This window comes from Mesorhizobium sp. M0037, from assembly GCF_040323635.1.
Taxonomy (GTDB): domain Bacteria; phylum Pseudomonadota; class Alphaproteobacteria; order Rhizobiales; family Rhizobiaceae; genus Mesorhizobium.
This window is the reverse complement of record NZ_JAMYVB010000003.1, coordinates 1-112927: the sequence shown is the minus strand read 5'-3', so window position 1 is coordinate 112927 and position 112927 is coordinate 1. Positions and strand designations below refer to the sequence as shown.

Genomic DNA, 112927 nt, shown 5'->3' with positions numbered 1-112927 from the left:
TCATGCCGGCCAGTCGGCCACTCCGCTTCATATTGCTTGGCGCCGTTGCCCTGCTGATAGTGGGGACGGCGGCAAACGAGAGCGTCGACGAGCAGACGACCTCATCGATCCCGATGCCTGACATGCAAGACAGAGCGCAGACCGATGCGCCCTCCGCCAGTATCGTCGTGCTGAAAAGCGGTCTCGACGCATTGGCCACCGGCGATATCGCCGCGGCACGAGCGGTGCGCGAAACATTGCCGGCCAATTCGCTGGACCGTCATATCCTGGCCTGGGCGATCGCGCTCTATGGCGGCGACCGTGTGCCGAGCAGCGAGATTGCCGATACCGCAAAGATGCTGCCGAACTGGCCGGGCACCATGGCCTTGCGCAAGAACAGCGAGCGCGCGCTCTACCGCGAAAACCCCTCGCCGCAGACCGTGGTGAAAGCCTTTGACGGCAGCCAGCCGCTGACCTTTCAAGGCGTGGTCATCCTTGCCCGTTCTTATGTAGCTCTTGGCAACACCAAGGCTGCGCTTTCCGTGCTGTCGCCATTCTGGCGCACCGAGAAGCTGGAAGCCAGGGACGAGGCGGCCGTCAGCAAGGAGTTTGGCGCCATCATTCCGGCTGCCGACCATCGTTTCCGCATGGAACGGATGTTTTATGCCGACCGGGAGAATTCGGCACTGCGGGTCGCAGCCCTTGCCGGCGCGCAACCGCTGGCCGATGCCTGGGCCGCCGCCTCGCGTGGCGACAAGAACGCGGCCAAGCTGTTGAACGCGGTGCCTGCCGCGCAGCAATCGGCCGGCTATTTCTTCGCGCAAGCCGAATATCTGCGCAAGCAGCGGAAGTTTGCGGACGCCGCCGCGGTGATGATGAAAGCGCCAACGAACCGCGACGCGCTGGTCGATCCCGATGCCTGGTGGGTCGAGCGCCGCGTGCTGTCGCGCGCACTGGTCGACCAGGGCGACTGGAAGACCGCCTACAAGATCGTTGCCGCGCATGCCGCCGAAAGCCTCGCCAGCGCCGCCGAGGCCGAATTCCACGCCGGCTGGTATGCGCTGCGCGGCCTCAACGATCCTGCGACGGCCTCGACCCATTTTGCCCGCATCGCCGATCTCGCGCAGGGACCGATGTCGCTGTCACGCGCCTATTACTGGCTTGGCCGCGCGGCGGAAGTCGGCGGTCCCGGCAATGCGAAGGATTATTTCACCAAGGCGGCAGCCTATGGCACCACTTTCTACGGGCAGTTGGCGGCGGAACGGGTTGGCTTGCGCACGCTGAACATCGCCTATCCCGAGCCAAGCACTGCCGACCGCCAAAGCTTTGACGGCCGCGAAGCGGTCAGCGCCATCAAGCGGCTGCAGGAGGCGGGCTACGACCGCTATGCCGAGACGCTCTACCGCGATCTCGCCGGGCAGTTGACCAGTCCCGGCGAGCTGGCGCTGCTTGCGGTGCTGGCGGAAAAGCAGGGCAATCATTTCATGGCGCTGAAGATCGGCAAGATCGCCGGCGCGCGCGGCATCGACGTCGGCGCGCTGTCGCATCCGCTGGGCGTCATTCCCGACACCGCCGACATTTCCGGCTCCGGCAAGGCGCTGGCCTATGCGATCGCTCGCCAGGAAAGCGAATTCAATGTCGGCGCCGTCTCCAGCGCCGGCGCGCGCGGCCTGCTGCAGCTGATGCCGGGCACCGCCAAGCAATTGGCGAAGAAGGCAGGACTGAGCTTTTCCCAGGATCGGCTGACCAGCGATGCCGGCTACAATGCGACGTTGGGGGCTGCCTTCCTCGGCGAGCAGCTCGACCGCTTCGGCGGCTCCTATGTGCTGACCTTCGCCGGCTACAATGCCGGCCCCAACCGCGCCAGCCAATGGGTAGCCAAGTACGGCGACCCGCGCGGCAAGGGCATCGACGCCGTCGTCGACTGGATCGAGCGGATTCCCTACACCGAAACAAGAAGTTACGTGCAGCGCGTGATGGAGAATTACGAGGTCTACAAGATGCGTATTTCGGGGAAGTACGACATCGTTGGGGATTTGGTGAACGGGCGGGGTTGAGGCGGCAGAGCTGTCGCCATGGGCAGACGTTGGCGATCCTTCGCGCCCCCCTCTGGCCTGCCGGCCATCTCCCCCACGAGTGGGGAGATCAGCTGTCATTGCCGATTTCGCCAATCTCCAACGTCGAAGGAAGGGCGTAGCGCCTGAACCGCCAATCTCCCCCCTCGTGGGGGAGATGTCCGGCAGGACAGAGGGGGCGCTGTCCCTCCGACATTTCCAAGAGTGTCAGCTTGCCGACAACCCTCGATTTGACCGCTCCCACCCTCGCCTGTAGCAGACGGAGACAATCCGGCCAGGGAGTCCTTTCAATATGTCGAGCACCGACGGCTTTTCCGATTTCTTCTACACAGCGCCGGACGGCCTCAGACTTCACGCTCGCATCTACGGTGAGACAAACTCGGGAAACTGGCCGGTGGTCTGCCTGCCCGGCCTGACCCGCAACGCGCGCGACTTTCATGAGTTGGCGCTTTATCTGTCGCAGCGGGCCGACAATCCGCGCAAGGTCATCGCCTTCGACTACCGTGGCCGCGGCCAGTCCGCTTACGACCCTGATATCGGCCACTACACTATCGGCATCGAGGCCGGCGATGTCCTCGACGGGCTGGCTGCCCTGGACGTCGAGGAAGCGGCCTTTATCGGCACATCGCGTGGCGGACTGATCATCCACGTGCTCGGCGCGCTGCGGCCAGCCATACTGAAAGCCATAGTGCTGAACGACATCGGACCCGTGATCGAGGCCGCGGGGCTGGCCCATATCCAAACCTATCTCGACCCGGCACCGAAACCGAAGAGCCGCCATGAGGCGATCGATGCGCAACGCGTCGCGCACGGCGCGGATTTTCCCGCTCTGACCGCGGCGGATTGGGAGCGGATGGTGTCGGCCCTCTACCGCGAGACGGACGAAGGCCTCCTGTTGCCGGATTTCGACCCCCAACTGGTCGAGACGGTGGCGGGCCTCGACCTCAGCAAGCCGTTGCCGGATCTGTGGCCGCAGTTCGAGGCGCTGGCGGCGATACCTTTGCTTGCCATTCGCGGCGCCAACTCGAAACTCCTGTCGGCCGACACACTCGACGAGATGCAAAAGCGTCATTCCGGCATGGAAGCGATCACCGTCGAGGGCCAGGGCCATGCGCCCTTCCTGGAGACAGGCAATCTGCCGGGCGCCATCGCGGCTTTCCTGGATGAAGCGGAATGTTTGGATCGGATAAGTAAACCCCAAGATCAAATCTGATCCTGGGGTTGTCGTGGCAGTATATGAAAGCCTTTGGTAACTATTTGGCTTTCGAGCTTTTCCGGGGCGCCTTGGGTGCCTTCGCCGCTGCCGCTTTGCTTTTTTGAGCAGGCGCTGGCACTGAGGCCGTGGTCAGCGGCGATGCGAAGGCCGAGCTTTTTCCGTCGCCGGACAGCCCTTCGCCGCGGGGCGTTTCCAGCACGACGACGCAGCCGTCGAGATCGTTGGTGGCCAGATGCGCATAGCGCATGGTCATCGAAAGCGTCTGGTGGCCAAGCCACATCTGTACGCGCCGGATGTCGATGCCGCCCTGGACAAGACGCGAGGCACAGGTGTGACGCAAGATGTGCGGAACCACCTGGTCGTCGGCGCCGAGACCGACTTCGGCCTTGGCATCGTTCCAGATGGCGCGAAACTGTGCCTGGCTGAGTTTGGTGAACGGACCCTTGGGCCGGCGGCCCTCTGACGGGGGCAGTTTGATGACCTCCTTGACCCGCTCGGTCATCGGGATGGTGCGGCTGCGGCCGGATTTGGTGATCCAGAACGAGACGCGATGTTCCTGGATGTCGTTCCAGATCAGTCCGAGCGCTTCGCCAAGGCGGCAACCGCTGTCGACGAGAAAGACCGAGAGACGGTAGGCATCCTCGCTGCGGGTCCTGATGGCGGCGAACAGCCTTGCTTCTTCGTCCCTTTCGAGGAAACGAATCCGTCCCGCCCGCTCCTTCTGGCGGCGGAACTCGGGCAGGCTGTGGATATCCCCCATCTTGTAAGCCTTGCGCAGCAGTTTGCTGAGGGCAGCCATCTTTCGATTGATGGTTGCGTTGCTGTTGCCGCGCTGGCGCAAGGTGCCGATAAGATTGTCCAGGGTGCTCTGGTCAAAGGCGCTGAACCGTTCTCCGAGGAGAATCTCGTCTATTTCGCCGATGAAGGAGCTGACATTGTATTTATGCCGCCCATCATCCCAGAGTATGTCTCGGTATGCTGAAAAAAGCTCTCCGACCCGGTGCGACTTTACTTCTCTGATCTTGTTGTAGCTGTATTTTATCTTCGCATTTTGAGAAGAGAACATTGAGAAATGTTCGGAGGGGTCACCCTCTTGTATCGCGTCGATGGTCATAAATTGCCACACCCCCGAGTGGATAGAGTCAGACCTACCCGCTTGGAAGCGTCCTTTCAAGAGATTTAATCACGCAGTTGTGAATTCATCCGCCCATCAGCGGATCCCACGAACTCACCCTACGGACTGTTCAGCTGCCGATTCCCCCTGTTCCTTCTGCTTGCCTTGTTCCAGTCACGAAACAAAAACAGCCCGGGCGTAGATGCGCCCGGGCTGAATTTCACCTGTATAAACCCAGCCCTTAGAACGAGCGCTGGAAGCGGAGCATGCCGCCGATGGCGTCGTCATCGCGGGCATCGGTCCAATCGGAGTCGCCAACGTTGATGTAGTCGACTTCGGCCGTGACCGTGAAGCCGGGAACGACGTCGTAGGCGATGTTCGCCGCGGCGCCGAAGTTCTTGTCTTCGTCATACGAAAGCTGGACGTTGAACGAGGTCTTCTCGTTGATGGTGTAGGTGCCACCACCCCAGACTGCCCAGTTGCCGCCCCACTGCTTGTAGAAGCCGCGGCCGCCGGCCGGGATTGCCCAGGTCGGATCCGACAGGTTGTCGTCGGTGCCATAGCCGCCAATGATGAACAGCGACAGGTTCTGCATCGGGGTGACGTCCAAACGCACCTTGCCGGCGACTTCTTCGTAGTTGCTGTCGTAAGCAATCACGCCGGTGATGGCGCCCCAGCCCTGTGTGTACTTCAGACCGCCGACGACATGCGGAACATAGCTGTCGATGGTGCCGACGACGCCAGAGCCTTCTTCGAGCGAGAGGACGGCGGAGAAGCCGTTGCCCGCATCGAAGTAGTACTGGATGACGTTGGTGTCGAAGCCGCCGTAGGGGACCAGCGTATCCTGGATGACGTTGCCGGCATAGCCGATGAACGTATTGAAGGCCGATTCGTCTTTACCGACGCGCAGGCCACCGAGCTGGATCCAGGCGAAGTTCAGCGAAACGCTCTTCATGCCGGCCGGATTGCTATCGAAAGCGGTTTCATCGACGAGGGGGGTGTTCGGATCATCAGCGATGTTGGTGGCGTACCGATTGTTGTTGCCGAAGTTGAAGCGGGTCTCGGTGTAGGTCTTCAAGGTTCCGAGTTCGGTTTCCTGGCCGGTCCAGGTCTTGAAGGTGGCGCGGGCATTCTTGTACCAGGTGTCCTGCGCGTCACCATCTTCGTGGTCGAGCGACTCCGCACCCGTGAATGCGCCGACGTCGCCGGCGCCGATATCGTAGCGGACATAGCCGCCGATGCGCAGGCAGGTTTCGGTGCCGGGAATGTAGAAGTAGCCCGAGCCGTAAACGTCGCAAATCTTGACGTATTCAGCCGGTTCCGGCTCGGCGACGACGACGGCGTCGGCGGCGCGCGCACCGGAAACTGCGATCAGGGCCGCAGCGGAGCCGAGGAGAAGGCTCTTAATGTTCATTTTCTGACCTCCAGTCAAAAGTTAAAAAACGGGTCTGGGTATTCTTTGCTGAAGGACAGCGTTCCCTGCCCCATCCCCACTACCGAAAAAGATGCGCACCGCGCCGCTCCTTCGAAATCGACATTACCCATGAGGCGGCGGCGTTCAACCACGATCGTACCGGCGAAAGGGCTATGCGGGCGCTATCCCCATGCGTTGTTGCACAAATGACACGATTTGGCCTCAGTCAGAAAGCTCTCATTAACTATCGAAGGGCCCGCAAGGCTTATCCAGCGCCGCGCAATGCGGCCGAATCCGGCGATGGCCGGCCAGAATTGCGGCCATGTCGCCGACTCGCCAGCCAGGGAACTGCCGTAGAATCGCCGCATGCAAAAGGCGCCGCTGCGGCCGAATGCGGATTTTTCAACGATTATCGCGCCGGCTTGTTGATTGTGCCGGCGCTTTTCTCTATCCAGCGGCGCAACGGAGAGGTGGCCGAGTGGTCGAAGGCGCTCCCCTGCTAAGGGAGTAGAGGTCAAAAGCTTCTCGTGGGTTCGAATCCCATCCTCTCCGCCATCCTGCTTCGCTCTTCGAGCTTCGCAGGACAAGCCCAACCCTCAGCGCGAAGCAGGATGGCGGAGAGGATGCCCTCCGAAGCCTTGGCGTAGAAGGGCCGGACCGTGTGGTGTGCTACGTGCCGCACAGCGTACGCCCAGACAATCCCTTGCAAAATTCGATTGGCAGTCCTGCTTCGCTCTTCGAGCTTCGCAGGACAAGCCCACCTCAGCGCGAAGCAGGATGGCGGAGAGGATGCCCTCCGACGCCCGGCAAGGGAGAGCAGCTCATGTGGTATGTGTATCTTCTGGGGAGTGCGGCTGCCGAACGCGAACGCTATATCGGCATAACGACGGACCTGAAACGACGGCTTGTCGAGCACAATGCGGGGAAATCCAGCCATACATCCAAGTTTCTGCCGTGGCGGATCGTCACCTATATGGCCTTTTCGAACCAGGGCAAGGCAGCTTCATTCGAGCGCTATCTCAAATCCGGTTCAGGGCATGCTTCCGCAAACAAGCGCCTGTGGTGATGGCCGCATCACCCGCAGCAAAGTTCCATTTTTCAATAGACCTCAACAATAACAACTGATTACAGCGAAAACGCCTGTCGCCGGCTTCACTGTCTTGTTCGATTCTGACTGGAGGTCAGAAAATGAACATTAAGAGCCTTCTCCTCGGCTCCGCTGCGGCCCTGATCGCAGTTTCCGGTGCGCGCGCCGCCGACGCCGTCGTCGTCGCCGAGCCGGAACCGGCTGAATACGTCAAGATTTGCGACGTCTACGGCGCCGGCTACTTCTACATTCCCGGCACCGAAACCTGCCTGCGCATCGGCGGCTATGTCCGTTACGACATCGGTGCCGGCGACGTGGGTTCGTTCGATGGTGCGAGGTCCTTCGACCATAAGGATGGCGACGAGCAGGATACCTTCTACAAGAACGCCCGTTTCACGCTGAAGACCTGGACCGGCCAGGAAACCGAACTCGGCACCTTGAAGACCTACACCGAGACCCGCTTCAACTTCGGCAACCGCAACGGCTACCCCTCGGCAGACGATCCGACGACCGAAGCAGACGAGTTCAACTCCAACCCTGCCGGCAACAAGAACGTTTCGCTGAACTTCGCCTGGATCCAGCTCGGTGGCCTGCGCGTCGGTAAGGACGAATCGGCCTTCGACACGTTCATCGGCTACGCCGGCAACGTCCTCCAGGATACGCTCGTTCCCTACGGCGATTTCGATACCAACGTCGTCCAGTACTACTTCGATGCGGGCAACGGCTTCTCGGCCGTGGTCTCTCTCGAAGAAGGCTCCGGAACCGTTGGCACCATCGACAGCTACGTTCCGCATGTCGTCGGCGGCGTGAAGTACACGCAGGGCTGGGGCGCCATCACCGGCGTCGTCGCTTATGACAGCAACTACGAAGAAGTCGCCGGCAAAGTTCGTTTGGATATCACCCCGATGCAGAACCTGTCGCTCTTCATCATGGGCGGCTACGGCACCGACGACAATTTGACGGACTCGAGCTATGCGATCGACGCCGGCGGCCGCGGCTTCTACAAGCAGTGGGGCGGCAACTGGGCTTTCTGGGGTGGTGGCACCTACACCATCAACGAGAAGACCTCGTTCAATGCCCAGGTCTCGTATGACGAATGGAAGAATCTCGGTGTTGCCGCCAACATCGCCTACGACGTTGTTCCCGGCTTCACGGTCACGGCCGAAGTCGACTACCTCAATGCAGGCAAGTTCGACGACGCCAATTTCTCCAACTTCACCAACGCCGACAAGAAGAGCAGCATCGGCGGTCTCCTCCGCTTCCAGCGCTCGTTCTAAGACGCTCAGCCTGGCTGAAAAGCAAACCCGGCGGGCAACCGCCGGGTTTTCTTTTTGAAGCGCCCGTCGCCATTGGCTGCAGTGCTGGCCTTCAAAAGGGTTGCCGCCTACCGGCGGTCAGGTCGTAGAGCGTGGCCACCCGCGCCGATTTCATCACGGGCGTGATGGCCACTATTTCCAGCCGCGCCAGAACTTGCGCCGTCCTATTGGGCACGCTAGCAAGAAGGCCCATCTTCTCGTGAGCCTTTGCCATGCGCCAGCGCCCTGCCCTCACGCCGCTTGTCGGCGCGCTTCCCTCCACGGTGCCGTTTGTCGGACCGGAAGCGCAGGAGCGCGAGCGCGGACGTGCTTTTCGCGCCCGCATCGGCGCCAATGAAAGCAGCTTCGGGCCTTCGCCGCGCGTTATCGCCCGTATGGAGCGCGTCGCGCGTGACCAGTGGATGTATTGCGATCCCGACAATTACGATCTGAAGCAGGCTGCGGCCCGCCATCTCGGCGTCGGCGCCGAAAACGTCATGGTCGGCGAAGGCATAGACGGGCTGCTCAGCCTGGTGGCGCGCATGTATGTCGCGCCCGGCGACGCAGTGGTCACCTCGCTCGGCGCCTATCCGACCTTCAACTTCCACATTGCCGGCGTCGGCGGCCGGCTGGTCACGGTGCCTTACGAGAACGACAAGGAAAGCCTGGACGGCCTGCTCAAGGCAGTCATCAAGGAGAAGGCGCCGCTGGTCTATCTCTCCAATCCGGACAATCCGATGGGCAGCTGGTGGGAAGCAGGAGATATCACCCGCTTCGTCGAAGCGTTGCCGGAAACCACCATGCTGGTGCTCGACGAGGCCTATGGCGAATTGGGGCCGGCCTCGGCGCTGCCGCCGATCGATGTCGCGCGATCCAATGTCATCCGCATGCGCACCTTCTCCAAGGCATACGGGCTGGCCGGCATACGCTGCGGCTATGCGGTGGCGGAAGCCGAGGTGATCCGTGACTTCGAGAAGATCCGCAACCATTACGGCGTCAGCCGCATGGCGCAGATCGCCGGCGTCGAGGCGCTGGCCGACCAGGACTGGCTGCACACCGTGGTGGCGCGAGTCGCTGCCGGCCGCACACGTATAGCCGGGATTGCGGAGACGAACGGGCTGAAGCCGCTGCCATCGGCGACCAATTTCGTCACCATCGACTGCGGCCAGGACGGCGCCTTCGCGCTGAAAGTGCTGCAAAACCTTTTGTCGCGCGACGTTTTCATCCGCAAGCCGATGGCGCCAAGGCTCGAACGTTGCATCCGGGTCAGCGTCGGCCTCGATCATGAACTCGACATCTTTGCCGAGGAACTGCCCGGCGCACTCGCCGCGGCGCGGGGAAACTAGCGCCGCCGATTGCCATCGCAACAGAGCCTGCCGAGGCCGCCAAGGCCAAAACAGAATCAGCCGCGACCCCGACTCCGTCGATCCAGCAGCAATCCGAAGTCAAGCCTGTTGCTTTCGTCCGATTCCGCGCCAGTTTCTGTGCATGGGAGGCAACGATGGATGACCGGCAAAGGGCAGTGCAGGCGCGTGTGCATGGCAAGGTGCAAGGCGTCGGCTACCGGATGTGGGCGCGAGGCGAAGCGACAGGGCTTGGCCTCGTAGGTTGGGTACGCAATGAACGAGACGGCACCGTGACGGCCTGGATTGCCGGTGCCGATGCTGCGGTTTCCACAATGATCGAACAGCTCCGGCAAGGGCCAAGGGGAGCTTCGGTTTCGAAGGTCGAGACCGAGGAATTCGAACTCCTCGACGCGCCCATCGACTTTCGGATCATCGTCTAGACGGAACCACTTTGTTGCCGCTTGAATTAATTGAACGTTCGTTTTATTACTGGGGATCGGGAGACGTTCATGGCACGCACAACGGGATCCGACGGCGAAAAAACTGAAGCGGCCGTCCGGGAGGCTGCGGTCAGCCTGATCGCCCGCTTCGGCTACGAGGCAATGTCGATGCGGCAGCTTGCCGCCGAGGTCGGCGTCCAGGCCGCCGCGCTCTACCGCTATTTTCCGACCAAGGAAGACCTGCTGTTCACGCTGATGCGCGAACATATGGAAGGGCTGATCGAAGCGTGGGACGCCGCACGCCCCGACGCTGCCGATCCGGCAACGCGGCTTGCCGCCTATGTCGAAAACCACATCGCTTTCCACATCGAGCGCCGCCACTCCACCCATGTCTCGAACATGGAATTGCGCAGCCTGTCGCATGACCGGCTGACGCAGATACTGCGCATGCGCACCGCCTATGAGAAGGAGTTGCGCGCCATCCTGCGCGACGGCGCGGAGGCCGGCGCCTTCAGTGTCGATGACACCGGGCTCACTGCCATGGCCCTGATCCAGATGATGACCGGCGTCATCGTCTGGTTCCGGCCGGGCGAGCGGCTGTCGATGGCTGAAGTCACGGCGACATATCTTTCAATGACAATGCGCCTGGTTGGCGCGAAGATCGAAATCGGGGAGGAACGGCATGTACACGAACACACTCAGCTTCGGGCATGACGAGGACATCGAGGCGCTGCGCGATCTGGTGCGCCGCTTTGCCCAGGAGAAAATAGCGCCGATCGCTGCCGAGATCGACCGCAGCAATCAATTCCCCACGCATCTGTGGAAAGAGCTCGGCGCGCTCGGCCTTCTCGGCATCACCGCCGATCCCGATTTCGGCGGCAGCGGCATGGGCTATCTTGCCCACGTCATTGCGGTGGAAGAGATTTCGCGCGCCTCGGCCTCGGTTGGTCTCTCCTACGGCGCCCATTCGAACCTCTGCGTCAACCAGATCAACCGCTGGGCGACGCCGGCGCAGAAGGAGAAATTCCTGCCGGCATTGTGCTCGGGCGAAAGGGCAGGTGCGCTGGCCATGTCGGAATCGGGCGCCGGCTCCGACGTCGTCTCGCTCAAACTGCGCGCCGAAAAGCGCAACGACCGCTATGTGCTCAACGGCTCGAAAATGTGGATCACCAACGGCCCCGACGCCGAAACGCTGGTGGTCTACGCCAAGACCGATCCGGAGCGGAAATCGCACGGCATCACCGCCTTCATCGTCGAAAAGACGATGGCCGGCTTCTCGGCATCGCCAAAGCTCGACAAGCTCGGCATGCGCGGCTCCAACACCGGCGAACTGGTGTTCGACAATGTCGAGGTGCCCTATGACAATGTGCTGCATGAGGAGGGCCGCGGCGTCGAGGTCCTGATGTCGGGCCTCGACTACGAGCGCACCGTGCTCGCCGGCGGACCGCTCGGGCTCATGGCGGCCTGTCTCGACGTGGCGATCCCCTATGTGCATGAGCGCAAGCAGTTCGGCCAGCCGATCGGCGAGTTCCAGCTCGTGCAGGGCAAACTTGCCGACATGTATTCGACGATGAACGCCGCGCGCGCTTACGTTTATGCTGTCGCGGCTGCCTGCGATCGCGGCCAGACGACACGCAAGGATGCCGCTGGCTGCGTGCTGTTTGCCGCCGAAAAAGCGACGCTGATGGCGCTCGACGCCATCCAGCTGCTTGGCGGCAACGGCTATACCAACGAGTATCCGACCGGCCGGCTGTTGCGCGACGCCAAGCTCTACGAGATCGGCGCGGGGACCAGCGAAATCCGCCGCTGGCTGATCGGGCGCGAGATCATGGCGGAAGGGGTGTGAGCGATTTCAATGCCTGGTTTGCCAAAATACCTTGGAGTATTAGCACGGACTATCGTCGCATTGATCCCATTGTCGGGATTTGCGAATGCCGCCTCTTCAGATATGCCGCAATTTCGAGACGTTGCAGCACTGCGGGTTGAAGTCATTTCCCGCCTGAAGGCTGACAGCCGAGTCAAGCAAGCAATTCCCAACTCCGCCGATCCGGCGCGTCTTGACGTAACCAGGGTCGGTTCTACCGGCAAGGATATTCATCTTCAGGTGGACGTTACGAACCTGCTAGGCCGCATTCGCGACCTGCCGGCGGGAGAGGCGGAAACCGAAATCGAACGTTTTCTAACCACGCTCGTGCTCAACGATAGCGAAAGCGGCTTCCAGGCCGATCTACTGATTGCCAACATTCGACCGCGCGAACATCTCGACGCTTTCAAAGGCGATGGCACAGAGCCCGACAAAGGACCGGCGTTTGAAACCTTGGCGGGTGACGTCGTGATCCTTTACCAGATCGACAATGAGGACTCGCTCGCCAGCGTCCGGCTTGACGATGTTGGGGACCGCTCACTCGCACAGCTTCGCCAGCTTGCTCTGGAAAACATCAACAAGCAGATTACGAAGGTCAAGCAGGAGCGTATCCTCGACGGGATATCGATCTTCACCGTCGAAGGGGATGAGGCCATCTCACCCGCTCTCCTCCTGACCGAAAAATTCTGGGCCACGCTTGGACCGCAATTCCCCAACGGCGTTTTCATAGCCATTCCAAAACGCGATGCCATCGTCGTTGTAGACAAGCGGCTTCCCAATGCGGTTCAGTTTGCTCGCTCATTTATCGACAAGGTTTTCAAGACCGAACCTGATCTTCTCTCCGAGTACATTTTCGAGCGCCGTGACGGCAAGCTGCAAGTCGTGGCAGAGCAATAGGAACCGATGTGGCCGTACTCCAAACCCAGATCTCGCCCTCCTCCGAAACCTACCTCGCCAATGCCGAGCGCATGCGGGCGCTGGTTGCCGACATTGCTGACAAGGCGGCAAGCGTCGAGCGCGGTGGCTCGGAGGAGGCGCGCGAGCGTCATGTTTCGCGCGGCAAGCTGTTGCCGCGCGAGCGGCTGGCGCAGTTGCTCGACACCGGCTCGCCTTTCCTCGAGATCGGCCAGTTCGCGGCATGGTCCATGTATGGCGAGGAGATTTCCTCGGCCGGCCTCATCGCCGGCGTCGGCCGTGTCGAAGGCACCGAGGTGATGGTCGTGGTCAACGACGCCACGGTGAAGGGCGGCACCTATTACCCGCTCACCGTGAAGAAACATTTGCGGGCGCAGGAGATCGCGCTGCAAAACAATCTGCCTTGCGTCTATCTGGTCGACAGCGGCGGCGCCAACCTGCCTAATCAGGACGAGGTGTTTCCCGATCGCGAGCATTTCGGCCGCATCTTCTACAACCAGGCCAACATGTCGGCGGCCGGCATTCCGCAGATCGCCTGCGTCATGGGCTCATGTACTGCGGGCGGCGCCTATGTGCCGGCAATGTCGGACGAGACGATCATGGTGCGCAACCAGGCGACCATTTTTCTCGGCGGCCCGCCTCTGGTGAAGGCGGCTACGGGCGAGGATGTCAGCGCCGAGGAGCTTGGCGGCGCCGACGTGCACACCAGGCTGTCCGGTGTCGCCGACCACTATGCGCTGGACGACGAACATGCCCTGGCCATCTGCCGGCGCATCGTCAAAAATCTCAACCGGCGCAAGACTGTAAGCCTGACCTTACAGAAACCCATGCCGCCGCTTCATGACGCGCAGGAACTCTACGGCATCGTGCCGACGGATCTGCGCCAGCCCTATGATGTGCGCGAGGTGATCGCGCGCGTCGTCGACGGCTCCGAGTTCGACGAGTTCAAGCAGAATTACGGCACCACGCTGGTCACCGGCTTTGCCCATCTTCAGGGCATGCCGGTCGGCATCATCGCCAACAATGGCGTGCTGTTTTCCGAAAGTGCTGTGAAGGGCGCGCATTTCATCGAACTGTGCTGCCAGCGCAAGATCCCGCTGATCTTCCTGCAGAACATCACCGGCTTCATGGTCGGGCGAAAATACGAGGCCGGCGGCATCGCCAAGGACGGCGCCAAGCTGGTGATGGCGGTCGCCACCGCCAAGGTGCCGAAGGTGACGATGATCATCGGCGGGTCGTTCGGCGCCGGCAATTACGGCATGTGCGGCCGCGCCTACTCGCCGCGCTTCCTGTGGATGTGGCCGAACGCGCGCATTTCGGTGATGGGCGGCGAACAGGCGGCGACCGTGCTGGCGGTGGTCAAGCGCGAGGGCATCGAGCGCAAGGGCGGTGAGTGGAGCGCGGACGAGGAAGCGAAATTCAAGAAGCCGATCCTGATGAAATACGAGCATGAGGGCCACCCGCTCTACTCCTCGGCGCGGCTGTGGGACGACGGCATCATCGATCCGGCGAAAACGCGCGAAGTGCTCGCGCTCAGCCTTTCGGCCGCGCTCAACGCCGACATCGAAGAAACGAAGTTCGGCGTGTTCAGGATGTAGGATGAGCAAGTTCGGCGAACGGATACATGGCCACACCGGCGACATCACCAGGCTTGCGGTCGATGCCATCGTCAACGCCGCCAATTCCTCGCTGCTGGGCGGCGGCGGCGTCGACGGCGCCATTCACCGCGCCGCCGGCCCGGAGCTCGAATTCGAATGCCGGATGCTGAACGGCTGCAAGTCGGCGAGGCAAAGCTTACCAAGGGCTATCACCTGCCGGCACCTTACATCATCCACACGGTCGGACCTGTGTGGCAAGGCGGCGGCAAAGGCGAAGCCGGACTGGTCGTATCCTGCTATATCAGGTCACTCCAAATCGCCGCCGCCAGGGATTGCCGGACCGTGGCATTTCCGGCGATCTCCACCGGCATCTACCGTTATCCGAAAAATGAGGCGACGCAGATTGCCGTTGGCATCGCAGGTACCTTCGTCGGACAGAACTCAACGCCCGAAACAGTTATTTTCTGCTGCTTCGACGAGCCAACAGCTCAACTATACCGACAAGCCGTTGCTGCCATTGAAGGATGCTAGTCTGCATGGATAAGATGGTTTATCCACCTACGCAAAAGAAATTTTCGGTGAGCAGGCTGGCGGCACTGGAGAATAGACGCTATTGTTCATCCCGCATTGGGCAACGGGGATGGGGTAAAGATGAGGCCGAAATATTCGGGAAAAACGACTGCGTCGGTACTTGCAGTCTTGCTTATATTTGCGGTACCCGGCGTTGGCGCCGCGGCATCGCTGGCGGGAAGCAAAGGCGACATCCATTTCTATCCGTATTTGCCGAAAAGCCCGAAAGACCAGTGCACCATGGCTTACAACGCCTATGTGGCCGCCGGCGGCCATTCGGCCTATGCGACCACGCCCTATGCCCGGATCCGTTCGTTGTACATCATCTGCGGCTCGGGCTTGAATGCACCGTCACAGAAGGCTGCCGAAGAACGGGCGATGAAATCCTGCGAGTCCGCCCGCAGCCATTACAAGGTCATTACAGGTGCGGGCTGCGAAGTTGCGGCATCGAAGTAGGCCGACAAGCATCGGCTTGGGCATTTTTCAAATGGGCGGCGCAAGATGAAATCGACACGCATCAAACGAATTACTGTATCGATGCTTGCCGGCCTGCTCGTATTTACGGCACCCGGTATCGGGGCGGCTGGATCGCTGGCGGGCAGCAAGGGAGACACCCGGTTCTGGCCTCCGTTGTCACTGAATCCAAAGGAGCCCTGCACGAAGTCGTACAACGCCTATGTCGCGGCGAGTGGCCACTCGGCCTACGCGACCACATTCTACTCGCGCGTCGACGATCTTTACATCATCTGCGGTGCGCGGCTGAACGCGCCATCTCAGAAGGCCGCGGAAGAGTTGGCGTTGCGAAGCTGTCAGGTTGGCCTGAAAAAGTGGAAGGTTCAGACCGCGAGCGGCGGCTGCAAAATCGCGGCTTCGAAATAGGCTCATTCCTGCCAGACCGGCGCTGCCCGAGACAAACCCGGGAGGCTCCATGTTCGCCAAGATCCTGATCGCCAATCGCGGCGAGATCGCCTGCCGGGTGATACGCACGGCCAAGAAGATGGGGGTGCGCACCGTTGCCGTCTATTCCGACGCGGACGCCAAGGCTCTGCATGTCAAAATGGCCGACGAGGCGGTGCATATCGGCGCTTCGCCCGTCGGTGAAAGCTATCTGCGCGGCGACAGGATTGTTGCGGCGGCGCTGGCGACGGGCGCGCAAGCAATTCACCCCGGCTATGGCTTCCTCTCGGAAAACCCCGATTTCGTCGACCAGGTGGTGGCGGCAGGGCTCACCTTCATCGGCCCGTCGGCCGCCTCGATCCGCGCCATGGGGCTGAAGGATGCGGCCAAGCGGCTGATGGAAAAGGCCGGCGTGCCGGTGGTGCCGGGCTATCATGGCGAGGCGCAGGAGATCGTGCTGCTGGCGTCCAAGGCGCGTGAGATCGGCTATCCCGTTCTGATCAAGGCGCGCGCCGGCGGTGGCGGCAAGGGCATGCGCCGGGTCGAACATCCCGACGATTTCTCCGAGGCGCTGTCGGGCGCACGGCGCGAGGCCAAGGCCGCGTTCGGCGACGACCGCGTGCTGGTCGAAAAATATGTCGACAAGCCGCGCCACATCGAGGTCCAGGTATTCGGCGACAAATTTGGCAATGCCGTGCATCTCTACGAGCGCGACTGCTCGGCGCAGCGCCGCCACCAGAAGGTGATCGAGGAAGCGCCGGCGCCCGGCATGACGCCGGCGCTGCGCGAGGCGATGACGGAAGCGGCGGTCAAGGCCGCCAAGGCGATCAGCTATTCCGGCGCCGGCACCATCGAATTCATCGTCGATGCCTCGCAGGGGCTGAAGGCCGACCGCTTCTGGTTCATGGAAATGAACACCCGCCTGCAGGTCGAGCATCCCGTCACCGAAACGGTCACCGGCACCGACCTCGTCGAGTGGCAGTTGCGGGTAGCCGCCGGCGAAAAGCTGCCGAAGACGCAGAGCGAAATCACGCTTTCCGGCCACGCCTTCGAGGCGCGCATCTATGCCGAGGACGCGGCGAAAGGGTTTCTGCCGGCGACCGGCACGCTGCATCACCTGGCGTTTCCCGACAACGCGCCCGAAGGCGCCAGCATGCGCATCGAGACCGGCGTGCGGGCCGGCGATGCGATCTCGCCCTTCTACGATCCGATGATCGCCAAGCTGGTCGTCCACGCCAAGGACAGGCAGGCGGCACTCGATGCGCTCGGCACTGCGTTGTCGCAGACCGAGATTGCCGGCTCGACCGTCAACACCGCCTTTCTCGCGGCACTTGCCGCGAACACCGATTTTTCGGCCGGCGACGTCGATACCGGCCTGATCGGCAGGCATCAGGAAGCGCTGACCGCGGTCGCCCCGCCGCGCAGCGAGATCGTTGCCGCGGCGGCCCTTGCCGCGGCGGGCGCCGGTGCCTTGCCGCCGTCGAACGATCCGTGGTCGTCGCTTGCCGGCTATGCGCATTTCCATAGCATTGCGCGCCGCACGCGCCTGCGCCATGGCGAGGACGATATACTGGCGCGTGTTTCAGTGCGGCCGGACGGGCGCTTCGAGGTGGCGCTGGACGCGCCCTATGACAGCGTCAATTCGCATGATCTTCGCGCCGCCCCTCGCCTTGCCCGCTGGCCAGGCCACGTCACCGTGTTCGAAGGCGCGGTCGGCTACAGTTTCCTCGTCCCGGATCCGCTGGCGCGCACCGACGAGGCGGCCGCCGCTTCCGGCAGCCTGCGCGCGCCGATGCCAGGCGTGGTCAAGCTGGTGCGCGCGGCAAAGGGCGAAAGGGTGATCAAGGGCCAGCCGCTGTTGATCCTGGAAGCGATGAAGATGGAGCACACGATCGCAGCCAGCCATGACGGCGTGATCGCGGAAATCGCCACCGAGGGCGAGCAGGTCACCGACGGAACGGTGCTGGTGCGCTTCGTTGAAGAGGCTTCATAGCCGGCTGGAGGCTTGAATGAAAAATGGCCGGGACAAGCCCGGCCATTGCCATGAGTACGCGGCCGCTTACTGCGCGATCGGCGCGTATTTGCCGTCGTGCCACTGGTTGATGTCGTAGCTGGCGTTCTTCAGATCGCCCTTCTCGTCGAAGGTCACGTCGCCGACCACGGTGCTGAACGGCGTGCCGTTCTTCAGCGCTTCGGCTACCTTGACCGGATCGTCCGTTCCGGCGCGCTTGACGCCCTCTGCAAACGCCTGAACGACGGCGTAGGAGAACAGCGTAAAGCCTTCCGGCACGAAGCCGCCCGCCTTGATCTTGGCGATGGCCTCCTTGGCTTCCGGCTTGGCCTGCGGGTCCGACGGGAAGACGAACAGGGTGCCTTCACCGGCGGGGCCGGCGACCTGCCAGAATTCTGGCGAGGCGATCGAATCCGGCATGATCAGCTGGAACTTGACGCTCTGCTCGGCCGACTGACGCAGGATAAGCCCGGCTTCCGGGTGATAGCCGCCGAAATAGACAACGTCGGCCTTGAGGTCCTTCAGCTTGGTGACGAGAGCCGAATAATCCTTCTCGCCGGCATTGATGCCTTCATAGTCGATCTCCTTGAGGCCACCGGCATTCATCGTCGCCTTCACGGCATCGGCAACGCCCTGACCGTAGGCGCTCTTGTCATGCAGGATAACGACATTCTTGCCGGCATATTTCTTGGCGATCCACGGGCCGATGAAGGCGCCCTGCGCATCGTCACGCGTATAGAGACGCATGATCGTCGGCCAGCCGGCCTTGGCGGCGGCATCGGTCAGCTCGGGATTTGAAGAGGCCGGGCTCATCATCAGCGCGCCGGCCTCGGCGTAGACGGCGGAAGCCGGGATGCTCGAACCTGAACAGGCATGGCCGTCAATAAACTTGACGCTGTTGGCAACGATCCGGTTGGCCACCGAAACCGCCTGCTTGGGATCGCACTGGTCGTCCTCGATGTCGAGCTTGATCATCGAGCCGTTGACACCGCCGGCGGCGTTGATCGCGTCGGCGGCTGCCGTTGCGCCCTGCTTGAACTGGTCGCCGATCGTGGCGAGCTGTCCGGTCATCGGGCCGACCACCGAAATGGTGATGTCATCGGCAAAGGCAACCTGCGCGCTCATCGTCAGGCCAAATACGGCCGCGCTCAAAATACCCATTTTTTTCATGGTGATAGAACTCCTCCCACACTCGCGCAGCCGCTCTGGCCGCGCTTCTTTCCGAAGGCGGGACAATTTCATCCTTCATTGGGCCTGTCTAGGCGCATCGGCGCCGCTCGATTGGGCCTCATCAACGCAAAAAGCCACGCCAGCCTGTTCCGGCCGGTCGTGGCTTTTTGCTCGTAGCAGTCCCCATGCGCCCCCGCGCCACGAAAACCTGCCCGCCGTCCCCATTGTGCACGACTGGACCGTGCCGGCCTGCCGCGTTCTTGTTCTTTCATGGTCGGCCGTCTTGTCGCGGCCTTGTCGTTTCACCGGTTCCGACCGTCTTTGCGGTCTTGATCCCGGGGCTTCCCTGTTTTCGATAATGTGCCTGCGATAATCTGCTCGCGATCTCAGTGCATCGTCATCCATTCGCGGGCTTCGCGCAGCGCCTTGGCGATCTCGACCTTGGACATTGCGGCCGACAGTTCCGAGCGCAGTTCCGCGGCGCGGACCGAGCCCTTGATGGCGGCGATGTTGAACCATTTGTGGGCGGCAACGACATCGGTCTCGCAATCGCGGCCGGTCGCATACATCATGCCCAGTTCGAAAAGAATGTCGGCCTGGGCAGTTGCCCCCATGGCGCCGAAGCCGGCTTCAAGCATTTCAAAACGTGCCATTTTAGTCCCCTGTCTGGCTCCCGAGAGCGGGCCTTTTCTGTCCCCCGGTGTCCCCTGGGGAGCCGCTCTTTCGATGCTTCCGAGAATGAGGCCGAGCCTTGAATCCGTCGTTAAATGGCGTGCTTAATTTGGAGAAAACAAAGCTAAAACAAGAGGTAAACGCGGAAATTCGTTAAGGATACAAAGTCAGCAATCCCGCCGTTTCGCACCGGATTTGATGAAAATTTGCAAGGCGCCGATCAACACTCTGCTAACCACGCAAACCAAAGCCAACGCCTCGATCGTTTCATTTCCACAGGCTGCACTCTCCCGACCCCGCATGAAATTTGCGAAACCTTCCGTCACGGCACCCGCTTTTGTTTTGCCGGGAGCTGGATTAGCTTACGTTTGCGTAAGGGGCAGAGAGGCGGCTGCACCACCTAAAACCAGGGAGGACAGATATGTTTCGCAAAGTGAGCTTGGCCCTGGCGGCCACCGTGATGATGGCTGGTGCGGCCTGGGCCGATCCGATCGAAGGCAATTGGAAGACACAAGCCGGCGACACAGCAGTTATCGGCGGCAGCGGTTCATTCTCCATCACCCTGAAGACCGGCAAATATGCCGGGAAGACCATCGGTTCGCTCAAGGCGGCCGGGGCCAACAAATATGCCGGCAACATCACCGATCCGGCAAGCGACAAGACCTATTCGGGCAAGGCAACACTGTCGGGCACCTCGCTCAAGATGAGCGGCTGCGTGCTCGGCGGGCTGATCTGCAAGAGCCAGACCTGGCACAAGCTCTGATCTTGCTGCTTTGAGTTGACCAACGGGGCCTTCACAGGCCCCGTTTTCTTTTGCAGGACGGTCCGCGCCATAGCGACGACCGTTTGCGGCGGCGCAAACCCGAACCGACGCTCTCTCTAAGACCTCGTCAATCACTTTGAACCGCAGATGAACGTCGGCATCAGCGCCGGTTCAGTCGCATCAGGGCATTTTGATGGCGTGTTCAAGGAGACACTACGCAAATGCTCGCTCGCCGCTTCACCATCGTCTGCCTGTTGATGAGCCTGTTCGGGATGCTCTTCGCCATCCTCGTGGCCGAAGCCGGCCGCCCGGCCCGTTCCTGGGATGCAGCCAGTTCCTGCCAATTCGATTGCATGAACCATTTTCGCCCCTGAGACGACAAAGACATAGATCCAAACAGAAAAGCAAAAGCCATGAACCGCATCGCCATCAACGCCCTCCAGACCCTTCGGCTCCTGCCGCGGGCGGCGCTCGTCCTGGTCGTGCTGTCGGCGCCGGTCCTGGTCATGCCGATGATGCGGGCCAATGCCGACACGACGATCGACGCGCCGGCGACGAAGAAGCATGGCGTCGGCTTTGTCTTGCTGGTCAGTCTGCAGCGCGGGTAAGGTGTGCCGGTATTAAGGTGATGCCGGCCTGCAAGTGGCGGCCTTTGGTGCTCACATACTTCGAGTACGCTCCGCTCCGGTTCTCGAAGCCAACCAGTTTGGTCGCTTCGCGCCCGTCTTCGACTCCGGCTCAGCCTTACCTGAATCTCAGCACACCTTGGGCGTGGACGAATAAATCGACCACTTGGCGGCCATCCTCCCCTCCCAAGTGCGGCCTCAAGTCTCTATATTGAGCCATGGAAAAGCGAATCTACCCACAAGCTATCGAATCGGTCGTCATGCCGGAGCCTTTCGGCAAGCAGAGCTTCGACGACGCCAAAAAGGCCGTGGCCGCCTTGCAGGTGCTCTACGACCGCAACACCAAGTTTCTGCGCGACTCCTTTGCCACGCTTGCCGCCGGCGGCGACGAAAGCAAGCGCTACCGCGCCTTCTACCCGGAGATCGGCGTCACCACCAATTCGTTCACCCAGATCGACTCGCGCCAGGCCTACGGCCACATGCCGACCCCCGGGCATTTCTCGACCACCATCACCCAGCCGGTGCTGTTCGAACGCTATCTCGTAGAGCAGCTTCGCCTGATCATGCGCAATCACGGCGTGCCGGTAACGGTTTCGGAATCGACCACGCCGATCCCGCTGCATTTCGCGTTCCTTGAAGGAACCCATGTCGATGGCGCCGCCGCCGACCGCATCAAACGGCCGATCCGCGACCTGTTCGACGTGCCGGATCTTGACGGCACCGACGACCAGATCGCCAACGGCACCTTCGAGGTCGCGTTCGGCGAACCAAGGCCGCTGGCGCCGTTCACGGCGCAGCGCATCGACTATTCGCTGCACCGCATGACGCACTACACGGCGACCAGCCCGCAGCATTTCCAGAACTTCGTGCTGTTCACCAACTACCAGTTCTACATCGACGAGTTCGTCGCCCGCGCGCGGGCCCAGATGGCTGAAGGCGGCCACGGCTATACCGAATTCGTCGAACCGGGCAATGTCATCACCAAGGCAGGGCAAAACGCGCCCAGCGAAGGCGTGGCGGCGCCGCGCCTGCCTCAGATGCCAGCCTATCATCTGAAGAAGCCGAACCATGGCGGCATCACCATGGTCAACATCGGCGTCGGCCCGTCCAACGCCAAGACGATCACCGACCATGTCGCGGTGCTGCGGCCACATGCATGGCTGATGCTCGGCCATTGCGCCGGACTGCGCAACACTCAGGCGCTGGGCGACTATGTGCTGGCGCATGCCTATGTCCGGGAAGACCATGTGCTGGACGATGACCTGCCGGTGTGGGTGCCGATACCGCCGCTGGCCGAGATCCAGGTGGCGCTGCAGGAGGCGGTCGCCGAAGTCACCGGACTTTCCGGCTACGATCTCAAGCGCATCATGCGCACCGGCACCGTCGCCACCATCGACAACCGCAACTGGGAACTGCGCGACCAGCGCGGACCGGTGCAGCGGCTGTCGCAGTCGCGCGCCATCGCGCTCGATATGGAATCGGCCACGATCGCCGCCAATGGCTTCCGCTTCCGCGTGCCCTACGGCACACTGCTTTGCGTCTCCGACAAGCCGCTGCATGGCGAGTTGAAGCTGCCCGGCATGGCGACCGAATTCTACAAGCGGCAAGTGGCGCAGCATCTGACCATCGGCATCAAGGCGATGGAGAAGCTGGCGGAAATGCCGATGGAACGGTTGCATTCGCGCAAGCTGAGAAGCTTTTCGGAGACGGCCTTTCAGTAGACCGGCTTGCCGTAAATGTTTGCCGCGAGGCGTTTCGTCATCTTGATTGGGCCGCATTTCAGCCGATAAAGGCCTGATACCTCGGCAATGTATTACCCGGTCTAGGGCAAAACCCGGTCTGATGGCACGCGTGCGAAAGATGATGGCTTCAATGGCGTTCCTGGCAATGCTCGGCCTCTCGGCCGCGCTTGTAGCCGGGTTCTTTGGCGCACTGCATCCGGCCTTCGATTCCTTTGCCCATTTCCGCATCCATTTTGCCGTGCTGATGGGGCTGATTGCGCTGCCGCTGCTCGCCACCTCGTTTCGCCTGCAGGCGGGCGTGGGCCTGCTGCTGGCCGTGGCCGCCTTCGCCAGCACGTTGAGCACCTTGCCGCGCCTGTGGCCGGTGCAGGCCGCCAATGACGCCGCGCCCGGCAACGAACCGGTCTACCGGCTGCTGCAGATGAACCTGCGTTTCAACAATCCGACACCCAAGAAGGTTCTTTCGCTGATCGCCAGGACCAACCCAGACGTGATCACGCTCGACGAAGTATCGGCCATGTGGGCGACCGAACTCGGCTATATCCAGAACGCCTATCCCTATCGCATCCTGTGCGCCCATCCCCACGGCGTGTGGGGCGTGGCGCTTTTGTCCCGGCGACCTTTTGCGGCCGGCACCGAGCCGCATTGCGAACCGCGCGGCGCGATGGCGGCCGCCACCGTCGATTTCGGCGGCACTCCGGTCGATGTCGCGGCGATCCATTTGAGCTGGCCGTGGCCGAAGGAACAATACTGGCAGATCGGCGAGTTGACCGAGACGCTCACCTCGCTCGGCGAGACGGCGATCATGGCCGGCGACTGCAACGCCGTGCCGTGGAGCGCCGCGGTACGGCGCGTTGCCTCGCTCGGCGGACTGACCGTGATGCCGTCGGCCGGACCGACCTGGATCCACCGGACCCTGCCCGATTTCCTGCGGCGCTATGCGGGCCTGCCGATCGACCAGGTGTTTTCGAAGGGCGGGGTGACCATCCTGTCGTCGACGCAGATGGAAGAGACCGGCTCCGACCATCTGCCGGTGATGGTGGAATTTTCATTGATGCGCGACGAGACCAAGCCGGTCGACGAGGATTCTACCGCGACTGTGTCGCTGATCCAGCCCAGCATGGGCGGCTAGATCGTACGCCACGGGGCTTACGGTTTCACAAGCCTACCAAGGCCTCGATGATGCGCTCGACATGGCCGCCTTCACTGTGCTCGCGCGCGTCGAACGCGGTCTGTTTTGCCTCATAGAGCTTGGAAGTGGCTTGCAAGCGCCGCGTGGCTTCGACGCGCGTTTTGTTGCATTGCGGATCGTTGGCAAATTTCAGGCCGCGAACCGACCGCTCGGCAGCCTGCATCATCTGCCCGGCGATACGGCCATGGGTTCCTTCATGAGCGAGAACGCCTGTGAAAAACCGGTTCCAGCGTTTGCGCAGCGCCGGCGTGACGGCCGAGGCGACGCGCGGGTAGGTGTAGGCGATGTTGAGCGTTCCATTGGCCTGGCGCAGGCGGCAGACGCCGTTGACCTGACCCACGTCCAGGCTCCAGTCGGCGGTGTAGCTTGTCTGCGCGATGGCGTGGGTCATGAAACCGTGCTTGGGGCCCCTGCGGTTCATGGCGATAACCAGACCGGCACCTGTCGTGCCGGTGATGTCATAGGTTCGCGTCTTGACGACGGTTTTCACCCCCGCCGACGCCGTCCCGACGACGCCGCAGGCCGCGCTTATGACGGCGACGCAAAACAAGACCAACACGCGCATGCCATTTTCCCCATGGACGCGGCAATGAGACCACAAGCAGACGACGGTTTCAACAATCTTTGGCGCCGAGCGCCTTACATGCCTTGGTAAACCCGGCCATCGCCGCCATTTTTGCTGGTTGAGACGGCCCCGGTCGGTGAGGCTCACATGCCCTGATAGACCGGGCCTTCGCCGCCTTGTGGCGGCACCCAGTTGATGTTCTGGTTGGGATCCTTGATGTCGCAGGTCTTGCAGTGCACGCAGTTCTGCGCGTTGATGACGAAGCGCACATCTTTGGCAGACGGATCGGCGGCGGCGTTGCCGTCCTTGTCGACCCATTCGTAAACACCGGCCGGGCAATAGCGGGTCGAAGGCCCGGCAAAGACATCATGCTCGGAACGCTTCTGCAACTCCATGTCGCCGACGATGAGATGCACCGGCTCGTTTTCGTCGTGATTGGTGTTGGACAGGAACACCGAGGACAGGCGGTCGAAGGTCAGCACGCCGTCCGCTTTGGGATAGGCGATCTTCTTGTGCTTGGCCGCGGGCTCAAGCGCGGCATAATCGGCCTTGCCATGTTTCAGCGTGCCGAAGGGCGAGAAGCCGAACAGCGTGTTCAGCCACATGTCGAGACCGCCGAGGCCGACGCCGATAATGGTGCCGAAGCGCGACCAGAGCGGCTTGACGTTGCGGACCTTCTTCAAATCCTTGCCGATATCGGTCGCGCGCCAGGCGTCCTCATAAGACGACAGCTCGTCATTGGCACGGCCGGCGCCGATCGCTTGCGCGACATGTTCGGCTGCCAGCATGCCGGACAGCACCGCATTGTGCGAACCCTTGATGCGCGGCACGTTGACGAAGCCCGCCGCACACCCCATCAGCACGCCGCCGGGGAAGGAGAGTTTCGGCACCGACTGCCAGCCGCCTTCGGTAATGGCGCGCGCGCCATAGCCGATGCGCTTGGCGCCCTCGAAGGTGTGCGATATCGCCGGATGCGTCTTGAACCGTTGGAATTCCTCGAAGGGCGACAGCCAGGGGTTCTTGTAGTTGAGATGCAGGACGAAGCCGACCGCGACCTGGTTATCCTCGAGGTGGTAGAGGAAGGAGCCGCCGCCTGTCTTCAGGTCGAGCGGCCAGCCGAAGGAGTGCTGCACCAGGCCCGGCCGGTGGTTCTCGGGCTTGACCTGCCACAGCTCCTTGAGGCCGATGCCGTATTTGCCGGGCTCACGCCCGTCGGACAGTTTGTATTTTGCGATCAGCTGCTTGGACAGCGAACCGCGCGCGCCCTCGCCGATCAGCACGTATTTGCCCATCAGCGCCATGCCCGGCGCAAAGCCCGGGCCATGTGTGCCGTCTTTTTCGACGCCCATGTCGCCGGTGACGACGCCCGTGACGGCGCCGGCATCGTTGTAGACGAGGCTGACGGCAGCAAAGCCCGGATAGATTTCGACGCCTAGCGCTTCAGCCTTGGTTGCCAGCCAGCGGCAGACATTGCCGAGCGAGACGATGTAGTTGCCGTGATTGTTCATCAGCGGCGGCATCAGGATATTGGGCAGACGGAACGAGCCGGCGGGGCCGAGCACCAGGAAATCGTCGGCCGTAACCGGCGTCTTGAAGGGGTGGCCATCTTCCTCGCGCCAGCCCGGCAACAGGCGGTCGATGCCTATGGGATCGACGACGGCGCCTGACAGAATGTGGGCACCAACCTCGCCGCCCTTTTCCAACACCACGACGGAAAGCTCGGGATTGACCTGCTTGAGACGGATCGCTGCGGCAAGGCCCGCCGGGCCGGCCCCGACGATGACCACGTCGAATTCCATGCTCTCGCGTTCGATCTCGCTCATCAACCCCTCCGCTCTGGCCAACCGTTTCCGGCATTTTGCTGGCTCCTGCGCTGCATAGCGCATCAATCCGCGACAGGAAACCGGCGCTGACGTGACAATGCCGATTTCGACAAAAAGTCGCGGATGACAACTCTGCCGCAAGCGTTTTGCGCGCGGCCGCGCTCAGCGTCCCATATTTTAATTGTTCGACGGCTCTCTTATCGGCCATACTTATTTCCATGCGCACGCCGTCCGGCTATTCATTGACGCGCTTCCCCCTTCCGCCCGGCCGGACCTGCCGAGCGATCCTTCTCGCCCTTTCAATGCTTACGCCGGTTCGCGCTCAGGCCGAGCCGGTGAAGGTGTGGGCGACCGGCGCCTATTCCTTTTCCGACGAGCTTGGCGGTTTCCACATCACCGGCGCCTCGGGCACCGGCACCAAGGAAGATCCGTTGGTCATCTCCGAGGAGCTGAATTCGTCGACGCCGGTGACGCTCACCATCCGCACCACCAAACCGATCCAGCCGTTCAGCACCAACGGCGAATTCGCCAACGGCATCCTGTACATGCGTATCGAGGTGCTCAACAACAGCGGCCAGGCCTGGGTCGAATTCCAGTTCGAGCTGCAGGAGATACTCAACCAGCCGAGCGTGTTCGGCGACGGCCTGTCCTTCGACCAGCGCAACAAGACGCCCGACAACATCCTGTCGAGCGCGTACGCCGATTTCGACCGCGATTTCGAACCCTATGACCGGCTCTTGTTCAAGAGTGGACAGATCGACCCGCTGAAGAGGGGACGCTTCGAGTTTCTGATCACCGACTACACGCCGCGCTGGACGTTCTATCTGGTGCAGGATCCGCGGATACCGACGGGGTAAGCGGCAGACGCCGTGAAAATCGCCACGAAATGCCCTTCGTGATTGGCGAAAGCCGACGAGCGCGTAATCTCCCTCCTTGAGGGGGAGATTACTAACCGCCCAACCTTGCAAATCGTCTCTCGGCGGACGAATGTGCCCGGTATGACTGCCGCCTCCCCCAACAACCGATCCGACCTGGCCGAGTTGCTCGCCTTCTACGCCTCTGCCGGTGTCGACGAAGCGTTGGAGGACGCGCCGGTGAACCGGTTTGCCGGGGCAGCACCGAAGCGCCCCGAGCGCACAACGGCGCCTGCCGCGCCGCCTCGCGAAAACAAGTTCCCGGAACAAGCCGCCGCCAGCCCCGGGCTGGACGCAAGCCGGGTGCCGGACGCGCCGGCGCGTTCCGTTCCGGCCATGGCGACGGTGCCCGACGAGGCACAGGCGGCCCTGGCCCGGCAAATGGCGGCAAGTGCCTCGACGCTCGACGAACTGCGCCAGCACATGGCGTCGTTCGATGGCTGCAACCTCAAATTCACCGCCAAGAACCTGGTCTTTGCCGACGGCAATCCGGAAGGTTCGGTGATGTTGGTCGGCGAGGCGCCCGGCCGCGACGAGGATATTGAGGGCCTGCCCTTCGTCGGCCGCTCGGGCCGGCTGCTCGACCGCATGCTGGCGGCGATCGGGCTTGACCGGACTTCGGTCTATATCGCCAACGTCATTCCCTGGCGGCCGCCCGGCAACCGCACGCCGACGCCGCACGAGACCGAAATCTGCCGTCCCTTCATCGAGCGGCAGATAGAGCTGGTCAAGCCGAAGGTGCTGGTCAATCTCGGCGGCCCTTCGGCCAAAACCCTGCTCAACACTACCGAGGGCATCCTGCGCCTGCGCGGCAATTGGCAGGTGCACACGACGGTGTCGGGCACTGCCATTCCGGCCATGCCGACGTTGCACCCGGCCTATCTCTTGCGGACGCCGGCGCACAAGAAACTGGCGTGGCGGGATTTTCTCGAGGTGAAAGCGAAGTTGCGAGAGGTGGGCTAGCTAGCTGATCTCCCCCTTGAGGGCCCTTGGAGGGGGAGATGTCGCGGAAGGCGACTGTGGGGTCGTTGCGCGTGGAGCGCCAACTTCCATTTCCGTAAGAAGGTCGCATCCCGTCGAACCCCTTCTGGCCTGCCGGCCATCTCCCCCTCAAAGGGGGAGAAGATTTCGCCTCGGCCTCCGCTATAACCTCCGACGTAATTGAAATCCCTCTCCCGCCGCCTTAATCCTGCCCGATGACAACAGCCCAAACCTCCGCCGGCAGCCTGATCCGCGAATGGCGCACGCGCCGGCGCATGAGCCAGCTTGATCTCGCAATGGAGGCTGAGATTTCCCAGCGTCATCTCTCCTTCGTCGAAAGCGGCCGCGCCGCGCCATCGCGCGAGATGGTGCTGCATCTGGCCGAGCAGCTTGAGATTCCGCTGCGGCAGCGTAATCAGCTGTTGCTGGCTGCCGGCTTTGCCCCGAGCTTCAGCGAGCGGCCACTCACAGATACGACGCTGGCGCCGGCGCTTGCCGCGGTCGAGAGCGTGCTCAAAGGGCATGAGCCGTTCCCCGCCCTCGCCGTCGACCGGTACTGGAACCTGATTTCCGCCAATGCCGCCATCGGCCCGTTTCTGGCCGATGTTGCCGAGCCGTCGCTGCTCCAGCCGCCGGTCAATGTGCTGCGCCTCAGCCTGCACCCGAACGGCATCGCACCGCGCATCGTCAATCTCGCGGAATGGCGGGCGCATCTGCTGGAGCGGCTGAAACACCAGAACGATGCCGCCGGCGATCCCGTCCTGGTCGAGCTGGAGCGCGAATTGCGAACCTATCCGTCCGGGCTCAAGGGTGCGCGGCCGGTGCCGGTCGAGCCCAACGGCATCGTCCATCCGCTGCGGCTGGCGCATGGCGACCAGGTGCTGTCCTTCATCAGCACCATCACCGTCTTCGGCACGCCGCTTGACGTGACGCTGTCGGAACTGGCGATCGAGTCTTTCTTCCCGGCCGACGAGCAGACGCGAGCGGTGCTGGTGCGGCTGGCGAAGGAACGTGCGGAAGCTAACTGAGCCAACCCCGCGGACCTCCTCACCCCTGTGGTGGCGCTGCCTTGCGCGTTCGGGTGCGTTCCAGGCCGAGTTGGCGCTCGCGCCAGATGATGAACATGCCGGCGGCAACGACGATCACACCGCCGACGAGCGTGTTGATGGTGGCGATATCGCCAAAGGCGAAATAGCCGACGACCACGCCGAGGATCATCGAGGTGTATTCGAACGGCGCCACCACCGAAGCTTCGGCATGGCGGTACGCCGCCGTCATCAAAATCTGCGCCAGCCCGCCACAGAACCCCGCTGCGACCAGCAGACCGGCCTGCAGCGGCGTCAGCGCCTGCCAGCCGAAGGGCAGCGTAAGCAGCGCCATGACACTCGCCGTCGCCGAGAACCACAACACGATGGTCGCTGTTCGTTCAGTCTGGACAAGATTGCGCACGAGCAGGATGGCATTGGCGGAGATTGCTGCAGAAACAAGAGCAGCGATGACGCCCAGCACCTCCTGGTCGCCGAGCGCGACGCCCGACGTGAGCAGCGTCAGCTCCGGCCAGGAGATGATCAGCACGCCGACCAGACCGACCGCAACCGCGCTCCAGCGATAGACGCGAATGGCTTCGCCGAGGAATAGCGAGGAGAACACCACCACCAGCAAAGGCTGGGCATAGTTCAGCGTGATCGCCTCAGGCAGCGGCAGCCGGGTCAGCGCAAAGAAGCCGAGCCCCATGGCGCAAACGCCGACGACACCGCGCGCAATGTGGTTCAGCGGGCGTTTGGTGGCGAACGCCGTGCCCAGTTTTCTCGTGAAGGCCAGGAAGACGATGATCGGGAAGATGGCGAAGAAGGAGCGGAAGAAGACGATCTGGCCGGCCGGCAAAGTGCCGGCGGCCTTGATGCAGGTTTGCATGCCGACAAAGACCGCCACCGACATGACCTTGAGCATGATCCCGGTGAGAACATTAGAGCGCCGCGCGTCGTCTTCGACGCGCAAAGGACGCTCTGACACTTTGAATCTGCGCATCGTGCTTTCCAAAAATCGACATTGATTTTTGGGCCGATGCGCGCCGGGATGATCGGACAGTTTCCCGCCCGCTTCGTCTCCAGGCCCGGCTTTCACTGTTTTGTTGCTTCCCGGATCTCCGCTGAGATGCGCGTCGAACGACGCGGTACACAGGCGCCCATGCCGAACTTCGATGTGACGACGGTCATCAAGGCCTCACGATAATGGCGGAAGGGGAACGCCCCGAAATAGGCATTGGCGTAGTTTTGTCGAGTGACCGTTTCGTGTAAAGAGCGCGCAACTTTAGATTTAATGGGCCAGGACACGTCAGCGGCTCCGATAGCGACAGGGAAACCCAAGGGAATGCGAACCGATACCGGCCAGGTCTTCAAGCTCGAAGACTACCGCCCCAACGACTTTTCCATCCCGCAAACCGGCCTCACCTTCCGCCTTTCGCCAGACGCAACGCGTGTCACCGCAGTGCTGACGATCGAACGCCGCGATGGCGCCGCCGCCTCGACGTCGCTGGTGCTGGACGGCGACGGCCTGGTGCTCAAGCGCATTGCCATCGACGGTCGCGAGCTTGCCCCGGCCGAGTATCTCGCCACGCCGGACCAGCTGACCATTTTGAGGCCGCCGCCCCGTTTCCAGCTGCTGCTCGAGACCGAGATCGCGCCGGCCAGCAATGAGGCGCTGATGGGCCTCTACCGCTCCAGCAATGTCTATTGCACGCAATGCGAGGCCGAGGGCTTTCGCCGCATCACCTATTTCCTCGACCGCCCCGACATCCTGTCGGTCTATACCGTGCGTATCGAGGCGAGGCTGGACGAAGCGCCGCTGTTGCTTTCCAACGGCAATCCGGTCGAAAGCGGCGCGCTTGCCGACGGCTGGCACTTTGCAGTCTGGGACGACCCCTTCCCCAAGCCGTCCTATCTGTTTGCGCTCGTGGCCGGCAATCTCGGCAAGGTTGCGGAAAGTTTCGTCACAATGTCCGGGCGCGAGGTCGAACTCGGCATCTATGTCGAGCCAGGCAAGGAGGGGCTTGCCGGCTACGCCATGGACGCGCTGAAGCGCTCGATGCAATGGGACGAGCAGGCCTTCGGCCGCGAATACGACCTCGACGTCTTCAACATCGTCGCCGTTTCCGACTTCAACATGGGGGCCATGGAGAACAAGGGACTCAATATCTTCAACGACAAGTATGTGCTGGCCGACCGGGAAACCGCCACCGATGCCGATTTCGCCAATATCGAGGCGATCATCGCGCATGAGTATTTCCACAACTGGACCGGCAACAGGATCACCTGCCGCGACTGGTTCCAGCTCTGCCTTAAGGAAGGGCTGACGGTCTTTCGCGACCATGAATTCTCCGCCGACCAGCGCTCGCGCGCGGTCAAGCGCATCGCCGAAGTGCGCACGCTCAGGGCGCACCAGTTCCCCGAGGACCAGGGACCGCTGGCGCATCCGGTACGGCCGCGCCGCTACCGCGAGATCAACAATTTCTACACGGCGACGGTCTACGAAAAAGGCTCGGAAGTCGTGCGCATGATCCGCACGATTCTCGGGGCCGAGGCTTTCCGCGCCGGCATGGACCTCTATTTCGAGCGCCATGATGGCGAGGCCGCGACGATCGAGGACTTCCTGAAGGTGTTCGAGGACGCCTCCGGGCGCGACCTGTCTCAGTTCGCGCTCTGGTATCACCAGGCGGGCACCCCGAACCTGACCGTCAGTTCGACGCACAATCCGGCGACGCGCGAGTTTACCCTCGAGATCGAGCAGTCGGTGCCGCCGACACCGTCGGAGAGCCGCAAGCGCCTGATGCACATTCCGCTCGCCTTCGGCTTGGTCGGCGCCGGCGGCGAACCGGTCGCCTATGGCGCCGTCGAAGGCGCCACCGTCGAAGACGGTGTCATCCATATCCGCAAGCGCCGACATATGGTGCGCTTCTCAGGCGTCGCCGAGCGGCCGGCGGTGTCGCTCAATCGCGGCTTTTCGGCGCCGATCACACTTTCGGTCGAGCAGAAGGCCGACGACCAGTTCTTCCTCGCCGGCCATGACAGCGATGCCTTCGCGCGCTGGCAGGCGTTCAACACGCTGCTCACCGATGCGCTGATAGCGGCCTTCCGCCAGATCCTCGGCGGCGCGAAGCCGGCTTTCACCGCCAGGCTGACCGGACTTGCCGGCAAGATCGCCGGCGACGAGACCCTGGAACCTGCCTACCGGGCGCTGGCGCTGTCACTTCCGGGCGAGGCCGACATTGCCCGCGACATCGGCACGAACATCGATCCCGACGCCATCTTTGCCGCTCGCGAGGCGTTGGCGCTGGCAATCGCGCGCGCCAATCAGCAAACGTTCACCGACCTATACGGCCGCCTCGCCGGCGACGGGCCGTTCAGCCCCGACGCGGCAAGTGCGGGACGCCGCGCGCTGCGCAACATCCTGCTCGACTACCTCTCGCTGCTGCCGAAAGGTGCTGCGCTCGCCGCCCGGCATTTCGAAACCGCGACCAACATGACCGACCGCGCCGCAGCGCTGACCGTCCTTGCGCACCGCCATGACGGTTCGCCGGAGGCGATCAAGGCGCTGGCCGATTTCGAGGCGCGTTATGGCGCCGATCCGCTGGTCATGGACAAATGGTTCCAGATCCAGGCCAGCGTGCCGGGACGCCGGACAGTCGACACGGTACGCGAGCTGACTGGTCACGCAGCTTTCTCGATGGCCAATCCGAACCGGGTGCGCTCGCTGGTCGGCACATTCGCCAGCGCCAACCAGACCGGCTTCCACCGCGCCGATGGCGAAGGCTACCGGTTTTTTACCCAGACCGTACTCGAGGTTGAAAAACGCAATCCGCAAGTGGCGGCCAGGCTGGCGACAGCGCTGCGCTCGTGGCGCTCGCTGGAGCCGGGCAGGCAAGCCAAGGCCAGGGAAGCGCTGCTGGCCATCGCCGGTGCCGAGAACCTGTCGGCGGATTTGCGGGACATTGTGGAGCGAACGCTGGCCTGATCCCTCCCCCGAGGGGACGGTGGACAGCCGCCGAAGGCGGATGGACGGGTGGGGTCGTTGCGGCAGTGCGCGACCTCGACCAACTTCGACCGTGATTGAGAGAGTCGAGCGCTTCGCCGAGGACCCCACCCGGCCCTTCGGGCCACCCTCCCCTCAAGGGGAGGGATTTCAGCGTTATTTCAATCAATTTTTAATGTTTTTCGGCCGCGCCTCTGGACAAGGCGAATCACCTTTGATTCTTTACAGACGATTCGGATGTGCGGTGTTGCCGGATCGTCAAGCGTACGGAAATTCGGGGAGTGCCATTTATGGCCAAGGCGGACGCGTGGGGCGCGCCCGAAGGGACGGCTTTTGAGCGGCGCAAGGCGCGAGGCGACGGCCTCGCCGGCAATACGCGGCTCATCGCTGAACCAGCCTACCGGCGGCTCCTGGCTGCCGAACCCCTTCTGCGCCGTTCGATACCGGCTCTCATCATCATCTTCCTGATCGTCATCGCCGCACTGCGCGTGCTGTCGCTGATGAACGAGCGCGACGAGGCCGAGCGCGACGGCAAGGCGGTGCTAGGTCTCGCCGCCGGCCAGATGGCGAACGCAATCTCGGCCGACCCGACCGCGGCATCCAGCGGTGCAATTGATCTTCTGGAAAGCACGAGCCGCCAGGGCGCCATGGGCAGAAGCCATGTGCTTGTGATCACCGACAGCGCCTTCAAGATCATTGCCGTGTCGCCGCTGTCGACCGGCTGGCAAGGGCGATCGCTGGACAGCCTGGTGCTGGACGGCCAGCCGCTGTTCATGTTCGGCGACCGCGCCGGGGTCATGGATGTCAGCATCGGCGGCCAGGACTGGTACGCGGCGGTGAGCCTGACCCGGGACCGCAAGAACGCCGCCGCCGTGCTGGTGCCGCAGGAAGCGGTGTTCGACAACTGGCGCAAGACCGTCTCGCTCAACGTCACGCTGTTTGTGCTGACAGCCGGCGTGCTGATCATCATCCTCTACGCCTATTTCGGCCAGGCATCGCGCGCCCAGACAGCCGACCGCATCTATCTCGAAGCCCATCAGCGCATCGACATGGCGCTGGTTCGCGGTCGCTGCGGCCTGTGGGACTGGGACATGGTGCGCGGCAAGATGTACTGGTCGCGCTCGATGTACGACATGCTGGGCTACGAGCCCTGCAACTCGATGCTGTCGTTCGGCGAGGTCGACGACATCATCCACCCCGAGGACGGCGACCTGTTCGAGCTGGCCAACAAAATCGTCGAGCGCGAGATCGACCATATCGACCAGGTGTTCCGGATGCGTCACGCCGACGGCCAGTGGGTGTGGATGCGCGCCAGGGCCCAGGTGATCGACCCGGAAGCGCCTGAGATCCAGCTGATCGGCATTGCCGTCGACGTCACCGAGCAGCGGCATCTGGCGCTGCGCTCGGAGGCGGCCGACCTTCGCCTGCGGACCGCGATCGAAAACATCAACGAATCCTTCGTGCTGTGGGATGCCGCCCAGCGCCTGATCATGTGCAATTCCAAATACCAGAAGGACAACGGCCTGTCGGACCGCGACGTCATGCCGGGCGCTGCGCGCGCCGTGCTTGAAGAGCGCATGCTTGCCTTCGCCTCTGAACGGCGGCTGGCCAACACCAACGGGCCGCAAGGGGGCGCAACCTTCGAGCGGCAGCTCTCCGACGGCCGCTGGCTGCAGGTCAACGAACTGAGGACCCGGGACGGCGGCACGGTCTCCGTCGGCTCCGACATCACCCAGATCAAGCTGCACCAGGAAAAGCTGGTCGACAGCGAGCGCCGGCTGATGGCGACCATCCACGACCTCAGCCTCGCCCGCCGGGCCGAGGAAGAGCGCGCCAAGGAACTGGTCGAGCTCAACCGCGAATATATGAAGGAAACCGAGCGCGCCGAGGCCGCCAATCGGGCCAAATCCGAATTCCTAGCCAACATGTCGCACGAGCTGCGCACGCCGCTCAACGCCATCATCGGGTTCTCCGAACTGATGGAACAAGGCCTGTTCGGGCCGCTCGGTTCGCCGCGCTACGAGGAATATGCCAACGACATCAACGGCAGCGGCAAATATCTGCTCGGCGTCATCAACGACATACTCGATATGTCGAAGATCGAAGCCGGCCAATTCTCGGTGGACCGCGAGGAAATCGATCTCTGCCCGCTGATCCGCGAGACGGTGCGGGTGATCTCGCTGCAGGCGGCGGAGAAATCGATCACGGTCGAAACCCGCATCGCCGATACGATGACGCTGTTCGCCGACCGCCGGGCGATCAAGCAGATCGCCATCAATCTGCTGTCGAATGCGGTGAAGTTCACCGGCCAGGGCGGCCATATCTCGGTGCGCGCCCGCAACACGTCAGGCGCGCTGGTGCTGACCATCGAGGACAATGGCTGCGGCATTCCGAAGGAGGCACTGAGCAAGCTTGGCCGCCCCTTCGAACAGGTGCAGAACCAGTTTTCGAAGAACCACGCCGGTTCCGGCCTCGGCCTTGCCATCTCGCGCTCGCTGGCCGAGTTGCAAGGAGGAGCGCTGAAAATCCGCTCGACCGAAGGCGTCGGCACGATCGTGTCGGTGCGCATCCCGGTGAAGAAGGCGCAACCGGCGGTGAAGGCGGCGGCCTGACGGCCCGCCAATGCGAGCGGTGCTCTCCGCCGCGTTCAAGGACTGAGTAGCCGCGGTCATGTAAGGGCTCCGGCGGCTTTCGCCGCCGGAGACATATCGCCACTCACTCCATGCTGTCGTCGCCGCCGTCCCATTGGTGGTGGCGGCCCATGCGGCCGTTCTTCGGTAGTTCGTTGCGCTCGATCTTGCCGTCATTGTTGCGGTCGAGCATCGCGAACACCTTTTTCTCGCGCCCGGTGATGTCGTCCGTGGTCAGCGTGCCGTCGCCCTTGGTGTCGTAGCGGGCGACGATACGCTTTGCCATTTCCTCGAACCGCGCCTTTTCCAGCGCGTCGGCGAGCTGGGCAACGGTCAGCTTGCCGCCATTGTCGGCGACCAGCTTCTTCAGCCGCGCGTTCATGGCGTCGGAAAACTGGTCGAAGCTGATGGTGCCGTTGGAATCCTTCATCGCCTTGTCGAGGCGCATCATCGCGCCCTCGCGCATTCTGGCGCTGGCATTGTTCTCGGCATAGGCGGTGGTGCCAACGGCGCCGGCAAGCGCGACGAAGGCAAGGGCAAGTCCGGTTGTCTTTCTCATGGGTATTCTCCTGTTGCATCGTCACCCCCGATGCGATCCGAAACAGCCGCCAGCGCTTCACGCCCTCACAACCGTTTCGTACGAAGCAAAAGGTCGAAATCCTTTCTGGCCTTTCGCGACGTTTCCTTGAGATGTGCTTCCAGCACACCGAAATCCGGCAGGTCAGTCACCGCCAGAAGCAGATCCGACAATCCCGGCGGAACGTCATCGCGTTCGAATGCGCCGGTGAGGCAAAGCCGCGTCATCTGGGTTAGCGCCAGATAGAGTTGGTAGGCTTCGCAAAGCTGCTGCCTGACGTCAGCCACGGCGAAATCCGGCGACAGATGCGCCAGGATTTCGCCGGTCGCGGTCACCCTGCGGCCGGCGTCGACCTGGCCGGTGATGACGGCCACCTGCGCGATGAATTCGAGGTCGATGAGGCCGCCCGGGATCAGCTTGATGTCCCAGATGTCGCGCGGCGATTTTTCCTTCTCGATCAGCGCGCGCATCTCGGATGCCTCCGCCCTCACCTTGGCGGCGTCGCGCGGCAAGGCCAGAAGTGCCGCCACCTCGGCCTCGACCTCGGCGCAAAGGGCCGCGTCGCCGCCGATGGCGCGCCCCCGGGCCAGCGCCATGTGCTCCCAGGTCCAGGCCTCCTGGCGCTGGTATTTCTTGAAGGCGTCGATATGGGTCGCCACCGGCCCCTTGTTGCCGGATGGCCGCAAGCGCAGGTCGAGTTCGTAGAGAACGCCCTCGGCGGTCGGCGCCGAGACAGCCGCGATCAGCCGCTGCGTCATCCTGGTGTAGTAGTGCGACGGTGCGAGCGGCTTGTCGCCGTCGGACTCGTCGGCATCCGGGTCGTGATCGTAAAGCAGGATAAGGTCGACGTCCGAACCCGCCGTCAATTCGCGGCTGCCGAGCTTACCCATGCCGAGCAGCGAAACCGTGCCGCCGGCGATACCGCCGTGGCGCAGCGCGAATTCGGTGGTCACCGCCTGCAATGCGGCGTCGATGGTGAGGTCGGCGAGATCGGAAAAGGCGCGGCCGGCGCGCGCCGGGTCGATCGAGCCGGCGAGCAGCCTGACACCGATCAGGAATTTCTGCTCGGAGGCAAAGATGCGCAGCCGGTCAAGCACATCCTCGTAGGGCCTGTCGCCATCGATGAAAGCGGCCAACCGCGCTGAGAGATAGGCGCGGTTGGGCAGTTCGGTGAGCAGCGCCGGGTCGAGCAGACCGTCGAAGACATGCGGGCGCCTTGTGATGATTGCCGCCAGCCGAGGCGCGGCGCCCATGATCGTCGCCATAAGCTTCAGCAGAGCGGGATTCGACTGCAGCAGCGAAAACAGCTGGATGCCGGCGGGCAGGCCGGCGAGGAGTTCATCGAAGCGAACCAGCGCCTCGTCGGCCCGGCGCGTCTGGCCGAAGGCTTTGAGCAGCGCCGGCGTCAGTTCGGTCAGCCGCTCGCGCGCTTCCGCCGACTGGGTGGCGCGATAGCGGCCGAAATGCCAGCCCCGAATGACGCGGCAGATGTCGCTTGGCCGCTGGAAGCCAAGGCCATGCAAGGTCTGCAGCGTGTCGGGATCGTCGACATCGCCGGTGAAGACCAGATTGCCGACGCCGGCCGACAATTCAGGCGCAGTCTCGAACAGCGCGGCGTAATGGCGCTCGACCTCATGCAAAGCCGCGCGAAAGGTTTCGGCAAATCTGGCGGCATCGGCAAAGCCCAGCATATGGGCGATGCGTTCCAGCCCTTCATCATCGTCGGGCAGAATATGCGTCTGCTCGTCGGCGACCATCTGGATGGCGTGTTCCACGCCGCGCAGAAACCAATATTGCTGCGTGAGCGCGTCGCGTGCATCGGCGGTGATCCAGTTGCGCGCCGCCAGCGCACCCAGCATCGGCACCGTCTCGCGGCCGCGCAGCTCCGGAAAACGGCCGCCGGCGATCAGTTGCTGGGTCTGGACGAAGAACTCGATTTCGCGAATGCCGCCGCGGCCGAGCTTGACGTTGTGTCCTTTGACCGCGATCTCGCCATGACCCTTGTGGGCATGGATCTGGCGCTTGATCGAATGAACGTCGGCGATCGCCGCATAGTCCATGTATTTGCGCCAGACATAGGGCTGCAATTCCCGCAGGAACGCATCCCCGGCATCGAGATCGCCGGCCACGGGACGCGCCTTGATCATGGCGGCGCGCTCCCAGTTCTGGCCGCGCGCCTCATAGTAGCGAAGTGCTGCCTCGACCGGGATCGCCAGCGGCGTCGAGCCTGGATCGGGACGAAGCCTCAAATCGGTGCGGAAGACATAGCCGTGCCCGGTGCGGTCCTGCAGGATGCGGACCAGCCTGCGGGTCAGGCGCGCAAACAGCTCTGTGGCGTCGAGCGGATCGACGATTGCCGGCGCATCCGGATCGAAGAAGACGACGAGGTCGATGTCGGAGGAGAAATTCAGTTCATGCGCGCCAAGCTTGCCCATGCCGAGCACGATCCAGCCGGATTGCCGTGACGGATTTTCGGGATCGGGCAATTTGAGCTTGCCTTGGCTGTGCGCCTCGCGCAGCAGGAAGTCGACCGCCGCACAGGTGCAGGCATCGGCGAGATTGCTGAGGCGCCTTACCGTCAGCGCGGCATCGGCCTCGCCGGAGAGGTCTGCAAGTGCGATCAGAAAGTGAGCTTCACCCTTCCACTGCCTGAGTTCCATCATCAGGCTGGATTCGGAAACGGTCTCGGAAAAGGCGGCCTTGCCGATCGCTTCGGCGATGGTGAGCAGCCGAGCCTCGACACTGCCATCGAACAGCGCGTCGAGGATTTGCGGCCGGCGGCGCGCGACATCGCGGAGGAAAGGCGAGAGATCGAAGACGGCAGCGAGAAACTCCTGGGCCGCGCCCTTGCCCCCTAGGAATTTCGCCAGCCGCGGCAGGTTCTCGTCCTTGGCATCGCCAGCGATCTCCGACAGTTCACGCCGGGCGCGGGTCTCATCCAGCGGCGCGAGCTGCGCCGCCAGTTGCAGGCGCCATTCGGTCTCGATCCGTTTCGCAGCCATCCTCACCGCCATCAATGGTCCTCCCGCGCCGGGAAGCTCATGATAACGGACAATCCGGGATTGGCAGGCAGAAGTTCAAGCCGGCCATTGTGAAAAGTCATGATCGCCTTGGCGAGGCTGAGGCCAAGACCGGATCCCGGCTGCGAGCGGCTCTTTTCCAGCCGCACGAAGCGCTCGGTCGCCCTGGCGCGGTCGGCGTCATCAGGGATGCCATGGCCGTTGTCGGCAACAGAAAGGCGGATTTCGTGACCGACGCGCTGCAGGGCTACGCGCACAGCAGGCTTTTCCGTCGCATCGGTCGAGTATTTGATGGCGTTGTCGACGATGTTCGACAGCGCCTGGCCGATCAGCTCGCGGTTGCCATTGACGGAAAAATTCCCGTCCGCGGCAGTTTCGAGCACCACGCCAGCCTCCTCCGCCACCGGCTCATAAAGCTCGACAACGTCATGCACCGCGGCGGCGAGATCGACCTTGCTGGTGCTCTCCGAGGAATAGCCGGCCTCCAGCCTGGAGATCATCAGGATGGCGTTGAAGGTTTTTATCAGCTGGTCGGATTCGGCCATGGTGCCTTCCAGCGCCTGCCGGTAGTCGGTGGTCTTGTGCTTGCCCGAAAGTGTCGCCTCAGCGCGGTTGCGCAGTCTGGTCAGCGGCGTCTTCAAATCATGGGCGATGTTGTCGGAGACCTGCTTCAGCCCTTCGTTGAGCGTCGCTATCCTGGCCAGCATGGTGTTGAGGTTTTCCGACAGGCGGTCGAACTCATCGCCAGCGCCGGTCACCGGCAGCCGTCCCGTGAGATCGCCGCCCAAGATGCGGCGGCTTGCCTCCGAGACGCTGTCGATGCGCTTCAGCGCGGCGCGGCCGACAAGGAACCAGATCAGCAGCCCGCCCAGGCCCATCATGCCCAGCGCCAGCATCAGGGCGCGGCGGACGACGGCGCGGAAGCGCTCGGGCTCGCCGAGATCGCGGCCGACCAGCATGATCATCTGGTTGGGCAGCCGCAGCACCAGCGCGATGGCGTTGTGGCCCTTCTCGCCCTCGGACTGAATTTCGGTCTCGCCGGGCTGCGCGCCGTTCGGGTCAGAAGCCTGGTTGCGCTGCCGTTCGAGCTCACCTTCGCCGAAACGGCGATAGGAGAAGGGTTCGGTCGTCCAGCCATCGGTCTCGAGCACCCCCGGCGCCAGGCTCTGCACGTTTCCGGTGAGGATCTGGCCGTTGACGTCGGCAATGAGATAGAGGTTGGCGCCGGGCTGGCGCGAGCGCTGCTCGACGACGCGCACCAGCCGCGGCAGGCCGCCGCTCTGATAGGCACGGGCGAGGCCGAGCACCTCGTCATTGATGGTCTGCTGGGTCTGGCCGGTCAGCATGCGGGCCGACAACGACGTCATGTAGAAGACCAGCAACACGGCACATAGCGCGAAAAGCAGGAAATAAAGCGCTGAAAGCCGCGCCGCCGTCGTCCTCATGATGGCCGGCAGGGAAAGGGCCATCGAGTTCTAGCTCATGATGAGATTTGGCTGAAATCTCATCATGACCTACCCCTTTGTTGGAGCATGATCTTCTCCAAAAACCGGTACCTACTTTTTGGGATCATGCTCTAGCCGCTCTTCAGCATATAGCCGGCGCCGCGAACCGTATGCAGGATCGGCTTGTCGAAACCCTTCTCGATCTTGCCACGCAGGCGCGAGACGTGAACGTCGATGACGTTGGTCTGCGGATCGAAATGATAGTCCCAGACATTTTCGAGCAGCATGGTGCGCGTCACCACCTGGCCGGCATGGCGCATCAGATATTCGAGCAGGCGGAATTCGCGCGGCTGCAGCGTGATCTCGCGCGCCGCGCGCTTGACCGAATGGGACAGCCGGTCAAGCTCGAGATCGCCGACCCGGTAGACGGTTTCGGCCTCCCTGGCGCTGGCGCGGCGGTTCAGCACCTCGACGCGGGCGAGCAATTCGGAAAAGGCATAGGGCTTGGTCAGATAGTCGTCCCCGCCGGCGCGCAGACCGGTGACGCGGTCATCGACTTCGCCCAGCGCCGACAGGATCAGCACCGGCGTGGTGTTGCCGCGCGAGCGCAGGCCGGCAATGACGGAGAGCCCGTCGCGGCGTGGCATCATGCGATCGACGACCATCACGTCATAGTCGCCGGCATCGGCCAGCGCAAAGCCGGTTTCGCCGTCGCCGGCGACATGGGCGGTGTGCCCAGCCTCGGCAAAGGCCTTCTGCATATAGTCGGCCGCCTCGCGATCGTCTTCTATGACGAGAATCTTCATAGAGCCGTTATACGCGATTTCGCCGGAAGATTGAGGGGCCGCCATGAGCGCAAAAGCTTTCGTTCAAGCATGTCGTTTTGCCAAAACCGCAGTGCACTTTTGGGCGACATGCTTCGCTGTTAGAGCGGCAGCGGGCGATGGGGGCCCGCTGCCGCCGGGGGCAGAACACGATGACTGACTAACGCGATCGGCCCCTTGCTTCCCGTGCGGCGGCTCGGGGGTGTTGAAACCGCCGCACTGGAAACTGTGTGATGTCAGCCTTTGGCGACTGGCAGCGCGACGAAGCGGTTTGAATCGTCGCGGGTGATCTGCATCAGCACCGCCTTGCGGCCGGACTTGACCGCATCGGCCATCGCCTTGGCGACGTCGTCGGTGCCGTTCACCTCCGTCGAGTTGACCGAGGTGATGACATCGCCGGGCTGGATGCCGCGGTCGGCGGCATCGCTGTCGGGATCGACATCGGTCACCACCAGGCCCTTGCCGTTTTCCGACTTGGTGACGGTGAGGCCGAGATCGGCCAGCGCGGCGGGCTTTGCCGGTGCCGCGGGCTGCTGCGGGTCGGCCGAGGCCTGCTTGTCAGTGGATGGCAACGTGCCGAGATCGACCTTGATGGTCTGGCTCTTGCCGTCGCGCCACACCGTGACGTCGACCGACTTGCCGGGTGGGTAGGCGCCGATCAGACGAGCCAGTTCCTTCGGCGATGCGACGTCCTTGCCTTCGACCTGGGTGATCACGTCACCGGCGGTGATGCCGGCCTTCTTGCCGGGGCCACCGTCCTGGGCGCCCGAAACCAGAGCCCCGTTCTGCGACTTCAGGCCCAGCGATTCGGCGATGTCCGATGTAACCGGCTGGATTTCGACGCCGAGCCAGCCACGCTGCACCGAGCCGCTCTTCATCAGATCCTGCACCACCTGCTTGGCGGTCGAGGCCGGAATGTCGAAGGCGATGCCGACGCTTCCGCCCGACGGCGAGAAGATCGCGGTGTTGATGCCGACGACCTGGCCGTTGAGGTTGAAGGTCGGGCCGCCCGAATTGCCGCGGTTGACCGAAGCGTCTATCTGGATGAAGTCATCATAGGGACCGGCGCCGATATCACGGCCACGGGCCGAGACGATGCCGGCGGTGACGGTGCCGCCGAGGCCGAACGGATTGCCGACGGCCACCACCCAGTCGCCGACGCGAACCTTGGAATCGTCGGCGAAATCGACATAGGTGAACTTGCCGACGCCATCGACCTTGAGCACCGCCAGATCGGTGCGCGGATCGGTGCCGATCAGCTTGGCGTCAAGCTCCTTGCCGTCATTCATCACCACTGTGAAGGCGGAGCCTTCCTCGACGACATGGTTGTTGGTAACGAGATAGCCGTCATCGGAGATGAAGAAGCCAGAACCCTGCGCCACCGGACGCGGCTGGTCGTTGTTATGGTCGCGGTGGCTGAAGCGACGATTGCCGCCGTCATGGCCGTTCTGATCACCAAAGCCGCGGAATTGCTTGAAGAACTGGCGCAGCTGCGGATTGTCGGGCAGGTTGTTCATGCCGTCCGGATCGTCGGACTGGTCGGAGCCGTCATCGGCGGCAGGCTCGATCTTGGCCTTGACCTTGACGCTGACCACGGCCGGCGAAACGCGCTCGACGACATCGGCAAAGCCCGGCACCTGGGGCGCTTCGACCCGCACGGCGTCGGCCAGAACGGGAGCTGTACCAGTGGCAACGGCGCCGAAACCGATGCCGCCGGCAATGGCCAGCGAAGCGGCGGCGGCCAACAGGCGCTTGCGGGTGCGGGAATATGGGTTGGGGGCGATAGTCATGGGTCTCATATCCTCTTTTCACTGGATGCGGCTCAGGCAGAGCATCCTCGGACAAGAGAAATAGAGAGGCGCACATTACGGCGCCATTTCCGGTGCATGAAAGTTTTGTAATGTTGGGCGGTCGCACAAATCGCTTGGTTGCGCTCGCCTGCTGCCCTATGGTGTACACAACTCAGCACAAGGCTTTCACAATGACAGCAAGCACCACCATGACCATTCGAGTCTCGTCCGAGACCAAGCTGAAGCTGGAGCAGATCGCTACCGATACCAGGCGTAGTAAATCGTTCCTCGCCGCCGAGGCGGTCTCAGCCTATGTCGATCGCGAGCTGGATATCATCGAAGGCATAAAACGTGGCATGGCCGACGCAGAGGCTGGCCGTGTCGTGCCCCACGACGACGCCATGGCGGAGCTCGACGCGGTGATCGAAGCAGCGAAAGCCAGGCGCGCAGGCAAGGCGTGAAGCGGTTCGTCACCTGGTCGCGAGAAGCGCTGGACGATGTCACGCAGCAAGTTGCCTTTGTCGCTCAGGACAATCCTGCCGCCGCCCGACGCCTCGCGGACCGTATCCGTGAAATGGGCCGGGGCCTTGGTGATATGGCGACGGGCCGACCTGGCCGGGTAACAGGCACTTATGAGAAGCCCATCGGCCGCCTGCCCTACATCACTGCCTATGAATTGCGCCTGATCGCCGGCCGTCAGAGCATTGTTATCCTGCGCGCCATCCACACGTCGCGGGACTGGCCTTTGGAGGAATGGCCGAGCTAGTCGCTCAGCATCTTGTCCAGCGCCGCCTGTTCCTCGGCGCTCAGCGCCTTGGTTGCCAACGAGCGGCGGGAGCGTGTGGTCAGCACAATGAAAATGCCGCCGACTAGAAGCAGAAGCACCGGCGTGCCCCAAAGCAAGGCGTTGCGCGGGCTGAAGCGCGGCTTCAACAGCACGAACTCGCCGTAGCGCGACACGATATAGTCCATCACCTGCTGGTCGGTATCGCCGGCAACCAGGCGCTGGCGCACCAGGATGCGCAGGTCGCGGGCGAGGTCTGCATCGGATTCGTCGATGGACTGGTTCTGGCAGACCATGCAGCGCAGGCCTTCCGACAGTAGCCGCGCCCTCGCCTCGAGCGCCGGATCGGTGAGAACCTCGTCCGGTTTCACCGCTTGCGCCGCGCCGGCAAACAGCAGCGCCAGAAGCAGGGTGAGCGAGGCCAACGAGAACCTGGTGCTCACGGCGCGCCTGCCGACGGCATGGAGGCTGCCTGCTTGCGGCGGCGCGAGGGTGCGCCAACCCGCAGGCGACGGTCGAGCAGCGACATTGCGGCTCCCGCCATCATCACCAGAGCTCCGCCCCAGATCAGCGTCACCAGCGGCTTCCACCACAGGCGCACCACGACCGACCCATCGGTGCCCTCATCGCCCAGCGACAGATAGAGTTGGCTGAAGCCGATCGTCTCGATCCCAGATTCGGTCGTCGTCGTCTGCCGCACCGGAAAGAAGCGCTTGGCCGAGGTGATCTCGGCTGAAACGCCGCCACCGGCGCCGATCACGGAAAAGCGGCCGCGCTGCTCGCTGTAATTCGGACCCTGCGCCGGGAAGAGGCCGTCGAAACGCAGCGTGTGGCCGGAGAGTTCGACGCTCTCGCCGGCATGCATCGACAGTATCCTTTCGGTGCCGAAGCACAGCGTGCCGACAATGCCGAGCGTCGTCAGCCCGAGGCCGAGATGGGCAAGTGCAGTGCCGAACACCGAACGCGGCAGGCCGGCGAAACGGCGCAGCATGATGGCGGGCGACACATTGCCAAAGCCGGACTTGACGGCGAGGTCGGTGAGCGCGCCGCAGACCAGCCAGCAGGCGAGGCCGACACCAAGGGCGGCGAACACCGACGCGCCGTCGATGAACAGCCCCGTGACCAGCATCGCCAGGAGAGCGGCGCCGAAAGCCGCCATCAGGCGCTGAGCGACGGCATAGAGGTCGCCGCGCTTCCAGGCTAGCAGCGGCCCGAACGGAACCACGACCAGCAGCGGCACCATCAGCGGGCCGAATGTCAGGTTGAAGAAGGGGGCGCCGACCGAGATCTTGCCGGCCGAAAGCGCCTCGACCGCGAGCGGATAGAGCGTGCCGACCAGCACGGTGGCGGTGGCCGTGGTCAGGAACAGATTGTTGAGGACAAGCGCGCCTTCGCGCGAGATCGGGTGGAACAGGCCGCCGGCCGTCAGCCGCGAGGCGCGCAGCGCAAACAGGGCCAGCGAGCCGCCGATGAACAGCGTCAAAATGCACAGGATGAAGATGCCGCGGGTCGGATCGGTGGCGAAAGCATGCACCGAGGTCAGCACGCCGGAGCGCACCAGGAAGGTGCCGAGCAGCGACAGCGAGAAGGTGAGGATGGCAAGCAGCAGCGTCCAGATCTTGAGCGCCGAACGCTTCTCCATGACGATCGCCGAATGCAGAAGAGCCGTGCCGGCCAGCCACGGCATAAAGGAGGCGTTTTCGACCGGATCCCAGAACCAGAAGCCGCCCCAGCCGAGCTCGTAATAGGCCCAGTAGGAGCCCATCGCGATGCCGCCGGTGAGGAACATCCAGGCGACCAGCGTCCACGGCCGCACCCAGCGCGCCCAGGAGGCATCGATGCGGCCTTCGATGAGGGCGGCGACCGAGAAGGAAAAGCAGATAGAGAACCCGACATAGCCGAGATAGAGCAGCGGCGGATGGATGGCGAGGCCAAGATCCTGCAGGACCGGGTTGAGATCGCGGCCCTCGATCGGCGCCGGATTGAGCCGGGTGAACGGATTGGATGTCGCCAGGATGAACAGGAAGAAGGTGGCGCCGATAGCCCCCTGCACGGCCAGCACATTGGCGCGCAGCGTCGCCGGAAGGTTGGAGCCGAAGACAGCGACCAGCGCACCGAAGAAGGTCAGGATCAGCACCCAGAGCAGCATCGAGCCTTCGTGATTGCCCCAGGTTCCGGTGATCTTGTAGATCAGCGGCTGCAGCGAATGCGAGTTTTCCCACACGCTCGCCACCGAGAAATCGGAACTTGCATAGGCGCCGGCGAGTGCTGCGAACGATAGCGCCGTGAGCGCGAAGCCTGTGACCGTGACGGGACCGCCGACAGCCATCAGCCTCTGGTTGCCGGTACGGGCGCCGATCAGCGGCACCAGCGTCTGCACCAGCGACAGCACAAAGGCGAGGACGAGCGCGAAGTGTCCGGTCTCAACCATTACTGGCTCTTGCTCTCTTGCCACACGCCCTTGGCCTTCAGCCCGTCAGCGACTTCCTTGGGCATGTAGCGCTCGTCATGCTTGGCCAGCACGCTGTCGGCGACGAAAACGCCGTCGGCGCCAAAGCTGCCTTCGGTGATGACGCCCTGCTCCTCGCGGAACAGATCGGGCAGGATGCCGGTATAGCTGACCTTGACCGATTTGTGCGCGTCGGTGACCGAGAACGCAACCGTCGCGCCCTGCCCGCGCACGACTGTGCCCTTTTCGACGAGGCCGCCGAGCCTGATGCGCTGTCCCGGCTGCAAGCTGGCGGTGGTCAGATCGGCGGGCATATAGAAATAGGAGGCCTTCTGGCCCAACGCATAGAAGGTCAGCCCGGTGGCGGCGCCGAGGAAGGCAAGACCTCCGACAATCACCGACAATCGCTTCTGCTTGCGCGTCATGTCCTACTCCGTCGCCGTCAGGCCGAGCGAGGCGGCAAAGGCGGTGAATTTCTTCGCTTCCTCACTGTCGGCGCCAAACACGGCGATACCGCGATGCAGCGCGTCGCGCGCCTGGTCGGCCTTGCCCAGCACAACATAGGAACGAATGAGCCGCATCCATCCTTCCGTGTCGCGCGGTTTTTGCCGCAATTTTTCGTCGAGGCCGGCGACCATGGTTTCGATCATGGCCTGCCTGTCCTGCGGCGCCATCGACGAGGCGGCATCGACGGCTGCGGCGTCGGGGCCTTTGGCGGGCTCTCCTGACGCGACGCTGCGGTTGGCGACCTCGGCCAGTGCCTGTTGGACAGCTCCGCGCCATGGTGAATCCTGCGGCAGGGAATCGAGCATTTTCTGCCACGCCGCGGTTGCCTCGGGTATGCGGCCTTCCTGGGCCAGCGCCATCGCCAAATAGAACGAGGCTTTCGCGTTTGCCGGGTCGAGTTTTAGCGCCTGTTCGAAAGCGGATTGCGCATCGGCCGAAACGATGCCGCCGGCCGCATTGGCAATCGCTTCGCCGAGGCCGGCCTCGCGGGCGGCCGTGTCGCCATCGAGGCGGATGGCATTGCGATAGGCGGTCACGGCATCGGGAAAGCGCTGCAGGCGCAGATAGATCGGGGCGAGCACGTCCCAGCCGCGTCCATCGCCAGGGTTGGCGGCAAGATGGGCCTCGGCGCGCGCCACCAACTCGTCGACCGAACTATCGGCCGGATTCTTGGCCAGCCGTTCGGCGAGCGGCTGCGACGGCAGATCCGGCGAGCCGAGCTGGCTGTACAGGCCCCAGCTGAGCAGCGGGACCACCAGCACCGCTGATGTTGCCATCAACCTGGCCGCCCTCGACGGCTGCCGCGCGCCAGGTGCATCGGCTTGACCGACATTGGCTTGACCAACATCTCCCAGGCGAAGGATGCGGCGGGCGATCTCAGTGCGCGCCTCCTCGGCTTCGGCCGGCTGAATCAGGCCGCGCGCGGCGTCACGCTCAAGCTCGGCCAATTGGTCGCGATAGACTTCGAGATCATGGTCGCTGCTGGTCCGAGCGCCCTTGCCGCCGCTGGTCAGCGGCAGCAGCACCGCCAGGCTTGCGCCCAGCGTGAGGAGTGCGGCTATGACCCAGAACAGCATGGTTCTTCCAATAGAGCGAGAGCCCTGCTCTCACAACATGAGGGTGCTGCGACGCTTTGACGGGATTCCGGCCCCGGCCCAATGTTCAGGTCAGCGGCGTCCAGCTGCCGTCGGCGTTGCGGCATGCGGTGCCCCGCGCGGTCTGGCCGGCCGTGCCGGTAAACACCGTATGGGTGTACTGGCGGCAATCCTGCGAGCCGACGCGGTAGGGCTGGGCCGCGACGACTTCGCCGGAATGAGCCGAACTGTCGCTCTTCCACGTCACCTTCTGGCCGCTCGCCGTATATTCGAGCGCCTTGTATTCCGCCTCGAGCGCCTTGCGCTTCTCGGTGCTGTTCAGGCCGCTGCCGATCGATCCGCCGACGAGCCCGCCGGCCATGGCCGAGATGATCGTCGTCGCGACTTTGGCCCCTGAAGGAGGCGACGCGGGCGGGTTGGTGATGGAGATATCCGGGCCACTGCCCTTGCCCAGCGTTCCGCAGCCGGAAAGAGCGAGCAGTGCGGAAACGAGCGCAACGCGAATCTTCATGCCAACAACCGGTTTTCTTGAACGGGATGCGCTGGGGGCCGCGTCATCGGGGGCGTCAGGACGTCATACTATTGATATTTGTCGGAAATTTGGCCGTTCTTAACGGCTTTTGCGCAATCGAGGGGCCGCCATAACACAGGCATTCGGCCGTGTCGATTGGCCCTGGGCAGTATATCATTGCAAGCTCCGCAAGCGCACAACCGCCTTCAGCCCGCCCATCGCGGAGCGTTCCAGCGCCAGCGCCCCGCCATACTCGTTGACGAGGTCGGCAACGATGGCAAGTCCGAGCCCGGTTCCCGGCTTTGTCTCGTCGAGGCGCCGGCCGCGTTTCAAGACATCGCGGGCCTTGTCCTCGGGGATGCCGGGACCGTCATCCTCGATCGATAGCTCGAACAGGCCGGCTGCGGCCGGCGTGACGGATACGGCAACAGTGCTCTTCGCCCATTTCATCGCATTGTCGAGAAGGTTGCCGAGCAGTTCCTCCAAATCCTCGCGCTCGCCAGCAAAGACGATGTCGGCCGCCAGCAGCGTAAGCGACAGGCTGACATCAGGCTTGAGTTTTTGCAGCACGCGCACCATGCGCTGCACCAGCGGCGTCACCGGCGTGCGGTAGACGACGCTGTCGCGCTGCGCCGCGACCCGTGCCCGCTGCAGGTAGTGGTCGACCTGTTTCTGCATCGACGCCGCCTGGTCGGCGATGAGCTGGCCCTTGGCGCCGCCTAGAGCCCGGCCCTCATTGATCAGCACGGCGAGCGGCGTCTTCAGCGAATGGGCAAGGTTGCCGACCTGCGTACGCGAGCGCTCGACGATGCGCTTGTTGTTTTCGATCAGCGCATTGGTTTCGTTGGCGAGCGGCTCGATCTCGGCGGGAAACCGGCCATCGAGCCGCTGCGCCGTGCCTTCGCGCACCTGGGCAAGCGCGTTGCGAACCCGGCGCAAGGGCTGGAGGCCGAGCAGGATAGCGATCGCATTGATGGCGATCATGCCGACGCCGAACAGGCTGAGATAGGTCAACAGGCGGCCCTGGAAGGTGGCGATCTCGTGCTCGAGCTCGGTCTGGTTGCCCATCACGCGGAAGCGCGCGGCGCGGTTCTTGGCATCGAGGACGAATTCGCTTTCGAACACTTGCAGTTCCTCGTCACCGATGCCGTCGGTGGAATAGCTGCGCTGGAAACTGGAATTGAAAGGCACCTCGGCAACGGTCGGCGACGGGATCGTCGTGGTCATCGAGGACGAATGAAGGTTGCCGTGCACGCCTTCGGAAGCCGGCTCCACCGACCAGTACCAGCCCGAATTCGGCTCCGAGAAGCGCAGGTCGCCAAGGTCGGGAGCGCCGGTGAGCTGGCCGGTTTCGGAAACGCCGACGGAGCCGATCAAATTGAACAGATGCGCCGACAGCAGGCTGTCGAAGCCGCGCTCGCTGGCCTGGCGGTAGAGCGTGGTGATCAGAGTGAAGATGACGATCAGGGTGAGGATCGCCCAGATCGTGGAAAAGCCGATGACGCGGAAGGCCAGCGAGCGAGGCCAGAGCCGCGCCGAAAAAGGCTTCCTTGCTGGTATGGGGAGCGGTTCCGCCTTACGCCTCCGGCTCACGCATGCGATAGCCCATGCCGCGCACGGTTTCGATCATGTCGATGCCCATCTTCTTGCGCAGCCGGCCGACAAAGACCTCGATGGTGTTGGAATCGCGGTCGAAATCCTGGTCGTAGAGATGCTCGACCAGCTCGGTGCGCGACACCACCTCGCCCATATGGTGCATCAGATACGCCAGCAGGCGGAACTCATGCGAGGTCAGCTTCAGCGGCACGCCGTTGACATCGGCCTTGGAGGCCTTGGTGTCGAGGCGCAGCGGCCCGCAAGTGAGCTCGGACGAGGCATGGCCGGCGGCGCGGCGGATCAGCGCCCTCACCCTGGCCAGCACCTCCTCGATGTGGAACGGCTTGGTGACATAGTCGTCGGCGCCGGCATCGATGCCCGACACCTTGTCGCTCCAGCGGTCGCGCGCTGTCAGGATCAGCACCGGCATCTTGCGGCCGTTGCGGCGCCAGCGCTCGACGACGCTGATGCCGTCCATCTGCGGCAGGCCTATGTCGAGCACGACGGCATCGTAGGGCTCGGTGTCGCCGAGGAAATGCCCCTCCTCGCCGTCATAGGAGCGGTCGACCACATAGCCGGCATCGACCAGCGCGTCGGCCAGCTGCCGGTTGAGATCCTTGTCATCTTCGACGACGAGTACGCGCATGATCGGTCAGGCCTGTTGATGTGTCAGATATAGGCCGATTCCGGTGGTCTGGGAAACGAGCCCTGCAAGGGGGAAGATTGGATCAGTTCGCCGGGACGACGATCTCGGAGCGGCGCGGACGCTGGCCGTCCTTGCCCGGCACAAGCACGACGATGACGCAGACCTCCTGGCCGCCACGCGTCGTCTGCGAAGCCTTGGCCAGCGTGCCGCCATTCTGCTCGGCAACCTGCTGGCCGATCGCGTAGCAATCCGCCGCGGCTGCCGGCGTCGCTTGCGACGCCAACAGGCCGGCCGCTGTGAGCGCCAGTATCGCGGTTCTGACATGAGAGCGAAGCGTTTTCATGGTCGGCGTTGTAACGCAACTGTGCTGAACGTGAAATGAACGGTGAACGGGTGAAAATCCATCCCCGCAATACCCCCTGCGCGCGCAACGAATGAATGCGATCCTACCGCCCAGTCCCTCAGACCGGGCAATGGATTCATAACCGGAAAACCGGCTGCGCGGCTATGGTGTTTGCGCGCAGGTTCTCAATTCGCAGCCAGATTGGGAACAGGTCAAGGCGAGACCATTCTGAAGGGCCGCCCTAAATAGCGCGGGAAACGCCAAATCGTCGGAGTGCGCCATGACGGATAAAGACCTTGCCGACCTTTACCGGGGCTATATCGCTTGCCTGAATGCCCAGGACTGGGCGAAACTTGGAGACTTTGTCGGCGACGAGGTGCAGCACAATGGCGAAATGCTCGGCCTGTCGGGTTATCGCCGTATGCTCGAAGGCGATTTCGAGGCGATTCCCGACCTCCGCTTCAACATCGAACTGCTGGTCTGCCAGCCGCCGCGCGTGGCGGCGCGCCTGCATTTCGACTGTCATCCCAAGGGCGTGCTGTTCGGCCTGCCGGTGAACGGCAAGCGCGTGTCGTTCGCTGAGAATGTTTTCTACGAATTCGGAGAGGGTCGCATCCGCGAGGTGTGGTCAGTCATCGACAAGGCCGAGATCCAGGCGCAGATCTAGGTTGCTTCAATCACTTTGTTCGGTGAGAGCGCGTATCCGCAGCACCCCGTGGTAGAGCGCCAGGTCCTCGTCGTAGCGGGCCTCGGCGAACTCCAGCGACAGGCGGGTCTGGTCGCGCGAGCCGGTGGCGAAAGCGGCGCCGTCAAGGCGCGCCCGGATGCTGTCCATAATCAGACGCGTCTCGGCCTCGCCTTGCGCCTTCGACCAGACATGCAGCGTGATGAGCTGGTCGTCATCATTGTCGGCGCCGGTGTCCAGATCGAATGCGCTGGTCCTGCCATAGGTCACATAAGGGAAGGCGGCACTGTCGGCCGCCTGCTCGCGCAACCCGGCGCCGCCGAGCAGCGCCGTCAGCGAGGCATCGCTCTTCAATCTCATGAACAAGGCTTGCAGCAAATCGCCGGGCGCCGTCATCGTCGTCTCCGTTCGCCTGTCACGCTTTGAACAACCTCAGTTTCGCGCGCAACCTAACCGCGTTGCACGGATTTCGCCAGATGACGATCCGCCTGATGGAAGGCGGCGAATCGGGCGGCATGGCCCTTTCACGGACCGGGTTCTATTTGGCATGCGGGGAGTTTCAAGAAGGGTGTTATGAGGAGCCCTGTTTTCTCCGGCAATTCGAGGTCATTTCATGCGAACGCCACCGCTGCTGCCGGCTTTTGGAAAGCTCTGCGTCAAGCCCCCGGTCGCGATTGCGGCAGCACCCGCCCTGTCGAAGAGCACCGTGGCCCTGCGCATGCGCGAGATACTTTCAATGCATGGCGGCCTGGCCTTGAAGCTGTCGGTGGTGGCCTGGACAATCCTGATCCTGGCGGCGGCATTTTTCATGTCAAAGGCCTGATGCCGATATGACAAACCGCTACGCGTTGCGCATGGACGAGCCCGAGAGCTGGACTATCTTCGACATCTTCACCGGCCAGCCTGTCGAGCTTAAGCAACAGGTAATGGTGGCCATGAATTTGCGCGATGCGGAAGCGATGGCCGACCGCCTGAACAGCCGGGACGTCAAGCGGCGGGCAAAAGCCGACCGCAAGTCCTGACGCACGCTGATCTCAGCCGCTCTGATTGCAAGACGAACGCGCGCTAACCGAAATCCGCGGCTGTGAGCACATATATGCTCTTGCGGGTGCGGGCGTAGGCCTTGCTGGCAATGTCATGGATGGAGCTGGACGCGGTGTCGAAAGCCGCCAGATAGGTGGCTTCCGCGGTCGCCGTCCCTGATGGCGCCTTCGAGAGGGCATCGGCTGCGACAGAGAAGGAAATCTGGAACATGCCGTCGTGGCCGACAAAGCGGATGCGCTTGCCGGCCTCGTCATAGAAGCGACTTGGATTGGGGAATGTCAGGCTCATGACGTGCCCCCCTTCGGCGCGGCGGCGGCTTTCTTGACTGTCGCCCGCTTCTTCTTCGGTGTCGGGTTCAAGGCTTCCGCGACGCGGTCGGCCTCTTCCTTGGCCAGGCGCAATTCCCTGAGCCTTGCTGTCTTGATCTCCCTGGCCCTCGCTTCGGACATGTAGTCGGAGGTTGCCTTGTTGCGCTCGGCCGTCTTCTTCTGCTTGTCCATGAAGCGGGCTTCAGCTTTTTCCATGATGCTCTGATTGCCTTCGGCCATCGCCTAAATCTCCTTCGTGCCTGAAATTGTGAAATCGAACTTACGATATAAATAGTCACTTTTGCCTCGAAATTCAATTTTTTGAAATATCTAGGCGCCTCGCGACGTTTCGAACCCTGCAGACATCATAATACTTTTTAATATTTAATTTTGGCCACGAATAATTTTTGGCACTCCTATCTATCGAGTGCCAACACGCCTATAAGAACGGCGCGGTCGCCTATGCCGGCCCCAGAAAGAAGTTCTCATGAAGTTTCGGCCACTCCACGACCGCGTCGTCATCCGGCGCGCCGAAGGCGATGTCAAATCCAAGGGCGGCATCATCATTCCCGACAATGCCAAGGAAAAGCCGCAGGAAGGCGAAGTCATCGCCGTTGGGCCGGGCGCACGCGACGAAAACGGCGCGCTTGTTCCGCTCGACGTCAAGGCCGGCGACTTCATCCTGTTCGGCAAATGGTCGGGCACCGAGGTCAAGATCGACGGCGAGGACCTGCTGATCATGAAGGAAGCCGACATTATGGGCGTCATCGACAAGAGCGAGACGGCCGCTATCGGCAAGAGCGGGACGGTCGTCACCGAGAAGAGCGTCAAAGCCAAGAAGGCTGCCTGACCGGCCTGGCTTTGCCAGGCTCCGGCGAGCCGCTTGCTTCACCACACCAACGGGATTGAAAAAAATGTCTGCCAAGGAAATCAAATTCGCCACCGACGCGCGCGACCGCATGCTGCGCGGCGTCGAGATCCTCACCAATGCGGTGAAGGTCACGCTCGGCCCCAAGGGCCGCAACGTCATCATCGACAAGGCCTATGGCGCGCCGCGCATCACCAAGGACGGTGTGACGGTGGCCAAGGAAATCGAGCTTGCTGACAAGTTCGAGAACATGGGCGCGCAGATGGTGCGCGAAGTGGCTTCGAAGACCAACGACCTCGCCGGTGACGGCACCACCACCGCCACGGTGCTGGCCGCATCGATCCTGCGCGAAGGCGCCAAGCTGGTTGCCGCGGGCATGAACCCGATGGACCTCAAGCGTGGCATCGACCAGGCTGTCGCCGCCGTGGTCAAGGACATCAAGGCGAAGGCCAAGAAGGTCAAGTCGTCGGCCGAGATCGCGCAGGTCGGCACCATCGCCGCCAATGGCGATGCCAGCGTCGGCGCCATGATCGCCAAGGCGATGGACAAGGTCGGCAATGACGGCGTCATCACCGTCGAGGAGGCCAAGACCGCCGACACCGAACTCGACGTCGTCGAAGGCATGCAGTTCGACCGCGGCTATCTCTCACCCTATTTCGTCACCAATGCCGACAAGATGCGCGTCGAACTGGAAGAGCCTTACGTGCTCATCCACGAGAAGAAGCTCGGCAATCTGCAGGCGATGCTGCCGATCCTCGAAGCAGTGGTGCAGAGCGGCAGGCCGTTGCTGATCATCTCGGAAGACGTCGAAGGCGAAGCACTGGCGACGCTGGTCGTCAACAAGCTGCGCGGCGGCCTCAAGGTCGCGGCCGTCAAGGCGCCGGGCTTCGGCGATCGCCGCAAGGCGATGCTGGAAGACATCGCCGTGCTGACATCGGGCCAGATGATTTCCGAGGATCTCGGCATCAAGCTCGAAAACGTCACCATCGAGATGCTTGGCCGCGCCAAGCGCGTACTGATCGAGAAGGACACCACCACGATCATCGACGGCGCCGGCACCAAGGCGACCATCCAGGCGCGCATCGCGCAGATCAAGGGCCAGATCGAGGAGACCACGTCCGATTACGATAAGGAGAAGCTGCAGGAACGGCTGGCCAAGCTCGCCGGCGGCGTCGCCGTGATCCGCGTCGGCGGCGTCACCGAGTCTGAAGTGAAGGAAAAGAAGGACCGCATCGACGACGCGCTGAATGCGACGCGCGCGGCGGTGGAAGAAGGCATCGTGCCCGGCGGTGGCGTGGCGCTTCTACGCGCCAGATCGGCGCTGGCCGGGCTGACTGGCGCCAATGACGATGTGACGGCAGGCATTTCGATCGTGCTCAGGGCACTCGAAGCGCCGATCCGCCAGATCGCCGAGAATTCCGGTGTCGAAGGCTCGATCGTCGTCGGCAGGCTGTCCGACAGCAAGGACCACAATCAGGGCTTTGATGCCCAGAACGAGGTCTATGTCGACATGATCAAGGCGGGCATCGTCGATCCGGCGAAAGTGGTGCGCACCGCACTGCAGGATGCCGGCTCGATTGCAGCGCTTCTGATCACCGCCGAAGCGATGATCACCGACGTTCCGGCCAAGGATGCGGCGCCTGCGGGCGGCGGTGGCGGCATGGGCGGCTACTGACCATCGCCCGAAAATTGCCCGCCTGGGAATCTGGGCGGGCATAAATCAGAACAGGCTGCCGGGGACATTTCCCCGGCGAGCCAGGAATTTCCGTCAGTCAGTCAAGACCAGTCAGCAACGACAGGGAGATCGACAGATGATCACATTTGCCCCGAAGCCAAACGCTGTATCCGCGACCAAGCCGGCGGAGGAGAGCCGCTTCGATCGCATCCGCCGGATTGCCGCCGACAAGCACAGGCAGGCCGATGCCGGGCCGATTCGCCGCGAGCCGTCGAAGACCGGCGACAAGCGGCCGATGTGACGGCTGCCAACCTCACGACATCGGCAACGCTCCGCCCTCTTCGGTGCGGCGGGCAATGAACTCGTCGAGCACATCGGATGTGGCAACGGCCGACGCCGGCGGCTGGAAGTCGGCCAGCGTCCGCTTCCAGATGCCGGTGGCGCGCTCGGTGGCCGACTTCGAACCGGACTGCGTCCAGCTGCCGAAATTCGACCAGTCGGCGACCAGCGGCTCGTAGAAGGCGGTGCGGTAGCGCGTCATGGTGTGGCCGGCGGAGAAGAAATGCCCGCCCGGCTGGACTTCGGCGATCGCCTCGAAGCCGATCGAATCCTTGTCGCCGGGGGTCGTAGCACAGAGTTCGGCAACCGTCTGCAATGCCTCGATATCGGTGATCAGCTTCTCGTAGGAGACGCTGAGGCCACCCTCCAGCCAGCCCGCGGCATGGATGCAGACGGTGGCGCCGGCAAGCACCGAGCCCCACAGCGCGAACTGCGTCTCGTGCGCCGCCTGCACATCGGAAATGTTGGCCGCACTGCCGCCGCCGGACCGCCAAGGCAGGCCGGTGAAGCGCGCCAGCTGGCCGGCGCCCAGCGTCGCCTTGACGTGCTCGGGCGTGCCGAAGGCCGGTGCGCCGGACTTCATGTCGACATTGGAGGAGAAGGATCCGTAGACCACCGGTGCGCCCGGCCGCACCATCTGCGCCAGCGCGAGACCAGCCAGCGCCTCGGCATGCTGCAGCGTCAATGCGCCGGCGACGGTGATCGGCGCCATGGCGCCGGCCAGGCAGAAGGGCGTGATGACAGAGACCTGGCCGGCCCTGGCGAAGTCGATGATGCCTTGCGCCATCGGGATATCGAGCTGGCGCGGCGAATTGGTGTTGATCACGGTGTAGCAATGGACGCCGGCCAGGAACTCGTCCTGCGAGAGCCCGCGCGCCAGCCTGATCATCTCGAACCCATCCTCGACCTGCGGCGTGCCGCGGGCGAAGACGAAGGGGAACTTGTCCGACAGGGTCAGCTGCGCACGGTTGACGGCATAGTGGCGCAAATGGTTGTCGACATCCTGCGGCTCGATCCAGGGGCCGAGCATATGCAGCACGTCGAAATTCTGAACAAGCTTGGTCAGTTCTTCGAAAGCGGCGAGCGTGCCCGGACGCCGTCCGCGTTCGAGATCGGTGACGTTGGGCGCCCCGGCTCCGGCGAGGAACGTCATCGAGCCGAGTTCGAGCGTGAGGTCGCGGCTGCGATTGCCGGCCAGCGCCCGGATGGATTTTGGCGCCGAGGCCAGTGCGGCGGTGACGATATCGCGGCCGATGCGCACCATCTGGCTGTCCTCGTCGACCATCGCGCCGGAGCGGGCGAAGATGGTGCGCGCCTCCGGCAGCAGCACCTTGATGCCGAGCTCTTCCAGCACGCGCAACGCCGTGTCGTGGATGGCCGCGACCCGGTCGTCCGAAAACACCGGCTGCGGCAGGAACGGGTTCTTGAGCGAGCGATAGTTCGGGTGGCGGCTTGACCCGCTGCCGGCCTCACCGGTGTGCCCGCGCCGGCGCTCGCGCCTGGTCTCCCTTATAATGTCATCGACCATGGCCAAAACTCCTCATTGCCGCATCGCCTGCCCTCGGGGTCGTATGGCGAGGCCGGAATAATTCGCGCCGGCCGCTCGACGCCGACAATGTGCACCCAAAGCGCGGTCCCCTCCCCGGCGAATTCGTCGCCAAGCAACGTCAGCGCGACGCTTTTGCCTATTGTGTAGCCATAGCCGGCTGAGGCGACGAAGCCGACGCGCCGGCCCTTGTGCCAGACTGGCTCGAAGCCACTGGCGTCGGCATCGACGGCGTCGACCTCCAGCGTCACGATCCGGGCGGCGCTCAACAAACCGTGCGGTGTGGCCTGGCTGCCCTTGTGAGCCGGGCTGAAATGGAAGAATAGTCTTCGCCGGGTATGCCCGCCCTGAAATTGCCCGCTTGCGGTTCTCAGGTGGGTGGGGTGAGTTTCGGGAATGGCCAGTCCTTTAGAACGACGTCCAAGACGAAGAGGTCCGATCGCCGCCGCACTGCTGGCGGTGGACGCGTGGATCGATTCCTCGCTCTACGAAATCGGCTTCAAGGCCGGCCAGTTCTGGGAATCGGCGACCATTTTTTCGCGGCGCTTCCGAGTCACCGGCTGGCGACGCGGCATCATCGAGGTGCTGAGCGAAGGTTTTACGATGGGCGCCGGCGGCGTCGTCGTGCTGCTCGCACTCGCGATGCCGGCCTTCCAGATCACCACCGGCGACTGGCGCAGTCAGGGCGATTTCGCCGTCACCTTCCTCGACCGCTACGGCAACGAGATTGGCCAGCGCGGCATCATCCAGCGCGATTCCGTGCCTGTCGACGAGATGCCGGACCATGTCATCAAAGCAGTGCTGGCGACCGAGGACCGGCGCTTCTTCGAGCACTACGGCATCGACGTGCTCGGCCTGTCGCGCGCCATCTTCGAGAATGTGCGGGCCAATTCCGTCGTCCAGGGCGGCTCCAGCATCACCCAGCAGCTGGCCAAGAACCTGTTCCTGTCGAATGAGCGGACCTTCCAGCGCAAGATCAAGGAAGCCTTCCTGTCGCTGTGGCTGGAGGCCAATCTGTCGAAGAAGGAGATCCTGCAGCTTTATCTCGACCGCGCCTATATGGGCGGCGGCACGTTCGGCATCGAGGCGGCGGCGGATTTCTATTTCGGCAAGAGCGTCAAGGATCTGAACCTCGCCGAGGCGGCGATGCTGGCCGGCCTGTTCAAGGCGCCGACCAAATACGCCCCGCACATCAACCTGCCCGCCGCCCGTGCTCGCGCCAATGTGGTGCTGTCGAACCTCGTCGATTCCGGTTTCATGACCGAAGGCCAGGTGCTGCAGGCAAGGCTGCATCCAGCCGAGATCGTCGACCGCGGCGAGCAGAAGAGCCCGGATTATTACCTCGACTGGGCCTTCGATGAGGTCAAGAAAATCGCCAAGCCCGGCCAGCATTCGCTGGTCGCCCACACCACTTTCGACGCCAACATCCAGAAAGCGGCGGAGGAATCCGTCGAATTCCATCTCCGCCAGTTCGGCAAGGAATACAACGTCACCGAGGGCGCCGTTGTAGTGATCGAGACCAATGGCGCGGTACGCGCCATTGTCGGCGGCCGCGACTATGGCGCAAGCCAGTTCAACCGCGCCACCAAGGCGCTGCGCCAGACCGGCTCCTCGTTCAAACCTTACGTCTACGCCACCGCCATGGAGCACGGGTTCACCCCGGACTCCGTCGTCTCAGGCGGGCCGATCAGCTGGGGCGGCTGGTCACCGCACAACTACAATGGCGGCTCGGCCGGCAATGTGACGCTGATCACGGCGATCGCCAAATCGATCAACACCGTGCCGGTACGGCTGGCCAAGGACTATCTCGGCATCGGCCCGATCAAGGCGATGGCCGAATCATTCGGCGTGGAATCGCCGCTGGAGTCGCACAAGACCATGGTGCTCGGCACATCGGGCATGACGGTCATGGACCAGGCGACGGGCTACAGTGTGTTCGCGCAGAACGGCTTCGCCGGCTCGCGGCACGGCATCACGCAACTCGTCACCCGCACCGGCGACGTCGTCTACGACTTTGCCAAGGATGCGCCGGCGCCGCATCGGGTTTTGTCGGAACAGGCTTTGAAATACATGAACACCATGCTGGCTGCGGTGCCGGCGATCGGCACGGCGCGGCGCGCGCAGCTGCCCAACATCGTCGTCGCCGGCAAGACGGGGACGACGCAATCCTACCGCGACGCCTGGTTCGTCGGCTTCACCGGCAATTACACCGCTGCCGTCTGGCTCGGCAATGACGACTTCACCCCGACCCGCAACATGACCGGAGGCACGCTGCCGGCGATGGTGTGGCAGCGGCTGATGGTCTACGCGCACCAGAATATCGACCTGAAGCCGATCCCCGGCCTCGACAAGCCCTTCGTCGACGAAGAGATCGCGGCCAAAGCCGAGGAAGCGGAGAAGAAAAACGCCGATCAGGCAGCCGCCGATGCCGCGGCCGAGCGCCCGGCGGTGTTGTCCAGCCGCACGACACAGACGCTGCGCGAGATGACCAAGGTGTTCCAGGCCGCGCCCGTGCTCGGCTCGCCGCAGACACCGGAGACCCTGTCGGCGCTTTGATTCCACAGCGCTGCTTGCTCTGCGGCCTGCCCCGCTATATCCCCGAACGATAATTCACTCGTCCCGGTTCTTCATGCTCAAGACCGCCTTTTTCACGCTGCTTTCGCTTGCCATAGCCATCGGCCTCGGCGGCGGCAGCGTCTGGTATGCGCTGCAGGCGCAGAGCGGCGTCGGCGCGATCAGCATCGGCGAATGGACCGCCTTTCCCGAGATCGGCACGCAAGATGCCGACCCCTATTCGAAGGCGCGCGTGGCGCGCGAGGGCGTGCTGGCGCTCGGCAAGGCGGAAGGCTTGTCCTTCATCGCCGAACGCGATGCGGCCGGCGATGAGCTTCAGCGGCAATGCGACTACAGGATCGAAGGCAGTTTCCCGACCGCCCGGTTCTGGACGCTCTATGCCGCGGATCAATCGCTCGGCGTGGTCGACACCGGCAAGCCGAGGCTGGCGGCGCTGCAATCCTACCAGGTGCTGCGTCAGCCCGACAATTCGGTGATCATCGCCGTCGGCAACCGTCCGGCCCCCGGCAACTGGCTTCTGACCGAAGGTTTTGGCCGGATGTATTTCGTGCTCACCTTCTACGACACGCCGATTGCCTCAAGCACCGGCCTTTCCGACGTGTCGCTGCCCCGGATCGTCAAGGCTGGCTGCAATGCGTAGGTTGCTGCACGCCATCCTGCTCGGCCTGCTCGGCGCCGGCATCGTTCACATCGTGGTGCTTTTGCTGGTGCCGGAATTTACCGAGCGCGATGCCTGGTCACGGCTGGCGATGGCGTCCGACCTCTACAAGATGACCAGGCTGGATGCCGAGGCGGGCGGCGCGCCGGTGGTGAAGTCGGTGGATCCGCTGTTTTACGCCGCCGCCTGCCGCTTCGACCTTGCCGAAGGCGTGGTGCGGATCAAGGCGCCGGGCAGCGTGCCGTTCTGGTCGGTGTCGGTCTATGACCGCAACGGCCACAATTTCTATTCATTCAATGACCGCACGGCGACCGGCAGCAAGCTGGACACCGTGGTGCTGACGCCGGCACAGATGATCGACGTGCGCAGGGAGCTTCCCGAAGACCTGCAAGGGGCGATCTTCGTCGAGGCGCCGATCGAGGAAGGCATCTTCGTCATCCGCGCCTTCGTGCCTGACGACAGCTGGAAGCCGGTTGTGTCGCAGTTCCTGGACCAGAGCTCCTGCGAACTGCAGGACTACTGACCTCACCCCGACGACCAGCAAATTCAGTGGTGCGGAACAGGCGTCCGTGGTGTGCCCGGCTGGTCCGCCGGTCGCGCCTGGCCCGCCAATGGCGGATGCTCGTAGCGGACGCCGGGAAAAATGATCACCGCCGCCGGCGTACCGGTGTCCTGAACTGCTCGATTGACTGGTGCCGATCGCGGCACGAAAGACAGTACCATGCCCATGGTTCGCGTATTCCTCTCGGTTGCCCCGGAGCACAACGCAACGCCTCCAAATGCGATTAAGGCCGGCAGAGGGTTAACGGAGCGCTAACGGATCGCGGCTAATTTGATGTTTGTTCCAGGCCTTGCGCGAAACCGACACAGTTGCGGTTGAGCATGGCCCGGGTTGTGTCGAGTGTCGGGCGTATCTTCCGTGTCAGCTTCGGATTTCAGGCAAATCGCCATACGGACGGAATCGGGAAAAGCCGAAAGGCTGTTTCGCGCCGCCGTGTCGGCGTTCTGCTCGCTGACCCGCCCGTCGCGCCGCGAGATCGCCCAGCTCGAGGATCTGACGCTGCCGCTGTTCGACAGCGTGCCGGTCGAATCGCGCCGCTATGTCGCCGCCGCCCTGTCCGAATGCGAATATGCGCCGGCCGCCCTGGTGCGGCGGCTTTGCGAGGAGCCGGTCGATGTCTGCGCCCCCTTGCTCGTCCGTTCGCGGGCGCTGGGCGACATCGACCTGATCGCGTTGATCGGCCGCCACGGCCTGCCGCATGCGCGCGCCATTGCCCGCCGCAAGGATTTGAACCCGACCATCGCGCAGTTGATCAAGGCGCTGGAAAAGCCGACCCTGGTGCGCGTGCGGCAGCCCGAGCCGATCGCCGACGTGGCGGGCGCCGACGCCGAAGCCGCTGCCGCCGCTCCCAGCGCACCAAAACTGCCCGGCAGCGCCGCCGAAACCGCCAGGCGCCGCCTGCGCTCGATGATGCTCGCCGAGGGCGAGGCGACATCGGTCAATCCCTTCGCCGGCTCAGCAACTTACAGCAAGCTGCGCGAGACGGCGCTGACCGGCAACGCCGCCTTCTTCCAGACCGCGCTTGCCGACGCGCTCGATATCGACTTCTCGACGGCGCGGTCGCTGACCGAGCATTCGAGCTATGTCTCGCTGCTCGCCGCGCTGCGGGCGCTCGACCTCAGTGAGGACAGGGCATTCCTGATCATGGTCGCGGTTTACCCCCGGGAGTTTCCGCACCCGCAGGCGATCCGCATCTTCCTCGACCGCTACCGGCTGCTGCACCACGAGGCGGCGCTCGACAAGGTGCGCGGCTGGAAGGCCGAAACATTGTCGCGAGCGGTGCGCGGCAACACCCCTGTCGCCGCGAATGGCGACCAAGCGCCGGACGTCGACAAAGCCAGCCTAGGGGCCAGCCTCAAGGCGTCTTGACGGAGAGAAGCTCCTCGACGGAAACCGTTCCGGCCTCGATCTCGACCACCCAGATGTCGGGATCGAATTTTTTCTCCCGCTCAAGCCTGGCGTCAAGCGCGGCGGCATCGTCGCCGGCGCCGAGCAGCGTGAAAAAGCGATCATCCGGTTTGTCCGAATCGTAGCTCGTCTGCGGCGCCGGGCCGAACAGGGAGACGTCGCCCAGCCTGCCGCGGGAGAGCACGAAGACAGCGCCGGCCTCGGTCGCGCCGCGCTTGACGACGGCCGCAAAGCCGCCGGCGCCGAAAACACGGCGCAGCAGGGCCGACACCCAAAACTCGGTGGTTACGCGCATGACGAGGCTCCGGAGGACATGCGCGGCGTCTTAGCCGGATTTTCGTCTATCCGCGAGCGGTCGTCTTGACCACTCAATTGGTCAGGCCGATCTCGCGCATCTTGACGTAGACGACCTCGTCGGGCTCGCCCGTTTCCGGCAGGCCGAACAGCGACTGGAATTCCTTGATCGCCGCCTTGGTGCGGGCGCCGACGACGCCGTCGAGCTGCATGTCGTCATTGCCGAATGCCTTCAGGCCGGCCTGGATCTTGACGATGCGGGCATCGGGCGCCTGGGCGGATACCGGCGCGGAAACCGGGATGGGCGCAGGCGCGGCCTCGGGCGCGGCAACTCGAGCGGCGGCCATATCCACGGGCCTCGGCACAGGATGCGGGATGCCAGCTGTTGTCTGCTTGGCGCCGAGCTGGTCGAGCAGGACGGCGTCGATCTCACCGGAGGCCGGCAGGCCAACTTTCTGCTGGTATGCCTGGATCGCCTTTTGGGTATTCGGCCCGGAAATGCCGTCGACCGTTCCCGTGTAGAAATCGAGATCCTTCAGGATGCCCTGGACCTGCTCGACGGTCGGATCGCTTTTGACCGGAGCCGGGCCGGGCCGCAGGATGTTGATGGTGGTTTCGGGTTCGTCCGCGCCGGGGTGCGGAAAACCCTCGATGCTGCGGGTGGCGAAGAAGGCGCCGGCATGCGGAAACGGCTGGTACCACAGCGCGTTGGCGGAAACGTAGAACAGCGTCACCAGGAAGGCGGTCGAGCCGCCGACCAGGACCGGATTGCGCGAGATCGCGCCGCCCAGCGCAATCGCGCCGGCCTCGAACGCGCCGCTGCGGCGCTTGACCGACTTAGGCTGTTTTGCGGAGCGAGCCATTCCTGTCCCCTTTCGCGTCGCCTTTCGTCCTGGTCGCGGGCATCGGCAGCACGCCGTTCCTCTCGGTCGCGCTCCTCTTCGGCCCGTTCACCGGCAGGCTGATCGTGACCGTCGTCCCCTCGCCCGGCATGCTTTCGATCGACATCGTGCCGTCGTGCAGCGCCACCAGGCCCTTGACCAGCGACAGGCCGAGCCCGGTGCCCTCGAAGCGGCGCGTATAGTCGTTCTGGATCTGCATGAACGGCTTGCCGAGATTGACAAAATCTTCCTCGGCGATGCCGATGCCGGTGTCCCTGACCCAGAAATGCAGCCGCGAGCCGATCCGCTTGGCGCCGACGACGACATTGCCGCCATCGGGCGTGAACTTGACAGCGTTGGAGACGAGGTTGATCAGGATCTGCTGCACGGCACGACGGTCGGCATTGATCTCCCCGGCGTCCGGCGCAATCTGCGCCTGGAGACCGATGTTCTTGGCATTCGCCTGCAGCTGCATCATCGACTGGCACATCTCGACCGCTTCGATGAAGCGGAACGGTTCGGGCTCGGTCGCGTAGGCGCCGGCCTCGATCCTCGAGACATCAAGGATTGAGGTGACGACGGCAAGCAGATGCTGGCCCGACTCTTTCACCAGGCCGACATACTCCTTCTGGCGCGGGTCCTTGAAGCCGCCGAACATCTCATGCAGCAGCATGTCGGAAAAACCGATGATGGCGTTGAGCGGCGTCCGAAGCTCGTGGCTGACGACCGCCAGGAAGCGGCCCTTCGCCACCTCGGCCGACGCTGCGGCCTCATTGGCGGCAGCAAGCTCGTCGCGCAATCGGGCAGTCTCGTCGTTCTCGCGCAGCAGCAGGGTGAAGGTCTCCTGCTGCCCTCCGGCCCGCACCAGTTCGAGCTGGAATGGCCGGTAATTGTCGGCCGTCGAGGCGCTGCCGTCCTGCGGCAGCCTTACCCGAAGATCGAGCCGGCGCGCCAGGGCGCCATCGCGCATGTCGGCAAGCGCGCTGAGATAAGCGACGCGATCGGACAGGTGGATGCGGTCGAACAGCCCGGCGCCGAAAAGCAGTTCCGGCGGCAGCTTCAGGATGGTGCGCGCCTTGGCCGAGGCATCCAGGACCTCGCCATGCCGGGCGACATGCAGGACAACGGCGTCGATCATGTCTTCAATGCGGTCGTTTGGAAGCAGCGCGGGCTGCGCGCGTGCGGCATCGCCTAGGGCTGCGAGCCGGGGAACCAGCGTCAGGCCCCAGGCGAGCGGCAGCAGCCAGTGCCACGCCGCGACTTGCGCCCCGCCGAGCGGGACGACAGAGGCGACAAAGGGCTGCAGCAGCATTGCGGCCAAGGCCGAGAGGCCGCCCCAAAGTGCCGCGCGCTTTGAACCGCCGATCCACCAGGCCTCGAATGGCAGTGCCAGAGACAGCAGCGCAACCGGCGACGCCAGGCCGCCTGCTGCCGCGACGGCGCCGGCAAGGGCAAGACCGCCGGCGGCAAGGGCAACCTGGGCTGCCAGCGTCATCTTGCCTGACGCCGCCACCAGCAAGGCGGCGAACCAGCAAAGACCGAAGGCGGCGAAAATGGCTGCGACGGTGACGGCGGCGCCCATGCCCGAGGTGACCAGTGTCACCGCCGCACCGGCGGCGAAGAACGGAGCGGCAAGCATGATGCCGATGAACCGGCGCTGGCGCAGGCGATCGCCCTGGCCGATGATGGCCGGATGGACCATGCGTTCGCAACCAGCCGCCAGCGCGCCAGGCAGTTCAATATATCTGGCAGTTGTCAAACTCAACGCACTCGCACCCGGTCGTGACTGCCCCTGCTTTGCAGGTCGCTTTTGCTTGTTTGAAACTCGCATCCAGCGTTTAAGGAATGAATAAGGCTGACCCGAACAACGAGCGCGCTGCGGCAAAAATTGGAGCGCCGGCACCGGAATGCACCGCCATTTGTGGCCATAGTAAACGGAGCGTTATGTGCAAAGGGCGTGCCCGTGGCTGCGAAACCCTGAGCCGGCATGCCTGCTCTTCTGAAGATATCCATGCGCAACAATCGCTTAGATGGTTACTGCAAGGTTAAGAAAATCGCCGGCATTTGAGGCTAATGCACTGCAAAACGCCTCGCTTCGAATTTGCCTAAAATTTGAGGAAAATTTTCGCTGAGCAGGAAAGCCGTCCTTTGCGCCTCATGTGCCATTGTCGCTGATATAAAGAGGTCATTGCGCATGGACGCATGATCCGGTCATTGGACGAGAGGGCAGATCGATGGGCTTTTTGATAAGAATGGCGTTCTGGTTTTCGCTGGTGTTGCTGGCGCTGCCGCTGACCGTCGGCCCCGACGAGGATGGCCGCGAGAGCGTCGGGCCGTTCCAGGCGCTTTTTGCGGCGCGCGAAGCGGTCGGCGACATCGCCGGCATTTGCGAGCGCAAGCCGGACGTCTGCGAAACCGGCAAGTCGGCGATGCATACGATCAGCGCCCGGGCCAAGGAAACCGCCAAGATCGCCGCCGCCATGCTGGACGACAAGAGCGCCGAGACCTCGCCCGATACATCGCTGGCCACCGGCAGCGTCGCCGAGGACATCGTGCTGCCGGCGACAGTCAACATACCTGCCAAGCTGGTGGCGAAGAACTAAACACCGTTTCAGCTGGTATCTACAGCGACACCGCAGGCCGGTCGGACCTCTCGATGCCTGCGGTGCTTTTCTTCTTTTTCCGTGACGCCGCAGCCGCGGATGACTATATCCCGAGCAATGGCCACGACGATCCAGACGATCCGCGACGACTTCTCCCTGCTCGACGAGTGGGAAGACCGCTATCGCTATGTGATCGAGCTCGGCGAAGCGCTGCCGCCATTTCCCGACGCCGAACGCAACGCCGCCAACAAGGTGCCGGGCTGCGTCAGCCAGGTCTGGCTGACCACGAGCCGAGCGCCGGGCGCCGATCCGGTCATCACCTTCACAGGCGATTCAGACGCTCATATCGTACGCGGTCTGGTCGCCATCATGCTGGCGCTGTTTTCGGGACGGACTGCCAGCCAGATCCTTAAAACGGACGCCGAGGCGACGCTGAGGTCGCTTGGCCTCGACGAACATCTGTCGCCACAGCGGGCCAATGGCCTGCGCTCAATGGTCAAGCGCATCAAGCGCGACGCCGAGATGGCTCTCAAGCAGACTGCTTGATTGCTCTATCTTCTCTTCTTTCGACGCAATTCCCAAGAGAAAGCGCTGGGCAGTTTTCCTGGAATTGTTCTAGAAACAAAACGGCGCCGTAAGGGGCGCCGTTGATCTTGTCCATTGGAGCCGGTGTTACCGCCCCTTGCGCTTGCGGCCGAGGCCCATCTTCTTGGCCAGCTGCGAACGGGCAGCGGCATAGTTGGGGGCAACCATCGGATAGCTGGCGTCGAGATTCCACTTCTCGCGGTATTCATCGGGCGTCAGACCGTAATGGGTCATCAGGTGGCGCTTCAGCGACTTGAACTTCTTGCCATCTTCAAGGCAGACGATGTAATCGTCATGAACAGAGCGCTTCGGGTTTACCGCAGGCTTCTGCTTGTCGGCCGGAGGCTGTTCGCTTGCTCCGCCCACGCGCCCGAGAGCGGCATGGACATCAGCGATAAGGTTCGGCAATTCGCCGACCGGCACGGGATTGTTGCTGACATAGGCTGCCACCACATCGGCGGTCAGCTCGATCAGCGCATCGCTATTTCTGGAAGGTGTTTCGACGATATCCATGGTTTAGGCCCCAACGAAGGATGTTTCTGTTTGCGCCCTTTTTGGAAGATCGGGCATGGCGCGAATTTCACGCGGGAAGAGCTTCATGGATTCGCGTCCGGGCATCTTAATGAGCCCACAGACAAAGTAAGTCAATTCGCATCTTGCGCTATATTCAACGATATTCATCGAATAGTCGCTCTTCAGCTTCAATCTTTCGTGCACTCTGTAACTTCGCGATATTTTCTGGTCGGACCAGGACTAGCATGACGTAAGGTCACGCCATCGCTAAATCAGCAGGGACTCATAAAATGGGCAGCGATGCTTCGTCTATGCTTCAAGGTTTGGGCAGCTGATTGTCGGATTCGTACCAAACCGCAAGTTGCAAAGCGTTGGCGAAACACGCCGAAGAAGATATTCGGTCTGACCGGATTCAATACGGCGTGAGATATTTTCCATAGACCCAGCCACTAACAAAACCACCATTTTGCGCCGGGTCGTGCCAAACTTGACACCATTGATAGCGAATTGCCTGTTTCTGTTTCCAGTGCGGCTGGCCGGCGATCTCCAGAAGATTCAAGCCGCCGGTGCACTTGCCGGTCATCTGCAGGATCGTCCCGTTGGGATAGGCGGCCTGCTTCTGCGAGGTGCCGGACGGATATTTGCGAACGTTGAGCGTGTCGCCGAACGGCACGCCAGCCACTTGCCAAGCGGCGAACGCGGTTGCATGAGACTGGCCGGTGAAAGCCAGAACGGTCGAAGCGACGACGGCGAGAGCCGCAGCGGTGTTGATATGGAAATTCATCATCCTCTCCTTTTGGCTCATCTCCCGAGCCCGCCGCAACCAATACATCCCGGCCCTTGAACCCGCGCTGATCGGCGTGTTCATTTGCCATTCAAGTAATTTCTTCAGTGAGACGCAATGACCAAGACCTCAGCTTTTCCGACCGCCAGCCCGCCGAGCCCCGAGAAACACCCCGTCTTCGACACGCATCACGGCATTACCCGCACAGATGACTATGCCTGGCTGAGGGCCGAGAACTGGCAGGCGATGTTCAGGGACCCTTCCCTGCTTGAGGGCCGCATCCGCGCCCATCTCGAAGCCGAAAACGCCTATCAAGCAGTGCTTATGGCCGATACGCTAGAGCTTCGGAAGCAGCTGTTCGGCGAGATGAAGGGGCGCATCAAGGAAGATGATTCGACGGTGCCGATGAAGGATGGCCCCTATGCTTACGGCTCATCCTTCAAGTTTGGCGGCGAACAGCCCCGCTATTTCCGCATGCCGCGCGATGGCGGCGATGAGCAGATCCTGCTCGATGGCGACGCGGAAGCCGAGGGCAAGCCCTATTTCCGCCTCGGCGGCGTCGACCATGCGGCCGATCACCGCAAGCTGTTGTGGGCGTTCGACGACAAGGGCTCTGAATTCTTCACACTTCGCGTGCGCGATCTCACCAGCGGCAAGGAACTGAGCGACCAGATCGAGGCCACCAGTGGTGGCGGCGTCTGGAATGCCGCCGATGACGGTTTCTTCTACACAAGGCTCGACGACAATCATCGTCCGTCCAAGGTGCTGTTCCACGCGCTCGGCGGCAGCCCCCTTAATGACCGGCTGATCTATGAGGAAACCGATCCCGGCTTCTTCATGGATGTCGGCGGCACGCGCTCCAACGAATGGATCATGATCGGGATCAACGATCACGAAACCTCGGAATATCACCTGATGCGCGCCGATGAGCCTTTCGCCGAGCCAAAGCTGGTGGCAAAGCGCGAGACCGGCCTGCAATATGATCTGGAAGAAGGCGGCGACATCTTCTTCATCCTCACCAATGCCGACGGCGCCAAGGACTTCAAGATCATGACGGCGCCGGCTGATGACCCGGTTCGCGCCAACTGGGACGAGCTGGTGGCGCACGAGCAAGGCCGGCTGATCCTGTCGGTGGTCGGCTTCAGGGATCATATGGTCAGGCTCGAACGCAAGGAAGGGCTGCCGCGCATCGTCGTGCGCGATCGCCGCAGCGGCGAGGAGCATCTGATCTCGTTCGACGAAGAGGCGTTCTCGCTCGGCCTGTCGGGGTCCTATGAATACGACACCGAGATCATGCGCTTCACCTATTCGTCGATGACGACCCCGGCGCAGGTCTTCGACTACAATATGCGCAGCCGCGAGCGTGTGCTGCTGAAGACCCAGGAAGTGCCGTCCGGTCACAGTCCGGATCATTATGTCACGCGCCGGCTGATGGCGCCGGCCGCCGATGGCGAACTGGTGCCGGTCTCGCTGCTGCATCACCGCGACACGCCGCTCGATGGCTCCGCACCGTGCCTGCTTTACGGCTACGGCTCTTACGGCATTGCCATCCCGTCGGCGTTCAACACCAACTGGTTCTCGCTGGTCGACCGTGGCTTTGTCTTTGCCATCGCCCATGTCCGCGGCGGCAAGGACAAGGGCTATGGCTGGTATGACGACGGCAAGCGGGCGCACAAGATGAACACGTTCACCGATTTCATCGCCGTCGCGCAGCATCTCGTCGCCGAGCGTTACACCCAACACGACCGCATCGTCGCGCAAGGCGGCTCGGCCGGCGGCATGCTGATGGGTGCGATCGCCAACATGGCGCCGCAAAATTTCGGCGCCATCGTTGCCGAGGTCCCCTTTGTCGACGTGCTGACCACGATGCTCGACGCAAGCTTGCCGCTGACGCCGCCGGAGTGGCCGGAATGGGGCAACCCGATCGCGTCGGCGGAAGATTACCAAACGATCGCCGCCTACTCACCCTATGACAATGTCGCCGATCACGACTACCCGCCGATACTGGCGCTGGCCGGCCTCACCGATCCGCGCGTCACCTATTGGGAGCCGGCCAAATGGGTGGCGCGGCTGCGCGAGCGCAAGAGCGGCGACAATCCGGTGCTGTTCAAGATCAACATGGATTCCGGCCATGCCGGCGCCTCCGGCCGCTTTTCAAGGCTGGAGGAGATCGCCTATACCTACTCCTTCGCGCTCAAGGTTACGGCCAAGCCCGAACCCGAGGTTACGGGCAAGGCTGAGAATGCAACGGAGGCGTCGCAATGATCGATCTATCCACCTTGACGGCTTACATAGCGGTTGTGCTTGGCTTTGTGTTTATTCCAGGCCCAGCCACGCTTTTGACGGTCGCGCGAGCGACGAGTTCCGGAACCAGGGTTGGCGTCGCGACGGGCGCGGGCGTCGCGGCTGGCGATGTGTTCCATACCATCATGGCGATGGTCGGCATTTCGGCGATCATCGCCACTTCGGCAACGCTGTTCAGCGTCGTAAAATACATCGGCGCGGCGTATCTCGTTTACCTCGGCATCCGCGCAATCATCGAGAGAATACCGGCCGACCCTACTGCCGGCGCACTCGCGATCTCCGCCAGCAAGGCGTTTCGTCAAGCTGTCCTGACCGAAGTGCTTAATCCAAAGACGGCGCTTTTCTTCCTCGCCTTCCTGCCCCAGTTCGTGCGGCCTGAAAACGGATCGGTGATGCTCCAGATGATGACGCTGGGCATAATCTTTGTTCTGCTCGGCCTTTTCAGCACAGTCGTCTTTGCCGTGAGTGCGGGCCGGCTCGGCACGTTCCTGCGCCGCAATCCGTCGGTGGTGAAATGGCAAGGCAAGGTGGTTGGCGGCATCTACTGCGCGTTAGGCGTTCGTCTGGCCTTGCAGCAGCGCTGATGTCGAAGCGAAAAGCGCGCCCGTCGAGGCGCGCCGGTCGTCACTTTTTGAATTCCGGGCTGCTCATTTTCACTCGCATTTGCAATGGCTGCGCGCTACCCATGCGCGCCACCTTCCAGACCATGACATACGCAAAGGGGCCACTATGTTGCTCGTCGACACCTATCTCGAGAAATCACCGATCCAGGGCATCGGGGTTTTCGCCAGGAACCACATTGCCAAGGGCACGCTGGTCTGGAAGCTCGACCCCAGATTCGACCGGATCATCGACGTCGAGACCTATGAAGGCGAGAGCGGCCCGGTGAAGAACTATCTCGACCGTTATTCCTATCCAGACCGCCGGGATCCGAACTACATCGTCTTCGAAGCCGACGACGCCCGCTACATGAACCATGACGACGAACCGAATTGCGATGTCTCCTCGCCCGAGGAAACCTATGCCTTGCGCGACATCGCACCCGGCGAGGAACTGACCTGCAATTACAGCCATTTCTTCGAGACGGGCTTCGACTTCCTCGGCGATCGCCACCTGTAGATCGCCACCTGTAGCCGGGATCACTTGGCCGGCTTGCTGCGCACCGGGTAGCCGTTGGGATGCGGCGGCACCGCCTTGAGATAGGCGGCTATTGCCGCGCGATCTCCCGGCGGCAGTTCGGCCATGTTGCGCTGCACGTCGACCATGGCGCCGCCTACCGAGTCGAAATCGGGGGTAAAACCGGTTTCGAGATAGTTGGCGATGTCGGCTTCCGACCAGTCACCGAGCCCGCCCTCGCCCGATGTGATGTTCGGCACGACGCCGCTGCCTTCGGCTGCCGACGCGCCAGCCAGCCACTGGCTCTTCCTAGTGGCGCCGGTGAAGTCGCGCGGCGTGTGGCATTCGCCGCAATGGCCAGGCCCCTCGACCAGATAGCGGCCGGCGAGTACCGGATCAGGCGTGCCATCGGCAAAGGCAATCACCGGCTCCTTGCTGAGATAGAGCCGCTTCCACAGGCCGAGGCCGCGGCGCATGTTGAAGGGGAAACTCAGGGAATTGTCCGGCGCCTTGCCGGCGACCGCCGGCAGCGTCTTCAGGAACGCATAGAGATCGGCAATATCAGCCGGCTTCATGCGGGCGTAGGATGCGTAGGGGAAGGCCGGATAGAAATGCTCGCCCGACGGCGACACGCCCTTCAGCATGGCGTTGGCAAGGTCCTCGACCGTCCAGGCGCCGATGCCGTCCTTGGGATCCTGCGAGATGTTGGGCGGCACGAAGGTGCCGAACGGCGTCTTGAGCTCGAGGCCGCCGACCAGTTGCAAACGGGCGTCACCCTGCGAGCCTGGCTTGGCGTGACAGGAGGTGCAGCCGCCGGCATTGAAAATGCGCTTGCCCCTGGCGGCGTCGCCGGGGCCGAGCTGCGCCAGGGTGTCAGTGTCGAGCTTGACCGGCGCCGACAACAGCCAGCCGGCGCCGGCACCGACGACACCCAGGACAAGGGCGGCGCCGACAAATTTTTTCCACAAGGGCATTGACCGGGATCAGCTCTTCTTCACCCGATAGGTCTTGTGGCAGGTGCCGCAATCACTGCCGAGCGTATCGATCTGCGCCTTCAGCGCATCGACATCGGCGGGTGCGGCGGCGACTGCGGCCTTGACGTCGGCGAGGTACTTGTCTTCGGTCGATTTGAAGCCCGCCATGTCTTTCCAGATTTTGGGCGAGGCGGTGGTATCACCGCTGTCGCTGCCGGCCGGGAACAGCGTGTCGACATCGAACTTTTCCGCGTTGACCTGCAGCGCCTGCAGCGCCGTCAGCACGGCGGCGGCATCGAAGTCTGCCTCGCCCTTTGCGATTTTTGACAGGCCGCCGACGATCTTGCCTCGTTCCTTCATCAGTCCCTGTCGGTCGAGGATCGGGTCGGCAAAAGCCGCCGAGGCGGCGAGGCTGAGCATAGAGATGGCGATAACAAGCTTTCTCATTCAATTGGCTCCAGGATGATGAGGGGTCGCGACCTAACGTTAACGGAGGGCGGGCCGGGATTATTCCCTGTCCGCCGGCCGGATTCTGCCGAATTTTGTGTGCCTGCTGCTTCAGCTGAGAAAGAAAAGCCCCGGAGTACCGGGGCTTCTCTGGGTCGATCAGGCTTTCGCCTCTTCGTACATTTCAAGGACATGGTCCCAGTTGATGAGGCTGTCGACGAAGGCCTCGAGATATTTCGGCCGCGCGTTGCGGTAGTCGATGTAATAGGAATGTTCCCAGACATCGACGCCGAGGATCGGCGATGCGCCATGGACGAGCGGGTTCTCGCCGTTCGGCGTCTTGGATATTGCCAGCTTGCCGTCCTTCACCGAGACCCAGGCCCAGCCCGAGCCGAACTGCGTGGTGCCAGCGGCGATGAAGTCGGCCTTGAACTTGTCGTACCCGCCGAGATCCGCGTCGAAAGCCTTCTGCAGGGCGCCCGGAAGCTTGTTGCCGCCGCCGCCCTTCTTCATCCACTTCCAGAAATGGATGTGGTTGTAGTGCTGGGCTGCGTTGTTGAAGAGGCCGGCATTCTTGCCGAACGACTGTTTGACCACCTCTTCGACCGACAGATCGCCAAGGCCCGCTTCGGCGGCCAGCTTGTTGCCGTTGTCGACATAAGCCTTGTGGTGCTTGTCGTGGTGATACTCCAGCGTCTCCTTCGACATGTAAGGCTGCAAGGCCTCGTAGTCGTAGGGCAAGGCGGGCAATTCAAAAGCCATCGGTCATACTCCTCATGGAAAAATCCGGTGCGGATACCGGATTAAGATAGGGCTGCATTGATCTGGAACAACTCCGGAATGAAGCGCCAATTGCCTTTTAGCGGCTCAACCGGCGGAAGTCGAATGCGCCCATTCCCAATAAAGGTCGCGCGCTTTCTTGGCCACCGGCCCGGGCTGCAGATCGCGGTCCTCGATGCGGGTGATCGGCACGACCTTGGAATGATTTCCGGTCGAAAATATCTCGTCGGCTTCGAGAAAGTCGCGCACCGACAGCATCTTCTCCGTGGTCTTGAAGCCGTAATCGCCAAGCAGCGTCATGGTGCGCGAGCGGGTGATGCCGGACAGGAAGGTGCCGTTGGGCGCCGGCGTCAACACGTGGCTGTCCTTGACCAGGAAGATGTTCGAGGTTCCGGTCTCGGCGACATTGCCCAGCATGTCCAGCACCAGCGCATTGTCGAAGCCGCGTCCCTTGGCTTCGAGAATGGCGCGGCCATTGTTGGGATAGAGGCAGCCGGCCTTGGCATTGGTCGGCATGGTCTCGATGGTCGGCCGCCGGAACGGCGACACGGTGATCGAAAAGCCGGTCGGCGAGATCATCGGCGATTCGTAAAGGCAGAGGCAGAAACGGGTCGAGGCCGGATCGGCCGGCACGCCCATATAGCCGCCATGCTCGGCCCAGTACATCGGCCTGATGTAGACCGCTGTCTTGCCGTCGAACTTCTTCAGCCCGTCCCAGGTCAGGCCGACGATCTGGTCGACGTTCATCGACGGCGCGAGGCCGAGCGCGGTCGCCGATGCGTTCACCCTAGCGGCATGCAGCTCGAGATCGGGGGCGACGCCTTCGAACCAGCGGGCGCCGTCGAAGACGCTGGTGCCGAGCCACATGGCGTGGCTGCGCGGACCAAGGATGGCGACGTTGCCTTCGTACCAGTCGCCGTCGACGAAGGTCCATGTCGCCGATAGCGCCGCAGTCGCCAGTGTCATTGTTCGGTTCCGCTTCAAAGCTGTTTGTTGCCAGGCATTGGAAGATGCTTTGACCGGCGCCGTCAACCGGCATGGAGCGGATTTGTTGAGGCCAGAGCGCCCCAAGAAAGCGATCAAGACTGTAATCGATGCTTGCACCTTGCGCCGCCTGCCCTCAAAACTGTCGCCATGCATTACGCGGCTTACGTTTTCGACGCCTATGGCACGTTGTTCGACGTGCACGCAGCCGTGCGCCGTCATGACGGCGAGATCGGCCCCGACGGCCCGCTGCTTTCGGAAATCTGGCGCGCCAAGCAGCTGGAATATTCCTGGGTGCGCACGCTGATGGGCGGCTATGCCGATTTCTGGCAGCTCACCGAACAGGCGCTCGATTTCGCCCTGCTCAAGGTTCCCTCCGCCGACAAGGGACTGAAGGCCAAGCTGCTCGAAGCCTATTGGCGGCTCGACTGCTATCCGGAAGTGCCGGCCGTGCTCAAGGCGCTGAAAGCATCCGGCGCCAAGCTCGCAATCCTGTCCAACGGCTCGCCCGAGATGCTGGAAGCGGCGGTCAAGTCGGCCGCCCTCGACCAGGTGCTGGACGATATCTTTTCGGTTGACGCCGTCAGGCGCTTCAAGACCGACCCGTCGACCTACGACATGGTGGCGACGGGCTGGCGACTCTATCCGGGCGCCGTCTCGTTCCAGTCGTCCAACCGCTGGGACATCGCCGGCGCCACCAAATTCGGCTTTCGCACCGTGTGGATCAACCGCGCCAACCAGCCCGAGGAATACCGGGATTTCCCGCCAGCGCTGATCCTGCCGTCGCTTGACGGCCTGCTGACCGGCGGCTGATCACTCTGTTGCCTTCGAGCAACAGTGGCAGAGCGGTCACAGCTTCGCCTTTGTTTGTCCACCCTCAGGCCAGAATCGGAACCGCCTATCGCGTCAGGCATTGGGAGAGGCCGACCACTGCGCCGCTTGAGGGCATTCACGCTTTCTTGCGATTCGAGACTTAAAAAAGGCAACCATGTTGAAGACCGAAATCGACCCCTATCGCCTGAGCCGTCGCGGCTTTCTGAATGCCGCAGCCCTTGGTGCCGCCTCGATTGCGGTCTCCGCCTGCACCACCACCGGACCGGCACCGGCGCCGGTCGAACCGCCACCGCCGACCTATGACGAGCCGCCGCTCGGCGACTATGCGACGATGTACGGCCCGATTTCCGACAGCGGGTTCGAGCTCCCGGCCATCCCGATCAAGAAGATGGACCCGCAGTTCCTACGCCAGATTGTTCCCGATCCGACCGGCCAGCGGCCAGGCACCATCATCGTCGATACGACCAACCATTTCCTCTATCTGGTGCGCGAAGGCGGCCAAGCGATCCGTTACGGCGTCGGCCTCGGTCGCGCCGGCTTCGAATGGTCGGGAGACGCCGTCGTCCAGTGGAAGCAGAAATGGCCGAAATGGACGCCGCCCGATGAGATGGTCGCCCGCCAGCCTGAACTGGAAGAATACAGCGCCAAGAACGGCGGCATGCCCGGCGGCCTCAAGAACCCGCTCGGCGCCCGCGCGCTCTACCTGTTCCACGACAACGTCGACACGCTCTACCGCCTGCATGGCTCGCCGGAATGGAACTCGATCGGCAAATCCGTCTCGTCAGGCTGCGTGCGCCTGATAAATCAGGACATCATCGACCTCTACGACCGCGTGCCGTCGAAGAGCCCGGTCATCGTGACGTCCGACATCGGCCAGCCGATGGCGGCGAGCGCAAACCGCAGAGCCATCCCGATCGATGGTGGGGTGCCGGATGGCTCGGTCCTGCTCGGCCCGGTGACCTGATCGACTTCATCGATGTCATGAAGCGGCAGGTTCGCCGCTCCATGCGGCAAACCCCCGTCAGGATCCCGATAGCTTCACGCGAATGCCTGGGGTTCGCATCCAAGATATGCAATGCCGGCAACAGGAGGCCAAAAAAGACGTCCAGACGAACCATGGAGCCGCTGCAATCGGGGCGGCCATGCCCTGTCAATCTCGACGCTGCTGTGTTTCGTTACCGATTGATGTATATTAGACGGGAGTATGATTGCAGAGACATACATTTCATTAGATCATTGATGGCGGGGGAACGCCGATGGTGGGATTTGATTTCGATAGTCCGCCTGCCGACGGCGCCGAGGCCAACCTGTCGGCCGAATGCGAGCGCCAATTGCTGCCGCTCGTCCGCGGAATTGTCGAGGCGGCGGTTGCCGCCGGGTGGAGCCAGGAAGACGTTCTTCTGGCCATGGTCGAGCTGTCCTGGGATCTGTACGAGAAACGCCGAGGCGATCTTTAGCAGGCCTGCGTGAGCCGGATAATTCCGTAGCGCCGGCCAAGCCAGGTCATGTTTTTCTCGCGCGAACTTTTTTCTTCACTTACAATGTTTTTTCTATCCGCGGGATGCGCTACGCTGCCTTTGGGCAGGACTATGGCGGATACAACTTACCGTCCGGATTTCCGGGTCGGCTGTTTGCACGGCACGGAATTTCGATGGGCTGGCAAAGCGGCTGAGGCAAGGCTGAATGAAAAATGCGGGCGAGGTTCAGGAACGCAGCGCAGGCGCCGATCGGGTCGATCGGCACGCCCTCGACACAATCCCCGAAAATGCCAATCCCAGAAGAGCAACCATGCGGGGGAGCGGGATATGCTCTGTCCGCAGCCCTGGATCGCTCCTGGAGGGAAGCCATCGCCGAAGTCGCCTACCTCGCGGGATTTTCGGATCAAGGCCATTTGGCCACCGCCATGAAGAAGCACAAGGGAAAGAAGCCATGGTTCGGGCGATAACTGCTGCTGGATCGTCCGTGGCAATGACAGATAGTCGACCAGCTCTGTCAATGGCCGCGCGATCTATATTCGGAATACAACGCTGGATTGCGACGGCACACTATGCACAATAACTAGGCAAAATGGTAAGATAAGATCGGAAAATAGTCAGGTAGCCTTGGCTAAAAATTCAAACCTGTAAATTTATAGTCAAAATCCTGGTAAAATTTTCATTTGAGCTCAAATTCTTCTTTGCAATATAGAGCAGCATCTGTAGGATTCGAAGGAACGCCCAGGAGCAAACGTGAATTCTGGGCGCCTCGATACAGCACAGGATTGGATTGATCGGCGCAGCAGTGGCAGAGACGAAGATGCAACATAGAGGCAACGTCCAGGAAAGCGCCGGGACTGAGCGGCGGCGCGCGGATCGTCGCATCTTCGACGGAATTCCGGAAAGCGCGGGGCGCTACCTGGTCACGTTTCGAGGCGGCGCGGCTCATGTCGTTCATGGGCCGGGATCACACACATTCAAAGCGGCGGAACATTTCGCTTCGGTTCTGCTTACACCCTCACCAGGGATTGCGGCATCGCTGGGCAGCGACAAAGTCCACGAATACGACGGCGACGTCGGCATGATCATGATCGTCCCAGCCGACCTCGGCGGCAAGGTGACCCGGTCATCCACCACGGAAAGCGTAATCGTGGCGCTCACCCCCGAGAGTCTCTTCGAGCTGGCAACGCGTGAATTCGACACCGGCCATGCCGAGCTTCAGCCGCCGCCGTACGGGACCGTCGACTTCCAAGCGCTGCAACTCGCGCAGTTGCTGAAGGCGGAACTGACGGATCGGGAAACTCCAAACGAGTTCTATATCGATTCGTTGGTCACCATGTTCGGCGTCCATTTGCTTCGGAACTACGCAGGAGCGCGAAAGTTGCCACAAGCCCCAAAGGGCGGTCTGTCGAACCGCAGCGCCCGGCGGGTGCGCGAATTCCTGGAGGTAAATTTTTCCAGCAAAATCGCGGTGGCCGAGCTGGCCGCACTCTGTGGCCTTTCGCCGAGCCATTTCATCCTGGCATTCACCAAGACCTTTGGCGAGCCGCCGCACAAATACCTGCTGCGGCTGCGTCTCGATTTCGCCGAAAAACTTCTCATCGAGAGCGACCTGTCCATTGCGGAAGTCGCTCATCTCAGTGGATTCTCGGACCAGAGCCACCTGACGGTTACCATGTCCAGATACCGGAACAGAACCCCCAGGCAGGTGAAGCTGCAACGTTAACGACTGTTGCGGCGCGCATGATTGTCCGCGGCGATACCTCGATTGATCTTCAGTATAGTCGAAGGTTGTGTGGCAGAGCAGTCACAGTTGTCGCGCAGGGACCAAATACCGGATTTTCCTACAAAGATTCCGGATTATTCCAAAATACCTGCACCGCGAATGTGCTCATGGTCGCGATTGAAGTCATTTGGGGCGGGGGAGCAACCAGATGATACAGCATGTCGGATTGTCCCATGGACATTCAATTCGCGGAAATCGAGGTCTTCGCGCCTAAGGCCGAAGCGGCCTGGGCTGCACTGCAACGCCAATACGCCAGCCGGATCAGCGCTGCGGAACTCGACCATCTCCTGGCCTGTTTCGTGCTTGGACTGACCTCTCCGGCTTGTGGTGAAGGCGATCCGGGATTTCATTACGATCTCTGCCGCGCGCTGGTGGCGGTAAGCCTGCCGCCGGAACGGACGGAGGCTGCACTGCATACGGTTCCAGAGCCGACGCAGCCATGGGTCGCGAGCGCCTATCAGCTGATTGAAAAACAAGGCGCGAAGGTCGGTCTCTCGTTGCGGGAGAAGACGCGCAATTTCGAAGATTTTTTGGCCACCGAGGCGAATGGTGCGGCACATCAGAGCGCCTCGGCAATTGCAAGGAAAAACTAGCATGACCAAACGCGTCGAGGGGCGGAGAAGGATCGAACTTTCTTCAAGCTTTGTCGGAAACTGGATCGCGGGCGCGGCCGACAGCCGCTCGGTGCGGCGCCGCCTGATGGCGGTGCTGCGCATGGCTCACCGGGTTCTTGGATTCGGTCGCAAGAATATGGGTCTGGGAACATTGAGAAGCGGCACCAGCGTGCGTTCGGCTCTGGCCTGTGGCGTGAGCCCGGCCAGCGTGCTCGGCGGCCTGGCCGCGATCGCCGCGCTCGGCCTCGCCACACCGGCCCAGGCACAATATCAGGCTGGCGGCGGTTCGGCGACCGGCGGCAACGCCGTCGCCATCGGTAACGGCGCCGCGACGAATGGCAATAACAGCGTGGCTTTGGGCAGTTCCAACAGTGCAACGGGCGACGGCACGATCGCCATCGGCTATGCGATGGGTGTCAATGGCCTCAATTCCATAGGCATAGGTGTCTTCGCAGGCGCAACCGGCGTCAATGCCCTCGCCGTGGGCGGGAACGCCAAGGCCAACGGGGACGCAGCAAGCGCTATTGGCGTCAATTCGGTTGCAACCACAAGCGCGGCCGCTTTTGGCAATAATGCGCGTGCCGACGGAGTCAACTCGACCGCGATCGGCCCTGTTACCCGGGCGACCGGATTGCGCGCCACCGCGCTCGGGTTCGGGGCAACGGCATCCGGCGTGGATTCGATTGCCCAAGGTAACAGCGCCGTCGCAAGCAACCAGAATGCCGTCGCCATTGGATTCCAGGCGACCGCGACCAGCATCAACTCCATCAACATTGGCGGGCGCACCCTCGCGGGATCAGGCGCGCTCTCGCAGGGCGCCATCGCCCTTGGTACGGATGTCACGGCAAATCAGCAAAACACCGTTGCCATAGGCGTCCTGACCAAAGCGACCGGAACGAGCGCAACGGCGATGGGCAACACCGCCAGTGCCTGGGGCAACCAGTCCATCGCATTCGGCGTCGGCGCACTGGCGGGTGTTCAGGCCAACACCGCACTGCCCAACAGCATCGCGATCGGCACGAATTCGGTCTCTTCCGGCGCTTCTGCCGTCGCGCTCGGCACCGCCGCGAAAGCATCTTCCGCCGATGCCGTTGCGATGGGAAGCAACGCCAGTGCGTCGACCCAATACGGCGTCGCAATCGGCCTGAATGCGGCAGCCTCCGGTACAGGCGGAGCGATGGCACTTGGCCAAGGTACGATCTCGAGCGGTGTCAATTCCGTTGCCCTCGGCGTCCAGGCCAGTGCCACCGGGGCAGGCGCCAATGCCTTGGGCACCTTGTCCGTTGCTTCGGGAGGCAATTCCACAGCCCTCGGCACCAGTTCCACGGCCAGCAACAACTATGCGACAGCCGCAGGCTGGGGATCTGTCGCCAGCGGCGCCGATTCCGCTGCCGTAGGACGTGAGGCCGTCGCGTCGGCGCTTGACGCAACGGCGATGGGGTACATATCCAAGGCCTCGGGCCAATACAGCACCGCAGTCGGCGCCAACGCAAACGCCACCGCCACGTCCAGCACGGCGATCGGCCAGAACGCGTTTGCAACCGGCGTTCAAGCATCCGCTTTCGGCGTAGGAGCGAATGCCGGCGCCCAGAATGCGGTTGCGCTGGGCGCCCTCTCCACCGCCAGCGCCACGAGCGCCATCGCCGTGGGCAACAACGCCAAGGCGGATTCGGCCGAAGCGGTCGCCATGGGCACCAATGCGGTGGCAACCGGCGGCAAGGCCGTCTCCATCGGTTCGGGCAACACGGCTTACGGCAACGGCGCGGTCTCCATCGGCGATCCGAGCTATGCCAGCGGCACCGGCGCCTTCACCGGCGGCGCCAACAACATCGCCAACAGCGACGGCACGGCAACCGCCACAGCCGCAAACCAGGCCGCAGGCGCGGTTGCCATCGGCAACAACAACAAGGCCGTCGGGCAAGGCTCCGTGGCGCTGGGCAATGGCTCGACGGCGGGTGCAGCCGGCCTTGCCGGCAATGTCGCGCTGGGCAACGGCGCGACGGCGACGGCAAGCTCCGGCGACGTAGCGCTCGGTTCGGGCTCGGTGACCGCGACGGCGGTCGGCACCAGCGGCGCGACGATCGGCGGCACGGCCTACAGCTTCGCCGGCACGACGCCGACGAGCACTGTCAGCGTCGGCGCGCTCGGCGCGGAGCGGACCATCACCAATGTCGCGGCGGGCCGGCTCAGCAATTCGTCGACCGACGCCATCAATGGCTCGCAGCTCTTCGCCACCAACCAGCAGGTGACGCAGAACACGACGGCCATCGCCGCCAACACCGCCGACATCACCAATCTCGGCAACACGATCAACAGCATCAGCACCGGTGGCGGCATCAAGTATTTCCACGCCAATTCGACGGCGGCGGACTCGTCCGCAACGGGCACGGACTCCGTTGCTATCGGACCAGTCGCGACCGCGACGGGGACAAACGCCATCGCGGCCGGCACCAATTCGAGCGCCTCCGACGCCAACGCCTCGGCCTTCGGCAGCGGCGCCGTCGCATCGGCGCTTGACGCAACGGCGATGGGATACATCTCCAAGGCCTCGGGCCAATACAGCACCGCCGTCGGTGCCAACGCCAATGCCACAGCCACGTCCAGCACCGCGATCGGCCAGAACGCGTTTGCAACCGCCTTTCAAGCGACCGCTCTCGGCGTAGGAGCGAATGCCGGCGCCCAGAATGCAATCGCGCTGGGCGCCCTCGCCAACGCCAGCAACGCCGGCGACGTGGCGCTCGGCTCGGGCTCGGTAACCGCCGCGGCGGTCGGCACCGCCGGCACGACGATCGGCGGCGTCGCCTACAACTTCGCCGGCACGACGCCGGCAAGCACCGTCAGCGTCGGCGCGGTCGGCGCGGAACGCACCATCACCAATGTCGCGGCGGGCCGGCTCAGCAATTCGTCGACCGACGCGATCAACGGCTCGCAGCTCTTCGCCACCAACCAGCAGGTGACGCAGAATACGACCGACATCGCCGCCAACACCGCCGACATCACCAATCTCGGCAACACGATCAACAGCATCAGCACGGGCGGCGGCATCAAGTATTTCCACGCCAATTCGACGCTGGCGGATTCGCAGGCGCTGGGGACGGATTCCGTTGCCATCGGCCCGAATGCTGTGGCCAACAATGCCGGCGACGTGGCGATCGGCGCGAATGCGGTGTCGACCGCGACCACGGCGGTCGGCGGCACCACGATCGGCGGCGTTGCCTACACCTTCGCCGGCGCGACGCCCGCGGGTGCATTCTCGGTCGGCTCGGTGGGCGCCGAACGCCAGATCCAGAACGTCGCGGCCGGGCAGTTGAGCAACTCCTCGACCGATGCGGTCAACGGCTCGCAGCTGTTTGCGACCAACCAGCAGGTGACGCAGAACACCACCGATATCGCTGCCAATACTGCTGACATCACCAATCTCGGCAATTCGATCAGCAATATTACCGGCGACACCTCGCTGGCCTACACCGACGCCAATGGCGACGGCATCCGCTATGTGCGCACCAACGACAGGACGCTTGCCGTCGCGGACTCCTTCGCGCAAGGGATCGGCTCTTCCGCCCTGGGCTACCAGGCGACCGCGAGCGCCGACAATGCGCTGGCGCTCGGCCGCGACACCCAGGCCAGCGTCATCGGCGGCGTGGCGCTCGGCGCCGGCTCGGTTTCGGATCGGGCGGTCGCACCCGTATCGGGATCGATCCTCTCGGGCACCGGCCTCATTCCCTACAACACCGCGGACATGAGCCTGCTCGGCGCCGTCTCGGTCGGCACCTCCACCTCCTATCGCCAGATCATCAACGTGGCCGACGGCACGCAGGACCAGGACGCGGTCACGCTTCGCCAGTTGAAGGGCGCGCTGAGCTCGTTCGCGGTGACGGGGAGCCTGTACTTCCACGCCAATTCGACGGCCGCGGATTCGCTTGCGGTCGGCGTCGATTCGGTTGCGGTCGGTCCGCGCACCACCGTCAATGGCGACAATGGCATCGGCATCGGCAATGGCGCCATCGTGCAGCAGACGGCGCCGGGAGGCATCGCGATCGGCCAGAATTCGACGGTCAACCAGGCCGACAGCATCGCCCTCGGCACCAACGCGACCACCAACGGAGCGCAGGCGGTGGCGCTCGGCGCCGGCGCAAAGGCCAACGAGCCGGGCAGCGTCGCGCTCGGCGCGGGCTCGACGACGGCGGCGGCGGTCGCCACCACCGGCACCACGATCAACGGCGTTGCCTATACCTTCGCCGGAACAGCTCCGACCAGCACGGTCAGCGTCGGCACCGTCGGCAACGAGCGCACCGTCACCAATGTCGCGGCGGGCCGGATCAGCGGCACCTCCACCGACGCCATCAACGGCAGCCAGCTCTTCGCCACCAACCAGGCGGTCGAAGCCATGCAGGGTAGCGTCGGCGACCTGAATCAGTTCGCCGTCCAGTACGACAAGGACGGGAACGGCAACAAGTCCAACTCGATTACCCTTGCCGGCGGCGACCCGAACACGCCGGTGGTCATCCACAATGTCGGGCCGGGCGTTGCCAACACCGATGCGGTCAATGTTCAGCAGTTCAACAGCGGGTTAGCACTCAACCTAGACAATTCGAAGAACTACACCAACCAGGTGGCGGCCACCACGCTGCAGCAAGCCAATGCGTATGCGGACTCCAAACTCAGCCAGCTCAACATGGACATGGGAGAGGTCAGGGGCGAGGCGCGCCAGGCTGCGGCAATCGGCTTGGCGGCCGGCTCGCTGCGCTACGACGATCGTCCCGGCAAGCTGAGCGTGGCCGCCGGCGGAGGCTATTGGCGCGGTGAAGGCGCCCTGGCCTTCGGCGCCGGCTACACCAGCGAGGAAGGACGTGTTCGAGCGAACCTGTCCGGTACGACGGCAGGCGGACACTGGGGTGTCGGCGCGGGCGTCAGCCTTACGCTGAACTAGAGCCCGGCCATGATCAGGCAGGCAGTCCTTGCTGTCGCGATATCCATGACGTCAATGCTCCTGTCCGGCCCGTTAGCGGCCGGGCAGGAAGCAATCCCTTCCGGCTACAGGGTAAAACCTTCCGACGTAGCGATCCCTGCGGATGCGAAGCTTGGCGAATATCAACGGACCACCCGTCCGTTCGAGAACTGGACGCTGATCTGCGACGAGAACCTGAAGGCGCGCCAAAAGGTCTGCAATGTCACCCAGATCATCGAGGACCAGGCAGGACAGGTTGCGTTCAGCTGGTCGCTTGCCGCCACCAAGGAAGGCAACCCCTACATGATCTTGCGCGCCCCGCCGATCGCCAAGAGCGACGCTCCTGTCTCGCTGACATTCGAGGGGCGCAAGGAGCCGATAAAAATTCAACTCGACGGATGCAATCAGGCCGTCTGCGTCGGCATGCTGCCGGTTGGTCCGATCATGCGCGAACAGATTTCGAAGGCCGCGGCATCCGTCATCTCCTTCCCGACCACGGATGGCAGGACGATCAACGTAACCGCGACCCTCAAGGGCTTGGCCGCGGCCGTTGCGGCGATCAATTGACGAGGCAATCGCGATGAACCAGCAATCGATCCATGACCGGATAATTTCCCGCAACCAGGGAAAGGATGCTGTCCGGGTCGGCATCGAAGACCGGAGCAGACCGCAACGAAACCGCGCGAGGACCGCTGTCTTCTCGTTGCTCGCCATTGCCGTCGTCGCCACGGCCGGCTTCGCGGCCATGCGCTACGACCTGCTCCACAATTTACTGCCGCAGCCGGCGGTCGCGGAGACCAACCAGCCCAATCCGGCCCTGGCCGAGACGCCATTTCTGCAACACGCCAAAGAGGCAGGCTTGCAGTCTTGTTCCAACATTTTCCCAGCCCTTGGGCAGATGCTGACGACCGGCACGACGTACAGCGTCCAGTCGATCTGGAACAACGAGGCCCCCGACAAACACCTCGTGGAAGCCTTGGTCGGCATGAACTACGCTACACAGGGCTACAGCGGCCCGGCGGCAGGTCTGGTGTTCGCGGCACCCACCGCATCCGTTTGCGAAGGTACGATGGTCAGGGTGGCGCCATTCGCGGCCAATTGCGCCGATGTTCCGGCCCTGCTTCCGAAAGACAGCAAGCTCGCCAACAATCTTGGACAAATCAGCGTCTATGAACTGGCCAATGGAGGGGGCAACGCGATGCTGCTGCCAACCGGCAACAGCTGCGTCGTCATTTCCGTGGCCTCGGCAGCAGGTAAACAAGGAGGCGTACAATGAGGGTGAATTCCGCCATTGCGGCGATCGGCATGCTGTTGCTTTGCGCCGGGCGGCTGGGCGCGGCGGACCTAGCCCCGGCGGCGGACGTGCCCGAGCCGCCGGCCCAGGAGGAGAGAGGCATCTGGGCGGCGATCGCCTATTCGAGCCCCGACGAGAAGCACGGCTTCTTTTGGGGCGCCGACAAGCGGCAGGAGGCGATGGACATCGCGCTGAAGCATTGCCAGAACGCCGGCGGCGGCAGCTGCGCCGTGGTCAGCGTATTCCGCAATCATCGCCATTGGGACGATGACGACAATACCGGCTTTCCCTACAAGCATTGCGGCGCCCTCGCCGTAGGCGAGAAGCCGGAAGGGCGGCTGACCAGTTGGGGCGCCGAGACGGCGCAAACACGCCGGGATGCCGAAGACCTGACACTGCAGGCGTGCGAGCGGAACGGACAAAAATGCAAGATCCGCGAGTGGGTGTGCACATGACGCATCAGAGCGAAGCAGCGGAACGCCAATCGAGGCGCATGTTTGCACTCAGCGTAGCGCCGTGCTCAAGCGGGGTCAGCCCTTCGCCGTGATGCGCATCGACGGTATGCGACACCGGCTCGAAGCAGAAGAAATCCGCATCAATCGACGGCGAATAGAGGATAAAGACGTCGAGCGGCGGCGAGGCCGTGAGCGAGATGGCGATCCTGTCCTCGGGCCGGGTGATCCTGGCGCGGCGGTCCCAGCCGTCGAAGGCGTTGTTGACCCAGCTTCGCGGCAGCAGGGAGGCGTTCGAGAAATTCCACGCGGGGTAATCGGCCACCGGCGCCAGGCCGACCGGCAGATGATGCTTGTCCTCCAGCCAGACCCGCGCCGCCTTCGCCTCGAGCGTCGTTCCGGCGCTGCGCGGGAACCAGGGATGAAAACCGAGTCCGTAAGGCAGGCGAATGCCGGTGCGATTCTCCACGGTGAGCGTGGCATCCAGGGCTCCGTCATGCAGCGCATAGGCGACCCGCGCCGTATATCGGTAGGGGCCGATTTCACCGGCGTCGAGGACCAGTTCAGCCTCGGTGGCGCTATGGCTGGCAATCCGCCACTCCCTCTGGAAGCCGTCGCCATGGATTGGAAAGGCCTCCCCCGGCACGTTCGGCTCGACCGCATGGAAGCGGCCGTCGAAGGCGAAACCGCCGCCTGAGATGCGGTTCGACCAGGGAACCAGAAGCTGGCAGCCGGAGGCGCCGGTGCCATCGTCGGGGCGGAGCAGCGGCACCGTTGCGCCGCAGACCAGTGCGTCGAAGCGGGCGATCGCCGCGCCCTTTTGCGGCGCCAGGACCAGACGGGCGCGGTCGTCGCGCAGTTCCAGGAGGCCGGCCATCCCTTACCAACCGCCGTCGATGGCGATGTTCTGGCCGCTGATCATGTCCGAGGTGGGCTGGCCGACACTTTTACCGCCCCCTGGACAGGCTGCCCAGAATCCCGCGCACGATCGCGCGGCCGACCGACGAGCCGACCGAGCGCACCACCGCTTTGATCGCGGCTTCGGCCACCGTCTGGCGGTTGGACGGCCGCGGCGCCGGGGCGCGGCGACCGCCTGATTGCTGCGGCGGCGGATCGTCATTGCCGAAGCCCGGAATGGTCCAGCGCGAGCGCCCGCTGTCGGCCTGCTGCGCCTGCTCGTCCTGCGCATCCCTGGCTTTCTTCTGCAGCATCTCGAAGGCCGATTCGCGGTCGATGGTCTGGTCGTACTGGCCGGCGACCGGGCTCTGGTCGATCAGCTTGCGGCGCTCGTCCGCTGTGATCGGGCCAAGCCTAGACGATGGCGGCCGGATCAATGTCCGCTGCACCATGGACGGCACGCCCTTGACCTCCAGCGTCGAGACCAGCGCCTCGCCGGTGCCGAGCTGGGTGATGGCGGTGGCGCAGTCGAAATCGGGATTGGGCCGGAAGGTGTCGGCGGCGGTCTTGACCGCCTGCTGCTCACGCGGCGTATAGGCGCGCAGCGCGTGCTGCACACGGTTGCCGAGCTGGGCGAGAACCTTTTCAGGGATGTCCAAAGGGTTCTGCGTGACGAAATAGACACCGACGCCTTTCGAACGGATCAAGCGAACCACCTGCTCGACGCGGTCGATCAGCACCTTCGGCGCATCGTCGAAAAGCAGATGCGCCTCGTCGAAGAAGAACACCAGCTTCGGCATTTCGGGATCGCCGACCTCGGGCAATTCCTCGAACAGCTCCGACATCAGCCAGAGCAGGAAGGTGGCGTAGAGCCTGGGGTTCATCATCAATCTGTCGGCAGCGAGCACGCTGATGGCGCCGCGGCCGTCGCGGGTGGTGCGCATGATGTCGGCGATGCGCAAAGCCGGTTCGCCGAAGAAATGCGCCGCGCCCTGCTGTTCCAGCACCAGAAGCGTGCGCTGGATTGCGCCGACCGACGGCTTGGTGACATTGCCGTAGCGCGAGCTGATCTCGTCGGCGCGCGCTGCGATGTTGGCCAGCAGTGCTTGCAGATCCTTCATGTCGAGCAGCAGCAGGCCATCCTCATCGGCGATGCGGAAGGCGATGTTCATGATGCCTTCCTGCGGTTCGGAGAGGTTCATCAGCCGCGACAGAAGCAGCGGCCCCATTTCCGAGACGGTGGCGCGGATCGGATGGCCCTGCTCGCCGAACAGGTCCCAGAAGATGACCGGGAATTCCTGGAAGTCGTAAGGGTCGAGCTTGACCTGCTCGGCCCGCTTGACCAGGAAATCCTGCGCCTTGCCCATCATGGCAATGCCGGACAGGTCGCCCTTGATATCGGCGCAGAACACAGGCACGCCGGCATTGGAAAACCCCTCGGCCAGGATCTGCAGGCTGACTGTCTTGCCGGTGCCGGTGGCGCCGGTGATCAGGCCATGGCGGTTCCCATATTGCAGCAAGAGCTGTTCGGCGCGCTGATAGCTGTCGTCGGGCTTGCGGCTGGCGCCGAGGAAAATGCTGGTGTCGTCAGCCATATGACCATGTCTCCGCAAACTGATGTGTTAAAAGCCTGTGGCCGTGCCGCAGGGTATAGTCAGGCCATTGCGCAGCGACAATGCTATTCTCCAATTGGGCTATCCATCCAGTTGGCTATTCATCCAGATTGGGCCAATCGTCTAAATTGAACCAATCCTCCAAATCGGTTTTTTGGAACTTGCGGATTTTGCCGCTGTTTGGCAATCGTTCCATGGTTCGTCCACGCAGGCTGCCCTATGTCAGGGAAGCGAATCCCAACCGCGCAAGCGCATTGCATTGCGATATCTGGCAGGGAACCGTAGACTGGACGGCTGACGCTGGTGCGGCCGCATAAAAACGAGGAACATGGATGGGCGCCGGAGCCTTGACCAGGAGCATCGAACCCGCTGACGTCGAGCGCCAGCGTTGGCTGGCCTTGGCCGAAAAGGCGCTCGCCGGCGCCTCCTTCGAGGAAAAACTGGTCTCGCATACCGACGATCAGATTCGCATCGAACCGCTCTACGATCGCGCCGCCGGCGCCGAGCCGCTTGTGCGCGCCAACCCCAAATTGCCCTGGATCGTCAGCCAGCGCATTGACGATCCCGATATCGGCCGCGCCAAGGCGCAGGCCCTGGACGATGTGGCACAAGGCGCGACGGGATTGTCGCTTGTCTTCGAGGGTGCTCCGAATGCGTTCGGCTATGGCCTGCCAAGGACGGCGCAGGCGCTGGAAACGGTGCTGGATGGCGTACCGCTCAACCGCACGCAGATCCGCATCGACGCCCATCCCTGGAGCCGTGCCGTCGCCGACTGGCTGGTGGCGTTCCTGAGCAAGCGCCGCTCCGACCCGGCAAAGCTGAACCTCTCCTTCGGCATCGACCCGGCGGCAATCTTTGCCGGAACCGGCCGGCTGCGCATGTCGATCGAGGCGTTGCAGGCATCGATGCCGCAATCGCTGGCGCATTTCTTCTCGCTGGGCGTGCCGGGTGTGCTGCTGGAGGCCGACGGGCGGGTGTTCCACAATGCCGGCGCCACGGAAGCGCAGGAACTCGGCACCATGCTCGCTTCCGCCGTGTCATACCTCAGGATGTTCGAGGATGCGCGCCAGCCGCTTGTCTATGCCGCTCCCCATATCGGCTTTGCGCTGAGCGTCGACCAGGACCAGTTCCTGTCGATGGCCAAGGTCCGGGCCTTGCGCAGGCTGTGGGCGCGCATCCAGGAAACCTGTTCCATCCCGGCATCGACAGCCAACATCCATGCCGAGACGTCGTTCCGCATGATGACGGCGGCGGATCCCGAAAGCAACATCCTGCGCACCACCATCGCCAGCTTTGCAGCGGCAGCAGGCGGCGCGGACTCGATCTCCATCCTGCCACACACCATCGCCCTCGGGCTGCCGGCCGGCTTTGCCCGCCGCATCGCCCGCAATGCGCAGTTGATCATGGCCAATGAAAGCCATATCGACCATGTCGCCGACCCAGCATTTGGGTCGGGCGCAGTCGAGGCGCTGACCCTGGGCCTGTGCGAAGCGGCGTGGGAAGAGTTCCAGCGGATCGAAGCGGAAGGCGGCGTTCTGGCAAGCCTGCAGCAAGGGCATATCCAGAAGCGCGTCAAGGCAGCATCCGAGCGCCGCGCCGAGGCCTACCGGTCGGGTGAACGGGCAATCATCGGCACCACGCTTTACCCGCTGAAAAACGATGCCCCGGTCGAGACGCTGGCGGCTGAGCGGCGGCCGCCTTTCACAGAGGGCGTGGCGGTGTGCGAGGCGCTGTTTCCGGTCCGCATCGACCAGGCAATCGGAGCCGCACAGTGATCCCGGATTTCAGCCACATTGGCTGGTCGGCGCCACGGCGCGCGCCGGTCGAGGTCAAGGGCCAGCGGCTGACGCCGGAAGGTATTGCCGTCAAGCATCTCTACAGCCAGGGCGATCTCAAGGGGCTGCCGCATCTCGACACCTATCCGGGAATGCCGCCCTTCGTGCGCGGTCCCTACCCGACCATGTATGTCCAGCAGCCGTGGACGATCCGGCAATATGCCGGCTTCTCGACGGCCGAGGAATCCAACGCCTTCTACCGGCGCAATCTCGCCGCCGGCCAAAAGGGCCTTTCGGTCGCTTTCGATCTGCCCACCCATCGCGGCTATGACAGCGACCATCCGCGCGTTGCCGGCGATGTCGGCATGGCGGGCGTGGCCATCGATTCCATCCTCGACATGCGGCAATTGTTCGACGGCATTCCGCTGGGCGAGATGACGGTGTCGATGACCATGAACGGCGCGGTGCTGCCGATCATGGCGCTCTATATCGTCGCGGCCGAAGAACAGGGCGTTGCTCAGAAGGATCTCGCCGGCACCATTCAGAACGACATTCTGAAGGAGTTCATGGTCCGCAACACCTACATCTATCCGCCGAAGCCCTCGATGCGGATCGTGTCTGACATCTTCTCCTATACCTCCCAGCACATGCCGAAGTTCAATTCGATCTCGATCTCCGGCTATCACATGCAGGAGGCCGGCGCGACCGCGGACCTGGAGCTCGCCTACACCATCGCCGACGGCATCGAATATGCCCGCGCCGGCGTCGCCGCCGGGCTCGATATCGACCGTTTCGCCCCGCGGCTTTCCTTCTTCTGGGCGATCGGCATGAACTTCTTCATGGAGATCGCCAAGCTCCGCGCGGCGCGCCTGCTGTGGGCGACCCTGATGCAGAAGAATTTTGCACCGAAGGATGAACGCTCGCTGTCGCTGCGCACCCATTGCCAGACCTCCGGCTGGTCGCTGACGGCGCAGGACCCCTACAACAACATCACCCGCACCATGATCGAGGCGATGGCGGCGACGCAGGGACATACCCAGTCGCTGCACACCAACTCGTTCGACGAGGCGATGGCGCTGCCGACCGACCACTCGGCCCGCATCGCCCGCAACACGCAGCTGATCCTGCAAAAGGAATCCGGCACCACCCGCATCATCGATCCGTGGGGCGGCTCGGCCTATATCGAACGGCTGACGCACGATCTGGCGGCGCGTGCGCTCGCCCATATCGAAGAGGTCGAGGCGCTTGGCGGCATGGCGGCGGCAACCGAACAGGGCATTCCAAAACTGCGCATCGAGGAAGCGGCGGCGCGCACGCAGGCGCGTATCGATTCCGGCGAGCAGATACTGGTTGGCGTAAACGCGCATCGCCCCGAGAACGACATCGACGTCGACGTGCTGAAGATCGACAATGCCGAGGTCAAGGCCCGACAGTTGTCGAAGCTGCAGAACCTCAAAGGCACGCGCAATGTCGGCGCGGTCGAGAGCGCGCTCGATGCGCTGACCCGCGCTGCGCAGGGTAACGGAAACCTGCTGGAATTTGCCATCCGCGCCGCGCGCGCCTATGCCACGGTCGGCGAGATCTCGCTGGCGCTGGAAAAGGTCTTTGGCCGTCACGTCGCCTCGGTGCAAACGATCTCCGGCGTTTATCGCAATGCGCTTGGCGACAATCTGACGGTCGGCCGATTGCTGGAGAAGCTCGAAGCTTTCGAGAAGAAGTCCGGCGGCAAGCCGCGCATCCTGGTCGCAAAGATGGGACAGGACGGCCACGACCGTGGCCAGAAGGTGATCGCCACGGCCTTCGCCGATCTCGGCTTCGACGTGACGGTCGGCGCGATGTTCCAGACACCCGACGAGATCGCCAGGCTGGCGGTGGCGCAGGACGTCCATGTCATCGGCGCCTCGTCGCTGGCGGCGGGGCACCTGACACTGATCCCCGAATTGCGCGATGCGCTGAAGAAACTCGGCCACCCCGACATGCTGATCGTCGTCGGCGGCGTCATCCCGCCGCAGGATTACGGCGCAGTGCTGGAAGCGGGTGCCGCGGAAATCTTCCCGCCAGGGACGGTTATCCCGGAGGCTGCGGATCGGTTGCTGGACCGGCTGCTGGCGAGCTGATTGAAACAGTTGCACTGCTTATCAAAGTTGCGTTACAATATCGGGCGCAACCTATGGTATAGCTATGAACACCATCATTCACGGACTTGAGGACGGATCGGGCGTTGTAATCCTGCCGCGGGAAACGCTCGACAGCTTGAGCCTGCAAGTGGGCGATGAACTCCAGATCATCGAAACCACGACGGCATCATCCTAAGGCCGGTGCGGTGTGACGACGTCGAACGGCAAATACGTGCTGCTCGCGATGTCATGGACAAGTATGAGCCCGCGTTGCGAAAGCTGGCTGTGCAAATAGGGTGAGCTGGCGTCAGGCGTCCGACAGCTTGACAATTTCCCATTCCTTGCCGTTGACGCTTGCGACGTCGCCGACCTTCTTGCCGAACAGCGCCACGGCCATTGGCGAGACGTGTGAGATGCTGCCCTTTGAGGGGTCGGCCTCGTCCTCGCCGACGATCTTCCAGTGCACTTTCTTGCCGTCATCGCTTTCCAGCGTGACACCCATGCCGAAGCGCACCTGGTCGCTGCCCGGTTCCGGCACGGAAAGCTCGGCGCTTTCGCGGCGCGCTGTCCAGTAGCGCAGGTCGCGCGAGACGACGGCAATGCGCTCGCGATCGGCTTTTCGCTCGGCTTTCGCCAAAATGTCGCGCAGATCGGCCAGATTGTCCTCGATCATCGCCAGGCCGCGCTCCGTCACCAGATTGCGGTGTTGGCTGATCGGCCGCTCGCCGATGCCGGCAATGGCGTTTTCGCTGTCTTCCTCGCGGGTGAAAGCCCTGCTCATCGGATAAACTTAGGCCCGCTTCGGCGACTGTACAAGCCACTTGGCGGACCCGGTCATTGGTCGGACTATCGCCGAGCGGAGACCTATGCGGCTGGCCCAATTCCTGCGAAGAACCATTTCATCGCAGGGATCTGTGCCGATGTTGAACAGACGAACGCTTCTCAAGGGGACTGTCGGCTTTGCGGTGCTCGGCGTTTCGCTGGACAACGCCTTGGCGAAGACGGCAGCGCTTGGCTCGATCAATGCCGCCGAGCTTGGCGTGGAGCCGGACGCACCGGACGACCAGAGCAAGGCCTTCGCCACGATGCTAGCCGAGGCAAGCCAGCGCAATGCGCCGGTGTTCCTGCCGCCGGGCACCTATGTCGTGTCCAACCTGACCCTGCCCGCCCGCGTCAGGCTTTCGGGCGTGCCGGGCGCCTCGCGCATCCTCTATGGCGGCAATGGCAATTTGCTGACGGCCGAACAGGCCGAGCATATAGAGTTCACCGCATTGGTCTTCGACGGCGCCAACGGCGGGTTGGCCGACGATGCGCAAGGCCTGCTCGACCTGCGCCGCGTCGCCCATCTCGTCATCGACAATTGCACGATCACCGGCAGCTGCAAGCATGGGCTGGCGCTGGAGCATGCGTCGGGCCGCGTCGAGCGCTCCGAGATTTCGGGGGCTGCGGACGCCGGCATCTACTCCGTCGAGGCCGCTGGCCTGGCGATATCCGATAATGCCGTATCCGACTGCGGCAATGGCGGCATTCTTGTCCATCGCTGGCAGCAGGCCGAGGACGGCACGATCGTCAGCGGCAACCGCGTGCAGCGGATCGGCGCGCGCAGCGGCGGCACCGGGCAGAACGGCAATGGCATCAACGCATTCCGTGCCGGCAATGTCTCCGTCACCGGCAACATCGTCTCGGACTGCGCCTTCTCGGCGGTCCGCGCCAACAGTTCAAGCAATCTGCAGATGACCGGGAACACCTGCTCGCGGTCGGGCGAAACCGCGCTCTATTCCGAATTCTCCTTCGAAGGCGCCATCATCGGCAACAACATCGTCGATGGTGCCGCTAACGGCATCTCGATCGTCAATTTCAACGAGGGCGGCCGTATGGGTGTCTGCTCGAACAACATCGTGCTCAACCTCTCGACCACCGGCCCCTACCCCGCCGACGCGCCGGGCTTCGGCGTCGGTATCAGCGTCGAGGCCGACACCACCGTCTCGGGCAATGTCATCGAGAACGCGCCGCTCTACGGCATGCAGATCGGCTGGGGCGCCTATATGCGCAATGTTGTGGCGACGGGAAACATCATTCGTCAGGCCGGAACCGGCATCGCCGTCACTGTGGTCGAGGGCGCTGGGAACGCCATCATCTCCGACAACGTCATCGACGGCGCCGAGAACGGCGCCATCATCGGCCAGCGCTGGGCCGAACGGGCGACCGGCGACCTCGCGCGGTCGAGCGATAGCGGCTATGCGCACCTGACGGTCGAGCGAAACAGGGTCAGCTGAGCGTCGTCGTCGGCCGCAGCGAGCCGACCTTGGCGCCGATGCGGCTTTCGATCGGCGGATTGGCCCGCTCCAGAAGGTTCGCCGCCAGTGCGCCGTCGGCGCTGAGAAGTTTTGCCAGCACAGCAGCAATCATCACCTCGGCGGCGCGGCCGGCGCCGTCATCACATTTCAGCGCGATGCCGAGGCCAAGCTCCGGAACGGCAGCGCAATAGACGCCTTCGGCGCCCGTCTTGACGAAGATGCGGCCGGGCGCGGCCTGCATCAGCGCCACATCGGCCTTGCCGGTGCCGGCGACCAGGAAAGGCTCGGCCATGCAGGCAGACAGCAGGCGTTTGGCCGCCTTGGCACGCTCAGGGCCAAAGCTCCTGCCCGTAGCCATGCGGGCAAAGCCAAGGGCAAAACTTTTCAGCGGCACGGCATAGGTGGGGATCGAGCAGCCATCGGTTGCCCGGTGATCCGCATCGTGGGCAGCGCCGGTCACCGCCTGCATGGCGTCGCGCACCATCTCCTGCAAACCATGGCCTGCCTTGACGTAGCCTTGGTGGGCAATCCGTGAGTGCACGCAGGTGCAGAGAAATCCGGAATGCTTGCCCGAGCAATTGTTGTGCAGTGCGTTCGGCGAGACGCCTGTGCGGGCCAGTGCGATCGTCGCGTCGTGGCTCGACGGCCAATGCGCGCCGCATTCCAGCGCCGACTTGTCGAGGTCGGCCTTGGCCAGCATCGCCTGCGCCAGTTCGACATGCGCGGGTTCGCCTGAATGTGAAGCGCAGGCCAGCGCCAGTTCGCGGTCGCCGAAGCCATAGGCATCGGCGGCACCCGTTTCGACCAGCGGCAGCGCCTGGATCGCCTTGACCGCCGAGCGCGGAAACACCGGCCGCGCCGTATCGCCGATCTCCAGGACAGGCTTGCCGTCACCGTCAAAGATTGCGACAGCGCCGCGATGGGCGCTCTCGACGATCGCGCCGCGCAAGACTTCGACCAGAACCGGATTTGTCATCACCACCCCGAAAAATACGGGCCGCTTCTACCTGATCCGGTCGAGGATGGAAACGTAGTTGGCGACGGCAGCGCCACCCATGTTGAAGATGCCGCCAAGCTTTGCGTCCGGCACCTGGATGCCGCCTGCTTCGCCGGTCAACTGCATGGCGGTCAGCACATGCATCGACACACCGGTGGCGCCGATCGGATGGCCCTTGGCCTTCAGCCCGCCCGAAGGGTTGACCGGCAGCCTGCCGTCTTTTGCAGTCGTGCCGTCTAGCGCCAGCCTGCCGCCCTCGCCCGGCTTGGCTAGGCCCATCGCCTCATATTCGATCAGCTCGGCAATGGTGAAGCAGTCATGCGTCTCGACGAAGGAGAGGTCGTCGAGCGTCACGCCGGCCTTCTTCAAAGCCTGGTTCCAGGCTTGCTCGCAGCCTTCGAAGGACAGGATGTCACGCTTCGACATCGGCAGGAAATCCTGGACATGCTCGTTGGCGCGGAAGGCGACGGCGCGGCGCATCTTCAGCGCCGTCGAGGTGTCGGTGAGCACAAGAGCGGCGGCGCCATCGGAAACCAGGGAGCAATCGGTGCGCTTCAGCGGACCGGCGACGAAGGGGTTCTTCTCGCTTTCCTGGCGGCAGAATTCGTAACCGAAATCCTTACGCATCTGCGCGTACGGATTGTCGACGCCGTTCTTGTGGTTCTTGGCGGCGATCATCGCCAGCGCGTCCGACTGGTCGCCATAACGCTGGAAATAGGCCTGCGCGATCTTGCCGAAGACGCCAGCGAAACCGGCCGGCGTGTCGCCCTCCTCCGGCAGATAGGAAGCCTTGAGCAGGTTCTTGCCGATCTCGGGGCCGGGGGTCGTCGTCATCTGCTCGGCACCGACCACCAGCACGATGCGGGCGGCATTGGCGTCGATGGCGCGGATGCCTTGGCGGACCGCTGCCGAACCCGTGGCGCAGGCGTTCTCGACCCGCGTCGCCGGCTTGAAGCGCAGCCGGTCATCGGCCTGCAGCACCAGGCTGGCGGTAAAATCCTGAGGGGAGAAGCCGGCGTTGAAATGGCCGAGCACGATCTCGTCGACCTCGTCCGGGCCAATGCCGGCATGGTCGAGCGCGTCGACCGCGACCTTTGTGATCAGGCCCTCGAGCGTCTGGGCTTCAAGCTTGCCGAAGCGCGAATGCGCCCAGCCGACGATGCATGCGGTCATGGCAACCGCCGTTCGCCGCAAGCCTAACATGTCATAGCGCGGCATCAGCCTCTAATATTGTTCAACAGTGAACCGTTTTCCAGTCCAAGGGATGGGCCAGAGCGACACGATCGGTTGATCCGAGCGCGAGTTTTTTATTGATTGATCCGTCAATAAAAAATAATCTCGGTTTTGATCTGGATCTCCCCAATGCCGAAAGTCGGAATGGAACCGTTGCGCCGCAAGGCGCTCATCGACGCGACGATCTCGGCGATCGGCGAGCGCGGCTCGCTTGATGTGACCATGTCGGAGATCGCCGGACGGGCGGGCGTGTCGTCGGCCCTTGCCCACCACTATTTCGGCGCCAAGGACGAACTGCTGCTGGCGACGATGCGGCACATACTGGCCGAACTGACCATCGACATGCGGCGCGCCCTGCAATCCGCCGGCTCGCCGCGCGAACGCGTCTCGGCGGTGGTCGCCGTCAACTTCTCCGACATCCAGTTCCGGCCGGAAACCATCGCGGCCTGGCTCGCCTTTTATGTCGAGGCACAGAAATCATCGGCCCTGCGCCGGCTGCTCAGGGTCTATGCGCGGCGGCTGCACTCGAACCTGATGAGCGGACTGACCGGCATACTGCCGCGCAACGAGGCCGACCGCGCGGCGGAAGCGGTCGCGGCGATGATCGACGGGCTGTACATCAGGCGCGCGCTGAAGGACGGCGTGCCGGATGCTCAAACCGCGATCGCGCTGGTCGAAGATTATCTCGAAATCAAACTCGGCGGGCGACAGACACAGTGACAGCCTCAGTGATATCAAGGCGACCCAACATCCTGATCGTCATGGTCGATCAGCTCAACGGCACGCTGTTTGCGGACGGGCCGGCGGACTTCCTGCATGTGCCGCATCTCAAGGCGCTGGCCGCACGCTCGGCGCGCTTCGGCAACAACTACACGGCCTCGCCGCTTTGCGCGCCGGGCCGCGCCGCTTTCATGAGCGGGCAATTGCCGTCGCGCACCCAGGTCTATGACAACGCCGCCGAATTCGCTTCCTCGATCCCGACCTATGCGCATCATCTGCGCAGCGCCGGCTACTACACCTGCCTGTCGGGCAAGATGCATTTCGTCGGGCCGGACCAGTTGCACGGTTTCGAGGAGCGGCTAACCACCGACATCTATCCCGCCGATTTCGGCTGGACGCCGGATTACCGCAAGCCCGGCGAGCGCATCGACTGGTGGTATCACAATCTGGGCTCGGTCACCGGCGCCGGCGTTGCCGAGATCACCAACCAGATGGAGTATGACGACGAGGTCGCCTTCCACGCGGTGCAAAAACTCTACGATCTTGCCCGCACCTCCGAGGACGAGGCCAGCCGGCCCTGGTGCCTGACGGTTTCCTTCACCCACCCGCACGACCCCTATGTCGCACGGCGGCAATATTGGGATCTCTATGAAGACTGTCCGGCGCTTGAGCCGGAGGTGGGATTCATCCCCTATGCCCATCAGGACCCGCATTCGCAACGGCTTTACCGGGCCAGCGACTACGACAGTTTCAACATCACGCCGGAGCAGATCCGCCGCTCGCGGCGCGGCTACTACGCCAACATCTCCTATCTCGACGACAAGGTCGGCGAGTTGATGTCAGTGCTGGAGCGAACGCGCATGCTGGACGACACCATCATCCTGTTCTGCTCCGACCATGGCGACATGCTTGGCGAGCGCGGCCTGTGGTTCAAGATGAATTTTTTCGAGGGCTCGGCGCGAGTACCTTTGATGATCGCCGGCAAAGGCATTCCTGCAGGGCTGATCGAGGCGCCGGTCTCCAACCTCGACGTGACGCCGACATTGTGCGATCTCGCCGGCATCGACATCTCCGCGATCGCACCGTGGACCGATGGCCAGTCGCTGCTGCCGTTGCTTGATGGCGGACAGCGCACCGCGCCGGTGCTGATGGAATATGCCGCCGAGGGCTCCAACGCGCCGTTGGTGGCGATCCGCGACGGCCGCTACAAATTCATCCATTGCGAGATCGACCCGCCGCTTCTGTTCGATCTCGAAGCCGATCCGCAAGAACGCACCAATCTTGCCGCCGATCCGGCGCATGCCGATCTGGTGGCCGCCTTCACAGGAGCAGTGCGGGCGCGCTGGGACATGGCGGCCTTCGATGCCGCGGTGCGCGTCAGCCAGGCGCGGCGCTGGGTGGTTTATCCCGCGCTGCGCAACGGCACGCATTACCCCTGGGAGTTCCAGCCACTGCAGAAGGCGTCGGAACGCTACATGCGCAACCACATGAACCTCGACAATCTCGAGGAACAGAAACGCTTTCCGCGAGGCGAATGATGACAATTGTCCCCTCCCTCGAGCACCTCAGACAGGCCTATGCCGTGACGTCGAAGGCGACGCAGATCACGCCTTTGCTGGAATCGACAGCCTTGGCCAAGGAGACGGGTGCGGCCCGCGTCTTCATCAAACCGGAATCGCTGCAATGGGCGGGATCGTTCAAGGTGCGCGGGGCCTATTGGCGGTTGAAGCGGCTGTCGCCGGATGAGGCCAGAAAAGGCGTCGTCGCCTACTCCTCCGGCAATTTCGCGCAAGGGTTGGCGGCTGCCGGCCAGGCGCTCGGCATTCCCGTCACCATCGTCATGCCGATCGACGCGCCGGCCGCCAAGCGCGATGCGACCGCAGGTTATGGCGCGCGCGTCGTGCTGACCGATCATGGCGAGCGCGCCCGTGAAGAGGTCGCAGCCGCCAAGGCCCGCGAGATTGCCGAGACCGAAGGGCTGGCGTTGCTGCATCCATTCGACGATCCGGAGATCGTTGCCGGCCAGGCCGGCGCCGGGCTCGAAGCGCTCGAACAACTCGAGGCAAAGGACGCCAGTGCCGACCTTCTGTTCTGCTCAGTCGGCGGCGGCGGACTGATCGGCGGCATGTCGCTCGCCTTCCACTATCTGTCGCCAGCAACCGAGATCATCGGCGTCGAGCCGGAAGGCTTCAACGGCATGGGTGCATCGCTAGCGCATGGCGCCATCGAGACCATGCCGATCGCGCCGAAATCGATTTGCGACGGGCTGATGTCGCGGCGGCCGGGCGACGCGCCGTTCGCGGCGGTCAAGACCGCCGGCGTGCGCGGCATCACCGTCGACGACCAATCGGTTAGGCGGGCAATGAAGATCGCCTTCGAACGGATGAAGCTGGTGCTCGAGCCGTCAGGCGCCGCCTCTCTGGCGGCGCTGCTCGGCGGCAAGGTGGATGTGGCGGGTAAAACGGTCCTGGTCATGGCTACCGGCGGCAATGTCTCGCTCGCCGATTTTATTTCGCATATGAACGATGGGCGCATGTGAACCATGCTTGAAGCAGACTTCGTCATCATCGGCTCCGGCTCGGCCGGCTCGGCCATGGCCTACCGACTGTCGGAAGACGGCAAGCATTCGGTGATCGTCATCGAGTTCGGCGGCACCGACATCGGGCCGCTGATCCAGATGCCGTCGGCGCTGTCGATCCCGCTCAACATGAGCCTTTACGACTGGGGCTTTGCCAGCGAACCGGAGCCGCATCTCGGCGGCCGCGTGCTGGCGACGCCACGCGGCAAGGTGATCGGCGGCTCGTCCTCGATCAACGGCATGGTCTATGTCAGGGGCCACGCACGCGACTTCGACCACTGGGCCGAACAGGGGGCGGCCGGCTGGGGCTTCGCCGACGTGCTGCCCTATTTCAAGCGCATGGAGGACAGTGACGGCGGCGAGGACGGCTGGCGCGGCCACGGCGGCCCGCTGCACGTCCAGCGTGGCCCGCGCAAGAATCCGCTCTACGGCGCCTTTGTCGAGGCCGGCCGCCAAGCCGGGTTCGAACTGACCGACGACTACAATGGCTCGAAGCAGGAAGGCTTCGGACCGATGGAGCAAACCATTCGCGGCGGCCGCCGCTGGTCGGCGGCGTCAGCCTATCTGAAGCCGGCGCTCAAGCGGCAAAATGTCAGCGTGATCAGAGGCTTCGCCCGCCGGGTGATCATCGAGAATCAGCGTGCCGTCGGAGTCGAGATCGAAGCTCACAAACAGATTCAGGTCGTTAAGGCACGACGTGAGGTGATCGTCGCCGCATCGTCGATCAATTCGCCCAAGATCCTGATGCTATCCGGTATCGGCCCGGCCGCGCATCTCACGGAGAACGGCATCCAAGTCGTGGCCGACCGGCCCGGTGTCGGCCGCAATCTGCAGGATCATATGGAGCTCTACATCCAGCAGGAATCGACCCAGCCGATCACGCTGAATTCGGTTCTCAACCCATTCTCCAAGACGCTGATCGGGGCGCAGTGGCTGTTCTTCAAGACCGGCCTCGGCGCCACCAACCATTTCGAGGCCGCGGCCTTCGTACGCTCGCAGGCCGGTGTCGACTACCCCGATATCCAGTACCACTTCATCCCGGCGGCGGTGCGCTATGACGGCAAGGCGGCGGCGAAGGCGCATGGCTTCCAGGCGCATGTCGGGCCGATGCGGTCGAAGTCGCGCGGTTCGGTGACGCTGCGCTCGCCCGACCCGAAAGCGACGCCGGTCATCCGCTTCAACTACATGTCGCATCCAGACGACTGGACCGAGTTCCGCCACTGCATCCGGCTGACCCGCGAGATCTTCGGCCAGAAGGCTTTTGACGGCTTTCGCGGCAAGGAAATCTCGCCGGGTTCGCACGTCCAGTCGGACGAGGATCTCGACGCCTTCATCCGCGATCATGCCGAGAGTGCCTACCACCCGTGCGGCACGTGCAAGATGGGCCGCGCCGACGACATCATGAGCGTGGTCGATCCGGAGTGCCGGGTCATCGGCGTCGACGGCCTGCGCGTCGCCGACTCCTCGATCTTCCCGCGGGTGACCAACGGCAACCTCAACGCGCCGTCGATCATGACCGGCGAGAAGGCCTCCGACCACATTCTCGGCCGCACGCCGCTGGCGCCATCCAACCAGGAACCCTGGATCAATCCGCGCTGGCAGGTGGCGGATCGATAGGGCATTGTCCGGCCAAGACCATTGGAGAATTCATATGCGCGCCCAGCCAACGGCATCGCACTATGTCAACGGCCGCTACATCGAGGACGAAGGCGGCGCGCCGCTGCCGGTGATCTATCCGGCGACCGGCGAGATCATCGCCACCTTGCATTCGGCGACGCCGAACGTGCTGGAACTCGCCATCGAAGCTGCGCGGGCCGCACAACCGGCCTGGGCGCGGATGAAGCCGGTCGAGCGTGGCCGCATCCTGCGCCGCGCCGCCGACATTTTGCGCGCGCGCAACGCAGATCTGGCGCGGATCGAGACGCTCGACACCGGCAAGGCGATCCAGGAAACGCTGGTGGCGGATGCGCCGTCGGCTGCCGACTGCCTCGAATATTTCGGCGGCGCGGTTGCCGTCTTCAACGGCGAGGCGATCGATCTTGGTGGACCTTTTGCCTATACGCGCCGCGAGGCGCTCGGTGTGTGCGTCGGCATCGGCGCCTGGAACTATCCGATCCAGATCGCCGGCTGGAAATCCGCCCCGGCGCTCGCCATGGGCAACGCCATGGTATTCAAGCCTTCGGAGAACACGCCGCTGTCGGCGCTGGCGCTGGCCGAGATCTACTCAGAGGCGGGCCTGCCCGACGGGCTGTTCAACGTGGTGCAAGGCTATGGCGATGTCGGCGCCGGCCTCGTCGGCCACGATGTCGTTGCCAAGGTTTCGGTGACCGGCTCGGTGCCGACCGGCCGCAAGGTGCTGTCGCTCGCCGGTTCGAAGATGAAGCACGCCACGATGGAGCTCGGCGGCAAGTCGCCGCTGATCGTCTTCGACGATGCCGATCTCGAAAACGCCATCGGCGGCGCCATGCTCGGCAATTTCTATTCGACCGGGCAGATCTGCTCCAACGGCACGCGTGTTTTCGTACAAAGCGGCATCCATGACCGCTTCGTCGACCGGCTGGTCGAGCGGACGAAAAAGATCCGCATCGGCGATCCGCTCGATCCTGAGACGCAGATGGGGCCGCTGGTCAACAAGGCGCAGCAGGAGAAGGTCGTTTCCTACATCGCGGCCGGCAGGCAGGATGGAGCAACGCTCGCCTGCGGTGGCAACGTGCCGTCGCTGCAAGGGTTCGATGGCGGCTTCTTTGTCGAGCCGACGGTGTTCACCGGTGTCACCGATACGATGCGCATTGCGCGCGAGGAGATTTTCGGGCCGGTGATGAGCGTGCTGAAGTTCGACGGCGAGGACGAGGTGATCGACCGCGCCAACGACACCGAATTCGGCCTCGCCGCCGGCGTCTTCACCCGCGACCTGCAGCGCGCTCATAGGGTGATCGCCGAACTGCAGGCCGGCACCTGCTGGATAAACGCCTACAATCTGACGCCGGTGGAAATTCCGTTTGGCGGGGTGAAGCAATCCGGCATCGGGCGCGAGAACTCGCTGGCGGCTTTAGCGCTCTATTCGCAGCTGAAGGCGGTGTATGTCGAGACCGGGGACGTGGCGAGCCCGTATTGAGGGTTGAAAGCGAAGTGACAGCTGATCTCCCCCCTTGCGGGGGAGATGGCCGGCAGGCCAGAGGGGGGTGTGACGGATCGCCAACCTTTGGTCTGATCTTCGAGTAGCGGAGACGTCGGCGGGACAGCACCCCCTCTGCCTTGCCAGGCATCTCCCCCGCAAGGGGGGAGATTGGCAGCTCCAACGCTTCACCCCTTCTGCGCTGTCCCATCAAGATACTGCGTCAGCGCGCAGACCAGATGATAGAAGATGCTGGCCGGCACGTCCGATGCCAAGGAGCGGCCGCGTTCGTCGATGCGGTCAATCCACAGGCCGAGCGGGGCCGGATCGATGTGCCAGCGGAACAGGCGGCCGACGCGCGCCTCGATCTCCGGCTTGAGGTCGGGGCCACCAGGCCCGTCAAGCGCGATCGCCGCCTTGATCGCTTCGGCCTGTGGCCAGCTGCGCGATACAAGGTCGAGCGGCAGGCCTTGTCTTGAGACGGCGCCATAGGCAAGGCCGGTGGCGCGGTTGAGGCCGTTGGCGATGGCCGAGGCGTAGAGCTTGCGGGCAAAATTGCTCAACTCGCCCTGACCGCTGCGGGCGACGAAATCGGTGAGCAGCGAGGCCCATTCGAAATGATGGCCGGGCTCGGTCCATGTGCCCTTCTCGCCGGCGGCCGGCTTCCACCCGGCGTCGAAATATTCGCCCAGCGTCCAGCTCTCGGCATCGAAGAAATGACTGCGGAAAAGGTCGATGATGCGCGCGGCGCGGCGCAGATAGGTGCGGTCGCCGGTCGCCTCATACCAGGCGAGGAAGGCCTCGAGCAGATGCATATGCGGGTTGGAGCGCCGCTCGCCCTCGCCGTCGGATGTCTCCAGAAAGCCGGTCATGCGGCTGTCCTCGAGATGCGCGTCGAGAAACACGAAGGTCTCCTGGCCCAGCCGCAGCGCATCCGGATCGCCGCACATATGCGCGTGCGCCAGCGCCAGCAGCACGCAGGAATGGTCGTAGGCATCCTCGGTTGGGTCGGCGACGGAGCCGTCGACATTGAGCGTGCGCACCCAGCCGCCCCGGTCCGTGCGGCCCTTGCCGGCCATGAAGGCGATGCCATGGGCGATCAGGCGATCGGCAGGACCGTCCCAGCCGCGGGCCTTGGCAACGGCGAAGGCGTAGACTTGCCTCGCCGTCGTGCGCATGCGCTTGGGCTTCAACAGCGCCTCGCCGTCGAAGCCGAGCGCCTCGTGGAAGCCGCCATGACGCTCATCGACGCCTGAAGTCGACCACAGCGGCAAGGTCTCCTCGAACAGCCAGTGATGCACGCGCCGACGCCAGGCGCCGCTCTCGATGACGCGGTCGTGTGCCGGCGTAAACCTGGTTTCCAGCCGTCCCGATTTCTCCAGCTGCTCGACGATCTTCTTGACGTGCTGGCTGTGGCTGACCGGCGCGACGAAGGTGGCGTCCGCCGTCGAGACGATCGCGACGTCCTTCATGCCGATAGCCGACAAAAGCCGGCCGTCGCTTCTGATGTAGGAGTTCTCGCAATCGATGGCGACAACATCGCCGACGACGACATTGCCATTGGCATCAGCAGGGCCGACATCGAGCAGCGACTGCCAGGAGCCGAGGTCGTTCCAGCGAAAGCCGGCCGGCACCATGACGATGTCCTTGGCCCGCTCCATGATGGCGTAGTCGATCGAGTTCGACGGGATGGCGGCGTAGAGGTCGAGCGGCATATAGAGGCCGGACAGATCCGAAGTCGCTGCCTTGTAGGCCGCTTCGGTGGCCTGCCAGATGTCGGGCTGGAAGGCCGCAAATGCGTCGCGCATGGCGCCGGCGCGAAATAGGAAAATGCCGGTGTTCCAGTAGAAGGTGCCCGCACTGAGATAGCTCTGCGCAGTGGCGAGGTCGGGCTTTTCGACGAAGCGCGACACGTCGAAGACGCCGCCGCTTTCGGCTGCGACTTCGATATACCCATAGCCGGTCTCGGGCTGCGTCGGCTTGATGCCGAACACCACCAGACGGCCGGCAAGCGCTGCCTGGCTGCCCGCCTCGACGCTCTGCCAGAACTGCTTGGGCGTGGCGATTTCGTGGTCTGACGGCACCACCAGCACCAGGCTGTCGCCGAACTCCGACAATGTGCGCAGCGCGGCCAGCGCCACGGCGGCAGCCGTGTTGCGCCCGGTCGGCTCGAACAGCGGGCCACCGCCGGCGAGGTCGAGGCCGGCAAGGTCGGCATGGACACGCTCGGCATGGCGCTCGGCGGCGATCAGGAAGATCGGCGTCTCACCTTCCGGCCGCGCCGTCAGCCGGCGCAAGGTCTTGGCCAGCATCGAGCCGTCGCCGGAGAGATCGTGGAACTGTTTCGGGTTGTCCTCGCGCGACAGCGGCCACAGCCGCGAGCCGACACCGCCGCTCATGACAAAACTGACGATGCGCTCGCTCATGAAAGGTCCAATCAGAACGTCTGGTTGTAAGCGCCGACTTCGGGGCTGCGGCGCAGCACGGCGTCGACGGCCTCGAACATCTGCCGGCGGCGGTCGGACGATACCGGGCTTTCGACAACCACGACAAGCTCCGGCTTGTTCGACGACGCCCGTACCAGGCCCCAGGTGCCATCCTCGGCCACGACGCGCACGCCGTTGACGGTGATCAGCTCGGCGATCTTCTGGCCGGCAAAAGTCTTGCCGGCGCGCTGCATCGCCTGGAAGTCCGCCACCACCCGATCGACCACGCCGTACTTCACTTCGTCGCCGCAATGCGGCGACATGGTCGGCGTGCCGAAGGTCAGCGGCAGCGCGCGATAGAGATCGGCCATCGAACTTGTGGGGTTGCGGTCGAGCATCTCACAAATGGCGGTCGCGGTGATGAGACCGTCATCATAGCCGCGGCCGATCGGCGGATTGAAGAAGAAATGGCCCGACTTCTCGAAGCCGGCAACGGCGCCCAGTTCGGCGACCCGGCGCTTGATGTAGGAATGGCCGGTCTTCCAGTAATCTGTCTTCGCGCCGTTGGCGCGCAAGACGCTGTCGGTGTTGAACAGGCCGGTCGACTTGACATCGACGACGAAGGTCGAGCCGGGGTATTGGGTTGATATGTCCCGCGCGAGCATGACGCCGACCTTGTCGGCAAAAATCTCGTTGCCCTCATTGTCGACCACGCCGCAACGGTCGCCGTCGCCGTCGAAGCCCAGCCCGACATTGGCACCTGTTTCCAGCACTTTGTCCCTGATGGCATGCAGCATCTGCATGTCTTCCGGGTTCGGGTTATAGCGCGGAAAACTGTGGTCGAGCTCGACATCGAGCGGGATCACCTCGCAACCGATGCGCTCCAGCGCCTGTGGCGCGAAGGCGCCGGCGGTGCCGTTGCCGCAAGCGGCCACGACTTTCAGCTTTCGCGCGATGCGCTTGTCGCTCACCAGATCGTCGAGATAGGTCTCGCGAAAACCGGAGACGAATTCGTAGCAGCCACCGCCGGCAAGATCGAAATCGCCCGACAGCACGATCTGTTTCAGGGCGCTCATCTCCTCCGGTCCGAAGGTGAGCGGCCTCGCCGCACCCATCTTGACTCCGGTCCAGCCATTCTCGTTGTGCGATGCCGTGACCATGGCGACGGATGCCGCGTCGAGCGCGAACTGGGCGAAATAGGCCATGGGCGACAGCGCCAGGCCAATGTCTTTCACCTTTGCGCCCGCAGCCATCAGGCCGGAAACCAGCGCCAGCTTGATGGCAAGCGAATAGGAACGGAAATCATGCCCGGTGACGATGTCGGGACCCGCGCCAAGACGGCGGATCAAAGTGCCCAGGCCCATGCCCAACGCTTGGACGCCGATCAGGTTCAGGTCCGGCGGTTGCGTCGAACCGGCATGGCCAAACCACCAGCGCGCGTCGTATTCGCGAAAGCCGGACGCCTTGATCAGCGCTTCGGTTTCGAATTCGAAGCTGTTGGGCCGGGCGTCGCCTACGATTTTCAGGGGCAAGGCAGCAAAGCTCCAGATGGCGAAAACACGATCTATCGGGGCTGCGACTTAGCACACAAGGCTTTAAGCCGGGTTTATCCCGGGAGGGAAAGCCAAGCTTTGCGGCGATGCCCAACGAAAGCCAACGAAATGCGACAGAAGCGCTGCCATTGCCGCTTGCAGGAACGGTATGCGGCAGCTATAAGCCCGCGGTCTGGTCACGGAGTGTAGCGCAGCCTGGTAGCGCACCTCGTTCGGGACGAGGGGGTCGCAGGTTCAAATCCTGCCACTCCGACCAGAAAAAACAGACACTTAGGTGTTTGTTCTCCCGACCCACAAGATAGCTTGATGCAAACCGGCCGCGTCGGCGTCGCTGTCAGCATGGTGTTTTGACGCGACAACCTTCCGCGCTACCTCGATAATAGGAATGCCGCCGAGACAGCGGCCGGAACGAGGTTTGCGGAAGATGAATTTGTTGATTTCAAGCCGGCTGTCAGCGCTGCTCGCTTTGTCCCTGGCGGCAGGCTGCTCATCGCTGGGCAGCGCGGTGAACCCGGCGAAATACGACAGCATGACATGCGCCGAGCTCAACACCGCCGTAGGCGATACCGCGCGCGACATCTCGCAAACCGCCATCACCCGCGGCAAGGTCGCCAACACCAGCGTGCCGAACTGGCTGCTCGGCGGCACGCGCGTGAAGAGCGCAGTGGCCAAGCGTGAGACGGCCAGAATCGAACTGCTGAAGCAGCGGCAAGAGGCCATTGTCGCGACAAGAGCCAACAGATGTCCCAGGTCAGCGGGCTAAGCGAACTGGCCCTACCCTGACTATCTGCTCAACGTCACGCCTTAAGCACTCAGCCGGAAGCGCGTGACATCGATCGCCGCAGCCATCAGCGTCTGGGTGTAGGCGGCCTGCGGGTTGCTGAATATCTGTTCGGTCGGGCCTTCCTCGACGATCTTGCCCTGCCTCATGACGATGATGTAGTCGGCCATGGCGCGCACCACGGAGAGATCGTGGCTGATGAAGAGGTAGGATAGTTCGTGGTCGGCCTGCAGCTTGCGCAGCAATTCGACGATCTGCTTCTGCACCGAGCGGTCGAGCGCCGAAGTCGGCTCGTCCAGCACCACCAGTTTGGGCTTCAGGATCACGGCACGCGCGATGGCGATGCGCTGGCGTTGGCCGCCGGAGAATTCGTGCGGGTAGCGGTTGCGTGCGTTGGGATCGAGGCCGACCTCGAGCAAGGCCTCGACGGCGCGCTGATCGCGTTGCTTGCCTGACAGGTTCGGCTCATGCACCAGAAGCCCTTCGGTGATGATCTGGCCGACGGTCATGCGCGGCGACAGCGAGCCGAACGGATCCTGGAAGACGAGTTGCATCTCCCGCCGCAGCGGCCGCATCGCCTGGCGGTCGGCGGTGGAGATGTCGCGGTCGCCGAAGCGGATGACACCGTCGCTGGGCAACAGGCGCAGAAGTGCGCGGCCGAGCGTCGATTTTCCCGAACCGGATTCGCCGACGATACCGATGGTCTGGTTGCGCTTCAGCCGGATCGAAATGTGATCGACGGCGCGCAAAAGCAGCGGCTCGCCGGCAAGGAAGCCACCGCCGATCTTGAAGGTTACCTCGACATTCCTGCCCTCGAGCAGCACCGGTGCGTTGGCCGGCGGCGCCGCCTTGGTGCCGGTCGGCTCGGCGGCCAGCAGCATTTTCGTATAGGCATGCTGGGGATTGGCGAACAGCGCTTCCGCCTCGCCTTCCTCGACGACTTCGCCATAGCGCATGACATAGACGCGGTCGGCAAAGCGCCTGACAATGCCGAGGTCGTGGGTGATAAAGACGATGGCCATGCCGAGCTTGCGCTGCAGTTCGGCGAGGAGAACCAGGATCTGCGCCTGGATGGTGACGTCGAGCGCCGTCGTCGGCTCGTCGGCGATCAGGATGTCGGGGTCGTTGGCCAATGCCATGGCGATCATGACGCGCTGGCGCTGGCCACCCGACATTTCGTGCGGATAGGATTTCATCCGCCGCTCGGGATCAGGAATATGCACCAGCCGCAAGAGCTTGAGCGCCTCCTCGCGCGCCTCGGCAGCGTTCAGCCCGCGGTGCTTGCGGATCGGTTCGATAAGCTGGTTGCCGATCGAATAGAGTGGATCGAGCGAGGTCATCGGCTCCTGGAAGATCATGCTGATCTTGGCGCCGCGCACCTTGTTGAGGTCGGGCTTGCTCATGGTCAAAAGGTTGCGGCCGCGATAATCGACGTGACCCGTCGCCTCGCCATTGGACGCCAGCAGGCTCATCGCCGCCATCATGGTTTGGCTCTTGCCGGATCCGGATTCGCCGACCACGGCAACGGTTTCACCTGCCTTGACGTGGATGTTGATGCCCTTGACCGCTTCGACCGCGCCGTCGAGCGTGCGGAAGCGGACGCGAAGGTCCTTGACGCTGAGGATCGTTTCGGGCGTTTCCATCGCAACGGTCCTCATCTTATCGGTCCCCATCTTTATCGGTCCAATCTTCATCGGTCTCTTGGATCGAGCGCGTCGCGCAGGCCGTCGCCGACGAAGTTCAGCGCAAACAGCGTCGACACGAGGAAGAAGGCGGGGAACAAAAGCAGCCAGTTGGCGGTGCCGATGTTCTTGGCGCCGACCGAGATGAGCACGCCCCAGCTGGTCATCGGTTCCTGCACGCCAAGGCCGAGGAAGGACAGGAAGCTTTCCAGGATGATGACCTGCGGCACCAGCAGCGTCATGTAGATCACCACTGGTCCGAGCAGATTGGGGATGACATGGCGCAGCAGGATGCCGCGCTGGCCGACGCCCATGGCTTCGGCCGCCTGGACATACTCCTGCCGCCGGATCGACAGCGCCTGGCCGCGCACGATGCGCGCCATGTCGAGCCACAGCACCGCCCCGACCGCCAGGAACATCAGCACGAAATTGCGGCCGAAGAACACCACCAGCATGATGACAAAGAAAATGAAGGGCAAGGAATAGAGCACGTCGACGATGCGCATCATCACCTCGTCGATCTTGCCGCCGGAAAAGCCGGCCGCCGCCCCGTAGAGGACGCCGATGACCACGGCGACAATGCCGGCAAGCAGGCCGATGGCCAGCGAGATGCGCCCTGCCATCAGCGTTCGCGAGAGAAGATCGCGACCGGTGTTGTCGGTGCCGAACAGGAAGTACTGCTGTTTGACCGACGCAGTCATAGTCAATTCGAGCCCGTCGGCCGATTTGCTCTCTATCTTGGTATCGTCGAAGGCATCGGAGCGGTCAAGATAGCGGATGTTGCGGTCGTCGATCGGTTTGGTCGAGGTGACGGTGACGGTGACGCGACTGCCGTCCAGTTTCCACTCCTTGATGTCGACGCGCATGCGCTTGATGGCATCCTTGAGCGCCGTCTCGATCATGTCGGGCTTCGGATAGGCTGAAAAGCTTGGCGGCGTGCGCACATAGTCGGCATAGATGGTGGTGTACTGATGCGGCACGAACCAGGGGCCGAAGATGCTGATGACGCCAATGAAGGCCAGGTAATAGAGGCTGAACATGGCGGCGCGGTTGGCTTTGAGGCGCGCCCATGCGTCGCCCCAGAGCGAGCGGCCGACGACGGCCGGCGGAGCGGCGGTGGCTGCGATATCAGTCATAGCGCACCCTCAGTCATAGCGCACCCTCGGGTCGACGACCGCGTACATGACGTCGACGATCAGGTTGAAGACGATGGTGAAGAGCGCGATCACCACCACGGTCCCCATCACCAGCGTGTAGTCGCGGTTGAGCGCGGCATCGACGAAATAGCGGCCGACACCGGGAATGGAGAAGATGGTCTCGACGATGACCGAACCGGTGAGCAGCGCCGCGGCTGCCGGGCCGGTGAAGGAAACGATCGGCAGGATGGCGCCGCGCAGCGCGTGCTTGACCACCACCGACCAGTCGGAGAGGCCGAGCGCACGCGCCGTTCGGATATGATGCGAACGCAAGCTCTCGATCATCGACCCGCGCATCAGGCGGGCAACGATGGCGATCTGCGGCAAGGCCAGCGTCAGCACCGGGCCGATCTTGTTGATCAATGCGCCATCACCCCAGCCGCCGATCGGCAACAGCTTCCAGGTCAATCCGAACACCAGCTGAATCACAGGAGCGATGACGAAGGTGGGGATAGTGCTGCCGGCGGTCGCCAGCGCAATCACCGTATAGTCGCCAAGCTTGTTCTGGTTGAGCGCGGCGATGGTGCCGAGCACCGAACCAAGCAGTAGCGCCAGGATCAGCGCCGAGGTGCCGAGCTGGACCGATATCGGCAGCCCCTTGGCAAACAGTTCGGTGACGGTGAAGTCAGGCAAATTGTAGCTCGGCCCGAAATTGCCGCGCAGAAGATTGCCGAGATAATGGGCATATTGCAGCCAGAGCGGATCGTCGAGGCCGAACTGTGCTTCCAGATTGGCCCTGATCTCGGGACTGAGGCCCCGCTCCTGATTGAAAGGGCCGCCCGGTGCGACGCGTATCAGGAAGAACGCCATGGTCACGATGACGAACAGCGTCGGAATGGCGGTCAAAAGCCGCCGTAAGATGTATCGCAGCATCGGCGCCCCGCTTCGGCCAGAGCGACATACGTCCATGCAGACGCATTGCCACGCTCCGGCGCCAAATCTTCGCACCGGGCTTGCCGAAAATCGACCACGACTTTCGGACCGGTGCGATGACCGACCAGTCCGGGGGGGGCCGCGGGGGGGGGGGGGGGGGGGGGGGGGCCGGAGCCCGCCGCCCACCACGCCGCCCCCGGCGGCACCCACGACCGTGCTTTCGGTGT

Annotated in this window: 105 protein-coding genes, 2 tRNA genes and 1 pseudogene; 61 read left to right on the top strand and 47 right to left on the bottom strand. The window is 63.2% G+C overall.

Annotated elements, in window-relative coordinates:
- The first annotated feature begins 2 nt into the window (after positions 1-2).
- Together NKJ78_RS07460 and NKJ78_RS07455 are read left to right on the top strand one after the other, a co-directional pair.
- On the top strand, positions 3-2036 hold the full coding sequence (locus tag NKJ78_RS07460; protein WP_352459650.1) for a lytic transglycosylase domain-containing protein: 2034 nt from the start codon (positions 3-5) through the stop codon (positions 2034-2036).
- A 310-nt stretch (positions 2037-2346) separates the two neighbouring features.
- Complete coding sequence (locus NKJ78_RS07455; protein WP_023829057.1) at positions 2347-3267, top strand: alpha/beta fold hydrolase; 921 nt, start codon at positions 2347-2349, stop codon at positions 3265-3267.
- Between the two features lie 40 nt (positions 3268-3307).
- On the opposite strand, the gene NKJ78_RS07450 is transcribed toward NKJ78_RS07455, so the two are convergent.
- Together NKJ78_RS07450 and NKJ78_RS07445 are read right to left on the bottom strand one after the other, a co-directional pair.
- Positions 3308-4384, bottom strand: a complete 1077-nt coding sequence (locus NKJ78_RS07450; RefSeq protein ID WP_023829058.1) for a tyrosine-type recombinase/integrase — start codon at positions 4382-4384, stop codon at positions 3308-3310.
- Positions 4385-4625: 241 nt separating this feature from the next.
- The gene (locus tag NKJ78_RS07445) at positions 4626-5798 is read right to left on the bottom strand and encodes a porin (protein ID WP_286487506.1); all 1173 of its coding nucleotides are present in this window, start codon (positions 5796-5798) and stop codon (positions 4626-4628) included.
- A gap of 464 nt (positions 5799-6262) precedes the next feature.
- Between NKJ78_RS07445 and NKJ78_RS07440 the strand changes: the two genes are divergently transcribed.
- From NKJ78_RS07440 to NKJ78_RS07430, 3 genes are all read left to right on the top strand, one after another.
- Positions 6263-6353, top strand: a tRNA-Ser gene (locus tag NKJ78_RS07440).
- Positions 6354-6621: 268 nt separating this feature from the next.
- Positions 6622-6864, top strand: a complete 243-nt coding sequence (locus NKJ78_RS07435; protein WP_023829059.1) for a GIY-YIG nuclease family protein — start codon at positions 6622-6624, stop codon at positions 6862-6864.
- A gap of 122 nt (positions 6865-6986) precedes the next feature.
- Positions 6987-8162, top strand: coding sequence for a porin (locus NKJ78_RS07430; protein ID WP_023743754.1), 1176 nt, complete (start codon positions 6987-6989; stop codon positions 8160-8162).
- A 91-nt stretch (positions 8163-8253) separates the two neighbouring features.
- Here NKJ78_RS07430 and NKJ78_RS07425 read toward each other — a convergent pair whose 3' ends face one another.
- Positions 8254-8415: a hypothetical protein gene (locus NKJ78_RS07425; RefSeq protein WP_023687272.1), complete on the bottom strand. Its 162-nt coding sequence runs from the start codon at positions 8413-8415 to the stop codon at positions 8254-8256.
- Here NKJ78_RS07425 and NKJ78_RS07420 point away from each other — a divergent pair.
- The 10 genes and pseudogenes from NKJ78_RS07420 to NKJ78_RS07375 all read left to right on the top strand — a co-directional run bounded on the left by NKJ78_RS07420 (position 8414) and on the right by NKJ78_RS07375 (position 17803).
- On the top strand, positions 8414-9526 hold the full coding sequence (locus tag NKJ78_RS07420) for a pyridoxal phosphate-dependent aminotransferase (RefSeq protein WP_023692834.1): 1113 nt from the start codon (positions 8414-8416) through the stop codon (positions 9524-9526). The genes NKJ78_RS07425 and NKJ78_RS07420 overlap by 2 nt on opposite strands.
- 155 nt (positions 9527-9681) lie before the next feature.
- A complete protein-coding gene (locus NKJ78_RS07415; protein ID WP_352459652.1) occupies positions 9682-9966 on the top strand; it encodes an acylphosphatase in 285 nt (94 codons plus the stop codon).
- A gap of 69 nt (positions 9967-10035) precedes the next feature.
- Positions 10036-10680, top strand: coding sequence for a TetR/AcrR family transcriptional regulator (locus NKJ78_RS07410; protein ID WP_023692832.1), 645 nt, complete (start codon positions 10036-10038; stop codon positions 10678-10680).
- Positions 10649-11812, top strand: coding sequence for an isovaleryl-CoA dehydrogenase (locus NKJ78_RS07405; protein ID WP_352459653.1), 1164 nt, complete (start codon positions 10649-10651; stop codon positions 11810-11812). Before NKJ78_RS07410 ends, NKJ78_RS07405 begins: the two co-directional genes overlap by 32 nt.
- Before the next feature lie 9 nt (positions 11813-11821).
- On the top strand, positions 11822-12727 hold the full coding sequence (locus tag NKJ78_RS07400; protein WP_352459654.1) for a hypothetical protein: 906 nt from the start codon (positions 11822-11824) through the stop codon (positions 12725-12727).
- 8 nt (positions 12728-12735) lie between these two features.
- A complete protein-coding gene (locus NKJ78_RS07395) occupies positions 12736-14343 on the top strand; it encodes a carboxyl transferase domain-containing protein (protein ID WP_352459655.1) in 1608 nt (535 codons plus the stop codon).
- A gap of 1 nt (position 14344) precedes the next feature.
- Positions 14345-14874 (top strand): annotated as a pseudogene (locus NKJ78_RS07390) (O-acetyl-ADP-ribose deacetylase).
- Positions 14875-14994: 120 nt separating this feature from the next.
- Positions 14995-15369, top strand: a complete 375-nt coding sequence (locus NKJ78_RS07385) for a hypothetical protein (protein WP_023670207.1) — start codon at positions 14995-14997, stop codon at positions 15367-15369.
- Between the two features lie 45 nt (positions 15370-15414).
- Positions 15415-15792, top strand: a complete 378-nt coding sequence (locus tag NKJ78_RS07380) for a hypothetical protein (protein ID WP_023684512.1) — start codon at positions 15415-15417, stop codon at positions 15790-15792.
- Positions 15793-15841: 49 nt separating this feature from the next.
- On the top strand, positions 15842-17803 hold the full coding sequence (locus tag NKJ78_RS07375; protein WP_352562407.1) for an acetyl/propionyl/methylcrotonyl-CoA carboxylase subunit alpha: 1962 nt from the start codon (positions 15842-15844) through the stop codon (positions 17801-17803).
- Between the two features lie 66 nt (positions 17804-17869).
- Here NKJ78_RS07375 and NKJ78_RS07370 read toward each other — a convergent pair whose 3' ends face one another.
- Positions 17870-18991: an ABC transporter substrate-binding protein gene (locus NKJ78_RS07370; RefSeq protein ID WP_352459657.1), complete on the bottom strand. Its 1122-nt coding sequence runs from the start codon at positions 18989-18991 to the stop codon at positions 17870-17872.
- A 386-nt stretch (positions 18992-19377) separates the two neighbouring features.
- Positions 19378-19644 (bottom strand): SEL1-like repeat protein, encoded by a 267-nt coding sequence (locus NKJ78_RS07365; RefSeq protein ID WP_006199745.1) that lies wholly within the window; start codon positions 19642-19644, stop codon positions 19378-19380.
- A gap of 440 nt (positions 19645-20084) precedes the next feature.
- Between NKJ78_RS07365 and NKJ78_RS07360 the strand changes: the two genes are divergently transcribed.
- Positions 20085-20426, top strand: coding sequence for a DUF2147 domain-containing protein (locus NKJ78_RS07360; RefSeq protein ID WP_352459658.1), 342 nt, complete (start codon positions 20085-20087; stop codon positions 20424-20426).
- 131 nt (positions 20427-20557) lie between these two features.
- On the opposite strand, the gene NKJ78_RS07355 is transcribed toward NKJ78_RS07360, so the two are convergent.
- Complete coding sequence (locus NKJ78_RS07355) at positions 20558-20788, bottom strand: hypothetical protein (protein ID WP_156935551.1); 231 nt, start codon at positions 20786-20788, stop codon at positions 20558-20560.
- 51 nt (positions 20789-20839) lie between these two features.
- Between NKJ78_RS07355 and NKJ78_RS07350 the strand changes: the two genes are divergently transcribed.
- From NKJ78_RS07350 to NKJ78_RS07340, 3 genes are all read left to right on the top strand, one after another.
- Positions 20840-21034, top strand: a complete 195-nt coding sequence (locus NKJ78_RS07350; RefSeq protein ID WP_023702175.1) for a hypothetical protein — start codon at positions 20840-20842, stop codon at positions 21032-21034.
- A 278-nt stretch (positions 21035-21312) separates the two neighbouring features.
- A complete protein-coding gene (locus tag NKJ78_RS07345; RefSeq protein WP_023731828.1) occupies positions 21313-22773 on the top strand; it encodes an AMP nucleosidase in 1461 nt (486 codons plus the stop codon).
- A gap of 139 nt (positions 22774-22912) precedes the next feature.
- Positions 22913-23926 carry an endonuclease/exonuclease/phosphatase family protein gene (locus NKJ78_RS07340; protein WP_502901619.1) on the top strand — a complete coding sequence of 338 codons (1014 nt, stop codon included), beginning with the start codon at positions 22913-22915 and terminating at the stop codon, positions 23924-23926.
- Between the two features lie 25 nt (positions 23927-23951).
- Here NKJ78_RS07340 and NKJ78_RS07335 read toward each other — a convergent pair whose 3' ends face one another.
- On the bottom strand, positions 23952-24698 hold the full coding sequence (locus NKJ78_RS07335; protein WP_502901617.1) for a DUF922 domain-containing protein: 747 nt from the start codon (positions 24696-24698) through the stop codon (positions 23952-23954).
- Complete coding sequence (locus NKJ78_RS07330; protein WP_352459661.1) at positions 24695-26374, bottom strand: electron transfer flavoprotein-ubiquinone oxidoreductase; 1680 nt, start codon at positions 26372-26374, stop codon at positions 24695-24697. The genes NKJ78_RS07335 and NKJ78_RS07330 overlap by 4 nt, the downstream gene beginning before the upstream one ends.
- A 302-nt stretch (positions 26375-26676) precedes the next feature.
- Here NKJ78_RS07330 and NKJ78_RS07325 point away from each other — a divergent pair, with 302 nt between their 5' ends.
- The 3 genes from NKJ78_RS07325 (at position 26677) to NKJ78_RS07315 (ending at position 29297) form a co-directional block, all read left to right on the top strand.
- Positions 26677-27231 (top strand): hypothetical protein, encoded by a 555-nt coding sequence (locus tag NKJ78_RS07325; RefSeq protein WP_023698594.1) that lies wholly within the window; start codon positions 26677-26679, stop codon positions 27229-27231.
- A 141-nt stretch (positions 27232-27372) separates the two neighbouring features.
- Positions 27373-28251: a uracil-DNA glycosylase gene (locus NKJ78_RS07320; protein WP_352459662.1), complete on the top strand. Its 879-nt coding sequence runs from the start codon at positions 27373-27375 to the stop codon at positions 28249-28251.
- Between the two features lie 233 nt (positions 28252-28484).
- Complete coding sequence (locus NKJ78_RS07315; RefSeq protein ID WP_352459663.1) at positions 28485-29297, top strand: helix-turn-helix domain-containing protein; 813 nt, start codon at positions 28485-28487, stop codon at positions 29295-29297.
- A gap of 19 nt (positions 29298-29316) precedes the next feature.
- Here NKJ78_RS07315 and NKJ78_RS07310 read toward each other — a convergent pair whose 3' ends face one another.
- Together NKJ78_RS07310 and NKJ78_RS07305 are read right to left on the bottom strand one after the other, a co-directional pair.
- Positions 29317-30219 carry a DMT family transporter gene (locus NKJ78_RS07310; RefSeq protein ID WP_023698591.1) on the bottom strand — a complete coding sequence of 301 codons (903 nt, stop codon included), beginning with the start codon at positions 30217-30219 and terminating at the stop codon, positions 29317-29319.
- Between the two features lie 170 nt (positions 30220-30389).
- Complete coding sequence (locus tag NKJ78_RS07305) at positions 30390-30602, bottom strand: hypothetical protein (RefSeq protein WP_352459664.1); 213 nt, start codon at positions 30600-30602, stop codon at positions 30390-30392.
- 37 nt (positions 30603-30639) lie between these two features.
- On the opposite strand from NKJ78_RS07305, the gene pepN reads away from it, so the two are divergent.
- Positions 30640-33279 carry an aminopeptidase N gene (gene pepN / locus NKJ78_RS07300; protein WP_023738554.1) on the top strand — a complete coding sequence of 880 codons (2640 nt, stop codon included), beginning with the start codon at positions 30640-30642 and terminating at the stop codon, positions 33277-33279.
- A 308-nt stretch (positions 33280-33587) separates the two neighbouring features.
- Positions 33588-35909 carry a PAS domain-containing sensor histidine kinase gene (locus NKJ78_RS07295; protein WP_023670189.1) on the top strand — a complete coding sequence of 774 codons (2322 nt, stop codon included), beginning with the start codon at positions 33588-33590 and terminating at the stop codon, positions 35907-35909.
- A gap of 103 nt (positions 35910-36012) precedes the next feature.
- On the opposite strand, the gene NKJ78_RS07290 is transcribed toward NKJ78_RS07295, so the two are convergent.
- From NKJ78_RS07290 to NKJ78_RS07270, 5 genes are all read right to left on the bottom strand, one after another.
- Positions 36013-36486 (bottom strand): EF-hand domain-containing protein, encoded by a 474-nt coding sequence (locus NKJ78_RS07290; RefSeq protein WP_023705425.1) that lies wholly within the window; start codon positions 36484-36486, stop codon positions 36013-36015.
- Between the two features lie 65 nt (positions 36487-36551).
- The gene (locus NKJ78_RS07285; RefSeq protein WP_023738553.1) at positions 36552-39506 is read right to left on the bottom strand and encodes a bifunctional [glutamine synthetase] adenylyltransferase/[glutamine synthetase]-adenylyl-L-tyrosine phosphorylase; all 2955 of its coding nucleotides are present in this window, start codon (positions 39504-39506) and stop codon (positions 36552-36554) included.
- A gap of 11 nt (positions 39507-39517) precedes the next feature.
- Positions 39518-40993, bottom strand: coding sequence for a sensor histidine kinase (locus NKJ78_RS07280; RefSeq protein ID WP_352459665.1), 1476 nt, complete (start codon positions 40991-40993; stop codon positions 39518-39520).
- Positions 40994-41100: 107 nt separating this feature from the next.
- A complete protein-coding gene (locus NKJ78_RS07275; RefSeq protein WP_023670185.1) occupies positions 41101-41775 on the bottom strand; it encodes a response regulator transcription factor in 675 nt (224 codons plus the stop codon).
- A 254-nt stretch (positions 41776-42029) separates the two neighbouring features.
- Positions 42030-43583 carry a Do family serine endopeptidase gene (locus NKJ78_RS07270; RefSeq protein WP_023702184.1) on the bottom strand — a complete coding sequence of 518 codons (1554 nt, stop codon included), beginning with the start codon at positions 43581-43583 and terminating at the stop codon, positions 42030-42032.
- 191 nt (positions 43584-43774) lie between these two features.
- Between NKJ78_RS07270 and NKJ78_RS07265 the strand changes: the two genes are divergently transcribed.
- Positions 43775-44044: a CopG family ribbon-helix-helix protein gene (locus NKJ78_RS07265; RefSeq protein WP_023684527.1), complete on the top strand. Its 270-nt coding sequence runs from the start codon at positions 43775-43777 to the stop codon at positions 44042-44044.
- Positions 44041-44349 carry a type II toxin-antitoxin system RelE/ParE family toxin gene (locus NKJ78_RS07260; protein ID WP_352459666.1) on the top strand — a complete coding sequence of 103 codons (309 nt, stop codon included), beginning with the start codon at positions 44041-44043 and terminating at the stop codon, positions 44347-44349. The genes NKJ78_RS07265 and NKJ78_RS07260 overlap by 4 nt, the downstream gene beginning before the upstream one ends.
- On the opposite strand, the gene NKJ78_RS07255 is transcribed toward NKJ78_RS07260, so the two are convergent.
- From NKJ78_RS07255 to NKJ78_RS07220, 8 genes are all read right to left on the bottom strand, one after another.
- Complete coding sequence (locus NKJ78_RS07255; protein WP_023670181.1) at positions 44346-44810, bottom strand: cytochrome c-type biogenesis protein; 465 nt, start codon at positions 44808-44810, stop codon at positions 44346-44348. The genes NKJ78_RS07260 and NKJ78_RS07255 overlap by 4 nt on opposite strands.
- Positions 44807-46798, bottom strand: a complete 1992-nt coding sequence (locus NKJ78_RS07250; protein ID WP_023738550.1) for a heme lyase CcmF/NrfE family subunit — start codon at positions 46796-46798, stop codon at positions 44807-44809. Before NKJ78_RS07250 ends, NKJ78_RS07255 begins: the two co-directional genes overlap by 4 nt.
- On the bottom strand, positions 46798-47241 hold the full coding sequence (gene ccmE, locus NKJ78_RS07245) for a cytochrome c maturation protein CcmE (RefSeq protein ID WP_023705431.1): 444 nt from the start codon (positions 47239-47241) through the stop codon (positions 46798-46800). Before ccmE ends, NKJ78_RS07250 begins: the two co-directional genes overlap by 1 nt.
- A 3-nt stretch (positions 47242-47244) precedes the next feature.
- Positions 47245-48399 (bottom strand): c-type cytochrome biogenesis protein CcmI, encoded by a 1155-nt coding sequence (ccmI, locus tag NKJ78_RS07240; RefSeq protein ID WP_352562406.1) that lies wholly within the window; start codon positions 48397-48399, stop codon positions 47245-47247.
- 85 nt (positions 48400-48484) lie between these two features.
- Positions 48485-48928, bottom strand: a complete 444-nt coding sequence (locus NKJ78_RS07235) for an RT0821/Lpp0805 family surface protein (RefSeq protein WP_023687241.1) — start codon at positions 48926-48928, stop codon at positions 48485-48487.
- A 174-nt stretch (positions 48929-49102) separates the two neighbouring features.
- Positions 49103-50521, bottom strand: coding sequence for an ATP-binding protein (locus NKJ78_RS07230; RefSeq protein WP_352459668.1), 1419 nt, complete (start codon positions 50519-50521; stop codon positions 49103-49105).
- Positions 50505-51170 carry a response regulator transcription factor gene (locus tag NKJ78_RS07225; protein WP_023670175.1) on the bottom strand — a complete coding sequence of 222 codons (666 nt, stop codon included), beginning with the start codon at positions 51168-51170 and terminating at the stop codon, positions 50505-50507. The genes NKJ78_RS07230 and NKJ78_RS07225 overlap by 17 nt, the downstream gene beginning before the upstream one ends.
- Before the next feature lie 82 nt (positions 51171-51252).
- Positions 51253-51513: a hypothetical protein gene (locus NKJ78_RS07220; protein ID WP_023670174.1), complete on the bottom strand. Its 261-nt coding sequence runs from the start codon at positions 51511-51513 to the stop codon at positions 51253-51255.
- Between the two features lie 280 nt (positions 51514-51793).
- On the opposite strand from NKJ78_RS07220, the gene NKJ78_RS07215 reads away from it, so the two are divergent.
- Entirely contained in the window at positions 51794-52180 is a 387-nt protein-coding gene (locus tag NKJ78_RS07215) for an ester cyclase (protein WP_023684533.1), read from the top strand.
- 6 nt (positions 52181-52186) lie between these two features.
- Here the strand turns inward: NKJ78_RS07215 and NKJ78_RS07210 are convergent, their stop codons facing one another.
- On the bottom strand, positions 52187-52594 hold the full coding sequence (locus NKJ78_RS07210; protein ID WP_023670173.1) for a DUF3168 domain-containing protein: 408 nt from the start codon (positions 52592-52594) through the stop codon (positions 52187-52189).
- Between the two features lie 217 nt (positions 52595-52811).
- On the opposite strand from NKJ78_RS07210, the gene NKJ78_RS07205 reads away from it, so the two are divergent.
- Both NKJ78_RS07205 and NKJ78_RS07200 read left to right on the top strand, forming a co-directional pair.
- A complete protein-coding gene (locus NKJ78_RS07205) occupies positions 52812-53021 on the top strand; it encodes a hypothetical protein (protein ID WP_023684534.1) in 210 nt (69 codons plus the stop codon).
- Between the two features lie 7 nt (positions 53022-53028).
- Positions 53029-53220 carry a hypothetical protein gene (locus NKJ78_RS07200; protein WP_023684535.1) on the top strand — a complete coding sequence of 64 codons (192 nt, stop codon included), beginning with the start codon at positions 53029-53031 and terminating at the stop codon, positions 53218-53220.
- 43 nt (positions 53221-53263) lie between these two features.
- Here the strand turns inward: NKJ78_RS07200 and NKJ78_RS07195 are convergent, their stop codons facing one another.
- Positions 53264-53530: a DUF1488 family protein gene (locus NKJ78_RS07195; RefSeq protein WP_023670170.1), complete on the bottom strand. Its 267-nt coding sequence runs from the start codon at positions 53528-53530 to the stop codon at positions 53264-53266.
- The gene (locus NKJ78_RS07190) at positions 53527-53790 is read right to left on the bottom strand and encodes a hypothetical protein (RefSeq protein WP_023670169.1); all 264 of its coding nucleotides are present in this window, start codon (positions 53788-53790) and stop codon (positions 53527-53529) included. Before NKJ78_RS07190 ends, NKJ78_RS07195 begins: the two co-directional genes overlap by 4 nt.
- A 247-nt stretch (positions 53791-54037) precedes the next feature.
- Between NKJ78_RS07190 and NKJ78_RS07185 the strand changes: the two genes are divergently transcribed.
- The 3 genes from NKJ78_RS07185 to NKJ78_RS07175 all read left to right on the top strand — a co-directional run bounded on the left by NKJ78_RS07185 (position 54038) and on the right by NKJ78_RS07175 (position 56394).
- The gene (locus NKJ78_RS07185; RefSeq protein WP_023698577.1) at positions 54038-54400 is read left to right on the top strand and encodes a co-chaperone GroES; all 363 of its coding nucleotides are present in this window, start codon (positions 54038-54040) and stop codon (positions 54398-54400) included.
- Positions 54401-54464: 64 nt separating this feature from the next.
- Positions 54465-56093 (top strand): chaperonin GroEL, encoded by a 1629-nt coding sequence (gene groL, locus NKJ78_RS07180; protein ID WP_023684537.1) that lies wholly within the window; start codon positions 54465-54467, stop codon positions 56091-56093.
- 136 nt (positions 56094-56229) lie between these two features.
- Positions 56230-56394 (top strand): hypothetical protein, encoded by a 165-nt coding sequence (locus NKJ78_RS07175; RefSeq protein WP_023705441.1) that lies wholly within the window; start codon positions 56230-56232, stop codon positions 56392-56394.
- Positions 56395-56406: 12 nt separating this feature from the next.
- Here the strand turns inward: NKJ78_RS07175 and NKJ78_RS07170 are convergent, their stop codons facing one another.
- Together NKJ78_RS07170 and NKJ78_RS07165 are read right to left on the bottom strand one after the other, a co-directional pair.
- Entirely contained in the window at positions 56407-57960 is a 1554-nt protein-coding gene (locus NKJ78_RS07170) for a trimethylamine methyltransferase family protein (RefSeq protein ID WP_352459669.1), read from the bottom strand.
- Positions 57942-58247: a glycine cleavage T C-terminal barrel domain-containing protein gene (locus NKJ78_RS07165; RefSeq protein ID WP_023727644.1), complete on the bottom strand. Its 306-nt coding sequence runs from the start codon at positions 58245-58247 to the stop codon at positions 57942-57944. Before NKJ78_RS07165 ends, NKJ78_RS07170 begins: the two co-directional genes overlap by 19 nt.
- 127 nt (positions 58248-58374) lie before the next feature.
- On the opposite strand from NKJ78_RS07165, the gene NKJ78_RS07160 reads away from it, so the two are divergent.
- The 4 genes from NKJ78_RS07160 (at position 58375) to NKJ78_RS07145 (ending at position 63140) form a co-directional block, all read left to right on the top strand.
- The gene (locus NKJ78_RS07160; RefSeq protein WP_023684539.1) at positions 58375-60534 is read left to right on the top strand and encodes a transglycosylase domain-containing protein; all 2160 of its coding nucleotides are present in this window, start codon (positions 58375-58377) and stop codon (positions 60532-60534) included.
- 73 nt (positions 60535-60607) lie between these two features.
- Positions 60608-61192, top strand: a complete 585-nt coding sequence (locus NKJ78_RS07155) for a DUF1214 domain-containing protein (RefSeq protein ID WP_023738546.1) — start codon at positions 60608-60610, stop codon at positions 61190-61192.
- A complete protein-coding gene (locus tag NKJ78_RS07150; RefSeq protein WP_023687234.1) occupies positions 61185-61733 on the top strand; it encodes a DUF1254 domain-containing protein in 549 nt (182 codons plus the stop codon). The genes NKJ78_RS07155 and NKJ78_RS07150 overlap by 8 nt, the downstream gene beginning before the upstream one ends.
- A 396-nt stretch (positions 61734-62129) precedes the next feature.
- On the top strand, positions 62130-63140 hold the full coding sequence (locus tag NKJ78_RS07145) for a DUF2336 domain-containing protein (protein ID WP_023749364.1): 1011 nt from the start codon (positions 62130-62132) through the stop codon (positions 63138-63140).
- On the opposite strand, the gene NKJ78_RS07140 is transcribed toward NKJ78_RS07145, so the two are convergent.
- The 3 genes from NKJ78_RS07140 to NKJ78_RS07130 form a co-directional block, all read right to left on the bottom strand.
- Positions 63127-63474, bottom strand: coding sequence for a DUF1491 family protein (locus NKJ78_RS07140; RefSeq protein WP_023698568.1), 348 nt, complete (start codon positions 63472-63474; stop codon positions 63127-63129). The two genes, NKJ78_RS07145 and NKJ78_RS07140, sit on opposite strands and share 14 nt — an antisense overlap.
- A gap of 73 nt (positions 63475-63547) precedes the next feature.
- Positions 63548-64336 carry a peptidoglycan-binding domain-containing protein gene (locus NKJ78_RS07135; RefSeq protein WP_352562405.1) on the bottom strand — a complete coding sequence of 263 codons (789 nt, stop codon included), beginning with the start codon at positions 64334-64336 and terminating at the stop codon, positions 63548-63550.
- On the bottom strand, positions 64311-66056 hold the full coding sequence (locus NKJ78_RS07130) for an ATP-binding protein (RefSeq protein WP_352459670.1): 1746 nt from the start codon (positions 66054-66056) through the stop codon (positions 64311-64313). The genes NKJ78_RS07135 and NKJ78_RS07130 overlap by 26 nt, the downstream gene beginning before the upstream one ends.
- 532 nt (positions 66057-66588) lie before the next feature.
- Between NKJ78_RS07130 and NKJ78_RS07125 the strand changes: the two genes are divergently transcribed.
- Positions 66589-66957 carry a DUF5330 domain-containing protein gene (locus NKJ78_RS07125; RefSeq protein ID WP_023732038.1) on the top strand — a complete coding sequence of 123 codons (369 nt, stop codon included), beginning with the start codon at positions 66589-66591 and terminating at the stop codon, positions 66955-66957.
- 117 nt (positions 66958-67074) lie between these two features.
- Positions 67075-67503 carry a SufE family protein gene (locus tag NKJ78_RS07120; protein ID WP_023738544.1) on the top strand — a complete coding sequence of 143 codons (429 nt, stop codon included), beginning with the start codon at positions 67075-67077 and terminating at the stop codon, positions 67501-67503.
- Positions 67504-67629: 126 nt separating this feature from the next.
- Here the strand turns inward: NKJ78_RS07120 and NKJ78_RS07115 are convergent, their stop codons facing one another.
- The gene (locus tag NKJ78_RS07115; RefSeq protein WP_023673680.1) at positions 67630-68055 is read right to left on the bottom strand and encodes a Ros/MucR family transcriptional regulator; all 426 of its coding nucleotides are present in this window, start codon (positions 68053-68055) and stop codon (positions 67630-67632) included.
- Positions 68056-68467: 412 nt separating this feature from the next.
- Positions 68468-68842 carry an SH3 domain-containing protein gene (locus tag NKJ78_RS07110; protein WP_023702200.1) on the bottom strand — a complete coding sequence of 125 codons (375 nt, stop codon included), beginning with the start codon at positions 68840-68842 and terminating at the stop codon, positions 68468-68470.
- Positions 68843-68956: 114 nt separating this feature from the next.
- Between NKJ78_RS07110 and NKJ78_RS07105 the strand changes: the two genes are divergently transcribed.
- The 3 genes from NKJ78_RS07105 (at position 68957) to NKJ78_RS07095 (ending at position 72262) form a co-directional block, all read left to right on the top strand.
- Complete coding sequence (locus NKJ78_RS07105) at positions 68957-71104, top strand: S9 family peptidase (protein WP_023738543.1); 2148 nt, start codon at positions 68957-68959, stop codon at positions 71102-71104.
- Positions 71101-71727, top strand: a complete 627-nt coding sequence (locus tag NKJ78_RS07100; protein WP_023738542.1) for a LysE family translocator — start codon at positions 71101-71103, stop codon at positions 71725-71727. The genes NKJ78_RS07105 and NKJ78_RS07100 overlap by 4 nt, the downstream gene beginning before the upstream one ends.
- 145 nt (positions 71728-71872) lie before the next feature.
- Entirely contained in the window at positions 71873-72262 is a 390-nt protein-coding gene (locus tag NKJ78_RS07095) for an SET domain-containing protein (RefSeq protein ID WP_023673684.1), read from the top strand.
- A gap of 20 nt (positions 72263-72282) precedes the next feature.
- Here the strand turns inward: NKJ78_RS07095 and NKJ78_RS07090 are convergent, their stop codons facing one another.
- The 4 genes from NKJ78_RS07090 to NKJ78_RS07075 form a co-directional block, all read right to left on the bottom strand.
- On the bottom strand, positions 72283-73233 hold the full coding sequence (locus NKJ78_RS07090; RefSeq protein ID WP_023738541.1) for a cytochrome c: 951 nt from the start codon (positions 73231-73233) through the stop codon (positions 72283-72285).
- 9 nt (positions 73234-73242) lie between these two features.
- Positions 73243-73680, bottom strand: coding sequence for a c-type cytochrome (locus NKJ78_RS07085; RefSeq protein WP_023684552.1), 438 nt, complete (start codon positions 73678-73680; stop codon positions 73243-73245).
- Between the two features lie 159 nt (positions 73681-73839).
- Positions 73840-74442, bottom strand: coding sequence for a superoxide dismutase (locus tag NKJ78_RS07080; protein WP_023673687.1), 603 nt, complete (start codon positions 74440-74442; stop codon positions 73840-73842).
- 105 nt (positions 74443-74547) lie between these two features.
- Positions 74548-75426 carry a branched-chain amino acid aminotransferase gene (locus tag NKJ78_RS07075; RefSeq protein WP_023731015.1) on the bottom strand — a complete coding sequence of 293 codons (879 nt, stop codon included), beginning with the start codon at positions 75424-75426 and terminating at the stop codon, positions 74548-74550.
- 168 nt (positions 75427-75594) lie between these two features.
- Here NKJ78_RS07075 and NKJ78_RS07070 point away from each other — a divergent pair, with 168 nt between their 5' ends.
- The 9 genes from NKJ78_RS07070 to NKJ78_RS07030 all read left to right on the top strand — a co-directional run bounded on the left by NKJ78_RS07070 (position 75595) and on the right by NKJ78_RS07030 (position 86850).
- Positions 75595-76257 carry a haloacid dehalogenase type II gene (locus NKJ78_RS07070; protein WP_023702205.1) on the top strand — a complete coding sequence of 221 codons (663 nt, stop codon included), beginning with the start codon at positions 75595-75597 and terminating at the stop codon, positions 76255-76257.
- Positions 76258-76432: 175 nt separating this feature from the next.
- Complete coding sequence (locus NKJ78_RS07065; protein ID WP_023692792.1) at positions 76433-77242, top strand: L,D-transpeptidase; 810 nt, start codon at positions 76433-76435, stop codon at positions 77240-77242.
- Positions 77243-77534: 292 nt separating this feature from the next.
- Entirely contained in the window at positions 77535-77735 is a 201-nt protein-coding gene (locus NKJ78_RS07060) for a hypothetical protein (protein ID WP_023684556.1), read from the top strand.
- 808 nt (positions 77736-78543) lie between these two features.
- Positions 78544-79479, top strand: a complete 936-nt coding sequence (locus NKJ78_RS07055; protein ID WP_306413643.1) for a helix-turn-helix domain-containing protein — start codon at positions 78544-78546, stop codon at positions 79477-79479.
- Positions 79480-79712: 233 nt separating this feature from the next.
- Positions 79713-80132, top strand: coding sequence for a hypothetical protein (locus tag NKJ78_RS07050; RefSeq protein WP_023738538.1), 420 nt, complete (start codon positions 79713-79715; stop codon positions 80130-80132).
- 1 nt (position 80133) lies between these two features.
- Entirely contained in the window at positions 80134-85083 is a 4950-nt protein-coding gene (locus tag NKJ78_RS07045) for a YadA-like family protein (protein WP_352459672.1), read from the top strand.
- 9 nt (positions 85084-85092) lie between these two features.
- Complete coding sequence (locus NKJ78_RS07040) at positions 85093-85668, top strand: invasion associated locus B family protein (protein ID WP_023670757.1); 576 nt, start codon at positions 85093-85095, stop codon at positions 85666-85668.
- A 13-nt stretch (positions 85669-85681) separates the two neighbouring features.
- Positions 85682-86377 carry a hypothetical protein gene (locus NKJ78_RS07035; RefSeq protein ID WP_352562404.1) on the top strand — a complete coding sequence of 232 codons (696 nt, stop codon included), beginning with the start codon at positions 85682-85684 and terminating at the stop codon, positions 86375-86377.
- Positions 86374-86850 (top strand): DUF4189 domain-containing protein, encoded by a 477-nt coding sequence (locus NKJ78_RS07030; protein ID WP_023687219.1) that lies wholly within the window; start codon positions 86374-86376, stop codon positions 86848-86850. Before NKJ78_RS07035 ends, NKJ78_RS07030 begins: the two co-directional genes overlap by 4 nt.
- A gap of 4 nt (positions 86851-86854) precedes the next feature.
- Here NKJ78_RS07030 and NKJ78_RS07025 read toward each other — a convergent pair whose 3' ends face one another.
- Positions 86855-87724, bottom strand: a complete 870-nt coding sequence (locus NKJ78_RS07025; RefSeq protein ID WP_023684562.1) for an aldose 1-epimerase — start codon at positions 87722-87724, stop codon at positions 86855-86857.
- A 70-nt stretch (positions 87725-87794) separates the two neighbouring features.
- The gene (locus NKJ78_RS07020) at positions 87795-89339 is read right to left on the bottom strand and encodes a helicase HerA-like C-terminal domain-containing protein (RefSeq protein WP_352459673.1); all 1545 of its coding nucleotides are present in this window, start codon (positions 89337-89339) and stop codon (positions 87795-87797) included.
- Positions 89340-89689: 350 nt separating this feature from the next.
- Here NKJ78_RS07020 and NKJ78_RS07015 point away from each other — a divergent pair, with 350 nt between their 5' ends.
- From NKJ78_RS07015 to NKJ78_RS07005, 3 genes are all read left to right on the top strand, one after another.
- Complete coding sequence (locus tag NKJ78_RS07015; protein WP_352459674.1) at positions 89690-91132, top strand: methylmalonyl-CoA mutase subunit beta; 1443 nt, start codon at positions 89690-89692, stop codon at positions 91130-91132.
- Positions 91129-93249, top strand: a complete 2121-nt coding sequence (gene scpA / locus NKJ78_RS07010) for a methylmalonyl-CoA mutase (protein ID WP_352459675.1) — start codon at positions 91129-91131, stop codon at positions 93247-93249. Before NKJ78_RS07015 ends, scpA begins: the two co-directional genes overlap by 4 nt.
- A 64-nt stretch (positions 93250-93313) precedes the next feature.
- A complete protein-coding gene (locus tag NKJ78_RS07005) occupies positions 93314-93445 on the top strand; it encodes an AbrB/MazE/SpoVT family DNA-binding domain-containing protein (RefSeq protein WP_023732052.1) in 132 nt (43 codons plus the stop codon).
- Positions 93446-93556: 111 nt separating this feature from the next.
- Here the strand turns inward: NKJ78_RS07005 and greA are convergent, their stop codons facing one another.
- On the bottom strand, positions 93557-94030 hold the full coding sequence (greA, locus tag NKJ78_RS07000) for a transcription elongation factor GreA (RefSeq protein WP_023670749.1): 474 nt from the start codon (positions 94028-94030) through the stop codon (positions 93557-93559).
- A gap of 139 nt (positions 94031-94169) precedes the next feature.
- On the opposite strand from greA, the gene NKJ78_RS06995 reads away from it, so the two are divergent.
- Complete coding sequence (locus NKJ78_RS06995) at positions 94170-95525, top strand: TIGR03808 family TAT-translocated repetitive protein (protein WP_352562403.1); 1356 nt, start codon at positions 94170-94172, stop codon at positions 95523-95525.
- Here the strand turns inward: NKJ78_RS06995 and NKJ78_RS06990 are convergent.
- Positions 95518-96522: an asparaginase gene (locus NKJ78_RS06990; protein ID WP_352459677.1), complete on the bottom strand. Its 1005-nt coding sequence runs from the start codon at positions 96520-96522 to the stop codon at positions 95518-95520. The two genes, NKJ78_RS06995 and NKJ78_RS06990, sit on opposite strands and share 8 nt — an antisense overlap.
- A gap of 27 nt (positions 96523-96549) precedes the next feature.
- On the bottom strand, positions 96550-97716 hold the full coding sequence (locus NKJ78_RS06985) for an acetyl-CoA acetyltransferase (protein WP_023743714.1): 1167 nt from the start codon (positions 97714-97716) through the stop codon (positions 96550-96552).
- 189 nt (positions 97717-97905) lie between these two features.
- Here NKJ78_RS06985 and betI point away from each other — a divergent pair, with 189 nt between their 5' ends.
- Genes betI through betB form a run of 5 tightly spaced genes read left to right on the top strand, consistent with a single transcriptional unit; the run spans position 97906 to position 104189 of the window.
- The gene (gene betI / locus NKJ78_RS06980; protein ID WP_023742680.1) at positions 97906-98496 is read left to right on the top strand and encodes a choline-binding transcriptional repressor BetI; all 591 of its coding nucleotides are present in this window, start codon (positions 97906-97908) and stop codon (positions 98494-98496) included.
- An 8-nt stretch (positions 98497-98504) separates the two neighbouring features.
- Positions 98505-100034, top strand: a complete 1530-nt coding sequence (betC, locus tag NKJ78_RS06975) for a choline-sulfatase (RefSeq protein ID WP_023834450.1) — start codon at positions 98505-98507, stop codon at positions 100032-100034.
- Positions 100031-101035 carry a threonine/serine dehydratase family protein gene (locus NKJ78_RS06970; RefSeq protein WP_023754820.1) on the top strand — a complete coding sequence of 335 codons (1005 nt, stop codon included), beginning with the start codon at positions 100031-100033 and terminating at the stop codon, positions 101033-101035. The genes betC and NKJ78_RS06970 overlap by 4 nt, the downstream gene beginning before the upstream one ends.
- Before the next feature lie 3 nt (positions 101036-101038).
- Positions 101039-102691 (top strand): choline dehydrogenase, encoded by a 1653-nt coding sequence (betA, locus tag NKJ78_RS06965; RefSeq protein WP_023743711.1) that lies wholly within the window; start codon positions 101039-101041, stop codon positions 102689-102691.
- A gap of 34 nt (positions 102692-102725) precedes the next feature.
- Positions 102726-104189 (top strand): betaine-aldehyde dehydrogenase, encoded by a 1464-nt coding sequence (gene betB, locus NKJ78_RS06960; protein WP_023754821.1) that lies wholly within the window; start codon positions 102726-102728, stop codon positions 104187-104189.
- 188 nt (positions 104190-104377) lie between these two features.
- On the opposite strand, the gene NKJ78_RS06955 is transcribed toward betB, so the two are convergent.
- Positions 104378-106615, bottom strand: coding sequence for a mannose-1-phosphate guanylyltransferase/mannose-6-phosphate isomerase (locus NKJ78_RS06955; protein ID WP_023725225.1), 2238 nt, complete (start codon positions 106613-106615; stop codon positions 104378-104380).
- 11 nt (positions 106616-106626) lie between these two features.
- Positions 106627-108147: a phosphomannomutase/phosphoglucomutase gene (locus NKJ78_RS06950; protein WP_352459678.1), complete on the bottom strand. Its 1521-nt coding sequence runs from the start codon at positions 108145-108147 to the stop codon at positions 106627-106629.
- 200 nt (positions 108148-108347) lie between these two features.
- Between NKJ78_RS06950 and NKJ78_RS06945 the strand changes: the two genes are divergently transcribed.
- Positions 108348-108424: transfer RNA gene (locus tag NKJ78_RS06945), tRNA-Pro, on the top strand.
- Between the two features lie 168 nt (positions 108425-108592).
- Positions 108593-108931 (top strand): hypothetical protein, encoded by a 339-nt coding sequence (locus NKJ78_RS06940; RefSeq protein WP_023684572.1) that lies wholly within the window; start codon positions 108593-108595, stop codon positions 108929-108931.
- A gap of 41 nt (positions 108932-108972) precedes the next feature.
- On the opposite strand, the gene NKJ78_RS06935 is transcribed toward NKJ78_RS06940, so the two are convergent.
- Genes NKJ78_RS06935 through NKJ78_RS06925 form a run of 3 tightly spaced genes read right to left on the bottom strand, consistent with a single transcriptional unit; the run spans position 108973 to position 112700 of the window.
- Positions 108973-110592, bottom strand: a complete 1620-nt coding sequence (locus NKJ78_RS06935) for an ABC transporter ATP-binding protein (protein WP_023725229.1) — start codon at positions 110590-110592, stop codon at positions 108973-108975.
- 47 nt (positions 110593-110639) lie between these two features.
- On the bottom strand, positions 110640-111767 hold the full coding sequence (locus tag NKJ78_RS06930; RefSeq protein ID WP_352459680.1) for an ABC transporter permease: 1128 nt from the start codon (positions 111765-111767) through the stop codon (positions 110640-110642).
- A gap of 9 nt (positions 111768-111776) precedes the next feature.
- Complete coding sequence (locus NKJ78_RS06925) at positions 111777-112700, bottom strand: ABC transporter permease subunit (protein ID WP_023684574.1); 924 nt, start codon at positions 112698-112700, stop codon at positions 111777-111779.
- Between the last annotated feature and the right edge of the window lie 227 nt (positions 112701-112927).

What these genes read in the sequence shown, in the direction of transcription:
- NKJ78_RS07460 (WP_352459650.1), top strand. Translation starts at nt 3, where the DNA reads ATGCCGGCCAGTCGGCCACTCCGCTTCATATTGCTTGGCGCCGTTGCC.
- NKJ78_RS07455 (WP_023829057.1), top strand. Translation starts at nt 2,347, where the DNA reads ATGTCGAGCACCGACGGCTTTTCCGATTTCTTCTACACAGCGCCGGAC.
- NKJ78_RS07450 (WP_023829058.1), bottom strand. Translation starts at nt 4,384, where the DNA reads ATGACCATCGACGCGATACAAGAGGGTGACCCCTCCGAACATTTCTCA.
- NKJ78_RS07445 (WP_286487506.1), bottom strand. Translation starts at nt 5,798, where the DNA reads ATGAACATTAAGAGCCTTCTCCTCGGCTCCGCTGCGGCCCTGATCGCA.
- NKJ78_RS07435 (WP_023829059.1), top strand. Translation starts at nt 6,622, where the DNA reads ATGTGGTATGTGTATCTTCTGGGGAGTGCGGCTGCCGAACGCGAACGC.
- NKJ78_RS07430 (WP_023743754.1), top strand. Translation starts at nt 6,987, where the DNA reads ATGAACATTAAGAGCCTTCTCCTCGGCTCCGCTGCGGCCCTGATCGCA.
- NKJ78_RS07420 (WP_023692834.1), top strand. Translation starts at nt 8,414, where the DNA reads ATGCGCCAGCGCCCTGCCCTCACGCCGCTTGTCGGCGCGCTTCCCTCC.
- NKJ78_RS07425 (WP_023687272.1), bottom strand. Translation starts at nt 8,415, where the DNA reads ATGGCAAAGGCTCACGAGAAGATGGGCCTTCTTGCTAGCGTGCCCAAT.
- NKJ78_RS07415 (WP_352459652.1), top strand. Translation starts at nt 9,682, where the DNA reads ATGGATGACCGGCAAAGGGCAGTGCAGGCGCGTGTGCATGGCAAGGTG.
- NKJ78_RS07410 (WP_023692832.1), top strand. Translation starts at nt 10,036, where the DNA reads ATGGCACGCACAACGGGATCCGACGGCGAAAAAACTGAAGCGGCCGTC.
- NKJ78_RS07405 (WP_352459653.1), top strand. Translation starts at nt 10,649, where the DNA reads ATGTACACGAACACACTCAGCTTCGGGCATGACGAGGACATCGAGGCG.
- NKJ78_RS07400 (WP_352459654.1), top strand. Translation starts at nt 11,822, where the DNA reads ATGCCTGGTTTGCCAAAATACCTTGGAGTATTAGCACGGACTATCGTC.
- NKJ78_RS07385 (WP_023670207.1), top strand. Translation starts at nt 14,995, where the DNA reads ATGAGGCCGAAATATTCGGGAAAAACGACTGCGTCGGTACTTGCAGTC.
- NKJ78_RS07380 (WP_023684512.1), top strand. Translation starts at nt 15,415, where the DNA reads ATGAAATCGACACGCATCAAACGAATTACTGTATCGATGCTTGCCGGC.
- NKJ78_RS07375 (WP_352562407.1), top strand. Translation starts at nt 15,842, where the DNA reads ATGTTCGCCAAGATCCTGATCGCCAATCGCGGCGAGATCGCCTGCCGG.
- NKJ78_RS07370 (WP_352459657.1), bottom strand. Translation starts at nt 18,991, where the DNA reads ATGAAAAAAATGGGTATTTTGAGCGCGGCCGTATTTGGCCTGACGATG.
- NKJ78_RS07365 (WP_006199745.1), bottom strand. Translation starts at nt 19,644, where the DNA reads ATGGCACGTTTTGAAATGCTTGAAGCCGGCTTCGGCGCCATGGGGGCA.
- NKJ78_RS07360 (WP_352459658.1), top strand. Translation starts at nt 20,085, where the DNA reads ATGTTTCGCAAAGTGAGCTTGGCCCTGGCGGCCACCGTGATGATGGCT.
- NKJ78_RS07355 (WP_156935551.1), bottom strand. Translation starts at nt 20,788, where the DNA reads ATGGTTCATGCAATCGAATTGGCAGGAACTGGCTGCATCCCAGGAACG.
- NKJ78_RS07350 (WP_023702175.1), top strand. Translation starts at nt 20,840, where the DNA reads ATGAACCGCATCGCCATCAACGCCCTCCAGACCCTTCGGCTCCTGCCG.
- NKJ78_RS07345 (WP_023731828.1), top strand. Translation starts at nt 21,313, where the DNA reads ATGCCGGAGCCTTTCGGCAAGCAGAGCTTCGACGACGCCAAAAAGGCC.
- NKJ78_RS07340 (WP_502901619.1), top strand. Translation starts at nt 22,913, where the DNA reads ATGATGGCTTCAATGGCGTTCCTGGCAATGCTCGGCCTCTCGGCCGCG.
- NKJ78_RS07330 (WP_352459661.1), bottom strand. Translation starts at nt 26,374, where the DNA reads ATGAGCGAGATCGAACGCGAGAGCATGGAATTCGACGTGGTCATCGTC.
- NKJ78_RS07325 (WP_023698594.1), top strand. Translation starts at nt 26,677, where the DNA reads ATGCTTACGCCGGTTCGCGCTCAGGCCGAGCCGGTGAAGGTGTGGGCG.
- NKJ78_RS07320 (WP_352459662.1), top strand. Translation starts at nt 27,373, where the DNA reads ATGACTGCCGCCTCCCCCAACAACCGATCCGACCTGGCCGAGTTGCTC.
- NKJ78_RS07315 (WP_352459663.1), top strand. Translation starts at nt 28,485, where the DNA reads ATGACAACAGCCCAAACCTCCGCCGGCAGCCTGATCCGCGAATGGCGC.
- NKJ78_RS07310 (WP_023698591.1), bottom strand. Translation starts at nt 30,219, where the DNA reads ATGCTCAAGGTCATGTCGGTGGCGGTCTTTGTCGGCATGCAAACCTGC.
- pepN (WP_023738554.1), top strand. Translation starts at nt 30,640, where the DNA reads ATGCGAACCGATACCGGCCAGGTCTTCAAGCTCGAAGACTACCGCCCC.
- NKJ78_RS07295 (WP_023670189.1), top strand. Translation starts at nt 33,588, where the DNA reads ATGGCCAAGGCGGACGCGTGGGGCGCGCCCGAAGGGACGGCTTTTGAG.
- NKJ78_RS07290 (WP_023705425.1), bottom strand. Translation starts at nt 36,486, where the DNA reads ATGAGAAAGACAACCGGACTTGCCCTTGCCTTCGTCGCGCTTGCCGGC.
- NKJ78_RS07285 (WP_023738553.1), bottom strand. Translation starts at nt 39,506, where the DNA reads ATGGCTGCGAAACGGATCGAGACCGAATGGCGCCTGCAACTGGCGGCG.
- NKJ78_RS07280 (WP_352459665.1), bottom strand. Translation starts at nt 40,993, where the DNA reads ATGGCCCTTTCCCTGCCGGCCATCATGAGGACGACGGCGGCGCGGCTT.
- NKJ78_RS07275 (WP_023670185.1), bottom strand. Translation starts at nt 41,775, where the DNA reads ATGAAGATTCTCGTCATAGAAGACGATCGCGAGGCGGCCGACTATATG.
- NKJ78_RS07270 (WP_023702184.1), bottom strand. Translation starts at nt 43,583, where the DNA reads ATGACTATCGCCCCCAACCCATATTCCCGCACCCGCAAGCGCCTGTTG.
- NKJ78_RS07265 (WP_023684527.1), top strand. Translation starts at nt 43,775, where the DNA reads ATGACAGCAAGCACCACCATGACCATTCGAGTCTCGTCCGAGACCAAG.
- NKJ78_RS07250 (WP_023738550.1), bottom strand. Translation starts at nt 46,798, where the DNA reads ATGGTTGAGACCGGACACTTCGCGCTCGTCCTCGCCTTTGTGCTGTCG.
- ccmE (WP_023705431.1), bottom strand. Translation starts at nt 47,241, where the DNA reads ATGACGCGCAAGCAGAAGCGATTGTCGGTGATTGTCGGAGGTCTTGCC.
- ccmI (WP_352562406.1), bottom strand. Translation starts at nt 48,399, where the DNA reads ATGCTGTTCTGGGTCATAGCCGCACTCCTCACGCTGGGCGCAAGCCTG.
- NKJ78_RS07235 (WP_023687241.1), bottom strand. Translation starts at nt 48,928, where the DNA reads ATGAAGATTCGCGTTGCGCTCGTTTCCGCACTGCTCGCTCTTTCCGGC.
- NKJ78_RS07225 (WP_023670175.1), bottom strand. Translation starts at nt 51,170, where the DNA reads ATGCGCGTACTCGTCGTCGAAGATGACAAGGATCTCAACCGGCAGCTG.
- NKJ78_RS07220 (WP_023670174.1), bottom strand. Translation starts at nt 51,513, where the DNA reads ATGAAAACGCTTCGCTCTCATGTCAGAACCGCGATACTGGCGCTCACA.
- NKJ78_RS07215 (WP_023684533.1), top strand. Translation starts at nt 51,794, where the DNA reads ATGACGGATAAAGACCTTGCCGACCTTTACCGGGGCTATATCGCTTGC.
- NKJ78_RS07210 (WP_023670173.1), bottom strand. Translation starts at nt 52,594, where the DNA reads ATGACGGCGCCCGGCGATTTGCTGCAAGCCTTGTTCATGAGATTGAAG.
- NKJ78_RS07205 (WP_023684534.1), top strand. Translation starts at nt 52,812, where the DNA reads ATGCGAACGCCACCGCTGCTGCCGGCTTTTGGAAAGCTCTGCGTCAAG.
- NKJ78_RS07200 (WP_023684535.1), top strand. Translation starts at nt 53,029, where the DNA reads ATGACAAACCGCTACGCGTTGCGCATGGACGAGCCCGAGAGCTGGACT.
- NKJ78_RS07195 (WP_023670170.1), bottom strand. Translation starts at nt 53,530, where the DNA reads ATGAGCCTGACATTCCCCAATCCAAGTCGCTTCTATGACGAGGCCGGC.
- NKJ78_RS07190 (WP_023670169.1), bottom strand. Translation starts at nt 53,790, where the DNA reads ATGGCCGAAGGCAATCAGAGCATCATGGAAAAAGCTGAAGCCCGCTTC.
- NKJ78_RS07185 (WP_023698577.1), top strand. Translation starts at nt 54,038, where the DNA reads ATGAAGTTTCGGCCACTCCACGACCGCGTCGTCATCCGGCGCGCCGAA.
- groL (WP_023684537.1), top strand. Translation starts at nt 54,465, where the DNA reads ATGTCTGCCAAGGAAATCAAATTCGCCACCGACGCGCGCGACCGCATG.
- NKJ78_RS07175 (WP_023705441.1), top strand. Translation starts at nt 56,230, where the DNA reads ATGATCACATTTGCCCCGAAGCCAAACGCTGTATCCGCGACCAAGCCG.
- NKJ78_RS07170 (WP_352459669.1), bottom strand. Translation starts at nt 57,960, where the DNA reads ATGGTCGATGACATTATAAGGGAGACCAGGCGCGAGCGCCGGCGCGGG.
- NKJ78_RS07160 (WP_023684539.1), top strand. Translation starts at nt 58,375, where the DNA reads ATGGCCAGTCCTTTAGAACGACGTCCAAGACGAAGAGGTCCGATCGCC.
- NKJ78_RS07155 (WP_023738546.1), top strand. Translation starts at nt 60,608, where the DNA reads ATGCTCAAGACCGCCTTTTTCACGCTGCTTTCGCTTGCCATAGCCATC.
- NKJ78_RS07150 (WP_023687234.1), top strand. Translation starts at nt 61,185, where the DNA reads ATGCGTAGGTTGCTGCACGCCATCCTGCTCGGCCTGCTCGGCGCCGGC.
- NKJ78_RS07140 (WP_023698568.1), bottom strand. Translation starts at nt 63,474, where the DNA reads ATGCGCGTAACCACCGAGTTTTGGGTGTCGGCCCTGCTGCGCCGTGTT.
- NKJ78_RS07135 (WP_352562405.1), bottom strand. Translation starts at nt 64,336, where the DNA reads ATGGCTCGCTCCGCAAAACAGCCTAAGTCGGTCAAGCGCCGCAGCGGC.
- NKJ78_RS07130 (WP_352459670.1), bottom strand. Translation starts at nt 66,056, where the DNA reads ATGGTCCATCCGGCCATCATCGGCCAGGGCGATCGCCTGCGCCAGCGC.
- NKJ78_RS07125 (WP_023732038.1), top strand. Translation starts at nt 66,589, where the DNA reads ATGGGCTTTTTGATAAGAATGGCGTTCTGGTTTTCGCTGGTGTTGCTG.
- NKJ78_RS07120 (WP_023738544.1), top strand. Translation starts at nt 67,075, where the DNA reads ATGGCCACGACGATCCAGACGATCCGCGACGACTTCTCCCTGCTCGAC.
- NKJ78_RS07115 (WP_023673680.1), bottom strand. Translation starts at nt 68,055, where the DNA reads ATGGATATCGTCGAAACACCTTCCAGAAATAGCGATGCGCTGATCGAG.
- NKJ78_RS07110 (WP_023702200.1), bottom strand. Translation starts at nt 68,842, where the DNA reads ATGATGAATTTCCATATCAACACCGCTGCGGCTCTCGCCGTCGTCGCT.
- NKJ78_RS07105 (WP_023738543.1), top strand. Translation starts at nt 68,957, where the DNA reads ATGACCAAGACCTCAGCTTTTCCGACCGCCAGCCCGCCGAGCCCCGAG.
- NKJ78_RS07100 (WP_023738542.1), top strand. Translation starts at nt 71,101, where the DNA reads ATGATCGATCTATCCACCTTGACGGCTTACATAGCGGTTGTGCTTGGC.
- NKJ78_RS07095 (WP_023673684.1), top strand. Translation starts at nt 71,873, where the DNA reads ATGTTGCTCGTCGACACCTATCTCGAGAAATCACCGATCCAGGGCATC.
- NKJ78_RS07090 (WP_023738541.1), bottom strand. Translation starts at nt 73,233, where the DNA reads ATGCCCTTGTGGAAAAAATTTGTCGGCGCCGCCCTTGTCCTGGGTGTC.
- NKJ78_RS07085 (WP_023684552.1), bottom strand. Translation starts at nt 73,680, where the DNA reads ATGAGAAAGCTTGTTATCGCCATCTCTATGCTCAGCCTCGCCGCCTCG.
- NKJ78_RS07080 (WP_023673687.1), bottom strand. Translation starts at nt 74,442, where the DNA reads ATGGCTTTTGAATTGCCCGCCTTGCCCTACGACTACGAGGCCTTGCAG.
- NKJ78_RS07075 (WP_023731015.1), bottom strand. Translation starts at nt 75,426, where the DNA reads ATGACACTGGCGACTGCGGCGCTATCGGCGACATGGACCTTCGTCGAC.
- NKJ78_RS07070 (WP_023702205.1), top strand. Translation starts at nt 75,595, where the DNA reads ATGCATTACGCGGCTTACGTTTTCGACGCCTATGGCACGTTGTTCGAC.
- NKJ78_RS07065 (WP_023692792.1), top strand. Translation starts at nt 76,433, where the DNA reads ATGTTGAAGACCGAAATCGACCCCTATCGCCTGAGCCGTCGCGGCTTT.
- NKJ78_RS07060 (WP_023684556.1), top strand. Translation starts at nt 77,535, where the DNA reads ATGGTGGGATTTGATTTCGATAGTCCGCCTGCCGACGGCGCCGAGGCC.
- NKJ78_RS07050 (WP_023738538.1), top strand. Translation starts at nt 79,713, where the DNA reads ATGGACATTCAATTCGCGGAAATCGAGGTCTTCGCGCCTAAGGCCGAA.
- NKJ78_RS07045 (WP_352459672.1), top strand. Translation starts at nt 80,134, where the DNA reads ATGACCAAACGCGTCGAGGGGCGGAGAAGGATCGAACTTTCTTCAAGC.
- NKJ78_RS07040 (WP_023670757.1), top strand. Translation starts at nt 85,093, where the DNA reads ATGATCAGGCAGGCAGTCCTTGCTGTCGCGATATCCATGACGTCAATG.
- NKJ78_RS07035 (WP_352562404.1), top strand. Translation starts at nt 85,682, where the DNA reads ATGAACCAGCAATCGATCCATGACCGGATAATTTCCCGCAACCAGGGA.
- NKJ78_RS07030 (WP_023687219.1), top strand. Translation starts at nt 86,374, where the DNA reads ATGAGGGTGAATTCCGCCATTGCGGCGATCGGCATGCTGTTGCTTTGC.
- NKJ78_RS07025 (WP_023684562.1), bottom strand. Translation starts at nt 87,724, where the DNA reads ATGGCCGGCCTCCTGGAACTGCGCGACGACCGCGCCCGTCTGGTCCTG.
- NKJ78_RS07020 (WP_352459673.1), bottom strand. Translation starts at nt 89,339, where the DNA reads ATGGCTGACGACACCAGCATTTTCCTCGGCGCCAGCCGCAAGCCCGAC.
- NKJ78_RS07015 (WP_352459674.1), top strand. Translation starts at nt 89,690, where the DNA reads ATGGGCGCCGGAGCCTTGACCAGGAGCATCGAACCCGCTGACGTCGAG.
- NKJ78_RS07005 (WP_023732052.1), top strand. Translation starts at nt 93,314, where the DNA reads ATGAACACCATCATTCACGGACTTGAGGACGGATCGGGCGTTGTAATC.
- greA (WP_023670749.1), bottom strand. Translation starts at nt 94,030, where the DNA reads ATGAGCAGGGCTTTCACCCGCGAGGAAGACAGCGAAAACGCCATTGCC.
- NKJ78_RS06995 (WP_352562403.1), top strand. Translation starts at nt 94,170, where the DNA reads ATGTTGAACAGACGAACGCTTCTCAAGGGGACTGTCGGCTTTGCGGTG.
- NKJ78_RS06990 (WP_352459677.1), bottom strand. Translation starts at nt 96,522, where the DNA reads ATGACAAATCCGGTTCTGGTCGAAGTCTTGCGCGGCGCGATCGTCGAG.
- NKJ78_RS06985 (WP_023743714.1), bottom strand. Translation starts at nt 97,716, where the DNA reads ATGACCGCATGCATCGTCGGCTGGGCGCATTCGCGCTTCGGCAAGCTT.
- betI (WP_023742680.1), top strand. Translation starts at nt 97,906, where the DNA reads ATGCCGAAAGTCGGAATGGAACCGTTGCGCCGCAAGGCGCTCATCGAC.
- NKJ78_RS06970 (WP_023754820.1), top strand. Translation starts at nt 100,031, where the DNA reads ATGATGACAATTGTCCCCTCCCTCGAGCACCTCAGACAGGCCTATGCC.
- betA (WP_023743711.1), top strand. Translation starts at nt 101,039, where the DNA reads ATGCTTGAAGCAGACTTCGTCATCATCGGCTCCGGCTCGGCCGGCTCG.
- betB (WP_023754821.1), top strand. Translation starts at nt 102,726, where the DNA reads ATGCGCGCCCAGCCAACGGCATCGCACTATGTCAACGGCCGCTACATC.
- NKJ78_RS06955 (WP_023725225.1), bottom strand. Translation starts at nt 106,615, where the DNA reads ATGAGCGAGCGCATCGTCAGTTTTGTCATGAGCGGCGGTGTCGGCTCG.
- NKJ78_RS06940 (WP_023684572.1), top strand. Translation starts at nt 108,593, where the DNA reads ATGAATTTGTTGATTTCAAGCCGGCTGTCAGCGCTGCTCGCTTTGTCC.
- NKJ78_RS06935 (WP_023725229.1), bottom strand. Translation starts at nt 110,592, where the DNA reads ATGGAAACGCCCGAAACGATCCTCAGCGTCAAGGACCTTCGCGTCCGC.
- NKJ78_RS06930 (WP_352459680.1), bottom strand. Translation starts at nt 111,767, where the DNA reads ATGACTGATATCGCAGCCACCGCCGCTCCGCCGGCCGTCGTCGGCCGC.
- NKJ78_RS06925 (WP_023684574.1), bottom strand. Translation starts at nt 112,700, where the DNA reads ATGCTGCGATACATCTTACGGCGGCTTTTGACCGCCATTCCGACGCTG.